70 protein-coding genes and 4 tRNA genes (1 of these 74 only partly in view) are annotated in these 96,317 nt (G+C 34.3%); 33 read left to right on the forward strand and 41 right to left on the reverse strand.

The window, feature by feature from the left end:
* The 6 genes from FGM02_RS11135 to FGM02_RS11160 form a co-directional block, all read left to right on the forward strand.
* On the forward strand, window positions 1-447 hold the end of the coding sequence (locus FGM02_RS11135) for a DNA-directed RNA polymerase subunit alpha (protein WP_139958457.1). It extends 546 nt beyond the left edge of the window; only the last 447 of its 993 coding nucleotides appear in the window; the start codon falls outside the window, past its left edge; its stop codon occupies window positions 445-447.
* Window positions 448-505: 58 nt separating this feature from the next.
* On the forward strand, window positions 506-994 hold the full coding sequence (rplQ, locus tag FGM02_RS11140; protein ID WP_139958458.1) for a 50S ribosomal protein L17: 489 nt from the start codon (window positions 506-508) through the stop codon (window positions 992-994).
* Window positions 995-1,166: 172 nt separating this feature from the next.
* Complete coding sequence (gene carA, locus FGM02_RS11145; RefSeq protein ID WP_139958459.1) at window positions 1,167-2,267, forward strand: glutamine-hydrolyzing carbamoyl-phosphate synthase small subunit; 1,101 nt, start codon at window positions 1,167-1,169, stop codon at window positions 2,265-2,267.
* A 171-nt stretch (window positions 2,268-2,438) separates the two neighbouring features.
* Window positions 2,439-3,731 (forward strand): phosphopyruvate hydratase, encoded by a 1,293-nt coding sequence (gene eno / locus FGM02_RS11150; protein WP_139958460.1) that lies wholly within the window; start codon window positions 2,439-2,441, stop codon window positions 3,729-3,731.
* Between the two features lie 298 nt (window positions 3,732-4,029).
* Window positions 4,030-5,316 (forward strand): citrate synthase, encoded by a 1,287-nt coding sequence (locus FGM02_RS11155; protein WP_139958461.1) that lies wholly within the window; start codon window positions 4,030-4,032, stop codon window positions 5,314-5,316.
* 78 nt (window positions 5,317-5,394) lie between these two features.
* Window positions 5,395-6,225, forward strand: coding sequence for an arginine deiminase-related protein (locus FGM02_RS11160; protein ID WP_139958462.1), 831 nt, complete (start codon window positions 5,395-5,397; stop codon window positions 6,223-6,225).
* A 57-nt stretch (window positions 6,226-6,282) separates the two neighbouring features.
* Here FGM02_RS11160 and FGM02_RS11165 read toward each other — a convergent pair whose 3' ends face one another.
* Complete coding sequence (locus tag FGM02_RS11165; RefSeq protein WP_139958463.1) at window positions 6,283-8,826, reverse strand: ATP-dependent Clp protease ATP-binding subunit; 2,544 nt, start codon at window positions 8,824-8,826, stop codon at window positions 6,283-6,285.
* 264 nt (window positions 8,827-9,090) lie between these two features.
* Here FGM02_RS11165 and gyrA point away from each other — a divergent pair, with 264 nt between their 5' ends.
* Entirely contained in the window at window positions 9,091-11,637 is a 2,547-nt protein-coding gene (gene gyrA, locus FGM02_RS11170) for a DNA gyrase subunit A (protein WP_139958464.1), read from the forward strand.
* 23 nt (window positions 11,638-11,660) lie between these two features.
* The gene (locus FGM02_RS11175) at window positions 11,661-12,914 is read left to right on the forward strand and encodes a tetratricopeptide repeat protein (protein ID WP_139958465.1); all 1,254 of its coding nucleotides are present in this window, start codon (window positions 11,661-11,663) and stop codon (window positions 12,912-12,914) included.
* 70 nt (window positions 12,915-12,984) lie between these two features.
* Here FGM02_RS11175 and FGM02_RS11180 read toward each other — a convergent pair whose 3' ends face one another.
* Both FGM02_RS11180 and FGM02_RS11185 read right to left on the reverse strand, forming a co-directional pair.
* Entirely contained in the window at window positions 12,985-13,755 is a 771-nt protein-coding gene (locus FGM02_RS11180) for a C40 family peptidase (RefSeq protein ID WP_139958466.1), read from the reverse strand.
* Window positions 13,755-14,942, reverse strand: a complete 1,188-nt coding sequence (locus tag FGM02_RS11185; protein WP_139958467.1) for an acetyl-CoA C-acyltransferase — start codon at window positions 14,940-14,942, stop codon at window positions 13,755-13,757. Before FGM02_RS11185 ends, FGM02_RS11180 begins: the two co-directional genes overlap by 1 nt.
* Before the next feature lie 152 nt (window positions 14,943-15,094).
* Between FGM02_RS11185 and FGM02_RS11190 the strand changes: the two genes are divergently transcribed.
* The 5 genes from FGM02_RS11190 (at window position 15,095) to FGM02_RS11210 (ending at window position 18,662) form a co-directional block, all read left to right on the forward strand.
* Window positions 15,095-17,143 (forward strand): HD family phosphohydrolase, encoded by a 2,049-nt coding sequence (locus FGM02_RS11190; protein WP_139958468.1) that lies wholly within the window; start codon window positions 15,095-15,097, stop codon window positions 17,141-17,143.
* Between the two features lie 208 nt (window positions 17,144-17,351).
* Window positions 17,352-17,438: transfer RNA gene (locus tag FGM02_RS11195), tRNA-Ser, on the forward strand.
* Window positions 17,439-17,463: 25 nt separating this feature from the next.
* Window positions 17,464-17,538: transfer RNA gene (locus FGM02_RS11200), tRNA-Pro, on the forward strand.
* Between the two features lie 53 nt (window positions 17,539-17,591).
* Window positions 17,592-17,665: transfer RNA gene (locus tag FGM02_RS11205), tRNA-Arg, on the forward strand.
* A 361-nt stretch (window positions 17,666-18,026) separates the two neighbouring features.
* Window positions 18,027-18,662 (forward strand): sugar-binding protein, encoded by a 636-nt coding sequence (locus FGM02_RS11210; RefSeq protein WP_139958469.1) that lies wholly within the window; start codon window positions 18,027-18,029, stop codon window positions 18,660-18,662.
* Window positions 18,663-18,664: 2 nt separating this feature from the next.
* Here the strand turns inward: FGM02_RS11210 and FGM02_RS11215 are convergent, their stop codons facing one another.
* Window positions 18,665-19,711 carry a substrate-binding domain-containing protein gene (locus FGM02_RS11215; RefSeq protein ID WP_139958470.1) on the reverse strand — a complete coding sequence of 349 codons (1,047 nt, stop codon included), beginning with the start codon at window positions 19,709-19,711 and terminating at the stop codon, window positions 18,665-18,667.
* Between the two features lie 219 nt (window positions 19,712-19,930).
* Between FGM02_RS11215 and FGM02_RS11220 the strand changes: the two genes are divergently transcribed.
* The 6 genes from FGM02_RS11220 to glmM all read left to right on the forward strand — a co-directional run bounded on the left by FGM02_RS11220 (window position 19,931) and on the right by glmM (window position 27,695).
* Window positions 19,931-20,842, forward strand: coding sequence for a nucleotidyltransferase family protein (locus tag FGM02_RS11220; protein WP_139958471.1), 912 nt, complete (start codon window positions 19,931-19,933; stop codon window positions 20,840-20,842).
* A gap of 1 nt (window position 20,843) precedes the next feature.
* On the forward strand, window positions 20,844-21,926 hold the full coding sequence (locus FGM02_RS11225; protein ID WP_139958472.1) for a phosphotransferase enzyme family protein: 1,083 nt from the start codon (window positions 20,844-20,846) through the stop codon (window positions 21,924-21,926).
* Window positions 21,919-22,845: an SDR family NAD(P)-dependent oxidoreductase gene (locus FGM02_RS11230; protein WP_139958473.1), complete on the forward strand. Its 927-nt coding sequence runs from the start codon at window positions 21,919-21,921 to the stop codon at window positions 22,843-22,845. The genes FGM02_RS11225 and FGM02_RS11230 overlap by 8 nt, the downstream gene beginning before the upstream one ends.
* A 10-nt stretch (window positions 22,846-22,855) precedes the next feature.
* Window positions 22,856-24,184 carry a sugar MFS transporter gene (locus tag FGM02_RS11235; protein ID WP_139958474.1) on the forward strand — a complete coding sequence of 443 codons (1,329 nt, stop codon included), beginning with the start codon at window positions 22,856-22,858 and terminating at the stop codon, window positions 24,182-24,184.
* A gap of 41 nt (window positions 24,185-24,225) precedes the next feature.
* Window positions 24,226-26,196 carry a glucosamine-6-phosphate deaminase gene (nagB, locus tag FGM02_RS11240; RefSeq protein WP_262711114.1) on the forward strand — a complete coding sequence of 657 codons (1,971 nt, stop codon included), beginning with the start codon at window positions 24,226-24,228 and terminating at the stop codon, window positions 26,194-26,196.
* Between the two features lie 95 nt (window positions 26,197-26,291).
* Entirely contained in the window at window positions 26,292-27,695 is a 1,404-nt protein-coding gene (glmM, locus tag FGM02_RS11245; RefSeq protein ID WP_139958476.1) for a phosphoglucosamine mutase, read from the forward strand.
* Between the two features lie 62 nt (window positions 27,696-27,757).
* On the opposite strand, the gene FGM02_RS11250 is transcribed toward glmM, so the two are convergent.
* The 20 genes from FGM02_RS11250 to FGM02_RS11345 form a co-directional block, all read right to left on the reverse strand.
* Window positions 27,758-29,053 (reverse strand): TRAP transporter large permease, encoded by a 1,296-nt coding sequence (locus FGM02_RS11250; protein WP_139958477.1) that lies wholly within the window; start codon window positions 29,051-29,053, stop codon window positions 27,758-27,760.
* Window positions 29,053-29,520 (reverse strand): TRAP transporter small permease, encoded by a 468-nt coding sequence (locus FGM02_RS11255; RefSeq protein ID WP_139958478.1) that lies wholly within the window; start codon window positions 29,518-29,520, stop codon window positions 29,053-29,055. The genes FGM02_RS11250 and FGM02_RS11255 overlap by 1 nt, the downstream gene beginning before the upstream one ends.
* A 10-nt stretch (window positions 29,521-29,530) precedes the next feature.
* Window positions 29,531-30,511 carry a TRAP transporter substrate-binding protein gene (locus FGM02_RS11260; RefSeq protein ID WP_139958479.1) on the reverse strand — a complete coding sequence of 327 codons (981 nt, stop codon included), beginning with the start codon at window positions 30,509-30,511 and terminating at the stop codon, window positions 29,531-29,533.
* A 119-nt stretch (window positions 30,512-30,630) separates the two neighbouring features.
* A complete protein-coding gene (locus tag FGM02_RS11265; RefSeq protein WP_139958480.1) occupies window positions 30,631-33,669 on the reverse strand; it encodes a chondroitinase family polysaccharide lyase in 3,039 nt (1,012 codons plus the stop codon).
* Window positions 33,670-33,838: 169 nt separating this feature from the next.
* A complete protein-coding gene (locus FGM02_RS11270; protein ID WP_139958481.1) occupies window positions 33,839-35,245 on the reverse strand; it encodes a T9SS type A sorting domain-containing protein in 1,407 nt (468 codons plus the stop codon).
* A gap of 170 nt (window positions 35,246-35,415) precedes the next feature.
* On the reverse strand, window positions 35,416-36,915 hold the full coding sequence (locus tag FGM02_RS11275) for a T9SS type A sorting domain-containing protein (RefSeq protein ID WP_139958482.1): 1,500 nt from the start codon (window positions 36,913-36,915) through the stop codon (window positions 35,416-35,418).
* A 135-nt stretch (window positions 36,916-37,050) separates the two neighbouring features.
* Window positions 37,051-40,878: a chondroitinase family polysaccharide lyase gene (locus FGM02_RS11280; RefSeq protein ID WP_139958483.1), complete on the reverse strand. Its 3,828-nt coding sequence runs from the start codon at window positions 40,876-40,878 to the stop codon at window positions 37,051-37,053.
* 183 nt (window positions 40,879-41,061) lie between these two features.
* Entirely contained in the window at window positions 41,062-42,741 is a 1,680-nt protein-coding gene (locus FGM02_RS11285) for a glycosyl hydrolase family 28-related protein (RefSeq protein WP_139958484.1), read from the reverse strand.
* Between the two features lie 95 nt (window positions 42,742-42,836).
* Window positions 42,837-44,408, reverse strand: a complete 1,572-nt coding sequence (locus FGM02_RS11290; RefSeq protein ID WP_139958485.1) for a sulfatase family protein — start codon at window positions 44,406-44,408, stop codon at window positions 42,837-42,839.
* A gap of 45 nt (window positions 44,409-44,453) precedes the next feature.
* On the reverse strand, window positions 44,454-45,056 hold the full coding sequence (locus FGM02_RS11295) for a CBM96 family carbohydrate-binding protein (protein ID WP_139958486.1): 603 nt from the start codon (window positions 45,054-45,056) through the stop codon (window positions 44,454-44,456).
* A gap of 22 nt (window positions 45,057-45,078) precedes the next feature.
* Window positions 45,079-46,626, reverse strand: coding sequence for a DUF4955 domain-containing protein (locus FGM02_RS11300; RefSeq protein ID WP_139958487.1), 1,548 nt, complete (start codon window positions 46,624-46,626; stop codon window positions 45,079-45,081).
* Between the two features lie 10 nt (window positions 46,627-46,636).
* Window positions 46,637-47,845: a glycoside hydrolase family 88 protein gene (locus FGM02_RS11305; protein WP_139958488.1), complete on the reverse strand. Its 1,209-nt coding sequence runs from the start codon at window positions 47,843-47,845 to the stop codon at window positions 46,637-46,639.
* 259 nt (window positions 47,846-48,104) lie between these two features.
* Window positions 48,105-48,776 (reverse strand): DUF6250 domain-containing protein, encoded by a 672-nt coding sequence (locus FGM02_RS11310; protein ID WP_139958489.1) that lies wholly within the window; start codon window positions 48,774-48,776, stop codon window positions 48,105-48,107.
* 21 nt (window positions 48,777-48,797) lie between these two features.
* Window positions 48,798-50,243, reverse strand: coding sequence for a sulfatase family protein (locus FGM02_RS11315; RefSeq protein ID WP_139958490.1), 1,446 nt, complete (start codon window positions 50,241-50,243; stop codon window positions 48,798-48,800).
* A 138-nt stretch (window positions 50,244-50,381) separates the two neighbouring features.
* Window positions 50,382-52,115 (reverse strand): RagB/SusD family nutrient uptake outer membrane protein, encoded by a 1,734-nt coding sequence (locus tag FGM02_RS11320; protein WP_166461168.1) that lies wholly within the window; start codon window positions 52,113-52,115, stop codon window positions 50,382-50,384.
* A 33-nt stretch (window positions 52,116-52,148) separates the two neighbouring features.
* Window positions 52,149-55,283: a SusC/RagA family TonB-linked outer membrane protein gene (locus FGM02_RS11325; protein WP_243739391.1), complete on the reverse strand. Its 3,135-nt coding sequence runs from the start codon at window positions 55,281-55,283 to the stop codon at window positions 52,149-52,151.
* A gap of 31 nt (window positions 55,284-55,314) precedes the next feature.
* A complete protein-coding gene (locus FGM02_RS11330; RefSeq protein WP_139958493.1) occupies window positions 55,315-56,862 on the reverse strand; it encodes a hypothetical protein in 1,548 nt (515 codons plus the stop codon).
* A 220-nt stretch (window positions 56,863-57,082) separates the two neighbouring features.
* Window positions 57,083-58,600, reverse strand: a complete 1,518-nt coding sequence (locus FGM02_RS11335; RefSeq protein WP_139958494.1) for a sulfatase family protein — start codon at window positions 58,598-58,600, stop codon at window positions 57,083-57,085.
* A gap of 112 nt (window positions 58,601-58,712) precedes the next feature.
* Complete coding sequence (locus FGM02_RS11340; protein ID WP_166461169.1) at window positions 58,713-62,759, reverse strand: hybrid sensor histidine kinase/response regulator; 4,047 nt, start codon at window positions 62,757-62,759, stop codon at window positions 58,713-58,715.
* Window positions 62,760-62,813: 54 nt separating this feature from the next.
* Window positions 62,814-63,830: a LacI family DNA-binding transcriptional regulator gene (locus FGM02_RS11345; RefSeq protein WP_139958496.1), complete on the reverse strand. Its 1,017-nt coding sequence runs from the start codon at window positions 63,828-63,830 to the stop codon at window positions 62,814-62,816.
* Between the two features lie 170 nt (window positions 63,831-64,000).
* Between FGM02_RS11345 and kduI the strand changes: the two genes are divergently transcribed.
* Genes kduI through FGM02_RS11360 form a run of 3 tightly spaced genes read left to right on the forward strand, consistent with a single transcriptional unit; the run spans window position 64,001 to window position 66,836 of the window.
* Complete coding sequence (kduI, locus tag FGM02_RS11350) at window positions 64,001-64,843, forward strand: 5-dehydro-4-deoxy-D-glucuronate isomerase (RefSeq protein ID WP_139958497.1); 843 nt, start codon at window positions 64,001-64,003, stop codon at window positions 64,841-64,843.
* 6 nt (window positions 64,844-64,849) lie between these two features.
* Window positions 64,850-65,644 (forward strand): gluconate 5-dehydrogenase, encoded by a 795-nt coding sequence (locus FGM02_RS11355; RefSeq protein ID WP_139958498.1) that lies wholly within the window; start codon window positions 64,850-64,852, stop codon window positions 65,642-65,644.
* Window positions 65,645-65,657: 13 nt separating this feature from the next.
* Window positions 65,658-66,836, forward strand: coding sequence for a DUF4861 family protein (locus tag FGM02_RS11360; protein WP_139958499.1), 1,179 nt, complete (start codon window positions 65,658-65,660; stop codon window positions 66,834-66,836).
* A 74-nt stretch (window positions 66,837-66,910) separates the two neighbouring features.
* On the opposite strand, the gene FGM02_RS11365 is transcribed toward FGM02_RS11360, so the two are convergent.
* The 7 genes from FGM02_RS11365 to FGM02_RS11395 form a co-directional block, all read right to left on the reverse strand.
* A complete protein-coding gene (locus FGM02_RS11365) occupies window positions 66,911-67,288 on the reverse strand; it encodes a glyoxalase (protein ID WP_139958500.1) in 378 nt (125 codons plus the stop codon).
* 11 nt (window positions 67,289-67,299) lie between these two features.
* A complete protein-coding gene (locus tag FGM02_RS11370; protein WP_139958501.1) occupies window positions 67,300-69,594 on the reverse strand; it encodes an FdhF/YdeP family oxidoreductase in 2,295 nt (764 codons plus the stop codon).
* A 4-nt stretch (window positions 69,595-69,598) separates the two neighbouring features.
* Window positions 69,599-70,390, reverse strand: a complete 792-nt coding sequence (gene fdhD, locus FGM02_RS11375; RefSeq protein ID WP_139958502.1) for a formate dehydrogenase accessory sulfurtransferase FdhD — start codon at window positions 70,388-70,390, stop codon at window positions 69,599-69,601.
* Window positions 70,391-70,550: 160 nt separating this feature from the next.
* The gene (locus tag FGM02_RS11380; protein ID WP_139958503.1) at window positions 70,551-71,105 is read right to left on the reverse strand and encodes an acyl-CoA thioesterase; all 555 of its coding nucleotides are present in this window, start codon (window positions 71,103-71,105) and stop codon (window positions 70,551-70,553) included.
* Window positions 71,106-71,270: 165 nt separating this feature from the next.
* Window positions 71,271-72,449, reverse strand: coding sequence for a THUMP-like domain-containing protein (locus tag FGM02_RS11385; protein WP_139958504.1), 1,179 nt, complete (start codon window positions 72,447-72,449; stop codon window positions 71,271-71,273).
* 4 nt (window positions 72,450-72,453) lie between these two features.
* Complete coding sequence (locus FGM02_RS11390) at window positions 72,454-73,536, reverse strand: AI-2E family transporter (protein WP_139958505.1); 1,083 nt, start codon at window positions 73,534-73,536, stop codon at window positions 72,454-72,456.
* A 7-nt stretch (window positions 73,537-73,543) separates the two neighbouring features.
* Window positions 73,544-74,770: a purple acid phosphatase family protein gene (locus FGM02_RS11395; protein WP_139958506.1), complete on the reverse strand. Its 1,227-nt coding sequence runs from the start codon at window positions 74,768-74,770 to the stop codon at window positions 73,544-73,546.
* A gap of 180 nt (window positions 74,771-74,950) precedes the next feature.
* Here FGM02_RS11395 and FGM02_RS11400 point away from each other — a divergent pair, with 180 nt between their 5' ends.
* Window positions 74,951-75,805: a hypothetical protein gene (locus FGM02_RS11400; protein ID WP_139958507.1), complete on the forward strand. Its 855-nt coding sequence runs from the start codon at window positions 74,951-74,953 to the stop codon at window positions 75,803-75,805.
* On the opposite strand, the gene FGM02_RS11405 is transcribed toward FGM02_RS11400, so the two are convergent.
* From FGM02_RS11405 to FGM02_RS11420, 4 genes are all read right to left on the reverse strand, one after another.
* Window positions 75,795-76,370: an acyl carrier protein phosphodiesterase gene (locus FGM02_RS11405; RefSeq protein ID WP_139958508.1), complete on the reverse strand. Its 576-nt coding sequence runs from the start codon at window positions 76,368-76,370 to the stop codon at window positions 75,795-75,797. The two genes, FGM02_RS11400 and FGM02_RS11405, sit on opposite strands and share 11 nt — an antisense overlap.
* A 137-nt stretch (window positions 76,371-76,507) precedes the next feature.
* Complete coding sequence (locus FGM02_RS11410) at window positions 76,508-76,912, reverse strand: NTF2 fold immunity protein (RefSeq protein WP_166461170.1); 405 nt, start codon at window positions 76,910-76,912, stop codon at window positions 76,508-76,510.
* 112 nt (window positions 76,913-77,024) lie between these two features.
* Window positions 77,025-78,143 (reverse strand): DNA polymerase III subunit beta, encoded by a 1,119-nt coding sequence (dnaN, locus tag FGM02_RS11415; protein ID WP_139958510.1) that lies wholly within the window; start codon window positions 78,141-78,143, stop codon window positions 77,025-77,027.
* A 211-nt stretch (window positions 78,144-78,354) separates the two neighbouring features.
* The gene (locus FGM02_RS11420) at window positions 78,355-79,683 is read right to left on the reverse strand and encodes a PhoH family protein (RefSeq protein ID WP_139958511.1); all 1,329 of its coding nucleotides are present in this window, start codon (window positions 79,681-79,683) and stop codon (window positions 78,355-78,357) included.
* A gap of 340 nt (window positions 79,684-80,023) precedes the next feature.
* Between FGM02_RS11420 and FGM02_RS18435 the strand changes: the two genes are divergently transcribed.
* Together FGM02_RS18435 and FGM02_RS11425 are read left to right on the forward strand one after the other, a co-directional pair.
* Entirely contained in the window at window positions 80,024-80,176 is a 153-nt protein-coding gene (locus tag FGM02_RS18435) for an ISAon1 family transposase N-terminal region protein (protein ID WP_449401686.1), read from the forward strand.
* Between the two features lie 96 nt (window positions 80,177-80,272).
* Window positions 80,273-80,491 carry a transposase gene (locus FGM02_RS11425; RefSeq protein WP_449401687.1) on the forward strand — a complete coding sequence of 73 codons (219 nt, stop codon included), beginning with the start codon at window positions 80,273-80,275 and terminating at the stop codon, window positions 80,489-80,491.
* Window positions 80,492-80,702: 211 nt separating this feature from the next.
* Here FGM02_RS11425 and FGM02_RS11430 read toward each other — a convergent pair.
* The 3 genes from FGM02_RS11430 to FGM02_RS11440 all read right to left on the reverse strand — a co-directional run bounded on the left by FGM02_RS11430 (window position 80,703) and on the right by FGM02_RS11440 (window position 84,002).
* Window positions 80,703-80,776: transfer RNA gene (locus FGM02_RS11430), tRNA-Thr, on the reverse strand.
* Between the two features lie 220 nt (window positions 80,777-80,996).
* Complete coding sequence (locus tag FGM02_RS11435; RefSeq protein WP_139958512.1) at window positions 80,997-82,307, reverse strand: DUF5723 family protein; 1,311 nt, start codon at window positions 82,305-82,307, stop codon at window positions 80,997-80,999.
* A 12-nt stretch (window positions 82,308-82,319) separates the two neighbouring features.
* Window positions 82,320-84,002 carry a hypothetical protein gene (locus FGM02_RS11440; protein WP_139958513.1) on the reverse strand — a complete coding sequence of 561 codons (1,683 nt, stop codon included), beginning with the start codon at window positions 84,000-84,002 and terminating at the stop codon, window positions 82,320-82,322.
* 148 nt (window positions 84,003-84,150) lie between these two features.
* Between FGM02_RS11440 and FGM02_RS11445 the strand changes: the two genes are divergently transcribed.
* Genes FGM02_RS11445 through FGM02_RS11455 form a run of 3 tightly spaced genes read left to right on the forward strand, consistent with a single transcriptional unit; the run spans window position 84,151 to window position 87,574 of the window.
* Window positions 84,151-85,437, forward strand: a complete 1,287-nt coding sequence (locus FGM02_RS11445; RefSeq protein WP_139958514.1) for a hydroxymethylglutaryl-CoA reductase, degradative — start codon at window positions 84,151-84,153, stop codon at window positions 85,435-85,437.
* Window positions 85,437-86,336, forward strand: a complete 900-nt coding sequence (locus tag FGM02_RS11450; protein WP_139958515.1) for a GYDIA family GHMP kinase — start codon at window positions 85,437-85,439, stop codon at window positions 86,334-86,336. Before FGM02_RS11445 ends, FGM02_RS11450 begins: the two co-directional genes overlap by 1 nt.
* A 20-nt stretch (window positions 86,337-86,356) precedes the next feature.
* Window positions 86,357-87,574 (forward strand): BaiN/RdsA family NAD(P)/FAD-dependent oxidoreductase, encoded by a 1,218-nt coding sequence (locus tag FGM02_RS11455; protein WP_139958516.1) that lies wholly within the window; start codon window positions 86,357-86,359, stop codon window positions 87,572-87,574.
* 70 nt (window positions 87,575-87,644) lie between these two features.
* On the opposite strand, the gene FGM02_RS11460 is transcribed toward FGM02_RS11455, so the two are convergent.
* From FGM02_RS11460 to FGM02_RS11470, 3 genes are read right to left on the reverse strand one after another with little or no spacing between them, the layout of a single operon-like run.
* On the reverse strand, window positions 87,645-90,482 hold the full coding sequence (locus FGM02_RS11460) for a TolB family protein (protein ID WP_139958517.1): 2,838 nt from the start codon (window positions 90,480-90,482) through the stop codon (window positions 87,645-87,647).
* Between the two features lie 29 nt (window positions 90,483-90,511).
* Window positions 90,512-90,748, reverse strand: a complete 237-nt coding sequence (locus FGM02_RS11465) for a hypothetical protein (protein ID WP_139958518.1) — start codon at window positions 90,746-90,748, stop codon at window positions 90,512-90,514.
* Between the two features lie 7 nt (window positions 90,749-90,755).
* The gene (locus FGM02_RS11470) at window positions 90,756-91,364 is read right to left on the reverse strand and encodes a thiamine diphosphokinase (protein WP_139958519.1); all 609 of its coding nucleotides are present in this window, start codon (window positions 91,362-91,364) and stop codon (window positions 90,756-90,758) included.
* 190 nt (window positions 91,365-91,554) lie between these two features.
* Between FGM02_RS11470 and FGM02_RS11475 the strand changes: the two genes are divergently transcribed.
* The 5 genes from FGM02_RS11475 (at window position 91,555) to FGM02_RS11495 (ending at window position 96,194) form a co-directional block, all read left to right on the forward strand.
* Window positions 91,555-92,637 (forward strand): diphosphomevalonate/mevalonate 3,5-bisphosphate decarboxylase family protein, encoded by a 1,083-nt coding sequence (locus tag FGM02_RS11475; RefSeq protein WP_139958567.1) that lies wholly within the window; start codon window positions 91,555-91,557, stop codon window positions 92,635-92,637.
* A 4-nt stretch (window positions 92,638-92,641) separates the two neighbouring features.
* Window positions 92,642-93,217, forward strand: coding sequence for a toxin-antitoxin system YwqK family antitoxin (locus FGM02_RS11480; RefSeq protein WP_139958520.1), 576 nt, complete (start codon window positions 92,642-92,644; stop codon window positions 93,215-93,217).
* Window positions 93,218-93,321: 104 nt separating this feature from the next.
* Window positions 93,322-94,248, forward strand: coding sequence for a mevalonate kinase family protein (locus tag FGM02_RS11485; protein ID WP_139958521.1), 927 nt, complete (start codon window positions 93,322-93,324; stop codon window positions 94,246-94,248).
* Between the two features lie 5 nt (window positions 94,249-94,253).
* Window positions 94,254-95,192: a geranylgeranylglycerol-phosphate geranylgeranyltransferase gene (locus tag FGM02_RS11490; protein WP_139958522.1), complete on the forward strand. Its 939-nt coding sequence runs from the start codon at window positions 94,254-94,256 to the stop codon at window positions 95,190-95,192.
* Between the two features lie 102 nt (window positions 95,193-95,294).
* Window positions 95,295-96,194 carry a pseudouridine synthase gene (locus FGM02_RS11495; RefSeq protein WP_139958523.1) on the forward strand — a complete coding sequence of 300 codons (900 nt, stop codon included), beginning with the start codon at window positions 95,295-95,297 and terminating at the stop codon, window positions 96,192-96,194.
* Window positions 96,195-96,317 lie beyond the last annotated feature (123 nt).

Consider the following 96,317-nt stretch of genomic DNA (forward strand, 5'->3'; position numbering starts at 1 on the left):
GCTGTTGAAAATTACCGTGTAGAGCAAAAAACTGATTATGAAAAATTAGTTTTTGACATCGTTACTGATGGTTCTATCAACCCAAAAGATGCATTGACTGAAGCTGCTAAGATTTTGATCCACCACTTTATGTTATTCTCTGATGAGCGTATTACTTTAGAGGCTGATGAAATTGCTCAAACTGAAACTTACGATGAGGAATCATTGCATATGCGTCAACTTTTAAAGACGAAATTAATTGATATGGATTTATCAGTTCGTGCTTTAAACTGTTTGAAAGCTGCAGAGGTAGAAACATTGGGAGATTTAGTATCATTCAATAAAAATGACTTAATGAAGTTCCGTAACTTCGGTAAAAAATCATTAACAGAATTGGACGAGTTAGTTCATGTTAAAGGTTTGCAATTCGGAATGGACTTGAGTAAATACAAATTAGATAAAGATTAATTTTTCATAATTTGCTCCCTAGAAGGGTTGAGCAAGATGAAATAATAAAACAAAGGTCATGAGACACGGAAAAAAATTCAACCATTTAGGAAGAAAAACGGCGCATAGAAAAGCGATGTTGGCAAATATGGCATGTTCATTAATTGAGCACAAGCGTATCAATACTACTGAAGCAAAAGCGAAAGCTTTACGTCAGTACGTTGAGCCAATTATCACAAAATCTAAAAACGATACGACACATAATCGTAGAAATGTTTTTGCTGTTTTGAAAAACAAGTACGCGGTTACTGAATTGTTTAAAGAAATTTCAGTAAAGGTTGCTGATCGTCCAGGAGGATATGTTCGTATCATCAAATTAGGAAACCGTCAAGGAGATAATGCTCCTATGGCAATGGTTGAATTAGTTGATTACAACGAAGTATACAACCCGAACGGTGCTAAAAAGAAGAAAACTACTCGTAGAGGTAGAAAAAAGGCAGATGATGCTGCTGTTGTTGAGACAGTAGAAGCTCCTGCTGCTGAGGAATCTAAAAGTTCAGAAGAATAACATGATTCAACAGTATTAATTTTTTAAAAAAGGATAAGCTATTTAGTTAGTTTATCCTTTTTTTTAGATAGTTATAAAATAAGTTAGGTGCATTCAGTATATTTGCACTGCAAAAAATATACTATTAATTTTGAATTGAAACGTTAGTAGAACGGACGTATATCTGATAAATATGAAATATAAAGAATTAAAAAAGGCTATTTTACTTTTAGCTGACGGAACAGTTTTTGAAGGAAAGTCAATAGGTATCGAAGGAACTTCTTTTGGTGAAGTTTGTTACAATACTGGAATGACAGGTTATCAAGAAATCTTTACAGATCCTTCTTATTTTGGACAGCTAATGGTAACCACTAATGCACATATTGGTAATTATGGTGTAAATGACGATGAAGTAGAATCTGATGGAATTAAAATAGCAGGACTTATATGTCGTAATTTTAGTTTTACGCATTCGCGTGAACGTTCTTCTGGCTCTTTAGAAGAATATTTTGAAAAGAATCAATTATTGGCAATTACAGACGTTGATACAAGAGCGGTTGTAAGTTATATTCGTGAAAATGGGGCTATGAATGCTGTTATTTCTACGGATATTAACAATATTGAGGAATTAAAGGCAAAGTTGGCTGAATTCCCTAGTATGGTTGGTCTAGATTTGGCTTCAACGGTTTCTACAAAAGAACCATATTTTTATGGAGATGAAAATGCTACCTATAAAATATCAGCTTTAGATTTAGGTATCAAAACCAATATCCTTAGAAATTTAGCAAAAAGAGATTGTTATATTCAAGTTTTTCCAAATACAGCTAGTTTTAAAGATTTAGAAGCTTTTCAACCTGATGGTTATTTCTTGTCTAATGGTCCTGGTGATCCAGAGCCACTAAAAAATGCGCAAGCAGTTGCTTCAGAAATTATTGAAAAAGATTTACCATTATTTGGTATTTGTTTAGGACATCAAACGATTGCTTTGTCGCAAGGTGTTTCTACAAAAAAAATGCATAATGGTCATAGAGGAATCAATCACCCTGTAAAGAATTTAATTACTGGTAAAGGTGAAATTACTTCTCAAAATCATGGTTTTGTTGTTGATAAAGAATCTTTAGCCAAAAATGAAAACGTTGAAATTACACATATTCATTTGAATGATGATACTGTAGCTGGAATTCGAATTAAAGATAAAAACTGTTTTTCTGTACAATACCATCCAGAAGCAAATCCTGGGCCTCATGATTCTTCTTATTTGTTTGATCAATTTATTGGGAATTTAAAGAAATAATTGGAACTATGATTTCAAGTATTGATTTCTTGAAATTCAGAAAAACCTTAAATAATTAGAGGTTGTATTTTACGAATACGTTGTAGGTAATTATCTTAATAAATGATATTTATATTGCCTTGCTTTTGTAACTTGCAATCAGGAAAAAATAAACAATTAAAATATAAAAAAATGAGCGTAATTATTAGCATTCATGCACGTCAAATTTTTGACTCAAGAGGAAACCCAACTGTAGAAGTTGATGTTATTACTGAAAGTGGAGTATTAGGAAGAGCTGCGGTTCCTTCTGGAGCTTCTACTGGAGAACACGAAGCTGTTGAGTTAAGAGACGGTGGTAGTGATTTTATGGGGAAAGGTGTTTTAACTGCTGTTAACAACGTAAATACAACAATTGCTGAAGAGTTGTTAGGGTTTTCTGTTTTCGAACAAAACGCTATTGACCAAGCAATGATTGATTTGGATGGTACGCCTAACAAATCTAAATTAGGAGCGAATGCAATTTTAGGAGTTTCTTTGGCGGTTGCTAAAGCTGCTGCAAATGAATTGAATCAACCTTTATACCGTTATATCGGTGGGGTAAGTGCTAATACACTTCCTGTACCAATGATGAACATTGTAAATGGTGGTTCTCACTCTGATGCACCTATCGCATTTCAAGAATTTATGATCATGCCAGTTATGGCTAAATCTTTTTCTCATGCTTTACAAATGGGATCTGAAATTTTCCACAATTTAGCGAAGATTTTACACGATAGAGGTTTAAGTACTGCAGTTGGTGATGAAGGTGGATTTGCTCCAACTTTTGACGGAACTGAAGATGCAATTGAGACTGTATTGTCTGCAATTGAAAAAGCTGGGTACAAGCCAGGAGAAGAAGTTATGTTGGCATTAGATTGTGCAGCTGCTGAATTCTTTGAAGATGGAAAATACAACTACGCTAAATTTGAAGGTGAAAATGGTGCCGTAAGAACATCAGAAGAGCAAGCTGACTATTTAGCTGAATTATCAGTGAAATATCCAATTATCTCTATTGAAGATGGGATGGATGAAAATGACTGGGCAGGTTGGAAATATTTAACTGAGAAAATCGGTGATAAAGTACAATTAGTTGGTGATGATTTATTTGTAACCAATGTTGAGCGTTTGGCAAAAGGTGTTGAAGAAGGAATTGCAAACTCTATCTTAATTAAAGTAAACCAAATTGGAACTTTAACAGAAACGATTGCTGCTGTAAACATGGCTAAGAATGCTGGATTTACTTCTGTAATGTCTCATAGATCTGGAGAAACTGAGGACAATACAATTGCTGATTTAGCTGTTGCATTGAATACAGGACAAATTAAAACAGGTTCTGCTTCAAGATCTGATCGTATGGCTAAATACAATCAATTATTGAGAATTGAAGAAGAATTAGAAGAGAATGCTTACTATCCTCAGGACAAAGCATTTAAAATAAAAAAATAAGTTGTAATTACTTGTTTAAAAAGCCGAAACGTATGTTTCGGCTTTTTTTATGCGCTTATACAGGTTTTAAGGTAAATAATAAAGAATTTGCGATTATGGTTTTCATGACACTTATCATGATTTACCATATATATTCTAAGCAATCACTTTTAAGTGCTGTTTTTTTTTAGTTATTCGTAAAATAACAGCTGTTTTATTCCGATTTTTTTTATGTAAAATCACCGAAAAAAGCCTTGTTTTTATGTAAATTTGTTTCACTTTTAGTCAATACCAAAAGCAACAATAAAAACAGAAGAATATGTCACAAATAGCAACTTTAGAAGTAAACGGTAAAAAATATGAGTTTCCAATCCTTGAAGGTACGGAAAACGAATTGGCAATCGATATTAAGACACTGAGAGGTGTTACTGAAGGTGTGACAACAATTGATGCTGGTTTTAAAAACACAGGTTCTTGTAAAAGTGCCATTACTTTTTTAGATGGTGAAAAAGGTATTTTGCGTTATAGAGGTTATGCTATTGAAGAGTTGGCTGACAAGGCTGACTTTTTAGAAACTTCTTACCTATTGATTTTTGGAGAACTTCCAACAGAAGCGGAATTGCAAAAATTTCATGATGATATTTTGGAAGAATCTTTGGTAGATGAAGAAATGAAAAAGATTTTGGATGGATTTCCTAAATCTGCGCACCCAATGGGTGTTCTTTCTGCTTTAACAAGTGCATTGATTGCTTTCAACCCTGAATCTGTAAATGCAGACTCTAAGGAGGAAATGTATAGTGCAATTGTGAAAATTATGGCTAAGTTTCCTGTTTTAGCTGCATGGACTTTAAGAAAGAAAACAGGATTGCCTTTGGATTATGGTGATAAACATTTAGGTTATGTTCAAAACCTATATAAAATGATGTTTAACAAGCCAAATGATGAATTTAAAATCAATCCTATTGTATTAAATGCATTGGATAAATTATTGATTTTACATGCGGATCATGAGCAAAACTGTTCTACTTCTACAGTAAGAATTGTTGGGTCTTCTCATGCTGGTTTGTTTGCTTCAATTTCTGCAGGTATTTCTGCATTGTGGGGACCTTTGCATGGTGGAGCTAACCAAGCGGTAATTGAAATGTTGGAAGATATTAAAAACGACGGTGGAGATTATCATAAATATTTAGCAAAAGCGAAAGACAAATCTGATCCTTTCCGTTTGATGGGATTTGGTCATAGAGTTTATAAAAACTTTGACCCTAGAGCAAAAATTATTCAAGTTGCAGCTGAAGAAGTATTAGCTGATTTGGGAATTGTAGATCCTGTTTTAGATATTGCTAGAGGTTTATCTGAAGAAGCATTGAAAGATGAGTATTTTAAATCACGTAATTTGTATCCGAATGTAGATTTCTATTCTGGAATTATTTATAGAGCTTTAGGAATTCCTGTTGAAATGTTTACAGTTATGTTTGCAATTGGTCGTTTACCAGGATGGATTGCTCAATGGAAGGAAATGAGAGAAAATCATGAGCCTATTGGACGTCCACGTCAATTATATGTAGGAAAAACACTAAGAGGTTTTGTTCCTATTGAAAAAAGATAAGTTATAATAATTTATAGTAAAAACCTCATAGCTATTGGCTATGAGGTTTTTGTTTTCTATACCTATACCTAAGAAGTTATGAATACGATATTGTTGAGCGTTCCAAAATCGGGGATAGTCACTACGGCGATTTTAGAATCTTTAGATTCTTTGCAAGCTCAGTTGGAGTCTTTTGGTTTTTCTGTAATAAAAGTAGTTTCAAAAGGAAATCGATTTGAAACGGTAGGAGTGAATAATTGGATAAGTTTTCACAAGTATGGTGCAGTTGCTGTGTATCCTTTGACTACGAAAGAAGCTCAAAATGATCGTAATGATTTGTTGTTTTCTGAATTGGAGTCAAATGGGGTGTCATTAGAGGATATTGTGGATTATACAGAGGCCGAAACGGAAGGTTATTTTTTAGAGGGTAAAAAAAGTTTTGTTACAGATCCTGTAAATCAAGTTGCATTTGCTTCTATTTCTAAATGTACGGATGAAGATTTGTTTATTGAGTTTTGTGAAGATTTTGAATACACACCAATCGTATTTTCTTCTATGGATGCTAAAGGGTGTACTATTTCTTATACAAGTGATGTGTTGATGATTGGTGAAAATTTTGCGTTACTAGTTTCTTCTTTCATAAAAGATAAAAAAGAACGTAAATTACTGTTAAGCCAATTAAAAAAAGAAGGGAAAGAAATTATCTTCCTAACCGAGCAACAGTATGACGAGGCTATTTGTTCGGTTGTGGAGTTGCGAAGAAGCAATGCTAAGAATGTTTTATTAGTTCCTGAAAAATCTCAATCTGGTTTTACAAAACAGCAACTAGCCGTTTTGAAAAAATACAACGAATTGTTGTTTGTTGATGGAAAGAGCAAGGATATTGAAAATCATTTACTCACAAGTTGGGTTACTCAAATTGAATCATAAAAAAATCCCTGTTAACAAAAAGTGTTGACAGGGATTTTTAATTTATTTTATAAAAAACTATTCGATGGTTGTTTTGTTTTTATCAATTTTAACCGTTAGTTCTTTTTTGTCTTCGTCTAAATCCATAGTAATTACATCACCTTCTGTTAGTTTTGAATTTACTATTTCTTCTGCCAAAGCATCTTCAATGTATTTTTGAATGGCTCGTTTAAGCGGTCTCGCTCCATAACTTTTATCAAAGCCTTTGTCAGCAATATAATCTTTAGCCTTGTCGCTTAATACCAAAGTGTAACCAAGATCCGAAATACGGCTAAGTAATTTTTGTAGTTCAATATTGATGATGGCATGAATATCTGCTCTTTCCAACGCGTTGAAAATTATTACATCGTCAATTCTGTTGATGAACTCAGGTGCAAAAGATTTTTTCAATGCATTTTCAATAATTCCTTTGGCATGGCTATCCGCTTGGGCTGCTTTAGAAGAGGTTCCGAAACCTACACCACCACCAAAATCTTTTAATTGTCTAGCCCCAATGTTAGAAGTCATGATAATTACCGTGTTTCTAAAATCAATTTTTCTACCTAAACTATCGGTAATAAAACCTTCGTCTAAAATTTGTAGCAACATATTGAATACTTCAGGATGTGCTTTTTCTATTTCATCCAAAAGAACGACAGCATACGGTTTTCTTCTTACTTTTTCAGTAAGTTGTCCACCTTCTTCATAGCCAACATATCCTGGAGGCGCGCCGATCAATCTTGAGATGGAGAATTTTTCCATATACTCACTCATGTCAATTCTAATTAAAGAATCTGTAGAGTCAAATAATTCACTTGCTAAGATTTTGGCAAGCTGTGTTTTTCCAACTCCGGTCTGACCTAAGAAAATAAATGATCCAATAGGTTTGTTAGGGTCTTTTAAACCGATTCTATTTCGTTGAATTGCTTTTACAACTTTGGCAACAGCATCATCTTGACCAATGACTTTACCTTTTATTTTTGCAGGCAATTCACTCAACCTATTGCTTTCTGCCTCAGCAACTCTGTTAACAGGAATTCCCGTCATCATAGAAACTACTTCAGCAACATTGTCTTCAGTTACCGTTTCTTTGTTTTCTTTAGAAGCCTCTTCCCATTGGTTTTGAGCCGATTTTAATGCCGATTCTATGTTTTTTTCATCATCACGAAGCTTTGCTGCTTCTTCGTATTTTTGACGGTTTACAGCGTTGGTTTTGCTTTCTTTTATTTTTTCTAGTCTTTGTTCTAATTCAATAATTTGTTTAGGAACAACTATATTGGTAATGTGAATTCTAGACCCAGCTTCGTCCAAGGCATCAATAGCTTTGTCTGGTAAAAAGCGGTCTGTCATGTATCTATTGGTTAACTTTACACAGGCTTCAATAGCTTGGTCAGTATATTGAACATTGTGATGTTCTTCGTACTTCCCTTTGATATTGTGTAAAATCTGAACCGTTTCTTCAATAGAAGTAGGTTCCACAATAATTTTTTGAAAACGTCTTTCTAAGGCACCGTCCTTTTCAATGTTTTGTCGATATTCGTTCAAGGTAGTTGCGCCAATACATTGAATTTCTCCACGAGCAAGCGCTGGTTTTAACATGTTAGAGGCATCTAAAGAACCGGTTGCTCCACCAGCACCAACAATGGTATGAATTTCATCAATAAATAAAATGATGTCGTCATTTTTTTCTAGTTCATTCATCAAAGCTTTCATGCGCTCTTCAAACTGACCTCTGTATTTAGTTCCTGCAACCAAACTAGCTAAATCCAAAGAAATGATTCTTTTGTTGAATAAAATTCTAGAAACTTTTCGTTGAATAATTCTAAGTGCTAAACCTTCAGCTATGGCAGATTTACCAACTCCAGGTTCACCAATTAACATTGGGTTGTTCTTTTTTCTTCTACTTAAAATTTGAGAAACGCGCTCAATTTCTGCCTTTCTTCCAACAACAGGGTCTAATTTGTCGTTTTCGGCAAGCAAGGTTAAGTCGCGACCAAAATTATCTAAAACAGGAGTTTTGGATTTTTGAACCGTTTTTCCCTTTCCAGGTTGAGATTCAAACGGATTAGACTTTTCAGGGCTGTCAAAATTGTCATCCTGATTACTTTCTGATGTTGGGAAATTGCTGTTTTCCTCTGGTATTTCGTTTAGTTGTTTGAAAATAGATTTCACGTCCTCATAAGTTATTTCAAAGTTGTTCAATAGTTTTGTCGTAGGGTCGTTTTCGTTGCGTAAAATACAGAGTAATAAATGTGCCGTATTTACCGAACTGTCCTGGTATAATTTGGCTTCTAAAAAAGTAGTTTTAAGTGCTTTTTCTGCCTGTCTTGTAAGATGTAATTTCTTCTTTTCAATATCTTGATTGAAAGAAGGCTCAGAAGGAGTTAGGCTTTCTATTTTTTTCTTTAGATAATCTAAATTAGTATCTAAGGAAGTTAAAATATCTATTGCTTTTCCTTCCGCGTTTCTTAGTACGCCTAAGATTAAGTGTTCGGTTCCAATAAAATCGTGACCAAGCCTTAAAGCCTCTTCTTTACTATAGCCTATCACGTCTTTTACCTTTTGTGAAAAATTGTCGTCCATAGTTGTTTGTTTTGATTTAGGTAAATTTAGTAGAATTTTTTATGAAAAATTACAAAAGAGACCTGATTGTTATTAAAAACATTAAACTAGCCTTTTTTTTGATGAAAACAAAGCTGATTTTCAATAGAATATAAACTGTTAAAAAAGTATGAAAAATGTTAATAACTATACAGAAATCTAAAGGGCTATTTTATGGCTAAAAAAGTGAAAAGACGTATCTTGCTCTTTAGATAAAAAAACAATAAAAATAAAAGATATTATTATATGGCAGACGGAGAAAAGTTGATACCTATTAATATTGAGGAACAAATGAAATCAGCTTACATTGATTATTCAATGTCAGTAATTGTTTCAAGGGCATTGCCAGATGTGCGAGATGGTTTAAAACCAGTACATCGCCGCGTTTTATTTGGAATGCATGAGTTAGGTATTAAAGCGACAGGATCGTACAAAAAGTCAGCTAGAATTGTTGGAGAAGTATTAGGAAAGTTTCATCCACATGGAGATACTTCCGTATATGATGCCATGGTTCGTATGGCTCAAGACTGGAGTGTTCGTTATATGATGGTTGATGGACAAGGAAATTTTGGTTCTGTAGATGGTGATAGCCCAGCAGCAATGCGTTATACAGAGGTTAGAATGAAGAAGATATCTGAAGATATGTTAGCAGATATTGAAAAAGATACCGTTGATCATAAATTGAATTTTGACGATACCTTAAAAGAACCAACTGTATTACCAACACGTATTCCTACCTTATTGGTAAATGGTGCTTCTGGTATTGCTGTGGGGATGGCAACAAACATGCCACCACACAATTTAACAGAGGTGGTTAATGGTACCATCGCATATATTGATAATAGAGATATAGAAATTGATGAGTTGATGCAACACATCAAAGCGCCAGATTTCCCAACAGGAGGTATTTTATACGGTACCGAAGGTATTCGAGATGCCTTTCATACGGGAAGAGGTAGAATCATTATGCGTGCCAAGGCTGTTTTTGAAGAAGTAAAAGGTCGTGAATGCATTATTGTTACTGAAATTCCTTATCAGATTAACAAAGCAGAAATGATTAAGAAAACTGCGGAATTGGTCAATGATAAAAAATTAGAAGGAATAGCAAATATTCGTGATGAATCGGATAGAAATGGTATGCGTATCGTTTATGTTTTAAAGCGTGACGCTATTCCTAACATCGTACTGAATAAATTATTCAAATACACCTCTCTTCAAACGTCGTTTAGTGTAAATAATATTGCATTGGTAAACGGACGTCCAGAAATGTTGAATCTAAAACAAATGATTCATTATTTTGTAGAGCACAGACATGAAGTAATTGTTAGAAGAACTGAATTTGAATTAAGAAAAGCTGAAGCAAGAGCACATATTTTAGAAGGATTAATTATTGCAAGTGACAATATTGATGAAGTTATTGCAATTATCAAAGCTTCTGGAAATGCTGATGAAGCTAGAGCTAGCTTGATTGATCGTTTTAGTTTGACTGAGATTCAAGCCAAGGCAATTGTTGAAATGCGTTTGCGTCAGTTAACGGGTCTGGAACAAGATAAGTTAAGAAGTGAGTACGAAGAAATTATGTTGTTAATTACTGATTTGAAAGATATTTTGGCAAATGAGCCAAGACGTATGAATATCATCAAAGAAGAATTGACAGATGTAAGAAACAAATACGGTGACGAACGTAGATCTCAAATTGAGTTTGGTGGAGCAGACATGAGAATTGAGGATATGATTCCTGATTCAAAAGTTGTGGTAACTATTTCTCATGCAGGCTATGTTAAGCGCACACCACTTTCAGAATATAAAACACAGCATAGAGGAGGTAGAGGACAAAAAGGTGTGGCTACAAGAAATGAAGATTTCTTAGAGCACTTGTTTGTAGGAACCAATCACCAATACATGATGTTCTTTACGCAAAAAGGAAAAGTATTCTGGATGCGTGTTTATGAAATTCCTGAAGGAACAAAAGTTTCTAAAGGTAGAGCTTTGCAGAATTTGATCAATATTGAAAATGATGACAAAGTAAAAGCTTTCTTGGTAACTCAAGATTTAAAAGATCAAGAGTACATCAATAGTCATTATATTATTATGGCTACCAAAAAAGGGCAGGTAAAGAAAACTTTGTTAGAACAATATTCTAGACCAAGAACAAATGGTATTGCCGCCATTACAATCCGTGAAGATGACGAATTGTTAGAAGCTAAATTAACCACTGGTGATAGTCAAGTTATGTTGGCCTTAAAGTCTGGTAAATCTATTCGTTTTGAAGAAGAGAAAACAAGACCAATGGGTAGAAATGCATCGGGAGTTAGAGGTATTACTTTAGGGCACGACAATGATGAAGTTGTTGGAATGGTTGCCGTAGATGATATGGAAAGTAATATTTTGGTTGTTTCTGAAAAAGGATATGGAAAACGTTCTAAATTAGAAGATTATAGAGTTACTAATCGTGGAGGTAAAGGAGTGAAAACCTTGAATGTTTCTGAAAAAACAGGAGATGTTGTTGCCATTAAAAACGTAACAGATGAAGATGATTTGATGATTATTAACAAATCAGGTCTTACCATTCGTTTGGCTGTTGCAGATTTACGTGTTATGGGTAGAGCAACTCAAGGTGTTAAATTAATCAATATCAAAGATTCAGATTCTATTGCGGCTGTTGCTAAAGTAATGCGTGAAGATGATGAGGATGAGGTAGAAGTAGATGAAAATGGAAACCCAATTGAGGGAGCTGCTGAAATTACCGAAGAGGCTGAAGACACAGATTCTGAAAATACGACTGTAGAATAAGTAAAATAATAAAATTAGAATAAATGAAAAATCAATTGTTATTGCTGATGGCACTTGCGATAAGTGTATCTGTAACGGGGCAAAAGAAAGAATTAAAAGCAGCAGCTAAGGCCTTGAAAAAAGGTAAGTATTCTGAAATGTGGACTCCTTTAAACGCTGTCGGTCCAATGTTTAAAGACATGGATGATAAGTATAAAGGTGAGTTTTTATACTTAAAAGCGAAGGCTATTTACGGGAAAGGAATGGACCCTAAAAAAGACGTAAAGGTTGCCAAAGCATTTACGGAATTGGTAGATTTTGAGAAAACTCAAAAATCAAAAAAATACTCAAAAGAAGCGGCAGTGGTTATTAGTAGGATTGTAAAGAAAACGGCTGAAGATGGAAGTAGCGCTTATAAAGATGCGAAGTACAATCTTGCCGCTGAAAAATTTGAATTGGTTTACGAGTTAAGTCCTTTGGATACTTTGTACAAGTTAAATGCGGCACTTTCTTATTATAACAACAAGGATTATGACAAGGCAATACATTTGTATCAAGATCTTTTAGAATTAGGTTTTACAGGAATCTACAAAGAATTTAAAGCGAAGAGTGTTGTCAATGATGAAGTGTTGTACTACAATTCAGAAAAAGACATGAATAGCCAAGTAGCAATGAAAATTGCGAAAGATCCTGAAGTTAAATTGTCAAAATCTAAAACAGGAGATATGGTTAGAAATATCGCTTTGAGCTATATTGCAAAAGGCGATAACGAAAAGGCATTGGAAGCTATTTCTAAAGCAAAAGTCTTGTTTCCAAAGGATGCTTATTTAGTTATTCAAGAAGCGAATATTAATTTAGGATTAGGAAATAACGAGAAGTTTTTACAAGGAATGAAAGATGCCATTGCCTTAAATCCTAATCAGCCTGAATTGTATTTTAACGTAGGAGTTATTACTATGCAAAAAGGATACGACGAAGAAGCTATGGGGTATTTTCAAAAAAGTGTAGAGCTTAAAGAAGACCATGCTGAATCTTATATGAATATGGGTAGTATTATTTTAGGAGAAGCTTCTAAGATGCAAGAGGAATTAAATAACAGTTTTCAAGACTTTAAGAAGTATGACAAACTTTTGATCAAAAGAAATAAGATCTATAAAAGAGCTTTGCCTCATTTTGAAAAAGCATTTAAATACAGACAAAAAGATGAAGATTTGATGAAAACTTTGATCAGTTTGTACCAACGTTTAGAAATGTATGATAAAGAAAAAGAAGTGAAAGCATTAAAAGATGCACTATAATTGAAACTTCATAACAACAAAAAGGCCATCTGAAAAGATGGCCTTTTTTGTTATAAGAAATTTAATCAAATTAAATAATCTTTTTAATGACTCTTAATTTATGTGTATGTCTTCTGGTGTCTACATTGTAAATTCCAGAATGATCTAAACGGTCAATCCGAACTTTTCCATGTGCATGAATGATATAATTGTCTTTCATGATAATTCCAACATGGGTAATATGGCCTTCGTTATTGTCGAAAAAAGCCAAATCACCAGGCTCACTTTCTTCAATAAAACTTAACACTTCACCTTGCGTAGCTTGTTGAGAAGCATCTCTTAAAAGTTTGTAACCATTCAATTTATAAACCATTTGAGAAAAACCCGAGCAGTCAATTCCGAAAGGTGTCTTTCCACCCCATAAATAAGGAGTGTTTAAAAATAAGAATGCGGTTTCAATCAGTTTGTGTTTCTCTTTCTTTCCCGTGATGATAGCACCGTCGTATTGGAACGTATGCTCTCCAATACTAAAATTGGCATTTGAAAAATTCGGCAAATTAGCACCTAAGGATATTGTCGAAAGTTCTTGATTTTGATCTGCTATAAAATCGACTAAATTACCAACAAGTGTTGGTTCAGATTTTTGTAAAGCGTCGTATTTTTCTTTCGAGATAAAAATAAATTGCTTGTTGTCAATCCAACCTTCGTATTTGTCAAAGGCCAAGCGAATTTTACTCCATTCTTTTCTAATTTCAAGAACTTTTAAATGTTCGCCAAATAGAACCTGAGAAACTAGTTCAGCTTGATTAGAAGGTTCGTTTCTAAGAGGAACGACACTTAAATTACAAATTCCGTAATCCATTAACCGATGATATTTTTTTCTATAATAATAGCGCTGGCTCCGCCACCTCCGTTACAGATTCCAGCCGCTCCAATAGTTGCGTTTTGTTGATGTAATATATGTAGCAAAGAAACAACAATTCTTGCTCCCGAACAACCTAAAGGATGTCCTAGAGATACTGCTCCTCCATTTATATTTGTTTTTTCTGTGGCAATATGTAGCAGTTTGCAATTGGCAATTCCTACAACAGAAAAAGCTTCATTAAGTTCAAAGTAGTCTACTTTTTCTATAGGTATATTGGCCTTTTGTAGCGCTTTCGGAATTGCTTGTGCTGGGGCTGTTGTGAATTTTTCAGGAGCATCAGATGCATCTGCATAGCCTCGTATAAAAGCAAGTGGCGTTAAATTGAGCTCTTTTGCTTTTTTTTCAGACATGATTACTAAGGCAGCGGCACCATCATTTAATGTAGAGGCATTGGCAGCAGTTACTGTGCCGTTAGGAGAAAAAGCGGGTCTTAGTTGGCTTACCTTTTCGAAATTTATTTTTTTATATTCTTCGTCTTCAGTAATTAGTATTGGCGCACCTTTTCTTTGAGGGACTTCCACCGGAATTATTTCTTCCTCGAATTTTCCTTCTTCCCATGCTTTTGCAGAACGTAAATAAGATTCTTTGGCAAAGGCATCTTGTTCTACTCTTGAAATATGGTGATCTGTGGCACAAAGATCTGCACAAACGCCCATATGTTGTTGATCGTACACATTGGTTAGCCCATCTTTTAAAAGTCCGTCAACGGCGGTTAAATTTCCAAATTTTGTAGAGCTACGTCCGTTTAAGTAATGAGGCACTTGAGACATATTTTCCATTCCTCCAGCAATCACAATTTGGGCATCTCCACATTGTATGGCTTGTGCTGCTTGCATAATTGCTTTCATGCCTGAAGCACAGACCTTATTAATAGTTGTGCATGGAACTGTGTTTGGAATACCTGCTAGTAATGCAGCTTGTTTTGCAGGTGCTTGACCTAAATTAGCCTGAAGCACATTGCCCATTAAAACCTCGTCTACGAAAGTAGGGGTCAAATCAATTTTTTTTAAGGCTCCTTTTATGGCAATAGCACCAAGTTTTGTAGCGCTAACAGAAGACAATCCTCCAAGAAAACTTCCTATGGGTGTTCTTACTGCTGAAACGATGACAACTCGGTTTTTCATAATAAAAAGATTGGGTGCTATGCGAAAATACTCAATTATATTGAGAAATGTTTTAGACAATTACGCTTAATTACTTTCAATTGAGCATTCTCTTTTAAGGATCGAGAGTTATCACTGTTAAATTGTTTATTTTTGATTACAATTATTTTTTAATGAAGGACATCTTAAATAAAATCTATCAGAACAATTCTATTATCTATAAAATTTTTCTGTTTGTAGTTACTACTTTTTTAATCGTGTACTTGTTTCCTAAAGGAGGGAAGTTTAAGTATGAATTTCAAAAAGGAAAACCCTGGCAATATGAATCGCTTTATTCTCCTTTTGATTTTGCCATTCAAAAAAGTGCTGAATTGATAGCTTCCGAAAAGGAAGAAATTTTAAAAAGATCAAAACTTTATTTTGCAACGAATCTTACGGTTAAAAGTGAAGTAGCAAAGTCGATGGAAAATCGTTTTCAGCAATTAGCTTCAGATTCTTTGTATTATCATGTGCTTGTTTCAGAAGGAAATAAAATTTTAAATACCATTTATAAAAATGGCTTTTTAGATCCCGATAGCGAATCTAGGGTTAGCAATAGGAATACGAAGGTTGTGCTACGTAGAGGCAATGAAATCAATGAGGTGTTTTTTAAAGATTTGGTTTTAACAAAAGATTTATTAGGACTGCTACAACAAGAAATTAGTGCAGGTAGCAGTGTTGTTTATAAAGATATGTTAATTAATGTTTTAACTGATGTAGTTAGGCCAAATGTTACTTTTGATACTGAGTTGACAGAAAAAGCATTGCGTGATGAATTGAATGCAATTTCTTATACAACGGGAAGAATTGCAGCACAGCAAATTATTATTTCAAGAGGGGATATTGTGGAAGGTAAAAAATTGGCCATTTTACATTCGTTAAAGCAAGAGTACAAATCGCAAATTTGGAGTAAAAGCAATTATAGTTGGATTGTTTTTGGCTATACCATACTCGTTGCCTTGGCATTACTAATGTTGCTATTGTTTTTAAGAAAAGATAGAATTGAGATTTTTGATGATAATACCAAAGTGACCTTTATCTTTTTTAATATTATTTTGATGATTTTATTGGTCACCTTTACTATAAAATATAGGGTTGATTATTTGTATGTTGTACCGCTGAGTTTATTGCCAATTATATTGAAAGCGTTTTTTGACGCCAGATTGGGTTTGTTTACGCATGTGTTGACCGTTTTACTTTTAGGTTTTGTTGTACCAAATAGTTTTGAATTTATTTATCTTCAAATAATAGCCGGTATTGTAACCATTTTAACTGTCTCGGAATTGTACAAACGAGCTAATTTGTTTATTTCTGTTGGGCAAATTACCTTGATTTATATGTTGACGTATTTTGCTTTTTCTATTATACACGAAGGAAACATTGGCCAAATTAATTGGAATTATTTCGTGCTTTTTGCTTTGAACGGAGTGCTTTCGTTTTTATCACTTTTTCTTATTTGGTTGTATGAAAAATTATTTGGTTTGGTGTCAGATGTTACTTTGTTGGAACTGTCCAACACAAATTCCAAATTGTTACGAGAGTTGAATGAAAGAGCTCCTGGAACTTTTCAGCATTCTATGCAAGTGGCAAATTTAGCAGAAGCAGCAGCCAATGAAATTGGAGCAAATTCTATGTTGGTAAGAACAGGTGCATTGTACCACGATATTGGAAAAATTGTGAATCCTATGTATTTTACCGAAAATCAATCAACCTCGGTCAATCCACATGATGAATTGCCACCGAAAGACAGTGCAGGGATTATCATAGATCATGTGATTAATGGAATAGAATTGGCAAAGAAAAATGGTTTGCCAGATCGGATTATAGATTTTATAAGAACGCATCACGGAACAAGTACGGTTTACTTTTTTTATAAGAAGGCTGAGCAAGGAAATCTAGAAGGGGTAGATCAATCCGATTATCAATATCCAGGACCAATACCCTTTTCAAAAGAAACAGCTATTTTAATGATGAGTGATGCAGCCGAAGCTGCTTCAAAAAGTTTGAAAAACCCAACAGCTCAATCTATAGATACCTTAATAGATAAAATTACCTCCAAACAAATGGAAGAAGGGCAGTTTAGAAATGCGGCAATTACCTTTAGAGAAATTGAAACAATTAAAAAAGTATTGAAAAAGAAATTAAAAAATATTTATCATTTACGAATTGAATATCCTGAATGAGAAGAGTAAAAATCTTGTTTTCAGATAGTTGATTGTTGTAGGGGTTGTTTTTTTATTTTAAGCAGATTTATAAAATTATTTTTTTTAGAAAATAATGAAAAAAAATGATGAAAAAGGTTGCGAAATACATTGAGTTGCCTTAGATTTGCACTCGCAAAATTAAGTTCTTTTACAGATTAAATAAGATAATATTAAGATGATAAATCTTGGAGAGGTGCCGGAGTGGTCGATCGGGGCTCCCTGCTAAGGAGTTGTACCTTTACGGGTACCGGGGGTTCGAATCCCTTCCTCTCCGCATTTATTTTCTTAAGCTATACTTTCGGGGTGTAGCGTAGCCCGGTCATCGCGCCTCGTTTGGGACGAGGAGGTCGCAGGTTCGAATCCTGCCACCCCGACAAATTAATCTGAAGACATAATAAAGCATTTGTAAACACTTGTGTTTATAAATGGGCGCATAGCTCAGCTGGATAGAGCACCTCCCTTCTAAGGAGGCGGTCGAAGGTTCGAATCCTTCTGCGCTCACAGATAAATAAGCCTGATAAATTTTAATTTATCAGGCTTTTCTGTTTTTAAAAAGTTTCAAGCTCGCTTGTATACTTTTTAAAAATAGAAAAGCCAAGCAGTTGTAAAACTGCCCCAGGCTCATTCTCAAAATGGAGCGCGCTAAGGATCTGTAATCCTTGCGTATGTGTAAGTTGTATGTTTTTTTTGAGAGCAGAAAGCCAAGCAGTTGTAAAACTGTGCAAGGTGTGTTTTTATGACAGAGTGCATTAGGTTCTACAATCCTTGTAGCTATCCTAATTATGTTGGTATTTTTTTAAGAAAGGGGATTCATTTTAATTTTATTTCTATCTTGCCAATCCTAATTACTTAACCTGATTGCATGCAAACCTATTTTGTTCGAAAAATTGAGAATACAGATTTAGCTATAAATGAAGATTTAAATTCGCCTAGTTGGGAGAAAGCAGATGTGTTAACCGATTTTAAATCTCCTTGGGATGGTGAAGAAATTTGTAAAATTGAATTTTGTGCCCTACGTAATTCGGATACCTTTTATTTTCGTTTCAAGGTACACGATTCAAAAGTCCATACAATAAAGACAGACAATTCGAATGCTAGTATTAACGACTCGGATCGGGTCGAATTGTTTTTTAGGTCAGATTGTAAAATGTCTCCTTATTATTGCCTAGAAATAGATCCCACTCCACGAATCATGGATTTTAAGGCATTGCCTGGTAAGCAATTCGATTTTGATTGGAAATGGCCGGTTGGCGCCTTAAGTGTGACTTCCGAAATTTCGAAAGATTATTTTATTGTAGGCGGGGCAATTAGTTTGGCTTCACTAACAGAACTTGGACTTTTGACTAACAATAGAATTGAAACTGGAATTTTCAGAGCAAAATACAAAGCGGATAGAAATGGGGAATTTGAGCCGACATGGATTACATGGGTAAATCCTAAGACAGAAAGTCCAAATTTTCATACAGCTACTTCTTTTGGTCTTTTAGAGCTAGAATAAAGCTATTCTAAATATTCTTTATAGTTTTCAGAATTGATGATGTCAATTGGAAGTAACATAGCTTTTGGAATTTCTTTTCCAAAAAGTAAATGTTCTGCCAAGTTACTTAATCCTTGAAAGGCTTGCTTTTTTGGATTCTGATTGATTAAAAAATCAATACTTCCTTGTTGTAGATAATCTATGTTTTTTTCAACTAAATCGTAGCCCACTATTTTGAGTTTTTTGTAGTTTTCTTTGTTAAATTTAGCCACAATATAAGTTTTAGAGGTGGTTACAAAAACTCCGTTAATATCGCTATTGCTATTGAAGTATTGCTGTAAGTGTGCTGCGTAGTTCGTGGCTTGTTCCTTGTTTATACTAATGGTTGATACTTTGTAATGAGACTCTTTTTTTTCTTCAAAATACTTTTTAAACCCTTTTTCTTTTTCTTGCATATGGGTGGCGTTTTGTACCTGCTCGTCAATATGTACAATTAGCATATGTCCACTATTGGTTAGTGAATCCAATAATTTTGCTGCAATTCGTCCACTTTGAAATAAATCTTGACCAATGTAATTTGAAAGGCTATTCTTATCAATCATATTATTGAAAGTAGAGATGATAATTTCCTTTTCTAAGCAGTTCTTTTTTACTTCTTGTGCTTCCTTATAAAATAAAGGAGCCATTAACAATGCGTTCGGCTTAGTGCTAATGATTGAGTTTGCTTGATCTAAAAAAGAGCTTGGAGAGTTTGAATCGTATCTATGTTGTTCAATAGCAATACCAAAAGCTTGGTAGTTGTTTTCTATTTCTTCAACAGCCGAAATACAGGGAGTCCAAAAAGAATCTTGAGTAGATTGCGGAAATAAAATACAGACTTTATAAACCTTATTGTTTTTTAAGCTTTTAGCTATTGGGTTGGGTTTGTATTCTATTTCTTCAAGTACCTTATTTACTTTTTTAAGTGCACTGTCAGATACTTTACCTCTTTTATGTAAAACTCTGTCAACGGTTCCTTTAGAGACACCTGCCAACTCTGCAATATCCTTAATAGTGTATTTTTTCATCATGAAGCAAAGATAAGTAAATAGTTTGGAAAAAATAATTATGTTCTCGAGCACACTGTTTTAGTGTGCTCGAGAACATTTATAAGTGTGTTCGAGCACATTTTTATCTGTTTTGCTTTTTTTATCAAAATATTTCTTCTAGTTTTGTGAAGTGTAAAGCAAGAATATGAATGTTAAATACTTGTTTTATAGCAACTAAAGTTAATTTTTAAAATTTTTAAAATGATTGAAAAGAACAAACCAGCCTTAGTTATTTTGGCTGCCGGAATGGGAAGTAGGTATGGAGGGTTAAAACAGATGGATAGTTTTACGCCAGAAGGAGATACAATAATTGATTTTTCAATTTATGATGCTTTACAGGCTGGTTTTGGAAAATTCGTTTTTATTATTAGAAAGAGTTTTGAAAAAGAATTTAAAGAAATTTTCAATAAAAAACTGGAAGGAAAAGCTGAAGTAGCCTATGTATACCAAGAACTAGAAAATGTTCCTAAAGCCTATGTCAATCCTGACAGAAAAAAACCTTGGGGTACAGGACATGCATTGTTGATGGCAAAAGATGCTATTTCTGAAAACTTCGCCATTATTAATGCAGATGATTTTTATGGAAGAGAAGCTTTTGAAGTAATGGCAGCTTCACTTGCTAAAAAAGAGCAAACCTCATATGATTTTAATATGATGGCTTATTTATTGAAAAACACGGTTTCGGATCATGGATTTGTTTCTAGAGGTGAATGTCAGGTGGATAAGAATGGTTATTTAACTGACGTTACCGAACGCACGCATATAGAAAAAATCAATGGCGAACTAAAACGAAAAGATGGTAAAGGAAATTTTGTAGCTATTGATGAAGATACGATTGTATCGATGAATTTTTGGGGCTTTACTCCAAAATGTTTCGAGTTTGGAACTGAATTATTTATGCAGTTTTTGGAAGAAGAAAAATCGAATTTAAAATCAGAATTTTTTATTCCTTCCGTAGTCAATGAAATTTTAAAATCAGGAAAAGCAACCGTTGAAGTTTTAAAATCGAACGCAAAATGGTTTGGGGTAACCTACCAAGAAGACAAGCCGATTGTAAAGTCAGCTTTAAGTCAATTGAAAGAAGAAGCAGTGTACCCTAAAAATCTTTGGTAATATGGAAACAGCACAATTAATTTCAGTTTTTTCGAAATTTGATGAGGCTTCAAATTTTAAGTCTTTCCAAGAGTTGGCTTCAGGCCACATCAACGATACTTATTTGATAGAAACCGTACAGCAGCCCAAATTTGTTTTGCAAAGAATCAATCATGGCGTTTTCAAAGATGTGCCTGGTTTAATTGAAAATAAAGTGAGCGTAAGTATACATATACAAGAAAAATTCAAAGCATTAGGTAAAGCTGGCGAAAAAAAAGAGGTGCTTCGATTTGTGAGAACTAAAGAGGGAAAATCGTATTACCAATCTGAAAATGGAGACTACTGGAACTTGATGCTTTTTATTGAAGATAGCGTCACTTTTGAAACAGTTCATGATCCAGAAATAGCCTATGAGGGGGGAAAACTTTTCGGAGAGTTTTTGAATTTAACGGATGACTTTGATGCTTCAAAATTAACAGAAGTAATACCGAAATTTCACGATATGTCTTTTCGTTTTCAACAGTTTGATGCTGCGCTACTAAACGCTTCTTCGGATAGAGTAAAACAAGCCGAAACATTAATTTCAAAAGTAAAAGCCTTCAAAGAAGAAATGCACATTCTTCAGAATTTGAAAGACAATGGCGCTATAAAAATTAGGGTGACGCACAATGATACAAAAATTTCAAATGCTTTGTTTACTAAAGAGAATAAAGGCTTGTGTGTGATAGATACCGATACGATTATGCCAGGTATTGTACATTATGATTTTGGTGATGCTATTAGAACTATTTGCAATTCAGCTGCTGAGGATGAGCAAAATTTAGAATTGGTAACTTTTAACGTAGCGTATTATAAGGCATATTTAAAAGGTTTTTTAGAAAAAACAGGAAGCGCTTTGTCTGCAATAGAATTAAGATACCTACCCCTTGGAGCAAAATCTATGATTTTTATTATGGCCATTCGTTTCCTTACCGATTTTTTAAACAACGATGTGTATTATAAAACCAAGTATGAAAATCACAATTTAGTCCGAGCTAAAAATCAATTTAAATTGATTGCAAGTATGGAAGAACAAATGAATCAAATACAAGAAAAACATGAGTAAATATATTATAACAGGTGGTGCAGGGTTTATAGGAAGTCATATTGCAGAACAACTGGTGAAATTAGGAAACGAAGTAGTTGTTTTGGATAGCTTAAGAACCGGGTTTCAAAAGAATTTAGCAGGACTAGATGTTTCTTTTGTAGAAGGAGATATTAGAGATGAAAATTTGGTAAAAGAAGTAATCCACAAAGCAGATGCTGTATTTCATTTAGCGGCATTGGTAAGTGTACCCGAATCTCTATTAAAAATGAAAGAATGTATTGATATCAATACCTTAGGAACATTAAATGTGTTAGAAGCAGCAAGAGCAAATACTGCTTGTAAAGTGGTGTTGTCTACATCTGCAGCAAATTATGGCGACAATCCTATTTTGCCAAAAGTGGAAAACATGTTTCCTGAGCCTATGACTCCTTATGCAATTACTAAATTGGATGGCGAGTATTATTTAAGAATGTATCTGGATCAGTACAATTTACAAACCGCATCTTTACGATATTTTAATGTATTCGGTCCTCGTCAAGATCCGAAGTCGGCCTATGCTGCGGCGGTTCCAATTTTCATTAATAAAGCCTTGCAAAATGAACCCATTACCATTTATGGAGATGGCTCGCAAACTCGAGATTTTATTTATGTAAAGGATGTAGTTCGCGCAAATATATTGGCTTCTCAAATAGGAAATGAAACCTACAATGTGGCTTTAGGACATAGCACATCGATATTGGAGTTGGCTGAAAAAATTAAAGAACTGACAAACTCTAAATCGGAGATTTTATTTTTGGATGAGAGACCCGGTGATATCAAGCATTCCAAAGCAAATACAACAAAATTTAATAAGCTTGGTTTTGAACCAATTTATTCCATTGATGAGGCTCTAGAAGAGACCATTGCATTTTACCATAACGAACTAATTATTAATTAAAAGTATTTTTATGAGCACAACAGAAACTACGATTGCATCGAAAAGTAATTTGGTACCCATTGCAATTATTGCAGGTGTATTTTTTATTTTCGGATTTGTTACTTGGATCAATGGAGCTTTAATTCCTTTCATGAAAACAATAAATGAACTGACTGAAGCTCAATCTTATTTAGTTGCGTCAGCTTCTTATATATCTTTTGTATTGATGGCCTTGCCAGCGTCCTCTATCTTGTCTAAAATTGGGTATAAAAAAGGCATGTCTTTAGGGTTACTTATTATGGCTATTGGTGCTTTGGTTTTTATTCCTGCGGCGGAAGCTAGGACTTATTGGGTGTTTTTAACAGGGATATTTATTCAAGGAATTGGAATGACGCTTTTGCAAACAGCTGCCAATCCATACATTACCATTTTAGGGCCTATTGAAAGTGGTGCTAAAAGAATTGCCATTATGGGAATTGCAAATAAAACAGCTGGAGCTTTGGGTTCTTTAATATTTGGAGCTTTGTTGTTGTCGGGAATTGATGATGTAAAAGAAAAATTAACAAGGGTTTCTGTGGAAGAAAAAAAGGTGTTGTTAGACCAAATGGCAGATAGTGTATTTGTTCCCTATTTGGTGATGGCAGTTGTACTTGTTATTTTAGGTATATTGATTCGAAAGGCTCCTCTTCCTGAAGTGGAAGCAGTCGCTGAAGAAAAGACACCTGAAGGTGAAACAGCGAAAACGAGTATTTTTCAATTCCCACATTTGTGGTTAGGAGTACTTACATTATTTGTTTACGTGGGCGCTGAGGTTATTGCAGGAGATACCATTATTGCTTATGGAATTTCACTCGGTTTTGATGCTGAAGATGCAAAATTTTTCACCACATTAACGCTATTAGCCATGGTGGTTACTTACGCTATTGGCGTGGTGCTCATTCCTAAATATTTAAAACAAGGAACGGCATTGGTGTACAGTGCTTTGCTAGGTTTGGTTTTTAGTGTTTGTATTTTAATGACCACAGGATTTACTTCTGTTTGTTTTGTGGCCGCTTTAGGAATTTCAAACGCCTTAGTGTGGCCGGCTGTTTGGCCACTTACCTTAGCAGGTTTGGGCAGGTTTACCAAGACGGGCTCCGCTTTACTAATTATGGCTATTTCTGGAGGGGCGATCATCCCACCATTATACGGACGTTTAGTCGATGGCGAAAAAGGAGAGTTAATTGCTAAGGGTGTTGAAGAAACATTGGCAATCGCAAATGCTGCAACAAGTAGTTATTGGGTTTTGATACCCTGCTATGCCATTATTTTATTTTTCGCCTTAAAAGGACATAAATTGAAAAGTTGGAGTAAAAAATAAGAATAGATAATAATGCTGTTAGCTGGTTGTGTTTAGCTTATTTGAACGAAACACCAAAAGCAAATAGCCAAAAACTAAAAAAAATGACACAAAGTAACATAGATAAAGCCACAGGCTTTGAAAAACGATTTGAAAATATAGGAACACTTATTTTTGAAGATTCAAATTCAGCTTCTAAAGCAGTCGCAAAAGAAATAGCAGACTTAATTAGTGTAAAACAAGCGTTGCATGAACCCTGTGTATTAGGTTTAGCAACGGGTTCTTCTCCTAAAGGAGTATATGCGGAATTGGTCCGTTTGCACAAAGAAGAAAATTTAAGTTTCCATAATGTGGTGAGTTTTAATTTGGATGAATATTATCCAATGGAACCAGATTCAATCAATAGTTATGTTCGTTATATGAAAGAACTATTGTTTGATCATGTAGACATCAAACCTGAAAACTGTCATATTCCAGATGGAACCTTGGCTAAGGTGGATATATCAAGTTATTGTGCTGCATACGAAGAAAAAATTGAAGCCTTGGGTGGTATCGATTTGCAAGTTTTAGGCATCGGTGGAAATGGACATATTGGGTTTAACGAATCAGGATCCTTGCAAAATTCCAAAACAAGATTGGTTGCTTTAGATCATATGACAAGAGTAGCGGCAAGTAGTGACTTTTCCGGAATTAGCAATACGCCAAGAACAGCGATTACGCTTGGTGTAAAAAAAATAATGGAAGCTAAAAAAGTAATTTTATTGGCATGGGGAGAAAGAAAATCTCAAGTTGTAAAAGCTTCTGTAGAAGGTGAGATTACGAGTAAGATTCCCGCTAGTTTTTTACAAGAACACAACAATGTAACTTTTGTGCTAGACAAAGAAGCAAGTTCTAAGCTAACAAGAATTCAAAGTCCGTGGTTGGTTGAAAAAGTGGAATGGTCAGATAAAATGATTCGTAAAGCTGTATTAGGCTTGGCATTGAAATTACAAAAACCAATTTTAATGTTGACTGATGATGATTACATTGAAAATGGAATGAGCGAATTGTTGGCCGAAGAAGGTCCTTCTTATGAAATAAACATAAAAATATTTAACAAACTTCAAAATACCATTACAGGTTGGCCAGGAGGAAAGCCAAATGCGGAGGATGCGAATCGTCCTGAAAGAGCTTTGCCTGCTAAAAAACGGGTATTGATTTTTAGTCCGCATCCTGATGATGACATTATCAGTATGGGTGGAACTTTTAAACGATTGGTGGAACAAGGACATGAAGTTCATGTGGCATACCAAACTTCAGGTAACATTGCTGTTGCCGATGATGAAGCGCATCGTTTTGCCAGTTTTGTTTGTGATTATAACCAACATTTTAATATTGAAAGTCCGCAGGCAATTAATATTTTTCAACAAGCCAATGATTTTTTGAAAAATAAAAAAGCAAGTGAAATTGATACGTCTGAAGTAAGGCATATTAAGGGATTAATAAGAAAAGGCGAAGCAAGAGCCACCAGTTATTTTGTTGGTTTGTCAGATGAACAAATTCACTTTATGAACCTTCCTTTTTATGAAACAGGAACTATAGAGAAAAAACCTGTTGGAGAGGATGATATTCAGTTAACCATGGATTTAATTGAAAAAATTCAGCCACATCAAATTTATGCTGCAGGAGATTTAGCCGATCCACACGGAACACATAAAGTATGTTTAGATGCTATTTTTAAAGCCGTAAAACGCCTAAAACCAAAACCGTTTATGAACGATTGTTGGCTGTGGTTGTATAGAGGAGCTTGGCAAGAATGGGGAGTTGATGAAATTGAAATGGCAGTTCCTATGGGACCAGATCAGGTTTTGGAAAAACGCTACGGTATTTTTAAACATCAATCTCAAAAAGATGGAGTTGTTTTTCAAGGAGCCGACAGTAGAGAATTTTGGCAACGTGCCGAAGATAGAAATAGAGAAACTGCAGATTTATATGATTTGTTAGGTTTGGCTCGTTATGCCGCTATGGAAGCTTTTGTAAGATGGCATTACTAAAATGTAGTATCTAAATAAATAATTCTAAACCTAGTAAGGCCTTCGCTTTACTGGGTTTTATTTTGAAAAAAACAACAATAAAAAACAGAATACATATGTCATTAATAAAATCAATTTCAGGAATTAGAGGAACCATTGGAGGAGGAATCGGCGAGAATTTAACCCCTTTAGATGCTGTAAAATTTGCCAGTGCTTATGGTACTTGGTTGTTGAATAGAAATACAGGGTCAGCTGCAGGAAAACTAAAAGTTGTTATTGGTAGAGATGCTCGTATTTCTGGAAAAATGATTAGCAGTTTGGTCAGCAATACTTTGGTTGGATTAGGAATTGATGTGATTGACTTAGGCTTGTCTACCACGCCAACGGTTGAGGTTGTTGTTCCTTTAGAAAAGGCAAATGGTGGAATTATTATCACCGCTTCTCACAATCCAAAACAATGGAATGCATTGAAATTGTTAAATGAAGAAGGAGAGTTTTTAAATGGAGAAGAAGGCGAGAAAATTTTAGTTTTGGCTGAAAATGATGGCTATTCTTATGCAGAAGTAGATGATTTGGGAGCCTATACAAAAGACAGAACCTATGTTAAAAAACATGTTGATGCTGTTTTAGCTTTGGAATTGGTAGATGTAGAAGCGATTAAAAAAGCAAAATTCAAAGTGGTTTTAGATGCTGTAAATTCTACAGGAGGAATTTTTATTCCTGCTTTGTTAGAGGAATTAGGTGTTGAATGTGTCAAATTATACTGTGAACCAAACGGACAATTTCCACACAATCCAGAACCCTTAAAAGAACATTTAGGGGATATTTCAGCTTTGGTTGTTAAAGAAAAAGCAGACTTAGGAATAGTTGTCGATCCCGATGTCGATCGGTTGGCTTTGGTAAACGAAGACGGTTCTATGTTTGGTGAAGAATATACCCTGGTAGCTTGTGCTGATTATGTTTTAGGAGAATTAATCGGAGGAAATACCGTTTCTAACTTGTCTTCTTCTAGGGCTTTAAGAGATGTAACTGAAAAGCATGGCGGAACGTATACAGCAAGTGCTGTTGGTGAAGTAAATGTAGTGATTGCTATGAAAGCAACAAATACGGTTATTGGAGGTGAAGGAAATGGAGGAATTATTTATCCAGAATTACATTATGGTCGTGACTCATTGGTTGGAACAGCATTATTTTTATCACATTTGGCAAAATGTGGTCTGTCTTGTAAAGAATTAAGAGCTTCTTACCCAAGTTATTTTATGAGTAAGAACAAAATTCAGTTGACACCAAGTTTAGATGTAGATGAAATTTTGGAAGAAATGGCCAAAAAACACGCTGCTGAGGATGTGAATACGATTGATGGTGTAAAAATTGATTTTCCAACAGAATGGGCACATTTGCGTAAATCAAATACAGAACCTATTATTCGAATTTATACCGAGAGTACTTCACAAGAAAATGCAGATGCTTTGGCAAGCAAAATTATCGACGAAATAAAAGTAATTGCTGGATTGTCTTAAAATTTAGTTTGAGCAAAAAAAAGCCAGCAAATTTGCTGGCTTTTTTATGAATAAAAGTTTTTTTATAAATCAAATAAACTTGGTAACCATAAACTTAAACTTGGGAAATACGTCACCAAAAATAAAGATACGATCATGGCTAAAAATAGCGGTAATAAAGGTTTTACAACCTTTTCTATGGTCGTGTTTGCAATTCCTACTCCCACAAATAAAACGGAGCCTACGGGAGGTGTACATAAACCAACACATAAATTTAATACCATTACAATTCCGAATTGTACAGGGTCCATTCCTAATTTTTCAATAATAGGTAAAAAAATTGGTGTAAAAATTAAAACGGCAGGCGTCATGTCCATAAACACTCCTACAAAAAGCAATAAGAAATTGATAATAAGTAGAATGATAATTTTGTTGTCGCTAATTCCTAATAACACCTCAGATATGTTTTGAGGAATGTTTTCATAAGACATTACCCACGACATACTCATGGAAGCACCAATAAGCAACATTACGATAGCTGTTGTACCGCAAGATTCTAGCAATACATCTGGCAAATCTTTGATTTTAATTTCTTTATAGTAAAATCCTAAAATTAAAGTATACAATACAGCTATGGCCGAAGCTTCGGTAGCCGTAAAAACCCCCATTACAATTCCTCCAATAACTACAACTAGTAACATTAAACTAGGAAAGGCAGCGGTAAAAGATTTAACTACAGCTTTAAAAGTACTTTTTTCTCCTAATTTATAGCCTTTTTTCTTTGCCCAAAATGAAGCTACCAACATTAAAAGTAGACCCGTTAAGATTCCAGGAATATAACCTGCTAAAAATAAAGCGGCAATAGAAACACCACCACTGGCCAAAGAATAGACAATAAGTACATTACTAGGAGGAATAACCAAACCAATAGTTGATGAGGTAATATTTACAGCGGCACCAAATTCCTTTGAATAGCCTTCTTTTTCCATTTCAGGACCTAATATACTTCCCATGGCAGATGCCGATGCCATTGCAGAACCTGCAATAGAACCCATTAACATGGCTGCAATTACATTAATTAGTGCAAGTCCACCAGGAAGTGCTCCTACTAAAGTTTTTGCAAAAGCAATTAATCGATGGGCAATTCCTCCTTTGTTCATTAACTGTCCGGATAATACGAAAAAGGGAATGGCGAGTAAGGCAAAACTATCGAGTCCGGTTCCTATTCTTTGTGAAACCGTTGTTAAGGCAGGAATTACAGGTATGCTTGCCATCATCGTTAATAAAGAAGATATGGCAATACTCCAAGCTACAGGAACTCCAATTAATAATAAGGTAAGAAAGCTTAGAACTAGTATAAGTATAGGTAAATATTCCATTATAAAACTTGTTTGTTAAAGATGTCAGAAATTTTGTAAAATATAATAAGGACTCCGCTAATTGGAATAACCAAATAAACCAAAGCCAAAGGAATTTGCAAAGCTGCAGAATATTGTTCTAAGGTATACGTAATATACACCAAACGAATACCGCCAACAATAAGTGCTCCGAAGCAAAATAAAATAATCAAAATATTTACAAATACTTTTAATTTGGCTTGCCCTTCTTTATTCAATTTGGCAGGGAATAAATCAATTGCCACGTGCATTTTTCTTCCAGAAATGTATGCTGCACCAAGTACACCCACCCAAATCATTAGGTATCGTGCTAGTTCATCTGTAAAAGAACTCGGTGTTCCTACTACAAATCTTGTAAATACTTGCCACAATACATTTACAACCATAATGGCCATGATAAATGCAAGGGTATTCCCTAATATTTTATCTATTTTTTGTCTAATCTCCATGTCTTTTTATTTAGTTGCTTTTCTGAATTCTGTGGATCAAGCTGTACACTTCGTTTTCATCTTTATAATCTTCATACATTGATGATACTTTGCTTTGGAATGCACTTTTGTCCGGTCTAATAACTGTAACTCCCGCTTTTTGAACTTCTCTAAGCGCATCTTCTTCGGCGGTAGCCCAAAGTTTTCTTTGGTAGGTAACGGAAGCGTTTGCAGAAGCTTGCAACCATTTTTGCTCTTCTTCGGTTAAGGTATCCCAAAGGTGTGTTCCAATAATTAAAACATCAGGAACGGTTGTATGCTCATCTAAAGAATAGAATTTACAAACTTCATAATGACGAGAAAGGTGAAAACTTGGAGGATTATTTTCTGCACCATCAACGACACCTTGTTGCAAGGAAGTATACAATTCTCCCCAAGAAATTGGAGTAGGAGAACCTCCTAAACTTTTTACCATATTCATGGCAGTCACACTTTCCATGACACGTATTTTTAATCCTTTTAAATCTTCTGGAGTTTCAACAGGTTTTTCTTTGGTGTAAAAACTACGACTTCCAGAATCGTAATAACCTAAACCTTTTAACCAATATTTTTGTCCACCATCTAATAATTCTTTTCCAATAGGACCATCTAGTACGCTAAAAGCATGTGCTCTATCTCTAAATAGAAAAGGCAATCCGAACACTTTCATATTAGGAGAGAAATTTTCCATAACCGCCGCTGAAACTTTGGTCATGCCTAAACTACCAATTTGTAATAATTCTACACATTGGCGCTCATTACCTAATTGTTGGTTTGGGTAAATTTCGATTTTCATTTTACCACCAGAACGCTTTTCTAAGTCGGAAGCCATAAAAGCCATGGCTTTGTGTACTGGGTGACTCATGTCTAAACCATGCGCCAGTTTAATGGTTTTTTGTTTTGATATTGTTGTACAAGAGCTTATGCTCAGCACACAAATAAGTAATAGAATTGAGTATGTTTTCAATTTCATGTGAACGGTTTTATCGTATAGTTTTTTTCGGTTCGTAAATATATAAAAAAAACACATTAAAATACAATCGATTGTATTTTAATGTGTTTTGTGTTTCGCCTAGGATGTAGGCGTGAATGTTATTTGATTAATTCTAAGCTATTTGTAGCTCCGTCTATACAAGTGATGTCAATCAGTGTTTTATCATTTTTGTGTTGTAGCTTCCTGTTTTTATTCTCTTTCTTGATGTTCCAAATGCCCTGAATACATATTTTTAAATTCACTGGGTTACTGTAATTTAGAAATTTGTTTGTTTTGTATTCTTTAAAATTTAAGTTAGGTTCCGTTATGTGCAAGAGGATCGTGTTTTTCTTTTTTTTAGAAAATAAAATCAAACATGGAGCTGAAACTTCTTTGACCCATTCATTATTTAATTCTTTTGTTGCTTCAAAAATAACGAGTCCTGTAGAATTGGTTTTTAGGTCTTTTACGATGTGAGCAATGCTGTCTGCTCTCTGTATTTTAAAAGATGTATCCTTTTTTACTAGTTTTCCAAATTTCTTTATTTCTTCATTTTTTAAGAAGGGGTAAATAACATATTGATAGGAAGCGTTTTTTGGTGCGATACCATGATCAATCCAAGCACTGGCAAAATTTCCTTCTGTCTCTTTAGCTCCTTTTCCCTTAGGATTCATGGCACCAGTTTTTATGGAGTACTTGTTGTGGTAGGATTTTTGCTTTTTTCGTGAATAATTGGTTTTTGCTTTTGAAAGTATATGATACCCGTTTTTGTAAGCGTCAATAAGCCATTTTTTAGAAGATCCTGTTTTGGATAATCCGGTGATCATTCCTTTTTTAGAAGTATAAATAGGTGTATTTGAACTTCTTAATGCATTTTGAAATAGACTTGTTTGCGTTGGGTTAATATTATCTATACTAGAAATGTTTGTTCCAATACAAATGAGTTTATCACCAAAAGAGAAAACCGACTTTTTAGCCTTTAGTTTTCCCGGAAATCCAATTTTGGCTTCTTCTCCGTCAGCGTTGGAACCCTTGCTCTCATTTAAAATCATTCCAAAAACCCCGTTATCGTTTAAAGCAACAGCACCCGCAAAAGTTTCACTAGATCGGTACATTAAAAGAGGGGTGTTAGGTTCAAGTTCTTCAAAAGGCAGATAGATGACAGTTGCCCCTGGATAACGATTCCAATCCCACCCATTTTGTTTAAAACCACTTGCGGCTTCTCCTTTTTCGTTTAACAATTGAATTGTTCCGTTGGCAGGGTAGCGACCATATCTATTGGAGGCCACATAAATTTCAGATGACCAAACATATTTACTGTATCCTTTTATAATTGCCGCCCAATTATTTCTTCTATGAACCGCAGTTGCAGCATATGGAAAGCTGGAATAAACACTTAGCTTTTCTTCTTGAATTCCATGTGTTTCTGTAAATAGTTTTCTGTTTTTTGAATCACTTTTTCCCCATAAGCGTAAATAGGCCGCCGCGACTTCTTTGTCAATTTTTTGTGAACCATCAGGAGAACCTGAGTTGGCCATTTGTAGGTATTGTTTTTTTAAAGAACCAATGCTGTTGTCTTCTAAGGGGTGTCTTCCAGCATTTCCAAAGCCATAATCTAATTTTTGACTATACAAACGGGTGGCTAAAAATGCATTTTTAAAATTTTCATGTCCCGCTTTTTCTATTCTAAATTTAGTTCCAGATAGGGTATGAATTATTTTGGGTACATTTCTAAAGGCTCCCATCCCATAAGCCGGGTAATGTCCGTTATGATGCCAAGCTGTGCCGTCTACTTTGAATCCCCATTCTTGTTTTTGTTGCGCCAAAGTAATACTGATATAGTTTTTATAGGCTCTTAAAATAGCGGCTTGTTTTGCGGGTTCTTCCACTAAAAATAGTAGTGTAAGGTGGTAATAAGCTTGTGTGTTTAAATAATCAATATTTACATGAAATTTACTTTCATCTCCTAAAACCATTCCTAAATTAAATAACCAATGCAGACTCTCACCTACCTGATTTAATAATTTTTCTTCTTTCAGTAAATCTCTTAGTATAAAAAAAGCTTCGGCCAATTCTCTTACATTATAGCCAATATGGTGTCTTGTTCCTCCAGATGAGCCCGCCTGCCAACCTTGGTCTAAAAAATATTCTGTTCCTAAAACAGCCATGCGTTTTAGTGTTTCTTTATTTACTTTATTTGCATTTGGATAGTTTAGGGCAATTTGTTTTAAGACACTACCGAGTTGTTCAATTTCATTATGATTATCAACTCCCTGCTGTTTTTTATTGAAATAAATTTGAGAACTTTTAAAATCCATAGGAGGGCCTAAAACCACCTTATTTTTTCTTTTAATTTTTAATTGCTCAAAATTGTGAACAATGCCTTCAATATTTTCTTTCGGCTTTTTAGAGATTGCCGTAGCGGCATCAAGACGTTTTTCGATTTTTGCTAGGTCCTTTTTTTCTTCAGGCGAAATAGGAAATATACGAATATTGGTTAGGTATTTTAGATTTTGCATCAGCGGCATCCAATGATCAGCACCAGGGGTAAGATCTTTTTTAATAAAAGGAACCAATGTGTCTGGATAAGAATGTCGGTCATCTTGGTATTGTGAAAAAACAATATCATCAAAAAATAAGTTTCCTGATGCAGATTGTGTACTTATTTCAAAGGATTTAAGTTGAATATCCGCTTGCTTTTTTGGGGCTGCTCCTTGCATTTCATAATAGGGAATCCATAAGGTTCTCCAGCCAGTAAATGCCAAGTCAATTTCAAACCACACTTCTTTGTCATTGACTGTTGTGGCAGAGATTTTTATTTTTTCATTTTGTGATTTTTCATTGTAAATAGCAAAAGATAGGGTAGGACTCGCAGGAAAATGGTCACCATATTTTAAAGGGCTTTCTTTTAAACTTAGCTGTCTGAAGTTACTTGTACTAAAAGAAGCTGCATTTTTCCATGTCCATTGCAGGGCATGACTTCCATATTTATAATGTGTAGAGCTAATTGCTAGTTCACTATGACCTGAGGTTTTGTAGCTAGTTAATACTTCTTGTTCTTCAAAAGATTCAACTGCTGGTTTTGTTTTTTCTTGACTATAAACTGAAAAAGAAAGTGCAAAACATAAAAGGAATAGTTTCTTATAAGGATTCGCCATAGAGATTGGTTTTTTAGATTGAAATTCAATTTTGAACTTGTTGTAAAATTACTACGAAATAGCTAATTAATAGCGGGGGCAATTGTTCGAACAGGAGGATGAATTAAACCAAAAATCTCCAATAACAAGGTTTATTGCCATTGGAGATTTTAAAAATAGTGAAGTGAAATTAATTTACAATAACTTTTGAATTGTAAATACCTCCCGCTTCTGATTGAATAGAAACTATATAAATGCCTTTGGCATAAGATTGTACATCTATTGGATTTGTTGTGTTGCTATTGTAAATAATTTTTCCAGCAAGGTCTAAAAGTCGAACAGTTGCTATTTGCAAATCTTCATAGTTTGCAATATGAATATAATTGTTAGTTGGATTAGGGTAGATATTGATACTTTCGTTTAAAAGATCATTTTCAACAGATGCTACAGCACTATAAGCAGTCCAACTTAGGTTGTCAAATGCTACAGAACCAGTAGAGGTATCGGCATTTCTTAATCCTATTGTAATAGCTCCAGCAATATCAATATTATCTACTTTAAAAGTGTAAGCTTCAGCACCAGAATGTGAAAGTGTTCCAGCAACTTCTCCATTAATTAATAACTCTAAATCTCTTTGCGTGGTGTTGAATAAATCAATACAAGAAACCGCAAAGGAAGCTATTCCTCCAGGGATTGTTCCAGACAATAAACCTGTTTTATCAGCGACCATATAAATTTCTTTAGAAGAGCCCATTCTTGTAGAAGTGGTTTTTCCTTCAATTGTCCATGAAAAACCATGATCACCTGTATAAGTTTCTGTTGACCAAACATTGTTTTCATCGGTATAATTTTCTAAGGTTTCGGTATACCCATTCCAAGAATATTTTACATCTGCAATATTCCAGTTACCATTCCTGTTCTCGGTACCGCTAAATGGATTGCCATCATTGTGGTACTCATACTGAAATGCCAAAACAAATTTGTCAGATCCAGTGGTTGCTATATAAGAGGATAAATCTATAGCTGATAAGGCCCAAGCGCCGTCGTTTCCAAAAACACCATTTATAGAAGTTATATTTGCAGTAACATCTGTCCATGTAACCGTTGAAGGATCCGTTCCGTCTGTATAGTTAAAACCAATTAAAACTTTAAAAGATTCATCATCGGCTCCTTCGTGGTACTGACTTTGGGTAGCAAAACTAGCGGTCATGTTTAGGTAGGATGATATGTCTACTGCTTGCGTAACAAGCCAGCTAATGCCTTCATAATTTAAATTGGATTCATGTCCAGAAAGTTTTACGGATTTGGAAACTTTAGCATCTGTAAAATGCCCCTCGTTGTTAGCAGGTCTTGTATAAGTTAAATCACTTGTTCCGGGAGCAGAGGCTTCGTCAGTAGGAATGTTTGAAGTTCTTTTAATTAGAGTAGATTCTGCAATTGATCCGGGGTTATGGGTTACAAATCCGGTGAATCCCGAATTTGTGGCAAACTGAAAGTCGTTGTATTCTATAGTGTTTTCAACCTGAGCAAATAAATTTGCTGTTAGGGAAAAGCAAGTTGAAATAAGAATCGTTTTTAATGTAGTTATTTTTATCATAAGTTAAGGTTTTATAGTGATTGTATATCTGTAAAAGTAGTTTGAAGTCCTAAATTATAAGTGGGAATACGGGGTCGTTTAGAGGGGGTAAATTGCGCTATTGTTATATAAATAAAAAAATCCTTACCTATCAAAAGTGGTAAGGATTTAGAGTAAGATGAATAAAATTTTTAATTCACAACTATTTTTGTTGTAGTGCTTATCCCACTTTCTAAGGTAATATTTACCAAGTAAATTCCTTTGGTATAAGCACTTACGTCTATAGTACTTGTATCTGTTTTATGAGTGATAATTCTACCTGTCAAATCAATGAGGCTAACAGAGACTATTGCATCATTGTTGTTGTTTTGAATATGCAATAAATTGTTTGTAGGGTTCGGATACAGTATAATTGCTGTTTCGGAAGTGTTTTTATTGTTGGATAGTACAGAATCATCTACGGTAAAATCAAGCTCTTGAAGTGCCGTGAAATTTTGACTAGCAGTCCATGCTGAACTTAATACAAAACGATAATATCTATAGGTTTGGGTTGTTGTTAAGGTAGTGGTGCGTTCATCATTAGCATTGCTTGGAACAGTTATTACTGAACTTACATTGTCCCAAGTTGAGGCATCATTACTTGCTTGTACCATCCATTGTGAATCACCTGTAGCACCTTTTGTACTTGTGGCGTTGGCTAATTTATGACGGATTTCTGTTACGAGAATAGGATTGTAAGCTGCAGAAACTTCAAAAAGATAGCCTTCATTTAAAGGAGTCTCGGTTCCATTAACCAATCTAGGAACCGAAGTTGTTGCAGTTAGTACTTCTGCCCAAGCTCCTGTGTTTGAAAAATTGTCATTGCTGATTACAGCACTAGGTGTGTTGAAGATATTTGTTTGCCCCGAAAAACTAGTGTTTAAAGCTGAAAAAGCGCCATTGGCTACATCCACAGGAGTGCTGTAATATCGTACATCGGAAATCCACCAAGCCCCATTTCTTATAGGTTGAATTGGGTCGTTATAATCTCCAGCATCGGTAAAAGTATATTTAAAAGCGACAACAAATTTATCAGACCCTTCATCTGCTATATAGGATGATAAATCAATAGTCGTGTAGGCAAATGAACCATCATTACCAAAAATCTTTCCGTCATTATTGCTATCCACAATTGAAGAAGTAACATCTATCCATGACAGTGAGCCATCATCTGGCGAGGTTCCATCAGTATAGTTTTTCGCAATTAATACTTGAAATGTATTTGTGCCTCCGCCTTCTTTAAAAGCATTTTTTGTAGCAAAAGAAACGGTCATATTATTTTGACCCGATATATCTATAGCATCTGTAACTACCCAAACCGTTCCATTTAGATTGTCGTTTCCATAATTCCCAGACATTTTAACACTAGTGGCTGTTCTTGTGCCTCCATCCGGAATTGTTGTTGCTGGTCTAGTATAGCCCAATGTTGTTTCAGAAGCAATATCTGAGGCTCCCGTTTTTCTAGTTACAAAGGCATTCCCTGAATTAGCGGTTAGGGTTTCCCCGTCGGGGTTGCTAGTGGCAAAGGCTGTGAAACCAGAGTTGGTAAAATATTGAAAATCTTGATAATGAATCACGTTTTGCGCTGAAGTCATAAACGAAGTGATACACAACGTTAGCAACAAAATTGTTTTAAAGGTATTTTTTTTCATAATAAAAAGTTTTAATTTATGTGGTTAATATGAAGTAAAACTAGATAGATATTTTATTGAATATGTGGGGGTAGTTGCTCTAGAGAGATGGGTAAATTGACCGGAATTCCATTTTAAATAAGAAATTTTTGATTTTTATTGAATGCTGATTTTTTTGATTATTGTGGAGTGGGTATTTGTTTCAAGCCTTAAGAAATAGATGCCTTTGGCGAATTCATGAACCGGAAATTCTCGTCCGTTTTTTTGTGTTTTTAAAACGCTTCCATGGAGGTCGACTAGACTAATCTTGTTTATTTTAAAAGCAGGGTTCGAATTTTGAATGTGTAGATTTTTTTTAACTGGATTAGGATAAATAATTACATCGTTTTCTAAAATAAATTCTTGTGAAGAGAGACTTGAATTTGAAGTGAAATAATTGACATCTGAAATGTAAAAAGTTCCATTTCTTGAATTTAAAGAATAGGTCCCATTGGATCCTGTGTATTTAAATGCCAAAGTGAAAGTTGTACTGGAATAGTTTGAAATATCTAAGGTAGATTTTAAATAAGTTAAATTATTGGCATCGTCGTTTTTGGCTATCTGACTGAGTTGATGGGTTACATTAGTCCAAGTGGCTGTACTTACATCCTCTGTATAATCTGTAGAAATTAAAACCTCCAAAGAAGAAGTTCCTCCATTGGCGTATCTAGATTCTGTCCAGAAAGTCACGTATTTATAGGTGTCGTCTTTACTTATATAAGGATTGGTACTCGATAAGTTTATGGTGGTCATAGGAATCCATACCTCCAAGCCATAATTTTGCCCATTCGTGGCGCCTACAATTGAAATGGCTTTTTGCTCTCTAAGGCTGTTGTTAGGAATTCTGTTATTAGGTCTTGTCTCAGTAAATGCTCCGTTAGAATCTGTCGCATCCACGATGTCTGAAATAACTTTGCCAAGATTAGAAATACTTTGTCCATTTGTATTGGAAACAATTTGTACATCATATCCACGTTGGCCGGTGTTGTATCTGAAATCTTCATAATAAAACGAAGGGTAAAAAGGATTGTAAACGCCTGAGAAAAGTTCAACATCTATCGGAAGTCCGTCTTTTACTTCAAGGCTTAAAATTGTTTCGTTGTCTCCTGCGGTTATTTGCACATTTCCTCCTGAACTATTTTGCAAACTCCAATTACCATTTAATACAAGTGTTATTGTTTGGGCTTGACTTACACCAAAATTATCTGCAAAGTTGAGGTCTGGATTAACAACGGAAAGATTTAAATTATTTCCACTTTTTTCTGTCATGACCAAACAAGGTTTGTCATTTGATTTTAGAGGGGACGTGTTTCCGTAATTTCCATTTGAAAATAAAACATAGCCATGCCTGTTGTTGTATTTTACAATATGTGCCGTTTCATTTTGTTGCAGTACTTTATAGAATTCGGTGTTTGAATCTTGCATGGAATTTTGGAAAGTTTCCATTTCAGATTCAGTTGTTTGTGGAAGAATGACAAATTCATAAGTGGCGTCTGTGGGTTGTTTCCCATGACTGATATAGGCTGAAGCAAAATTTCCATTAGTAAATCCACCTTTGCCATTTTCATTTGGTGAAGTTTGATTTTTTCTGTTAATAACCAACTCAGAACCGCTTTTTATAAAATAGCCTGTTTGGTAGGCATCAATTATCCATTGGTCGTTCTCATTGTTTAATGTTGTGTTGTAAGGAAATGTACTAAGATTGGCATTGTTTAACGTAATTGGTGTTGAAGTGCTATTGAGTTTGTTTTGAAATAAATTTGTAGCAGTAGTATTAGAATTATCATTATTATTGATATTTGATCCCAAACAAATTAATTTTCCATCAAAGCAGAAAACAGATTTCTTAAAGGCGAAAGATGTGTTATGGGTAGCAGAAATATTTTTTTGTTGAAAATCCATCCCAAACAAGCCGTAGTTTCCTTCTAATTTTTCATCAACATAATACTTGTTTTTTGATCCAAAACGCAGACTCGCGGCAAAGTTGGCATCTGTTTTCTCATCTTGTCGGCTCGATTTTGCTTCTAAGTCATTCCAATCTAAATGAATACTTGTCGTTCCAGGTGCCTTATTCCAGTCCCAACCATTGATGTTGAATCCTGAATTTGAATGCCCTCCAGGATACATGATTTCTACAGCTCCGTAACTTTGATAACGACCAAAGCGGTTGTCTGAATTGTATATTTCGGTTCCCCAAAAATATTTATTAAATCCTTTTAGGGTAGCCAACCAATTTTCTTGACGATACACACCAAGATTCGAGAAATTCACTTGCCAAAATCCTGTAGGTAAGGTTTCAGCTGCATAGGAATTTGTCTGATTATCTCCGCCGGTTATATAATTATAGGCTCCCAATAATTGTTCGTCAACAGGCCGAATTAACCCCAAATTTTTATAAGCACGGGTAATGGAAATTGCATTTAAAGGAGATCTACCTGATAACGAATTAGCAAAATTGTCGTCCGACATTAATACTCTAGCAATAGAAAGGATTTTTTTGAAAATTGTTCTTTTTTCACTAGAAATACCATACGTATCACTGGCAATATAATTGACTGCTTGCGACAAGCTTTTGTAAGAACCGAAAGCATATTGCGGGTAATACACATTGTGATGAAAACCTGTATAATCTATTTTGATTCCGTTACTTTCTTTTGCATAGGGGGTAAGCCAAGTTTCAGCATAATTTCTAAAACCTTTTAAATATCTTACCTTTTCGATGTCTGTTGTTTGATACAAACAGGCTCCTAAAATAGGTAAGGATCTAGTTAAGGCATCATCCATATTGCTTTTATGGGCCGTAGGGTGCCAAATAACATCGACTGCTGCATACCATTCTACCATTTTCTGAGCTTCATTCCAAAGACCAGCAGTTTCCAATTCAGTTTTCATTAGGTGAACAGCTTTGGCAACATTTCTAAATCGATACCCTATGTGATGAATGGTTTCTACCAAACTTCCTTCAGCATAACCTTGATCTAATAAATAGCGAACAGTATTTAAAAAGTAGGTCAAGCTGCTTGCTGTGTTTTTATGTTTGTAGTCTCTGGCTAATACATGAATAAAATCATCTACAACTGCAATTGAGTTGGCATCCGAGTAATCTGTTCCGTATAAGGGTTTTCCGCTTGAAATTCCATTTTCAAATTTTATTTTCTGGGTGTTATATGCCGCTATCGCATTGGTCAATGCTGAATTTCCAGGGGCATTACTTCGTATATAAGCATCGTATAAATCTTTTATCTCCGACAAGTCATTTAACTCTTTATTTGTTGGAGTAGAAGCAGTAACTGTTTTAGGTAAAGATTGAAAATAAACGATATCTCCCCAGTGCTCTTCGTTGTTTGCATTGATAAAAGTCAATTGATAATCAGGAGAGCGAGACGTATTTCTGTCCATCGTATAATCTATATAATCAAAATAGAAGGTCCCACTTCCAGTAGCAGGTGCCTTGATTTTTAGCGTTGTAATATTGTCAGATTTTTTATTTCCAGACATTTCGCTTTTGTAACTAGCCGAAGCAGCTCGCCAACCTGTAAAATTAAGGTGTACATTGTAGTGAAATTGTTTAACATTGGTGTTGTCGTAGAACTCTATTTCTAAATCTTGGTTAGTTAATGCTGAAGTATTATAGACCCACATTCTAAACATATTATGGTAGTAACCCACAACTTCTTCTTTGACCAGTCCATGATTTTGTAGATCATTTACGGTTAAAACATCTCCAGCATTCCATTCCCATTTCAGTGATTTTTCGCCTAATTTGTAATGCAAGTTAGAAGTACTTAAACTTCCTAAAGTAGTATTCCAGTTGTTTGGAACGCTTGCGCTTTCAAAGGATTGATCTTGGGCATAACTACTAAAAGTAGCTGTTAGAATATTTAGTAGAAATAAAAATAGAAATCTTGAAGGATATTTTTGTATCGTTTTCTGTTGTTGTAACATTTTATTAGTTTTAAGTCAATAATGGTTTAGGTAAAACTAATTTTTTATAGAGGAGAATAGAGGGGGGATGTCGTTCTGAAAGGAGGGTTAAATTCGTCTGTTTCTTTAGTGTAGCTACTGTAATAAAAAGACCTTGGGGGATTTTTTTACTTTTCAAGGTCTTTTTTTAGGAAGACAAGAGTATTAATTATTGTTTAAGCGAAGCTGGAGTTGTGACTCGTAAAGTGGAACTATTTTTTTCGTGCTATTTAAGCCTTCTACATAAATCCATGCATCAGATCTGTCTTTAAAAGAATGCTCAATGCTTAATTTTTCATCTGTTCTTTTAGTAAAAACACCTATCACATTACTGCGTAAATATTGTTTGTGGCAGTCAATATGCATGTCGTTTTTAAACTGTTTTGGGTTTCTCCAAATCCAAGAATAAAAAAGTTCGTGATAACTGCCGTCTTTCCTTCCCGTCATTTCTACATTCCAAAAAGTATTGTATTCTCCTGCATGCGGAATATTTTGAGGAGCAGCTCCTCCTGCAATACTTTCAATACCTGTTATGTTTTCGTATAAATTGTACATAGGTGGGCAAAATCCTTTGTCTGCCATTCCATGAAAATCAATTGGTGTTGGGTTCGAAAAATGAATATTTCGATACACATTTCCGAAGGAGCATCCTTCTAAACTGGGACCATGTGTTACCGTAGAAGTTACCTTAATATTTTGCATTAAATTATCAGACGAGTGATAGGTCTTTGGAGAATAATGTCCTGCTTTTCCAGTTATTTTAATATTTTCAATGGTGACGTTTCTTGAATTGACTAGATGTGTGGTTTGTGTATAATTATCAATATGTATGTTTCGTATCCATCCGTGAGAAACTCTGTGTAAATTAATGGCTCCCCAGCCGTAATCCATTTCTCTGTTGCCGTGATGTTTGTAATTTCTATCCCAAGCCGATTCAAATTTAAAATGCTCAATGCCTATGTTTTTTAACATGGGCATGATGGAAATAGTTGGATTGAAATTTAAAGAAATAGCTCTACGAAGTGGTTGCTTTAAGCGTATTTGATGTGCGTCAATAACTTCTGCAATTTCCATTGGGTATTGAAATGATTTAGCTCTTTGAATTCCAGCTTCTGTATAATTTTTTTGAAATGCTTCAAATGGCAAAGGCTGCATTAAATCATATATTAAATTTCCATCATCTGTGGTGTTTTGCAAAGCGATGAGTACAATCATTCCTTTTGCTAAATTCTTGGTAGATTCTAAAGAAAGCATAGAGGATCCTGCTTTGTGGTTGTTAGTTATTTTAGAATGTACAACCAGTTCGTCTACTCCGAAAAAACGATCTGTACCAAATAAATTAAGTCCGCTATGAAAGACAAAAGGAGAAAGCCATGGACTGTTGTTTTCAGCTTGATTTGTAGCTGTTCCGCTATAAATTATAGTTCCGTTTTTTTCAGACCCAGAACCTCTTAAAATAATATTGCTATAATTTATACGAACAATAGCTGTTTTTGTCGTATCCATATTTACCAAGAATTTTCCTTTTGGAAAAAAAACAATTCCTCCACCATTTTTCCCGGCCTCTTCAATGGTTTTGTTAATTGCAGCGGTATCGTCAATTTCATCGTTGGCAATTGCTCCATAATTTGAAATATTATAGATTTTTCCTTTAGAATTAGGGATTGCTTTTTCGCCATATGCATAGCCTGCATAAGAATAATCTGGTAAATTGGAGGCTATCCCTTTTTGTTTGAATTGTTTTAAAATCTCAGGCTCCCAAGTGGTATTTATTTCTTTTTTACAAGCTAGAAGAAATAGGAAAGAAAAACTAATGAGGATACTAATTTTGAGTGTTGTTTTCATAGCGCTTACATATGTTTTATTTGAAATACAGAAGACCTGACCATATGTTAAGTATGTGTCAGGTCAATTGAAAAAGATTAAAAATAGTAGTAATTCTAATTATTGGGGTAGATAATTAAATCACTATATCTTCTTTCTTGAAACCATGGGTCATTTGTTTTTTTTAATAAATAACCTAAAGTGGTTACTAATTTTTTAGAAATTTCTGGAGCATCTTTTGCTTGTATTTTATTTAGTTGATAGGGATCTTTTAAGTTGTCATAGAAAAAAACTGATTTTACATTGCTACCCTTTTTAGTATCCCATTGCTTTTTGTTTTCTTCTACACAAAAAGTATAGCGTTCTGTTTGAACACCTCTAGAATTTCCAAGCATAATAAGCGCAGCTTCTGGTTTTTTTATAGTGGCATTTTTTTCGTCTTGAATTAAAGTCGCATAATTGGCTCCTTCAATGTCCTTAGGAATTTCATTTGCTATACCGGCTAATCCCATTAGTGTTGGTAGTACATCTGGAACGCTCATAATTATATCTGAAATTCCGGTTTTCAATCCTTTTGGCCAATGGATGATAAAGGGAATAGCCAAAGATTCTAATTCGACCGTATTTTTTCCTGTAGCTCCATGACTCCCTAACATTTCTCCATGATCTGAACTAAATAAAACGATCGTATTGTCTAATTGTCCTGATTTTTCAAGTTCATCTAGTACTCTTCCAATATGTTTGTCGGCACTGGTTACGTTGGCGTAATAATGCCTTGCATAGTTGGCGACTTCTAAATCGGCATTTTTACGAACCACTAATTTCTCATCGATATTTGGGAATTTATCTTTGTCATAATGTTCATGCAAAGATTCCATATCTGTGTTTTTGTCGTCCCAAGGATTGTGAGGAGGATTCATTGACCAAATCATGCAAAATGGCTTTGAGTCATCTCTGTATTTTTTATTGTTTAAATAAGAAATAATTTTATTGGCTTCATTTTTAGCAGAAAATATTTTCGGCATATGCAATTCACCATCTTTTTTTCCTTCGATAGCGTCTGGATCGTTAGAGTAAATTCTTGGATTAAAATGTTCGTCTTTCAAGGCTTGGTAAAAATACTCAATACCATGTCTTTTGTCGGCAGGAACATAAGTGTCATACGCATTTACATGATGTCCACCTGGGGCTTCAGTTGTACCTACATAGTTTCCGTTTTTATCAAACAAAGGTTCGTTTTTCAACCAATGGCATTTTCCAAAATAAGAAGTATTGTAACCCGCTTTTAGAAACAAATCAGGAATGGTACTGATGTCGTCTTTTAAACTATGGTCTCTACCTTTTTTACAGTTGTTCCAAATTCCATTTTGTTCAGGATATCTTCCAGACATCAGCATTCCTCTATAAGGACTACACAATGGATAGTTGCTAATGGCATTGGTAAATACCACACCGTTTGTGGCCAACCTATCAAAATTTGGCGTAATAACTGGATCCGATTTTCCTTTAACGAAATCTTTGTAAGGCGCTTTTGACCAAAAACCTGCACTGTATCTTCTCAATTGGTCAGGAAAGATGATGAGAACATTTGGTTTTTTGAATGTTGCTTCTTTTTTTGTTTCCTTTTGCGATTGACAATTGATGCTCAATACAGCTAAAATAAGGAGTATAAAGTTGTTTTTTTTCATTTTTTATAGAAAGAATAATTGGCGTAAATGTTCGATATTAGTTTGTTACTCAATTTCTAAATAAGCGGCAGCTTTAGAAGATTGCTCTTTAGAAGGAGCCATAGCGCTAATTTTATTGAAATTCGAATTGACGAGTGCTAAAGTTATTTTTCTGTCTTTTTTACCGTTGAATAATTTACTCAATTTTTCGGCATCTAATGGAATGCTTAATTTTTGATTTCTACCATCTAACGACTGTCCTACTTCTACAGAAGCAAGTAATTCTCCTAATTCAAGAGCGTCATTCCAGGTAATGGACAATTCTCTCCATCGATCATTTTCAACGGCAAAAATTTCAAGATTGAAGGTCGTGTCTGTTGGTAGTTTTTCATTTTTATAAACTTTTAAAGGGAAATGTAGCGTAGCTTTTTTTACGGATTTCAACTTTTTAGGCATGTTGAATTTTAAATAAGCAATTCGTGCGTATTTAGAATTGGCATTGGAATTAAAAATACGTAAGTGTTTAGCAGCAGTTTCACCCAATGGTTTGTCGGCAGTGTCTCCTCCTTGTATAAAAGCATCTTCAGAAACGGTAATTTTTTTCTTTTGTGCATTTGTATTCCCTACAAATAATACAGTAAGTAAAATTATTTTTATAAAATTTTTCATTAGGTAGATTGTTTAGAATTAATTATTTTTTTATCCATTCAGGTAGTTTTCCTAAACGTAATTTTAGTTGTTCTTCAAATAATGATTTTGGTGTAACCGGGGTTCCTAGGCTTTCTAGAACTTGTACTTCGTCTTTTTTGAAAGTAGTTTCGGATCCATGAAATCCAACAATAATAGGTGGTACAATTCTCCAGTACCAAGAGTCTGTGGCAACAAATCGAAAGTCTTTTTCAGCGACATCCGTTTCTTTATAGTTCCATAAAACCAAATAGCGTCCATGATTTGGTAAGTTTTTTCTAGCTCCACCAGCTCGTCCTGCAAAAAAACCGCCTTCAACATTGTCAAATAAAGTACAACGCGGTTGCGAAGCATGCGATTCAAACGAAGTGTGTGCTGGGTAAGTAGCTTTGTAAATAACCGTGGCACAGGTACTTCCTCCACCAACCCCAGCTGCGTGATGCATTCCTGCTTTGTCAATAATATTGGCTAATAAAATTCCTGTAGAACCTCCTCCTGCATGAACAGAACTATGACCGATATTTCCTTCAATTTGAATGTTTAGGGCAGTACTGTAGGCCGACTGAGAAAAGCCTAAAGCATTGGAGACGTTTTTAAATGTACAATCCTTAACCCAAGAATTGACAGCTCTTGAAACTTTTAGAATACTCCAGCCTCCATCATCTTGTGCCGATCTGTGGTGTTTGAATTTTTTCATCCAGTTTCCTTCAAATCTGATATTTTCAAAACCTAAACCTTCGGAATGAGCAAAGCTATAAATTTTCCATTGGTGTCTTTTTTGAATATCAAAGCGGATCGGCTCTTTAAAGGTAATTGTATTTCCTTTTACATGTGCCACTTGATGTCTTTCATTTACTTGTACTCCTTTGTTTCGTATGGTTTCCCATTCTTTTTCAACAGTAAGAGGTTGGGTGTCGTAGCGAATTAAATCTTTGCTATTGTTCACTACTTTTAAAATAACCCAATCGCCTTTTTTTATTTTTGAAGCATCCTTTACACTAATTTTAAAGGTTTCTCTTTTAGCATTGGCAGTTACTTCTGTCAATAAATTGTCCGATCCACCAGCACTTGTTTGAATAGCACTAGGGCAGCTATATAATTTTTTAGGATCGGTAGGAGGTAAGTCCTTTTCAAAAAACAAAACGGATCCATTTTCTCCTGCTCCTTCACCCCGAAACACTATATGAGATGCTTTTATCAGGATGGGTTTTATGTCATCTTTGGAGGTGTTGATATAATATTTTCCTTTTGGAAAAAATACAATTCCTTCCTTGTTTTTAATCGCGGCTGCAATCGCTTTTCGTATGGCTTCTTTGTCAGACTTTGTGTCATTTGGTTTTGCTCCAAATTTAGTGACATCAAAAATTTTATAGTTTACAGAAGGTATTTCTACTTCGCTATATTTATAGCCAGCAAAAGAAAAATCGGGTAAAACAGCTTCTGTGCCGTTTTTTTTTGCGTCTACAAATTCATTCCAAAGTGCGCTTTTTTGTGCATTAACAGAAATGTTTAGGAAGCTGATTAAGGAGAATGTTATGAGTTTGATATTCATTTTTTAAGTTTTAATTTTTAGGAGAATAGCTGTCTTCGTATTTTAACAAAGCTTCTAAATAGTAATAATCTGCATAGTTTAAAGGTACATCAATCTCATTATTATGAGGAATGCTTCCTACAGAATGTTTTAACAAAAAGTTTTTGTTTTTTCCTAGTTTGGCTGTGTATTCTTCAGTAGCCAAAGAACGCAAGATTTTGTCAATTTCAGGTAAATAAGAAGTTTCGGTATAACCATCTAATTCAATAAGGGCAGCTACGGTAACTGTTGCTGCAGAAACATCTCTTGGTTCATTAGGAATATTAGCAGCATTGTAGTCCCAATAAGGAATACCATCAGTAGGCATACCTTTGTAGTTAAGTATATAGTCTGCAATTTTTACTGCTTGGTTTAAATACTTAACATTTTTTGTGTATCGGTAACAAACGGTATAGCCATATATTCCCCAAGCCTGACCCCGTGCCCAAGAACTTTCATGGGCAAAACCTTGTGCGGTATGTTTGTTACGAACGGCTCCTGTTTCAGCATCATAATCTATCACATGGTAGGAACTGTTATCACTTCTAAAATGATTTTTAAGTGTGGTGTCGGCATGCGCTATAGCTACTTCTTGGTATTTCATGTCGCCCGTTAATTTGCTAAGTTCAAATAAAAGTTCTAGGTTCATCATATTGTCTATAATTACAGGGAATTCCCATCCTCTTGTGGCTTGCCAACCATTGTCAACATCCCAAGATTTAATACAACCTACATTCGGGTTAAAACGTGTTAGTAAAGAATTACCAGCCGTAATCATCACTTCTTTAAAAGCTTCGTTTTTTGTTAGTCGATATCCATTTCCATAAGAACAGTTAAAAACAAAACCTAAATCATGATTTGTAGTTCTGTTTTTGTGTTCTTCAAATAAACTTTGAAATTTTTCAGCAGCATTTTTCCATTTCACATCTCCAGTGGCTTCGTATAAATACCAAGAACTTCCGGGGTAAAAGCCTTCGGTCCAATCAAAATTGTTGTGGGTGAAATGCATTTGTCCATGTTCGTCTAAAGTCCGTGGGATTTTGTTCGCTTTTTCTGCATCAACCAAAAGTAGTGATAATTGTTTTTCAGCATAAAGAAGTTGTTTTTCAACTTGACTTATTTTTTCTTTTTTACTTGTGGCCATGCATGAACTTAATAAGATGATGCTTAAAAGAAGTGCCAATGGTTTTAAAATTCTCATAATATATAGATGATTTTGCAATAAGGATTTTTGTCGTTTTTTCTAAGTGCAATTTCTATTAAATTTGGTGTTTTAAAGGGGGGCTACTACGTTTTAGATGGGGGGTAAAACGTGTGTTAAATTTGATTTAGTAGTTGTAATCCTTATGAATACAAGGGTTTAAGATAGTTGATGCTGAAAAGTGTCTAAACTAAAAAAGTCATCTTGTAATTTGTTAAGATGACTTTTTTAGAAGAAATAAAGAACTATGAAAACCGTTTTAGAACTCTTGAATTTTTATGTTTTCAATTTTCATGTGATTTTTTACAGTTCTAATTCCAAAATAACCTGAGTGATACGGAATTGAATCTGTAAGGGTGAAAATAACTTCACCATCTCTTACATAAGTGACTGTATTATTCTTAACTTTTAAGGTAATTCGCATTTTTTTATTAGGAACTAGCATAAATTTTTTGTCGGATAAATCGTGCTCTTTTAAAAGTGGTCTGTTTTCCTGACCATTGTATCTTCTAAATCTAGTTTTGCTATTGTTATGACCTCCATAGCCTACATAATATTGTGTTAGGCTATGGTAGTTTGAAAATTTTCCGGCTCTTTTTTTTGAATGTTTGAAAAAATTGTTAGGACTGCTAGGGTCATTGGCCATCCAAAAACAATTTAGATCAGAAACACGATCAAATGGGCCGCCATTAGAAATTACCGTAGCATCGTATTGAATGCTTACTGGAGCTTTCAATTTGTGTTTTAACCAAACCGTACAACCCTTGGCATCAGTTATTTCTAGTTGGTTCATATGAAAAATAACGGTACCTCCTTCTTGTTGTTCAACAACCCAATTTGAGGCTTTGTATAAAGCGGCTCCTTCAGGAACAGGCGAGTTGTGTTTGCAGCATATACAAAACAATATGAGGAAAATAATTGCATATTTCATAGATTCGTTTTTTAAAGTGATTTAATATGGAGTTAAAAATAATGCGTCACTTGTAAATGTGCTTTTACTGGGCAAAATTATTTTTTTTAAGAATTTGTAATCTTTTGTTTTAGAACACCATTTATGTAAATATTCTCTATAGGTATCTAAAATTTTTAAATGTTTTTTAGAATTTGCCAGGTTATTCATTTCTAAAGGATCATTTTCTAAATCAAAAAGTTGTTCTCTGTGTTTTCCCCAGTTGTATAGTATGTATTTATACCTTTTCGAAACAACGGCTCTACCCATTGTTCCAAGAGCTTGCTTTCCTTCAAATTTTGTTTCAATGACAACAAATTTTCTGTTTAAATTGTTTTCTTTTTCTTCAAATAATTTTTTCAATGATTTTCCATCTCTATTTTCAGGAGGGACTATTTTGGCGTAGTCGCAAATAGTAGGGTATAAATCTAGACCGTTAGAAATTACGGAGTGTGTATTAACTTTTCCAGGTTTTATTTTTCCTTTGAAACTGGCAACAAAAGGAACTCTCACAGCTTCTTCGAATAAAATGGTTTTTTGGTTCCATCCGTGTGCAGCATTTCCATCCCCATGATCACTGGTAAATAAAATTAAGGTATTGTCTTTTAATTTTAATTGGTCTACGGCATTCAGAATTTTTCCAATTTCATGATCTACTTTTTCCACTAATTGATAGTAAGCATACAGGTATTGTCGCCAATCTTCTTTAGAATAATATGCTGTAGGGTAAACCTTTTTATTGGCTTGTTGCTCCCAATTTAATACTTCTGGAAATTTTTTCGATTTTTTAAAGTTTTTAGGAAGCTGAGGTGTAAGGCTTAATTTGGGCTCATTTACGTTGCCATAGGGTAGAGGTTCATTACGTGCCCATTCACAAATATTGTGTGGATTATCGTAAGAAACAACCATAAAAAAAGGTTTTTTTGAATCTTTTTTAGAATTCAAATAGGCGATACTTTTTTCAGCCAAGCCAATATCTCCCATTGGAGCAATAAATTCGAATCCGTTGCCTGCCACCATATTTGCTTCATGGGCATGCCATTTTCCGCCATAAGCACAATCATAACCTGCCTCGGTCAATAGTTTTCCAAGCACGTGTTTTTTTTCTAAAGGATTTATTTTATTGTCTCCTTCTTTGTTTGAATGCACACCAAGGGTATGAGGCATTTTACCAGTAAATATACTTGATCGAGAAGGCGTGCAAAGAGGAAAGGTCACATAGGTTTTTTCAAAACGTATTCCGCTGTTGGCAAGCTTGTCTAAATTTGGAGTATTGACGGCCTTATTTCCTGTTGAGCCCAAAGCTCTGGCGTTGTGTTGATCGGTGATGATTAGAATGATGTTTGGACGCTCCTCTTTTTGGGCATGAAGAAAGTTGGAGGTTACAATGGGTAGTACCACTAGTAAACTTTGAACAATTTTTGAAAGATAAAGTTGGAAATGCTTCATTGTATATTCATTTAGTGAACAATTTCTTCTTCTGTAGAAGAATGAAATCGAATTGTTTTTTTGATTTGTTGTTGTAAATTAAAGCCTCTTACAAATGAGTAAGAGGCTTTCGTTGTGTTTAGAAAAATAAAGAGATGTTTACCATTCTGATTTTTGATCTAAATTGTTGTTTAGCTGAACTTCTTGTAAAGGATATGGTAAAGACATATGTTTTGCAGGGTCAAAAAACTCACCTGATCGTAAAAAAGCATTATGATTTTCATTTGCGCTGCTATAGTCTGCCGACCCTTTAATCGTTTCATTCAATTGATTTAATTTTTCACCTAATAAGTTCCATCTTATCAAATCATGTTTGCGCAAGCCTTCAAAACACAATTCACGTAAACGTTCGTCTACCAACTCATTAAAAAAGTTTGTTTTGTTGGCAGTTGCACCAACTTTTTCGGCTATAGGACTTACGCCGGCTCTTGCTCTTACTTGATCTAATGCATCTATGGCTAAAGCTGTAGGTCCGTTGTTGATTTCGTTTTCAGCTTCGGCAAACATCAATAAAACATCCGCATAACGTAATACGGGGAAATTTACGCCTGTAAAATTTTTGTTTGGAGTTGGGTTGGCTTCTAATAAAGTATAGGCTTCAATAACGCCGTCTTCAGGAGTAAGAAATAAATCATTGTAATCAGAAGGTTCCCAACGTCTAAATTTTCCGGGACAATAATTGGCTGCTAAGGTACTAGTCACCATTCTGGCATCACCATTATTTGTATACTGCATAGCAGGAACATTCCATTGTTTACGGATGCTATCGTTGTTGGCTACATACAAATCGTTTAGTATAGGTGAAGCGTTAAACATGGCATAGGCACCAGGGTAACCATCATCTCCACCTCCATAACCAAAGGCCAAGCCATTAATACCTCCAATACGTCCATGTGTATCAATTCCTAGCTCTCTTAGGTAAGAAAAAGAAATTTCAAAAATAGATTCCTTTACGTCGTATTCATTTTCAATATAGCTTAAGAAATGTTTTCTATAGCCATCAACGGTAACGACTCTTTTTTCTTCTGTTGTTTCTGTTGCTGCGACTAATTCAGTGGTTGATTGATTTAAACCATGCACTTGGTCAGGATCATTTATGATTACTTCGCATTGCTCTTTTGCTAATGGGTATTTTGAAGTGTCATTTAAAGGGTATCCTGCCATTTTTAAATACACTCTTGCCATCAATCCATGTGCGGCCATTTTGTTGGCTCTTCCCACTACATAATTTGGGTCATTTGCTTTTGGTAAGTGTTCAGAAGCAAAGATGAAGTCTGCAATAATTTGTTCGTACAATGTTTCTAAAGAAGCAGGTGCCAAATGATTGGAAGATTGATCCTGAGTGGATTTTAAGGACAGAGGAACTTCTTCAAACCAATCTACTAAAAGAGCGTAAGAAAGGGCTCTTAAAAAACGAGCTTCTGCAATATATTGGTTGTAAAGCGCTAGTTCAAAAGCATCTTTGTTCAATTTTTCAATAAACAAATTACTTAAGTTGATGGAAGAATATAAGCCCGACCATAAATCTTTGATGTCATTGTCTGCTGGTGTATGTCGGTACAAACCAACCGTCCAGTTTTCGTTGTATCTTCTATTGTAGTATCCTTCATCTGTACCAGACTCCATAGATACGGTCATATTTTGCCCGTAGACCTTATCGCTTGCTAATGGAGAATAGATTCCTGCAATGGCAATTTCAGCTTCAATTTCAGAACTGTAAAAATCGTCAACACCTAAGGTAGATTGTGGCTCTTCTGTTAAAAAATCCTCACAACTTGAAAAAAGCAAGGCCATTGTGAGTATGCTAAGAGGTAATTTTAATATGTTTTTCATGGTATGTGTTTTAGTTTTAAAGACGATCATTCATTAGAAAGTAATTTCAACTCCCGTCATTAATGTTGTGCTTTGTGGGTATGCTGAGTAATCTAAGTTTGGGGTTAAGGCTCCAAATTTACCTACAGAAACATCTGGGTCGTATCCAGAATACTTGGTCCAAGTAAATAGATTGTTTCCTGTAAAATGGAACCGTAGCCTTTGGATATTTAGTTTTTCAGAAATATTTGAAGGGACAGTATAACCAACGGTAAATGATTTGAATTTTAGGTAAGAGCCATCTTCAACAGAACGATTGTCAATTTGGTTTCCTTTTGGCGGTGCTCCATAAATAGATAAATAACGTACGGTACTAACATCCGTATCTGTATTTGTTGGTGACCATGCGTTAGCTAAAGAAGCAAACCCGTTAGATCGTTGTGCAGAAGGTACTCCGAAAACGGCATTGTTTGTATTCAAAATATCAAATCCATAGGACCATTGTAATAAAAATTGAAGATCTATATTTCCAATTTGAAAACTATTGTTCAATCCTCCAAAATGTTTTGGGTGTGGATTTCCAATGACAACTCTGTCGTCCGAATTAATCGTTCCATTATTATCTTGGTCAATAAATTTAACACTTCCAGGTCCTACAGGTAAGGTTCCATTATCAGGAATTCCTTCATTTAATTGATAAGCTTGAAGTCCATTATCCCAATAAAAATCATCCCATTGGTAAATGCCATCAAATTGCAAACCGTACATCATTCCAACAGGCTCTCCTACTTTGGTTATGTATTGGTATTCAGGATAGCTTCCGCTCCATTCAGGGTCTGTATAAATAGCATCTTGACCATCGTTTAAAGCAATTGTTGTGTTTTTATTAAATGAAATATTGAAAGCAGTGGTCCATTTAAATCGATCTTTTTGGATGTTTGTGCTGTTGATGGTTAATTCAAAACCTTCATTTTCTACTTTTCCAATGTTTTGTTGTACTTTATCAAAACCGGTATGTAAAGCCATTTCTGCTTTTAATAACAGGTCACTCGTATTCTTTTTGTAATAGTCGGCAGTTACTTCTATTTTTTGGTTGAATAAAGCAAGGTCTAAGCCCACGTTTGTTTGCGCAGTAGTTTCCCATCTTAAATCAGGAACTCCTAAATTACTTTGGTATGCACCAGGAATGTAATTTTGTCCAACTCCCCAAACATATCCGCTAGAAGTACTGGCATTTAGTTGGCTAAAGGCGTCGTAATCTCCAACGCGATTGTTTCCTGTTTTCCCCCAACCAATACGAAGTTTGGCAAAACTTATGGCATCTATATCCATCATAAAATCTTCGTCGCTTATTTTCCATGCTCCAGAGAAAGAAGGGAAATAGCCCCAGCGATTTTCTGGTTTGAATTTTGAAGAACCATCGGCTCTATAAGTAGCCGTTAGTAAATATTTATTTTTAAACGCATAATTAGCTCTTGCAAAGAAAGAAGCCAAAGTATTGCCCGAAATTAACGTTTCAGGAATAGAAGGTGAGGTACCAAAACCAAGCTTCGCAATTCCAAAAATGTCTGTAGGGATTTCAGAGTTTTTCATACGGGCATATTCATAGTCTCTTTTTTGAGCTTCAAATCCCCCTAAAAAGGTTAGGTTGTTTTTTCCGAATTTCTTTTTATAGGTTAAGGTGTTTGAGGTAGACAATGTTTGGTAACGTCTCATGGTTAAGGTTCCGTTTATATGATCGGTTCCTCGGGTTCCCTGCTGTGTTTCTTGTCCGTAAAAAACAGATTCTTTTCTCGTGTCTACTTGGTAAGTACCAGAGGTTTTAAAGTACAAATTAGGTTTGAATTTATGCGTCATCGAAACACTACCACGGATCACATCTGAGATACTTTGTCTGTCTGTATTTTCTAAACTTTTTACAGGATTGAATAAATAACGTTGATTGATTTCATCAGGATCGTATCCTCCAGGTTCTAAGCCATCGTCAATAATTGGTTCAACAGGTCTAAATTGTAAGGCATCTCTAATAATACTGGTGTATTTATTTCCTGAAATATTTATTCCAGATTTTTTAAGGTGAGAATATTGCATGTATCCATTGAAGTTAGTTTTAGAGCTCAATCGATGAGAGAATTTAAGGTTGTTCAATACTTTTTTAAATCCTGTGTTTAACAGCGTACCCTCTTGGTCTAAATATTCCGTAGAAAAATATAAGGTACTTGTTTTGTTACCACCACTTAAACTAGCGGTATGTCTTGTGGTTGAAGCCAATCTAAAAATAGCATCTTGCCAGCTCGTTCCTTCTGAATTTTTGTATAGTTCAGCATCTACCCATTGTTTCTTGAAAAATCGGGTATAGTCACCTGGAGTATAATTGTCTAAAGCCGTGGCAATATTTTGTTGGTACTTTACATATTCATACGGACTTAAAACTTCCAGTCTGTTAGGAATCCACTGCATGCTGTAAGCAGAGCTCACTTTTACATCCGTTTTACCATCGCTTCTACCTTGTTTGGTGGTAATTATAATAACTCCATTGGCAGCCCTAGATCCATAAATAGCGGTAGCCGAGGCATCCTTTAAAATATCAAAGCTTTCAATATCACTAGTACTAATGCTGGCGGGGTCAAAATCTTCCAAAGGAATTCCGTCTACCACATACAAAGGAGAGTTGTCACCTGTAATAGAGTTACCACCACGAATTACAATTTTCAAACTTTCTCCAGGAGTACCATCTACAGAAGAAACTTGTACGCCTGTAACACGTCCTGCAATGGCTTGGTCAAAGTTTGTGGTGGCTGTTTTGGCTAAGTCATCAGCATTAATAGTTGCTACAGATCCGGTTAAGTCTTTTTTCTTTACCGTTCCATAACCTACAACAACAACTTCTTCTAAGCCAACGCTAGACTGGCTCATAACAAGATCAATGTTGGTTTTTCCTTCTACATAGACTTCTTGTGTTTCGTATCCTAAATAGCTAAAAATTAAAACAGCATTGTTTTTTATTTTTGGAAAGGAATACAAGCCATCAAAATCTGAAGTTGTTCCTTTAGCCAGTCCTTTTATTAAAATGGTGACCCCAGGTAGTGGTTCTCCGCTACTATCGGTTACTTTTCCGTTGACACTAATTTGTGAAAATCCAGAAAAAGAGCAGCTTATGAGTATGATAAGTAAAATTATTTTTTTCATTTGTTTGTGTGTTTTTGTAAATGACATGGATTTATTCTTCAGAAGCTTTGAAATGTACATCTGAGATATAGTATCTTCCTAATCGGCTTCCACCTACACCTTTTACGCCAGTTGGGTATTCAGCCTTAGTAAAATTACAAGCGATTTTAAACTTTAAGGCAAAGCTTTTTACGTCTTTGTATTCATTTAAGTTCATTTCGCAACGTACCCATTTTGCATCTGCATTTTTTGAAGTGTCTTGCCCAAAATTGGCCATTCCTGCTTTTAATTTTTGATCACCCGGATAAGGAGTTCCAATAATAGTGGGAGCATCTAAGCTATTAATTTGACAACTTAGTTGGTCGTTTACTTTGGTCCACGTAGAGCTAGCATCATCACCTGTATAGTCTGTAGAAATATAAATTTCTAATTCTGTTGGTGCAATTCCAGAAGGCATGTATTCAACATATTGATTTTTAATGTAAAAGACCGTTGCTAAATTATAACCCAATCTATAACGCGTTAAATCTTGAGGGTTGATGGTTACATAGGATTCATGAAGTTCTTGTGTTCCGGCTGTTGGATTTGTGAAGATAGATTTGATACCTGTAACATCTGAAGGTCGCTCTGCAGCCGCAATATTTGCTGGGCCAGATTGGATCCAAACTTTGTCTGCGGTGATACTTCCTAGATCTATAATTTCTTTAGTGTAACCGTACAGTTTATTTTCTGCCTGAAAAGTAGGATAGAAAAAGTAATTGGTTTTTTTAGGCAAAACTACTGGAGTGTTGGAAGCAACTAACATTAAAAATCCTTCTCCATTAAATTCTGTAGTTTCTCCACTAATGGTACTAGTGATTTGTACATTTGGGTAAATGGTGTCGTTTTCAGTTGTCGTGTATCCATCCTTAAGACTGATGACTCCTGTTTCTGAGTTGATACCTAGTTTGTCAGTATCGCTTGTCAATGCAAAAGTAACGGCAGGATTGCCTGTAATTAAATAAGGTTTGGATGTTTTAGCTCCTGTATTTGCAACCAGGTTTTGTGCTAAAGGCGAATACAATAAAGTACTGACTAATTGTGGTCCAACCCCTAGGTGAAATACATCCTCAAAAACAGTACTATGACTTATTTCGTTGATAGTGGTAGTTACTTTTACGGTAAAGTAGTAGTTTCCGATTCCGAATTTGTTTTCGTCGGCAATTTGGATGATACCACTGTTTTTAGTTTCCCAACCTTCTGTTTGTGTGATGAGCTCTCCATTTAGTTCATATTGGTCTTCAATAGCCAAATCCTTTGTTATTAACACAGGATTGCTGATGCTAACGGCATCCATATAAGAGGCATCTAGTATAGTTCCATCTTCTGATCTTCCTGAGATAATTTCGAAGTTAGGAATAAGTCCGTCAGTATCTAAAACTGGTGTTCCTGTTTTTACAGCTGCATATTCCCGAACATTTGTTACTTCTGCATAAAGAAGACTATTTGGAGCTTTGTAGTCAGCGGAGCTTGTGTTGGAAATAAACGTTTCTTTGTCGCAACTTGCAAAAATGAGCAAGAAGCCAAAAACGAATTTCCATAAATAGATAGTTTTTTTCATAATTAGTAAAAGTTGTTTATAATGGTTTTTTAACAGGATAAATGTCTAAAATAACTTTGGTTGTAGGGCGGTGTATATTGCTCTATACAGCGGGGGAAATTGTTCTGATTCTATTTGGCTAGCCCCATGTTTTAAGGGGGAGAAGGGAAATTAAAAATCCCCCTCTCTAATTCTGAATAGGAAAAGTGGCAGCATATAGAGCATCTAGTTTTGTGTGAGATTATTTTATTGCTTTTTTATATTCTTGAATTAGCTCCTTTAGTTTATCTGGATATACGCTTGCTAAATTAGTTTTTTGGCCAATATCATTGCTAATATCATAAAGTTGGTATTTGGTTGAATTTCCCAATTCTATTTTCACCATTTTGTTTACAGCTTCTCCGTCATTTGGTGGAATCATAATCCAGTTGTTTTTTCTAAAGGCGGTATATTGCATGGCTTCAATGACAAGATGCTCTCTTCCTATTGCGGATTTTCCGAGGAAGGTGTTCAGCAATTCTTTACTATCAGAAACGTTAGTATTGCTGCCAACAAGTTTGGCCAATGAAGATAATAAATCAATTTGACAAACCAATGCATCTGAAACGGCTGGTTTTATAGTTCCCTTCCAATAAGTGAAAAATGGAACATGTGTACCTGCGTCAAACAAACTATATTTTCCACCTCTAAATTGAGCAAACGGATTGTGACTGCCTAGTTTTTCTTCGGCATCATCATAATAGCCATCATTTAAAACAGGGCCATTATCGCTAGAAAAAACAATCAATGTATTTTCTAATAAGTTTTCATTTTCTAATGTTTTTATAAATTCTCCAATACACCAATCCGCTTCTAAAATGACATCACCTCTTGATCCTAAACCCGATTTTCCAACAAATCGTGGATGAGGCGTTCTGGGTACATGCGGTTGTTGCATCGCATAGTATAAAAAGAAAGGTTTGTCTTTGTTTTTTTTTACATAGTCTTGGGCTTTTTGTAAAAAATGATCCGCCATATCTTCATCAATCCATTTGGCTTTTTCTCCGCCATTCATAAACCCTATTCGAGGAATTCCGTTAACAATACTATTGTAATGCCCGTCATACCATTTCATTTTTAACAATTCAGGGTTGTCGAGTCCAGTTGGTTGACCAGGAAAGTTGTTTTGATAATCTATTTCAATAGGATCATTGGGATCTATGTTTACTACATGCCCGTTTTTTATGTATACGGTGGGTACTCTGTCTTGAGTTGCCGCCATGATATAAGATTCATCAAAACCAACCTGATTGGGGCCGGGAGTAATTTCTTCATTCCAATTTACATTTCCTGCTCCCAAACCTAGGTGCCATTTGCCAACAATTCCAGTATGGTATCCTTTTTCTTTTAACATTTTAGGAATGGTTGCTTGATTTGTACCAATTATTAAGGGCGCAGTTCCTGGTAATATTTTAGCTTCTTTTTCTCTCCAAGGATATCTACCCGTTAGTAAGGCATACCGGCTAGGCGTGCATGTAGAAGAGCTTGCGTAACCATTTGTAAAGCGCAAACCGTTGTTGGCTAATTTGTTTAAGTTGGGAGTTTTAATTTGACTTGGGCCGTTAAACCCGACATCACCGTAGCCTAGATCGTCGGTATAGATGAAAACGATATTTGGTAGTTTTTTCTTTATCGCAGTTGGTGATTCTTTTTTATTCTCTGTACACTGTATTAAAACAGTACAAGAAAAAAACGCAATTAATAGTATTTTTAATTTCATGATAAAGTAACGTATTGGTTATTAGGTAAAATTATACCATACGCATTCATGACAAAGGGGACACAACGTTCCTTTTCATGGGGTATATCGTGTTTAGGAAGATTTAGCTTACTTATTCTTTTTCAGAATCATCTTTAGTTTGGCTGTTCTGAATTCTATAATCAGAAGGAAGTACCTTAAATAAGGTTTTAAAGCACTTTCTAAAATATTTTAAATCGTTGAAGCCAACTTCATAGGCAATTTCAGAAATATTCATTTGCGTTTGAGCAATTAATTGTCCCGCTTTTTTGAGTTTAATGGTTCTGATAAATTCGGTAATGGATTGATCTGTTATCGCTTTTAATTTTCGATACAAAACAGAGCGACTCATGTTCATTTTATTGGTGAAATAATTGACGTTAAATTCAGGGTCAGAAATGTTTTCTTCAATAATTTTGATGGCTTGTTCTAAAAATTGCTCATCGGCAGAAGTGAAAGTTAATTCTTTGGGCTCAAGAATAATGTCTTTTTTAAATTTAGAGATTAGGCTTTTGCGAGTTTTTAACAAATTGTCGACTCTGATTTCTAAAATGGCATCGTCAAAAGGTTTGGTAATATAGGCATCTGCACCAATTGTATATCCTGTTTTTTGATGGGCTTCAGCTGTTTTTGCGGTTAATAATATAACAGGGATATGGCTTGTAGTAATATTTGTTTTGATATGTTCACACAGTTCGAAGCCATTCATTTCAGGCATCATTACATCGCTAATAATAAGGTCTACTTGTTTTTTGTGAGCAATGTCCACGGCTATTTTTCCATTTTCAGCTTCTAAAACCAGATATTTTTTCGTGAAAATTCCTTTTATAAAATTTCGAACATCCTCATTGTCTTCTACAATTAGAAGAGTAGGTGTATGGTTTTCTTTTTCTTGAAGTTCTGTTTCTTTTGTGTCAGCAATACTGATGTCTTTTTCTAAATAAAAAGGTTGTGTACTGTCAATTTCTTCTTTGAATTCTTGGTTCTCTGTAATTTTTTGATCTTCATCTAAATGTTCGTCGCCCAAAGGAATACTGACTTTAAAGCAGGTTCCTTTTTCAATTGAACTTGTAACCGAAATTTCTCCTTTGTGCAGTTCTACCAAACTTTTGGTTAAGGCTAAGCCAATTCCTGTACCTGCCTGTATGCCTTCTTGATCAAATCTATAAAATCGATCAAAGACATAATTTAAAGTTTCTTTAGGAATGACTTCGCCAAAATTGACGACTTCAATTGTTACAAAAGATGCTTTTGAATTAGTTATTTTAAGACTAATTTTACTATTGTCTTGATTGTATTTGAAGGCGTTTGATAAGAGATTGAAAATAATTTTTTTCATTTTAATTTTATCAAACCAAACGTCGAGCGATTCAAAATTAGATTCAAAAATATATTCAACGTTTTTATGGTTGGCTAAATCGTTGAATGCAGTTTTTACAGATTTTATAAATGAGATCAGATCGCTTTTGGAAGCGTATAGAACTAATTTTCCGGATTCACTTTTTCTGAAATCTAGTATTTGATTGATAAGATCGAGCAGCATGTTTGCATTTCGATTCATAATTTGATGCTGACTTTGAATAAAAGAGTTTCCTTTTTTCTCTTTCATCATTCTTTGTAAAGGCCCTATAATTAAGGTTAGGGGAGTTCTAAAGTCGTGTGAAATATTGGTAAATAATTTTAATTTCATTTGGTTGACTTCCTCCAATTTTTCTTTGTCTAATTTTTCCTGTTTTAGTTCGTTTTTTTCTTTAATACGTGTCAAAGCGAAAGATCGAATGAAATAGCTAATAAGTAAACAAACGAAGATATAAATGCTATAAGCCCACCAAGTTTTCCAAGGGGCAGGTAAAATAATGATGCTTATGCTTTTTCCTTTTTCGTTCCAAAGTCCGTCGCTATTGGATGCTTTTACTTTAAATAAATATGTACCTTCATCTAAATTGGTGTAGTTGGCTTCTTTTTTGTTTTCAACATAATTCCAATTTTTATCAAAACCCACCAGTTGATAAGCGTATTGATTTTTATTGGCTTGAGAATAGCTTAAAGCGGTAAAATTGATGCTAAAATCGTTTTGATCGTGTTTCAGTTTTATTTCTTGAATATTGTCAATTGAATTTAAATAAGGCTTATTGTTGACTTTTATAGCGCTGATGTTGACTTTTGGAACAAACGTATTTTCAATAATACTCCTCGGATTGAAATAATTAAGACCGTTGGTTCCTCCAAACATTAAAATACCATTGTCGTTTTTATGCGCTGCGCCATAATTAAATTCATTTCCTTGCAATCCATCAGATTCATCGAAGTTTTTAATTTTTTTTGTCAACAAGTTTAATCGACTAATTCCATTATTTGTACTCACCCAAATATTATTATCATCATCGGGAAGTATGGCGTAAATGACTTCGTTGAGTAGGCCTTCTGCAATACCATACTTTTTGCTTTCTTTGGTTTTAGGGTTGAATTCGAAAAGTCCTTGGCCTTCAGTTCCTGTCCAAATGGTGTTATCGTTTTCCTCAAAAACACAATTTATTCTGGGTTTGTAGCCTTTTGACTTGATGATATGAAGGTCTTCTGTTTTTTTTGTACGAATATTAACTTTTGACAATCCGCCTGAGCCACCCGTAAAAATAATTTCAGGATTGTTAGCTTGTTGAAGACAATTATGAAATTTTATCTCGCTTTCTAATCGCGTAAATTCTTTAGTGCTTGTATTGTAAGTAATAGCCCCATTGTTTTCGGTCCCTATCCAAATATTATGGTCAATATCTTCCAACAAAGAAATGATTCGATAGTTTTTTAACTCAATTCCATTGGCTTGTTTTTTATTGAGTTTTTCAAAAACATAAGGTTTTTTCTTTGTGTTTAAAAAATTCAAACCCCCATCGTGAGTTCCAATCCATAAATTTTCATTTTGATCAAGAACCATGGATTTGATGTTGTTTGAACTGATAGATTTAGCATCCTTTGGATCGTGGGTATAGTAGGTAAATTGTTCTGTTTTTTTATTGAAATAATTAAGTCCCCCACCTTCAGTTCCAATCCAAAAATTGTTTTCTTTTGTTTCTAAGATAGAACTTACTACTTTATAGTTTAGCATGTTTGGTGATGCACCAGAGGAAATTTGTTTGAAGTTATCGTAGCTATGATCAAAATAGTTGATACCGCCAGCCCAAGTTCCAATCCACATATCGCCTTTTGAATCTTTGATGATTTTATAGATGGAGTTTTGGCTTAAACTTTTAGGATTGTTTTCGTTGTGGGTAAATTTTTTAAAAATTTGATGCTTGGTGTTTAAAATTTGCAAGCCTGAATACGTTCCGATCCATAAATTATGGTTTGAATCTTCGGCAATAGATCGAACCCCCGTTTTTATTTTTTTTTCATTTTTGAATAAAAAGTCTTCAAATTGAGTTGTATGCGCAGGTAAAAAAGCAATACCATTTTCGTAGCCTAACCAAATGGTCCCCCTGCTATCTTGAAATAAAACAGGTGTATTGCTTATATGTGCAGCCTTGTTTGTGTTTTTAGGGTATTCATAATGCTCCCAAGTGTTGGTTGCTAAATGAACACGGTCAATTTTTTCAATTGTACAGATCCACAAATAACCGTCATTGGTGTTTAGAAAACAGCGTGTATTATTGTGACTTGGTGAGTTGAGGTTGGTAGAATCGTTCTTTATATACGTTGAAATATTTTTCTTGTAATTGATATCTGTAATTCCTTTTTTAGAGCTTACATAAATACGATTCTTGTTTGTTTGTGTAATATCCCAAATTTGGTTGTCACTAACACTAATTCCATTGCTATTTGTTTTTATTTGCAGGAAATTATTTTGTTCGGGCTTAAATAAGTTCAAGCCATTTTTTGTTCCTATCCAAATATTTTTATCATTGTCTTCAAAAATACAGGTAACCCAGCTGTGACTTATGCTTGTACTGTCTTCGGAATTGTGTCTGTAATTGATAAATCGAGTACCGTCAAATTTATTCAAGCCATCTCTGGTACCAAACCATAAATAACCTTTAGAATCTTGTGTAATGGAAACAATAGAACTTTGAGTTAGGCCGTCTTTTGTGGTGAAATTTTTAAAACTTAAATTACTAGGAGCGATATAGTTTTTTTGAGCGATTGCCATAAAAACGGAACTAAAAAAAAGTAGAACGAGGGCTATATGTTTCCTATTCATAAATTAGTTGATTGAAGAGTTTCTAATAATTAATTCGGAATTTAAGACAATTGATTGATCTTTGGTATCTGCTTTTTTGTTTTTTATTTGCCCTAATAATATAGTAGCTGCAATTTTACCCATTTTAAAATCAGGTTGGTTTACAGTTGTTAAAGAAGGTTCAATAACTTCTGAAATTGGATCATTGTTAAAACCAACAACAGCAATGTCTTCAGGAATGCGAATGCCTTGGGTTTTTAAATATTTCATGGCGCCAATTGCTGCGGTGTCATTGGCGGAAAAGATAGCGTCGATATTTTTTAAATTCATGATCTTTTTGGCAGCCTTTATCCCTTCTTTTTCAGACAAACCCGATTCGTGACAATAGTCTTCGTTTACCTCAATATTGTGTTTTTTCAAAGCATCTTTATAACCGCGTTTTCTGTTTTGATACAATTCAATTTCTTGTGGTCCTGAGAAATGAAATATATTTTTCCGACCACTTTGAATGAGATGTTCTGTAGCGTCAAAACTTGCTTTGTAATCGTCAATACTTACCGCTGTACAATTGTGAAAATGACAAGGTCGGTCGTAAAATACAATTGGTGATCCATGGTCGTAATACGATTGTAAATGCTCATAGGATGTTGTTTCCATAGAGATCGAAATTAAAATTCCATCCACTCGATTGGCAAGCAAAGTTTCTATCAATTTCTTTTCTCGATCGATACTTTCTAAAGATTGGCAAATGACCACATTGAAGCCTGCTTCATAAGCGGTTTCTTCAATTCCGGCAATTACCGTAGAGAAGAAGTTTCTCGAAATTCTTGGTACAATAACGCCAATGGTATTGGTTCTGTTTGTTCTAAGATTGGAAGCCAAACTATTTCTTTGATAGCCTAATTCTGCTGCTTTTTTAGCAATTTTTTCCTTGGTTTTTTTAGAGACTCTTGGGCTGTCATTTAAAGCTCTAGATACGGTAGAACTGTCAATGTTTAAAGCGCTAGAGATGTCATGAATGGTGATTTTATTGGATTTCATTGCTACAGTTAATTAGGTTTGGTTGGAACCCTTTGGAGTTAATATATTAAAATTAATTGGAATTATTTCACAAACATAGGAAAATAAAAACAAAAATACAATCGATTGTATTTTCAGAAATATTTACTACTTTTACAAAAATTTAAAATTAATATCACAGAAATAATATCATGGAAGAAAAATTTGAAGTAAGGTATGCAGCTTCTCCAAGAGAAGTAAAAACAATGGATACTACAGAATTAAGAGATGAGTTTTTAGTACAAGACTTATTAGTAGCTGATAAAGTTAAATTAGTATACTCGCACTACGATAGATATATAGTAGGAGGTGCAGTTCCGGTTGCAGGTCCTTTAGATTTAGAGACAATTGATCCTTTAAAATCGTCATACTTTTTAGAAAGAAGAGAATTAGGAGCTATCAACGTTGGAGGAAAAGGTTCTGTATCTGTTGATGGAGAAGTTTTTGATGTAGACTTTAAAGAAGCTTTGTATATTGGTAAAGGTGCTAAATCTGTAGTTTTTTCAAGTGCAGATGCTTCAAATCCAGCGAAGTTTTACTTAAACTCAACACCAGCTCATAAAGCTTTTCCAAATAAAAAAGTAGGAAGAGACGAAGCTGAAATTGTTGAATTGGGAGCTCCTGAAACAGTAAATGCAAGAACGCTTAGAAAACTAATTGTAAATAGTATTGTTGATACTTGTCAATTGCAAATGGGAATGACGGAAATCAAATCAGGTTCAGCATGGAATACAATGCCTGCACATGTTCATGATAGAAGAATGGAAGTGTATTTCTATTTTGAAATTCCTGAAGAGCAAGCTGTTTGTCACTTTATGGGTGAAACTTCAGAAACAAGACATATTTGGATGGCAAACAATGAGGCAGTGATTTCACCACCTTGGTCAATTCATTCAGGTGCTGGTACAAGTAATTATACGTTTATTTGGGGTATGGCTGGTGAAAACTTAGACTATGGAGATATGGATGTTTGTAAAATCACGGATTTAAAATAATAGAATATGTCGATAAATTTATTTGATTTAACAGGAAAAGTAGCCTTGGTTACTGGAAGTACGCACGGTCTAGGTATGGCAATGGCTACTGGATTAGGAAATGCAGGTGCAACTATTATTGTGAATGGGAATTCTTCTCAAACAAAATTAGATGCTGCAGTGGCTGCCTATAAAGAATTAGGCATCAATGCGCATGGTTATTTATTTAATGTAACTGATGAAAAAGCAGTGCAAGAAAATATCCAAAAAATTGAAGCTGAAGTTGGAGTGATTGATATTTTGGTGAACAATGCCGGAATTATTAAAAGAACGCCTTTAGTAGAAATGGAAGTTGCCGATTTTGAAGAGGTAATTAAGGTAGATTTAGTTTCTCCTTTTATTGTTTCTAAACATGTTGTAAAAGGTATGATTGCTCGTAAACAAGGAAAGATTATCAATATCTGTTCTATGATGAGTGAGTTGGGAAGAAATTCTGTTGGGGCTTATGCGGCTGCAAAAGGAGGTTTAAAAATGTTGACGCAAAACATGGCTACAGAATGGGCTAAGTTTAATATTCAAACAAATGGAATTGGTCCTGGATATTTTGCAACAAGTCAAACGGAACCTATCCGTGTAGATGGACATCCTTTCAACGATTTTATCGTAAACAGAACGCCAGCAGGTGTTTGGGGAGATCCAAATGATTTACAAGGAGCGGCTATATTTTTGAGTTCGAATGCAAGTAATTTTGTAAACGGACAAGTTGTTTATGTTGATGGAGGAATTTTAGCGACAATTGGAAAACCTTCTAATGAAGATTAATAAAAATTATACAATGAGAAATACATATACCTTGGTTTGCTTACTAAGTATAGTTTTGACCACTGCTTGTTCTTCGAGCAAGCAGTCCAAAACGTTCTTAGTAAAAAATTCGTTGTCAATAGAGCGTTCTAATGAAACTATTGAACTTTCAAAAGAAAAATTAGGAGTTACTGATTTGTCGACTGTTGGTTTAAAAGATCTTGCTACAGGAAATTTACAAATTACCCAATTGGTTGATAATGATGGCGATGGGGTAATGGATGTTTTGTTGTTTCAACCTAAAGTTAAGGCAACTTCGGAAGCTAAATTTGAAGTCGTTACTATTACAGAAGCTGAACAGCCTAAAGCAGAGTTGGTGTGTTATTCTCGTTTTGTACCTGAAAGAACGGATGATTATACTTGGGAAAACGACAAAGTTGCTTTTCGTGTATATGGTCCAGTTGCGCAGCAACTTAAAGAATCTGGTAAGCCTGGTGGAACACTTTCTAGTGGAGTAGATGCTTGGTTGAAAAAAGTGGAATATCCTATTATCAATAAGTGGTATCATGAAGAATTGGTTTCAAAAACGAGTTCGTATCATGAAGATACAGGTGAAGGTTGTGATAATTTTCATGTAGGTGTAAGTAGAGGTGTTGGTGGAATTGCTGTAAAAAATGCAGGTGAATTTTACTACTCTAAAAATTATACAAAATGGAGAACGATCACTACAGGACCTATTCGTACAAGTTTTTATTTAGAATATGAATCTTGGGATGCTGGAGGAAACTTGATCAAAGAAAGTAAAATTGTTTCTTTAGATAAAGGAAATAATTTCTCTAAATTTGAGACATCTATAGAAGGAACTGAAACTATTTCGGCAGGTTTAACTTTGCACGAGAAAGATGGAGAAGTTACCGGAAATATTTCAAACGGTTGGGTTAGCTACTGGCAACCACATTTAGGTTCAGAAATAGGTACGGCTATTATTGCCGACAAAGCGACGTTTAAAGATTTTGAAAAATACGATGTAGAAGCTGCAGATTTAAGTAATGCTTATGCACACTTAAACGTAACTAATGGAAAAGTGGTGTATTATTCAGGTTTTGCTTGGAAAGAAAGCAAACAATATCCTACAAATGCTAGTTGGGTGTCTTATTTGAATTTATTTTCTAGTCAAATAAACAATCCTTTAGAGCTTGTGTTTATTCCTTAATTCATAGGTTTAAAAATAAAAAGAAACCCCTTTACAGCAATGTAAAGGGGTTTTTGTTTGATTAAAATAATTCCTTAAAGATTCGAAAGTATTCGTTCTTTGCAAATTTGTAACATCCGTTTGTTACACTCCTTTTCTATAGTGCGGTAGGTTTGTAATTCTTCAAGTGTAAAGAATGCTATGATAACACCGATTAATTGGTTTCTCAGATTTTTGTCTTTTGTAAAGATACTGTCAAGAAAACCTGTTAATTTTTCTTTTGAAAGCTCCTTATAAGCTGCATTCGTTTTAGAAATAGAGGCAAATACCATTTCTGTGATAAGCTCATGTTGTAGTTTTATAACAGGTCGTAAAACAGTATTTTGTACATACTCTTCTGTACTTGTCTGCTCAGAAGTGCTTGCCTTTTTTATTTCGGGTCGTAGTTTTTTTATAATTTCTGAACGGATCATTTTTTAAGTTTTTATTCCTTATGAATACTAATTACCACTGCTTTAGAGGCTGGTGTGTTGCTAATTCTTGCTTTGCTATTGATAGGCACTAAAACGTTGGTCTCAGGAAAATAAGTTGCCGTACATTTTCTTGGAATGTCGTAAGAAATCACTAAGAATTTATGGGCATGTCTTTTTTCTCCTTTAAAATGACTGGTTAACGTAACCAAATCTTTTTCTTGAAGTTGAAATTCTTTCATGTCCTCAGGATTCATAAGTACAACTCTTCTTTCATTTAAAATTCCTCTATAACGATCATCTAATCCATAAATAGTGGTATTGTATTGATCGTGCGTTCGTATGGTCATCATTAAAAACTGATCCTTTTCTAAAAGAAGATCAGAAGTCTGGTTGATTGAAAAATTGGCTTTACCGGTATGTGTCACACTGAAATTATTTTCGCGTGCATTGTTTGGTAAATAAAATCCGCCAGGTTTTCTTACTCGGACATTGTAATTGTCAAAACCAGGAATTGTTTTTTCTATAGCATTTCTGATCAAGTCGTAATTGGAAGCGAGTTGCAACCAATTTGTAGAACAATTTTTTAAGGTTGCCGTAGCTATGCCAGCTACAATTGCCGTTTCACTTTTTAAGTATTCAGACAAAGGAGAAAGGTGTCCTTTCGATTTAGAAACAACGCCCATCGAATTTTCAACCGTCACAAATTGTTCGCCACTTTCTTGAAAATCTTGTTCCGATCGTCCCAAACAGGGCAAAATCAAAGCTTGTTTTCCGTGTATCAAATGGCTCCTATTTATTTTTGTTGAAATATGAACGGTCAAGTCGCAGTTGCGTAAAGCCTCTGCCGTAAATTCTGTATCTGGTGTTGCCGAAATAAAATTTCCTCCCATCCCTAAGAAAAATTTTGCTTTCTTATCGTGCATGGCTTGTATGGCTTCTACCACATCATAACCATGGTGTTTTGGTGCGTTAAAATGAAATTCTTGTTCTAGTTTGTCTAAAAAGGCAGCTTGCGGTTTTTCCCAAATTCCCATAGTTCGGTCTCCTTGTACATTGGAATGTCCACGAACCGGACAAGTTCCTGCTCCTTGTTTACCAATACTTCCTTTTAATAAAAGTAAATTGACAACCTCACGAATATTGTCTACACCATTTTTGTGTTGTGTAAGTCCCATTGCCCAACAAATAATGATTTTTTTATTTTGTGCAATCATTTCTGCGGCTGCTTCAATTTGAGTTTTTGATACTCCCGTTTGAGCAATTAATTCGTCTAAATTATAATTGTCTATATCATCTATAAAAGCATCAAATCCTTGTGTTTTTTCTTTGATAAAATGATGATCGAAAACCGTACCTGGATTTTTGTTTTCTTTTTGTTTTAGTAAAATTAGGATAGCTTTTAGCAAAGCAACATCTCCATTAATTTTAACTTGTAAAAATAAATCGGTTAAATTAATACCAGACCCCAACCATGTAAACGGATTTTGCGGATCTTTAAAATTAACCAATCCAACTTCCTTAAGCGGATTGATACTTATTATTTTTCCACCATTCTTTTTTGTTCCTTCCAAAGCAGAAAGCATACGTGGATGATTGGTACCTGGATTTTGTCCCATCACTATAACCAAATCTGCATGGTTAAAATCATCTAGCGTTACAGAGCCTTTTCCAATTCCTAAGGTTTCAGAAAGTGCAGCACCACTAGATTCATGGCACATATTAGAACAATCGGGTAAGTTGTTGGTTCCGTATTGTCTTACAAATAATTGGTATAAATAAGCGGCTTCGTTACTTGTTCTTCCTGAAGTATAAAAAATAGCTTCATTTGGCGAGGCAAGTTTGTTTAAAGAGGTTGCAATAAGTTCAAATGCTTGTTCCCATTTTATTTCTTCGTAATGCGTAGCGCCTTCTTTTAAAAACATTGGGTGAGTAACTCTTCCTTTTTTTCCTAATTCATAATCCGACAAAGCGCCTAATTCTTGTATAGAATGTGTTGCGAAAAAAATTGGAGAAACACGTTGCTTTGTAGCTTCTTCTGCAATGGCTTTGGCACCATTTTCACAGTATTCTGCTAAAAAAGCTCTTTTTTCATCCGGATCTGGCCAAGCACAACCCGGACAATCAAAACCATCTTTTTGATTTATTTTAGAAAGCAAGCCAATACCCTTAATTAAGCCAACTTCGTTTTTTATATGGGTTAAAGCCGATTTTATAGCGGTGGGACCTACAGATGTTTTTGGAACTTCCGTCAGTTTAATTCCGGTTAGTTTTTCTGGAGGTTGTGCAATGGTATTTTTATTTTTCATAAAATTAAATGACATTTTCTGGGTGAGCGTAAATGGTTGCTTTTCCATTTCTAGAAAAACCGATTAGACAAATTCCAAATTCTTTAGCATAATCTACCGCTAGAGATGAACAGGCAGATACCGCTACAATGGTGCTTATTTTGGCAAAGAAAGCTTTGGTAATTATTTCATAAGAAACACGTCCGCTGACCAACATAAATTTAGCACTTTTTAAATTATTTGTAGCCAATAAATTGCCAATACATTTGTCTACTGCATTGTGTCGACCAATGTCTTCTTTGAGTGTTAAAAAATTGTAGTTTTTATCAAAAAGAACTGCGGCGTGAGAACCACCGGTTAAGTCGAAAGTACGTTGTTTTGACCGCATTATTTCAAACAAAAAAGGAAGTTGTTTTATGTCCAACTTGTTTTTGTTTTTTAAGGACGGTTTGGCTGTGTTAAAATCTTCAAGTTCTTGTTTTCCGCAAATTCCACATGAAGAAACAGAGAGTAAGGATCGTTTGTTTAAATAGCCTTTCCCAAGTTTTTTTTCTGAAATTGTAGCGTTTATTTTAGAAAAACCGTTGTCCTTGTTTTCTATTAGGTTCAGTTGTATTTCTGAAGGATCTTTGTAAATATCTTCTGCAAATAACAAACCACGAACCAAATCCTCGTCATTGCCAGGCGTTCGCATAACAACTGTAAATGGCTTGTTGTTAATTTGTATTTCCAAAGGCGCTTCAACAACTAGAAAATCATCGGTAACAGTCGATTTTTGTTCTTGTTTTTTTAGACCTTTATAAAGTGACGTTTGCATCAGTAGGGTTTAGTATACAAACATAAAGAATAAAAAGCAGAGTGTATGAACGTTATTTTGAGCGATTGTTTATCTATTTTGACTTTTGATTGGCTGCTTTTTTAAGATAAAAAAAGCCTTAAAATTAATTTTTAAGGCTTTTGTATAATTACGTTTTGGTTTAATCATCTGTTAGGTCGATAACCACATTGTGTTTTTTGACTTCTTCTTTGTAGTTTTCATAAGAGAATTCATCTTTGTGAAAACTTAATTTTCTTTTTTTCTTCATTTCCAAACGGTCTAAAGAACGAATAAAACGACGAACCCCTTCTTTACTTGTTAGTTTAAGTTTTGGAACGGGCGCATTGGTTCCATCATCATTTTTAGCAACCATTAAAAAGTACGAGGAGTTACAATGTTTGATTTCTCCTGTTTTAATGTTTTCTGAAGTCACTCTAATTCCAACGGTCATAGAGGTTCTTCCTACATAATTGACACGTGCTTTTAAGGTTAGTAATTCTCCTACTTCTACAGGGTTCAAAAAATCTACAGTATTAATAGAAGCTGTTACGCAGTATTTTCCTGAGTATTTGGAACTACAAGCAAATGCTATCTGGTCCATTAAATTTAAGATGTACCCTCCGTGAATTTTTCCACTAAAATTAGAGTTAGCTGGAAGCATCAATTCTGTAATAGAAACAGAAGATTCTTTTGATGTTTTAATAAGTTGTGACATGATGTAGTTCAATTGTGTACGGCAAATTTACTACTTTTTTCAAAAGAAATACTTTTATAATTTCAATGTCAAGTTACTTCTGTGAGTTTGAGAAATATCGTCTACTTAATTTGTTTGAATCCTATTTAGAGTACTGTGATTTTGAGAATTTGAACAATTTGCACTTTATGCTTTTTCGCAAAACAATACTATTTTCTGATTCTCTAGGTTGGTTGTGAAAAATAAGTACAGATTTCCACCGTCTTTAATTTTGGTTTTTTTTCTGATTTGAGCAACCGTTTCTGGAAAATTACGCGTAGTGATATTTGCTTTTTTATCAGGTATTAATTTGGCTAGTTTCTTTTTGTCAAAAGGTACTACTTGATTGATTTTAAAAGTCCTTCCTGGAAAGTTTTTTACGATCTCACTAGAGGTGTATAGATGCGAGTGCTGCTGTAGTTTGTCCAGTTGTAGCTGCGCACTAATTTCTTGAAAAGCGCCTGCCTTCATGATGGCCGCATTGGGTTCGTATACATATTTTTTTGGAAGTGCGTAGCTAGCAACTTCTTCATTTTTATACTGGGTAGAAAAATATTGATTTTCAGTTTTTTGGAGGTTGACTGTTTTGATATGAATTTCACCCGCGTATTCTTTTTCTAATAAGAAGAGTAATTCCTTTACTTCATTTTGGACTGCGATGACATGAATTTCTTTGACATATGTCAATTCATTAATGGTACTTGTAATATCTAAAATAGGCGAATTTTTAATCAATAACTGGTCGCTATGCGCGAAAAGGAAATCGATGTTATCTGGAACATTCGGAAGGCAATCTTCTAACAAAAAAACTTTTCCCTTAGTGTCATTTCTACGGGAAGGATCGATATAAATCCAATCAAACTTTTGTTGAAGCTTTTTTATATAGTCAAGACTATCACCTACATGATTTTTTATATTTTCAATTCCAAATTGCTGTTGATTGTGAACCACCAATTCTGATAATTCCTCGTTGAGCTCGCAGTGGGTGACTTCTTTTATTTTTTTTGAAAAGTAAAAACTGTCAATACCAAAACCACCTGTAGCGTCTAATAAGCTGTTTCCACATACTAAAGCTGCTTTGTAGTTGGCTGTTAATTCTGATGAGGTTTGTTCTAAATTTAATTTTGGAGGATATACAATATTTTGCGTGCCAAACCAAAGTGGTAATTTTTTAGCACACTTGTTTTTGCCTTCAATTTGTTGTGCCAATTCTTGTGTAGAAACCGTTTCAAAAGGACTTCCTTTTAAAATTAGTTTGGTAAGGTTCTCGTTCAAATTTTGCTCAATAAAATCTTGAACCTCTTGATTTAGAATATTTTTATTCACCTGGCTATAAATCTTTAGTCAATGATTTAACTACTTTGTTATCCGATAAAAATTCTTTTAAAATAACTTTTATGGCAGTGTAGGTAGGAACTGCCACAACCATACCCATAACGCCAAAAAGAATTCCGCCAATAATAATGACCAAGAAAATTTCTAAGGGATGAGATTTTACGCTTTTGGAAAATATAATGGGCTGACTTAAAAAATTATCAATCAACTGTGCAATAATATACCCGGTCATAACATATAATGTAGTAGGGACTATTTCTGTTTGAAAGTTGAGTCCAATATTTTCTGTCATGGTTAACACCAGCATTAAGAAACCACCAATTAATGGGCCTATATAAGGAATCAAATTTAAGATGGCACATAAAAATGCAATGACCAAAGCATTTTCAATTCCGAAGATGAGTAAAACGGTGGTGTAAATAACAAACAAAATAGTGATTTGAAAAACCAATCCAATAAAATATCTCGACAATAATTCTTTGATAGTTTCAAAAGATTTTTCCATTCTTTTTGCTTTGGAATCTGGAATTAGTGTAAACATTCCGTTGTGCATTAATTGCGTGTCTTTCATAAAGAAAAAGGTAATAAATAGCACAGAAAATAAGCCCATACTTAAAGAACCAATTCCGCCTAAAATAGTATTGAATAAATTGGGAATATTTTTAAAATTTCCCATCAAGTCTAAATTTTTAAACTGATCAAACAAGTCAATACCCTTGTCTAAAAAATAAAGATTTACTTGTTGAAATAATACCTCAATATCGTGTTTGAATTCAGCGGTATTTAGTAGCGATAAATTTTCTCCTTGCTTTAATATAAGCGGTACAAACATACTTGTTAGCCCAACCAATGACAATATAAATAACGACATGGTGAAAATGACGGCAATGGTATTTGGCAGTTTTAGTTTTCTTTTTAAAAACCGTATGATCGGTCGTGCTATTAAGGCAAAAACAGCAGCAATGGCCACATATATTAACACCGATTTGATAAGAAATAGAAAATAGAGAGCAGCCAAACTACCGGTTATGATAAGAAGGGCTCTAATAATTCCGTTGGCAAGAGTTTTTGAATTCATAGCTTATTTATTTTTTTATAACCACAACGGCACCGTTTGAAGGTGTCCAAATTTTTAAGTCTTTAGGAATGCTGAAAGTCTTTTTATTCGAATTTTCTTTTAAGTCCATCGCATTGTCAACCAACAAGGTTCGGCATTCAATTTTTTTAGGGCTTACAAAAATCCATTTTATTTGGTTGAATTTACCTGAATCTCGTGTCCAAGGTTTGTTGTCGTCGTTTTCTCTAATAGGAGCCCCCCAGCAACCTTCACCTACATAAGTAGTTCCGTTTTTGTCTTTAATAAAACCTTCTGAACTTCCTTTTTGTGTGCTAGGTTTTATAGGCCACGTCGTTTTTACCGTGTGTGCATCACATTCAACTACCAGCTTTACTTCATGGTCGTAAAATAATTGTGCCCAATTGCTGTATTGTTTGTTTCCTTCTTTTTTTCTAGAAACATGAGGGCGCATTGGTTTGTGGTATTGAGCCGTTTTCCAAATAACACTTTCATGTTTTGCTAAATCTTTTTTAAGCCATTCGGTTTGGTTTCCTTCAATGGCAATTTCACTATTTAAGGTATAGGTTCTTACTAAATTATTCCCAAAAGTTAGGGCGTAGTAAATATCTTTATGAGGAGTGTCAAACAAATTATAAATGGACGTATTTGCTTTTTCATGGTTTCCTCTAGTGGCAACAATCGGATACATTCTTCCATCTTTTGAAGTTGTTAATTGCCAGTCGTCAAACCATAAATTCCATTGTGGCGCATTGTCGGCAGCGGTCATATCACCACCAAATAATACCGCATGTGGTTTTAATTTAGCCACCAAGGTATTGGCTTGTTGTCTTGGTAGTCTATTGTTTCTAGAGTCGCCACCGGCTAAAAAAGACAGTTTTGTGTTTTTGTTTGGTGCCGTTTTAAACCAAAAACGTTTGCTCGTTCCTTCGCTGTCATTAATAACAAAAAAATAAGCGGTATCTGGCTTTAAATTTTCCAAACGTACAAAATGATTGTTCATTTCTTTAAAGGCAATAATTCTATCTGGTTTTTGTTGGTTTTGGTATTTTTTATAATCGTTGCCATGGTCTTTCTCTCCAAAATAAACTTCAGGATTTGTTCCTGAAATTTGATTCCAACCAATAACGATAGAAGTGGCAGGATTGCTTCGTAGACTTAATCTGTATTTATCAGTTTTTGCCCAAGTAATATTTGTAATCAATAGTATTATTGCGGAAAATAAGAAGTTTTTCATTTGTGAAAGCAGCTATAATTATAAGTTACAATATTAAGCAATTTCTATAGAATTAATTGGAGTGCTGTTATGAATACGAATTGTTGGTTAAGGCTTGTTTGGCTTGTGTTTGTTTTGGTTAGGATAATTCTAGTAGTGTCAGTCTTTTTTAGTAAACTTGTAGCTTTAAAAACCGTGTACATGCAGCTAACTGATTCTAAAAAGACAAGCTATATTTTAACTTTTTCTGTTTGTAGTATTTTTATTGGACGTGCTTGGCAATTTATTTTTTGGGATGCACCTTATCGCAGTTTTTTTTGGGATGAAGAATTGTTAAAACCGCTCATAGAAAGTTTTTGTTCTATATCGTGGTATGCTTATGTTACGAGTTCCAGCACAGATATGTTTATTGATGAGTTGGTTTTTTATACGGGTTTATTGTATGCATTCGCTGCTGTTTCTTGTCTGTTGCTATTAAAACACAACAAGAAAATATTAAAAGGAATTGTGCTTTTAGGTGGAATTAATTTGGTGCTGCTTTCTTTTTTATTGATGAAAGATAAGTTTTATGAATGGGCTATGTTTTTTGAACACAGTATTCAGTTTGGCTTGCCCTTTGTTTTTTTATACGCTTTAAAAAGCCAGCCTAAGAATTTACTTACAATAGCTAAGTTATTGATAGCGGTAGTTTTTGTTTCGCATGGATTGTATGCAGTTGGTTATTATCCAGTGCCTGGGAAGTTTGTAGACATGGTGATTCATGTTTTTTCTTTTTCAGAAGAGAAGGCTAAACTTTTTTTGTTGGTTGCAGGGGGGCTAGATTTTATATTGGCAATTTTTATTTTTGTACCAAAAGTGGCAAAATATGCTTTGAGCTATGCTGTGTTTTGGGGCTTGTTAACTGCCTTTGCAAGAATAGTAACAGGTTTTCAAACAGATTTTATGTGGCAATCCATACATCAAGAATTGCACGGAACACTATTTCGTTTGTCGCATGGATTGTTGCCTTTGTTGGCCTTGCTGCTAGAAAATAAAAAAGAAAATACTAGCTCTTAAATTCTTTAGAAAAAACGATCAATTCTTTGAAAAACAATTCAAAGTCTTTTTCAAAATCTTCGTAATGTTCTACAAGATCAATTTTGGCTAAATCCATTTGAGAAATTCCTTTTGTTCTTTTGTTCATACCCCATAATATTTGAGAAATTCCTTCAATACTTCTATAGTTATAGAGCCAGTTCTGTTCTTTCATAAAAGGCAAAAGATACTGTGTTCTTTCGGGAAGTATTTCGTAATGGTCCTCTAAAAGTTGGTAAGTGTCTTGGGTAAAATTATGTAGCGGAGTAGCGCTGTACTGTTGCCAGTTTTTGGCTAGAAAATGATCGTAAATTATGTCAATAATTACTGCTTTAAAATGGCGGTATTTTGGGTCTAAGCGTCTTTTACTTTGTTTTACAATAGCATGACTGTCAGTAAAAGTGTCAATAGCCCTATGGTGAATAATTCCTTTTTGTACGCCTAAAGGCAGGTGTTCATATTTTCGTCCTTTAATGGCATCCGCAATAAAATTTCCGATTTTACCTTCTACGTTTTTTGCTAAATACAAATGGGCTAAAAAATTCATTGAGGGAAATTAGGTAAAATATATAGGAGGAACATTATATAAAGATTACTTTTTCGTTTATTTTCTAAAGGACGAATATTGAGAGTTGTTTTTGTAGAAAACGCATGGTTTTGTGTTTGAGAGGGGGCTTAGTTTGTTTATTTACCGTGTGTAATTCTTATAATTTGATAGTTTCTAGCATCAATAATCATGGTGAATAAGCCTGTTAATTCAAACATAGTTTGTCCATTTTCTTTCCAGGGCTTTCTATGGGAGCCTTGAATAAACCAATAATTATTGATCATAAAAACAGCATAAGGCTTTTGTTTTTCGATTGATTTTTGTCCGTAAATGTCAAATAAAACAGCTTCTGAAAAGTCTATAACTTTTTTTCGATCCGTCAATATTGGTTTACTGCCTATGATATTATGGACTTCTTTTTTTGTTAAGGATTCGTTGAGTATTTCTTTGGCTTCTGAAAGTGTAATTCTATGATGTGCAAATTTTGTTTGTCCGTAACTACTTACTGCCATAAAGAAGATACATAGAAGTATGTGTTTCATAGGGATTTTTTTGTTGAAAATTGAAGTTAAGGAATTTGCAGATGTTTCGCAATAGGACATAAAAAAACACCCATAAAATTATGGGTGTTTTAAATATAAGTTGAAAATTATTTTAGCTGTTTAGCATCACTGGCATTACCAACATGGTAATTTGCTCACCTTCTTCGCTTCCGTCAACAGGAGTTAAAATTCCGGCACGGTTAGGTAAAGACATTTCGATCAATACTTCATCAGAAGTTAGATTGCTCAACATTTCTGTTAAAAACCTAGAGTTGAAACCAATTTGCATGTCATCACCTTGGTAATCACAATTCAAACGTTCGTCTGCTTTGTTTGCATAGTCAATATCTTCTGCAGAAATATTCAATTCTGTACCCGCCATTTTTAAGCGAATTTGATGTGTTGTTTTGCTAGAGAAAATAGAAACACGTTTGGTTGAATTCAAGAAAGAAGCTCTTTCTACAGTTAATTTGTTCGGATTTTCTTTAGGGATTACCGCATCGTAATTTGGGTATTTTCCGTCAATTAAACGACAAATAAGCACCACGTTGTCAAATACAAATTTTGCATTTGTGTTGTTGTATTCAATCGTAACATCGGTGTTGTTTGCTCCTAAAATTCCTTTTAATAAGTTCAAAGGTTTTTTAGGCATAATGAACTCAGCCGATTCGTTTGCCGTAATATCTGTTCTTGTATATTTTACCAATTTGTGTGCATCCGTAGCTACAAATGTCAGACTGTCTGTGCTAAATTGAAAAAACACACCACTCATTACAGGTCTTAAGTCGTCATTTCCAGTAGCAAAAATTGTTTTTGAAATAGCAGCGCCTAAAATAGCAGCAGGAATAATTGTAGAACTAGGACTGTCTAATGAAATTGTTTTAGGAAATTCATTTCCGTCAAAATAAGCCATGTCGTATTTTCCTTGATCAGAACTTATTTCAATAGTCGAACTGTCTTCTGTTTTAAAAGTTAAAGGTTGGTTCGGGAAAGTTTTTAAAGTATCTAATAAAAGTCTTGCAGAAATAGCTGCATTACCACTAGAATCGCTTTCAACTTCAATGGTACTTGTAATTGTTGTTTCTAGGTCAGAAGCTGAAATTTTAAGTTCGTTTTTGTCTAATTCAAACAAAAAGTTATCTAAAATTGGCAATGTATTGTTGTTGTTGATAACTCCACCTAAAATTTGAAGTTGTCTTAATAATTGCGAGCTTGATACAATAAATTTCATTATATATGTTTATTTTGTGCTAGTTGGTATAGTTTTTAGAGCGTTTTTCTACAGTATTAGTACTTACTGACTTCCTGTCACTCAACAAACAAATATAGAGCAAATCGCTTGTCTAACAAAGAAATGTTTTCAACAAAATTAGTAGGATTGTTCAAAACATTTCTTAGTTTTTGACCTTGTTTTCGTGTGACTTAAGCAGTGTACCTTTTTGCTAAAGAAGTTCGTTGGCTAAGTTGGCTAGGGCAGATCGTTCTCCTTTTTCTAGTTTGATATGTGCAAATAAATTTTGCCCTTGTAATTTGTCTATCAAATAAGACAGTCCGTTACTTTGTTCGTCCATATAAGGGGTGTCTATTTGATGAATGTCTCCTGTAAAAATAATTTTTGTGCCCTCTCCAGCTCTGGTAATAATAGTTTTAATTTCATGCGGTGTTAAGTTTTGAGCCTCATCTATAATAAAAATAACGTTGCTTAAACTTCTTCCCCTAATAAAAGCCAATGCAGTTAACGATAAAAAACCACTAGCTTCCATATCGTCCAAAGCTTTTCTTTTGCGTTCGTTTTCGCGGTACTGACTTTTGATAAATTTTAAATTATCCCAAAGCGGTTGCATATAGGGCGAAATTTTTTCATCGGCACCGCCAGGTAAAAATCCAATATCCCGATTGCTTAAAGGAATGATAGGTCTGGAAAGAATAATTTGTTCAAAATTGTTTTTTTGTTCTAGTGCAGCTGCTAAAGCCAATAAGGTTTTTCCTGTTCCTGCCACACCTTGTAAAGCAATTAATTTAATATCTGGGTCTAGCAAAGCATTTAAGGCAAATGTTTGTTCTGCATTTTTTGGTTTGATACCATAGGCATAGCTTTTTTCTACTCGTTCAAGTTGATTGGTAAAACCATTGTACCTGGCTAAAACAGAATCGGAACTTTTGTTTAGTACATAATACCCGTTATTTACTTTGGCTTCCTTTAAAATACCGTCCTCATCAATTTTATTCTGATTGTACAGATTTTTGATATAGGTTGGGTCAATGTCATCTAAGTTAACAACTCCTTCCGAAATATTTTTAATATTTGTAACTTTTCCTGTTAGGTAGTCTTCAGCAAGCAAACCAATAGCCTTTGCCTTGATTCTTAGATTGATATCTTTGGTAACTAGTGTTGTGGTGGCAGTTGGGTGTTCCTCTTGCATGCCTAAAGCCACGTTGATTATTTTATGATCATTTTTATTTTTCCCATAAATTGTTTCTGCATCAATTTTTAAAGCCTTTGTTAGCATCACAATTTTCATTTGTCCTCTATTTTTACCTAGAGGTATCCAATTGTTTAGCCCACCTTGGTCAGACATTTTATCTAGAAAACGAATGACAGATCTTGCTTCGAAATTTTTCGTTTCATTTCCTATTTTAAAATTATCTAGTTCTTCTAATACGGTAATAGGAATAACGATGTCATTGTCTTCAAAACAATTGATAGCATTGTGGTCAAACAAAAGAACGGAAGTGTCTAAAACAAATATTTTTTTTGTGGTTTTGCTCATTATAGAAATCAATTTTAAGGTGTTATGTATTCCTAAATATAGGAATGTTTAGCTAATGAAATACAGTGAGGTTGGGCGCTTCACGTGAAAAGTTGTTAACAACTGTGAAGAGTTTTTGTAACTGTTTGATTTGTTGAAGTGTATGTTTTTTTTGATCAAGATTAAAAGTTGTGTAGGGATTCAAATAGAATTTTGATTTGATAAAAGATAATAAAGAATTAGAGGTGTTACATTTGTATTTTGAAGATTGCAATAGCATTTTTAAAGAAGAGAAGAGAAGAGTCGAGTCGTATTTTAATAGCTCACCGTTTTCATAAAGAATTGCCTTCAAGATTTTCCTTTGCATGGAAACATCGTTTATCTTCATATAAAATGTCGTAGATGGTTAGAAAGAACCTCTAAAGAAATAGTACAAAGTGATTGGAGTTTAGTAGCAAAGAGATTTCGAATAAGCACTGAATTTGCTGCTTTTTTAAAAGAACTTAATCGATAGCAATGCAATAAGTGTAAGAAGCTTAGAAGTCTTTTTTGGAATCAACGGAAAGAATTTTCAGAGACAGTATAAAGAACGACTGAGTGATTTTAAGGATTGGAAACAAAAATACATGCAACAGACTGCCTTAACTATCCTTTAAATATTGGACCTAATCAGATGCATTATGACTCAATTGCAAACTTCTTCAATAACAGAAGTACAAATGCTGCTGCAGAATCCTTCAATGCCAAAATTAAAGACTTTAGAAGGAGTTTTAGAGGTGTAACTGACATCAAATTCTTCTTATTTAGACTTGCCAATATTTATGCGTAATTATCAAAATCCCACAACTTTTACGACTGACCCGAAATAAGGGAGTTGTCCATTTGCAATAGTTGAATGAAAATAATCATACAAATTAACAATATTCTAAATTAAGACCCAACTTTTGCACCTGATCCCTTATCCCTGATCCATCCTTTGTTTACAAGGCTTGAGTTTTAAGCAAAAAAAAACATCCTAAAAAGGATGTTCTTTTTTTTTGAGCCGATGGAGGGACTCGAACCCACGACCTGCTGATTACAAATCAGCTGCTCTAGCCAGCTGAGCTACATCGGCTTGTTTTAAAGATATGTGTTTCTCTAAAGCGGTGCAAATATATGTCTGTTTAATGTACTACGCAAGAAAAAAATGAATAAAAAACAAACTTTTTTTTAAGCGATTGATTTTCAGTATTATTTTTTTTATTGGCATAAAAAAAGCTACTCGAATGAGTAGCTTTTTTATCGTGTTCAAAAGATAATTATTGCTTTTTATCAGTTAAGATATTAGTCAATATTTATTTTTTTATCCATTTATTGTAGCCAAAAACAAAGTTAAGTCCAACTCGAACGGTTCCTCCATTTGTATCTTCAATTTTTCCTGCCAAGTTAGCAATATTATCAGTTGCTGCATATAATTGTAAGAAACCTAATCTTAAAACAACATTGGCTCCAAATCTCATATCACTATTAGGTCCACCTGCACTTGCAACAACCCCATAAGTAGTTTTGTTTAAAGTTCTGTTGAATCCTAAAGCATAACTTGCTTTCACATCAATAAGTGTATTGCTTTTCTTAAAGAAAGCTGCAGTTAAAGCATTTTTTTCAGTCAATTGATATTTTGCAGAGATGTATGTTTTAGTAGATAATTTTGTTTTAAAACTTTCTGTCGTTTCTGAAGTTCCAATTACGTCTTCTAAGGCACTTGTTAGTTCGTCTTCAATACTTCCTTCAGTATTTAAATCTCCTCCTTGAAAAACGGCACCATCCGTATCTGCAATGTTGTAATTTTTAACATTTTCACTCCAGTCAATCGATCCGATGTCATTTACAGCTAATTCTACTGTTAATTTAGGAGTAATTGCATAGGTTGCACCAATATCAAAACCAAAACCTTTGTTTCCTGTAAAGAAAGATCTATCTCCGTTTTCATCCTCTTCTAAGCCAGAAGTGTTAACCGTTGCGTTAGACGCCATTACGGTCCAGTAAGAAGTTGTTTGGTCTATGTCTACAGATAGAGAAGAGTTTTCAGCAGTCTCTGAGTGGGTAATACCGTTTAAAGACTTTAAACGAAGTCCAACAGCTAACCTGTCTTTTAAGAACTTTCTAGTATATCCAATTCCTATCTCGCTATAAGAAGACGATCTCATTTTGTCATCTGATAATGCAAAACTTGCTCCAAAACCGTTTGCAGCAACATTAGTAAAGTCGTCGCTGTATTGCCAGTTAAGTGTTGATCTAAGATTTGCAAAAACAGTTAAAGATCCTTTTTTAGTTTTAAAAGCTAACATAAAAATGTTTGCTGTTACATCCGAATTGATTTTGTTTATTTCTTCTGAACTTTCATTCAAGCCATCAAAATCTATTTTTAATCCTCCTGAACCATTGTCAACAAGAATGTTAGATAGAGTTAAGTTCGACTTTAAGTTCATTCCAACATTTAAAGGCGTTCCAAAAGTGAAAGAATTTTTAGGAAGATAAACCGGAGAAACATTTTGTGTTTGCGCTACATAATCTCCTAAATTGTAAAAAGAAAAGTAGTCTTGTGCATTTACACTACCAATAGTAGTAAAAAGCAAGATGATGTATGTATATATGTGTTTTTTCATTGCTTTTATGTTTTAGTTATCGTCAGATGTGATTTCGGCATCTACTACAGCACCGATAAATAATTTCAATTCGTCAGAGCCATGTAACGTTACAGAATCCTCACCGCTAGGTAAGTCAAGTGTCAACCTTACTTCAATAGTTTCTGAATCCTTAATAGCGTCTATTTCGCTTGAAGATAATTCAATGTCAAAATTAGAAACAACAGCAACTCCGTCCGAAGAACCCGTTTGGTTTACATTTGCGGCATTAAAGGCAGTAATTGATTCTGTATGAGTAATTTGATTACTACTGTTTTTAAAGTCTAAAACAATGCTTCCTTTAAGTGGGATTTTATTTTCTACACCAATACTTAATTTGATGTCGGTAAAATCATCAAGATCATCACCATTATCAAAATCAATATCTTTATTGAAAGTAACATCGTCAAAGCTAATAGTTAAATTAACGTTGATGTCTTTGTCTGTTGCTACCGTGCTTTTTGCGTAAAAATTTGTGTTTGGACTTCCATTTATTGGATTAGCAATACCGCTAATGTTTAAAGCTATCTCTGTTGGTTTCGCTTCTAGTAAATCACGAATATTTGAATTTGTTGTATTCAAAGTTCTGTTCGTTACTTTATCGGCATCTCCAAAATTTGCTACCTCGTCAATAATCAACATATTCGCAATTCCTGAATCTCCGTCATATTCTAGGTTGGTTGTGTTTCCATTTCCTGTAGCCACAATTTCAGATAAATCAATTCCAAGTGGGAATCCGTATTTACTTGTAGCTGTCAATTTCATTTTTGGACTTGTAAAACTTACATCTCCTTCTCCGAAATTGTCAAAAAAGCTCAAGCTAATTGATTGGCTAGATAATGAAAATTCTTCTTGTTTAAAATCTCCATAAATAACTTCTGTTCCTATATCTGCTAAAACAGCTTCATAAGAAATTTTATCAGCTTCATTTAAAGTATTACCCGCTGAGAATTCAAATTCAGCATCCAAATTCATCACAACTTTGTTCACGATACCTTCTTCGAAATCAGTTCCGTTATGTGTAAAGTTGGCGTTGTATTCATTTAAAGTAATGACAACAGTTTCTGTTCCTGCTCCGCTAAAAACAACAGTTTTAGAATAAATAGCATCATCCGATTTTTTTGTAAAAGAAGGAATTTCAATGGTTAAAGTAACTTCAGCATCAAAAGTAGATTCGAAATCAATACTCATCGTTCCTCCATCAAAAGAAGCACCAGTAATATCTTGATCAAGTGCTAAATCGTAAACCACTTGGTCAGAATCTGATTGCGTACCAATCAATGGATTGTCCATTGGTCCACCTGGAGTTGCAATTTGTTCTGTAATGGTGTAAGGAAAAGTTTCTCCAATAGAAGCTAAATCAGCCGCAGTTACAGGTGTGCTTACAGATGAAGAAATAGTTTTAGAAGGTACATCAAAAGTAGTGTTGCTTCCAGTTGCATTAGAAAATGACTCCGTATAACTGAATGATAATTCTTCGGTAGATGCAGAGTCGAATTCATCAGAACCTAGTTCTTGAAATAATTCAGAAACGGTATAAGTCAGTGTTCCCGCAGGTATACGGACACTTCCGTCCCAAGTAATGTCATCAATATCCTTGTCTAAATAAGAGACATCACAGGATGTTGCAAAAAGGGTTAAACATGCCAAAGCATGATATAAAATGTTTTTTTTCATACAAATAGTTTAGTGTTAATAGCTTATTATTTTTTTATACATTCAGATGCGAATATAGTTAATATATGTTAACACAATTTAACAAAAAATTATTTAATGGTTAATTAGTAGGAAAAAGTACCTTTGCAACTATTAAATGACATGTTTTATGGTTAGAAGGATTACGGGTTTCTCTAAATTTTCGAAAGAAGAAAAAATAGATTGGTTGATGAAAGCTTTTTTTGAAGAAAAATCAATTAGCAAAGAAACTTTGAAAAAATATTGGAATTCAGACGTCAAACTGCAAGAGTTACACGACGACTTTATCGAAAATACCATCTCCAATTTTTACCTCCCATTTGGGGTAGCGCCCAATTTTTTAATTAATGATGAAGAATATACCATTCCTATGGTTATTGAAGAAAGTTCTGTAGTAGCAGCGGCTTCTTTGGTAGGGAAGTTTTGGAGCACACGTGGTGGTTTTAAGGCAACGGTATTAGGAACAACCAAAGTAGGTCAGGTGCATTTTATGACTAAAATGACTTCTAAAGCGGTTGAAGACTATTTTGAGGAGAAAAAAGAAGACTTATTGAAAGCTACAAAAGCAATTACTAAAAACATGCGTAAGCGTGGTGGGGGTATCTTGGCTATTGAGTTAAGAGATAAAACTTCAGATTTAGAAAATTACTACCAACTCCATGTGACTTTTGAAACCAAAGATTCCATGGGGGCCAATTTTATCAATTCCTGTTTGGAAGCCATTGCAGATGAATTTGAAAAAGAAGGCATTCAAATTGTCATGAGTATCCTGTCCAATTATGTGCCCGAATGTGTGGTGCGGGCGGAAGTAAGTTGTAAGGTGGAAGACTTATTGCCTGGATCTTCAACAATTGACCCAACGGAATATGCAGAAAAATTTAAAAATGCTGTGGCCATTGCCAATGTTGAACCGCATAGAGCGGTAACACATAACAAAGGAATTATGAACGGAATTGATGCGGTTGTTTTGGCAACAGGAAACGATTTCAGAGCTATAGAATCTTGTGCGCATGCCTATGCTGCAAGAAGTGGGCGTTATAAAAGTTTGACCAATTGCGAAGTAAAAGACGGAATATTTCGATTTTGGATTGAAATTCCTTTGGCAATTGGAACTGTTGGTGGTTTAACCGCTTTGCATCCTATGGCAAAATTTTCATTGGAATTATTGCAAAATCCTACTGCAGAAGAGTTGATGAAAATAATTGCTGTTGCTGGGTTGGCACAAAATTTTGCTGCTCTGCGTGCCTTAACAACTACAGGAATTCAAAAAGGGCATATGAAAATGCATTTAATGAATATCCTAAATCAGTTAGGGGCTAGTTTGGAGGAAAAAGAAAAATTAGTAAAATATTTTGAACATATTCCTGTTACCCATTCGGGTGTTCAAGAAGCATATCAAAAATTAAAAACTGTTTAATGGAAAAGTTTTACAGCAACGGAAAATTGTTGATTTCAGGAGAGTATTGCGTTTTAGACGGTGCTTTGTCTTTTGCATTGCCTACTAAATTCGGACAGTCATTAGAGGTTAGTTCTTTGGATGTTCCGGTTATTATTTGGGAAAGCTTTTCTGTATTGAAAGAATTGTGGTTTCAAACAGAATTTAAATTGAGCGATTTGGAAGTTGAAAGCAACAATCCGATGTTGGCGACTTTAAAAAAAATATTGCATAGCGCTCAAAAGTTGAATCCAGAATTTTTAAACGATGGAAATGGCGCTTTTGTACAAACCTTTTTAAGTTTTCCAAACAATTGGGGACTAGGAACTTCTTCTACCTTAATAAATAATATTGCCAACTGGGCAAAAGTAGATGCCTTTATGTTGTTGCAAAATTCTTTCGGGGGAAGTGGTTATGATATTGCTTGTGCTCAAAATAATACACCTATATATTATACCAGGAAAGAAGGCGTTGCAAAAGTGGAAACAGTTTCTTTCGAAAAAGACTTTTTAGAGAAGCTCTTCTTTGTTTATTTGAATGAAAAACAAGATAGTAAAGAAGGAATAAAAGCCTACAAATCCTTGTCGGCAAATAAAGAGGAATGCATTCAACAAATATCTGAACTTTCTGAAAAAATTGTAGCAAGCAATTCTTTAAAAGAATTTGAAGGTCTGCTCAATCAACATGAAGAACTTATTGGAAATTTATTGCAGGTAACTCCTGTAAAGCAACGTTTGTTTTCTGATTATTTTGGCTCTGTAAAAAGTTTAGGGGCTTGGGGTGGCGATTTTGTTTTGGTAACCGGTGATGAAACAACGCCAGAATATTTTTTTAAAAAAGGATTTGAAACCGTCATTCCTTATGAGGAAATGATTTTATAATATAAAAAGAGAATAAAACTATGCACAAAAATGTGTTGATTATAGGAGGAGGAGCTGCAGGTTTTTTTACGGCAATTACTGCCAAAGAAAAGAATGCCAATTTAAGTATTGCAATTCTTGAAAAAGGAAAGGAAGTGCTTCAAAAAGTGAAAATTTCTGGAGGAGGACGTTGCAATGTTACACATGCTTGTTTTGTACCTAAAGATTTGTGTGAGTTTTACCCAAGAGGGAAAAAAGAATTATTAGGACCTTTTCATCAATTTATGACAGGAGATACTATGGAATGGTTTGAAACCAGAGGTGTTCCTTTAAAAATAGAAAAGGACAATCGCGTTTTTCCACAGTCTAATTCTTCTCAAAGTATTATTGATTGTTTTCAAAATTCTGTAGACACCTTAGGAATTGAGGTGTTGAAGAATCATGGCGTAAATGCGGTGTCTAAAAATGCTGATGTATGGGAAGTCGTTACGACAAAAGGAAATTTGACTTGCGATCAATTGGTGATTTGTGCGGGTAGTAGCAAGCGAGTTTGGGAATTGGTAAAATCATTAGACCATACGGTTGTAGAGCCTGTTCCTTCTTTGTTTACCTTTAATATAAAAGATTCTAGATTGACAGATTTGTTAGGTGTTTCTGTGCCTAAAGCCACAGTGAAAATTGTTGGCACTAAATTAGAAAGCAGTGGGCCGTTATTAATTACACACTGGGGTTTAAGTGGGCCAGCCATACTAAAATTATCGGCTTTTGGTGCACGTATTTTAGCTGAAAAAAATTACGAGTATCAGGTGGAAGTAAATTGGTTGTCAAAACCTTTGGGGCAAGCGGTTCAGGAATTGCATAAAATTAAAAAAGCGAATACCAAAAAACAAATCGCTTTGCGTTCTCCCTTTGAAGCCATGTCGAAACGTTTGTGGGAACGCTTGGTAACTACTTGCGAAGTGGAGCCAACCAGTAAATGGGCCGATTTATCAAATAAAAAACTAGAAGAAATTGCTGCTCAATTGACAAAAGGTGTTTTTAAAGCGAGCGGTAAAAGTACTTTTAAAGAGGAGTTTGTTACCGCAGGCGGAATCAAATTAAAGGAAATAAATTTTAAAAGATTTGAAAGTAAAATTCATGAAAATTTATTTTTTGCAGGAGAAGTTTTAAATATTGATGCCGTTACCGGTGGTTTTAATTTTCAAAACGCATGGACAGGTGGTTTTGTTATCGGAAATGCTTTAGCAGAAAATGAATAATAGCATCAAGCCTAGCAGGTTTTAGAAAGCTGTTAGGTTTGATTTTAACTTCATCTTCTCGTGTTTTTATTTAAAAATTCAACTGAAGAAATAAAGCTGAATTTGATTTTTCAGTTGAGTAGATATCTTGATTTAATAAAATGCTTTGTCGCAGTCCAATAGAAACAGGCAATACATTTAGAAAAATATTGTCGAAAATTAATTCTGCTCCATAGGAATTTCTATTTACAGAGGTGGGAAGTATGGCTGAGTCACTTTTTCTTTCATAGCTGAACTTCCTGTCTAATTTACTGAAATCGAAAAATAAATTTCCTCGTATTCTTTTAAAATAAGTAAGTCCCCAAAAACCCCAATCCGGGTAAAATATCGGGAATTCATAGTTGGCCGATAATTTCAAAGCTTCATCATTAAACAAGGATTCATAACCTCTTGAAAAAGCAAAGGTGTTTGGGTATTTGTAGGTGTTGGTCAAATTTTCTTTTTGCCAAGTAGCCACTAATTTTGTGCTGTGATTTTTAGAGAACCCAGGAAAAAATAAAATACTTTGAATTGCGGTTTGCTGAACAGCTTCTGATGTGAGTCCTTTTTTGAATGAAATACTAAAATATTGCCCGAATCTAGGTCCAAGGTTTTGTAAGGCCGTTTGGCGTAAATTATAAAAAGTAACACTAGATTCTATGGCGCCAAAATTAAAGCTGCTAATTGAAGCGTTTGTATAATTGTTGGTAAGGTGCTGTGCATAATTGCTTTCAAGTTGAAAAGATTGCGAATAATTCCCTTTTACCTTTGAGAGTGGTATCGAAATTCCACCACTTATGGTGTTTTCTGAAAAGGCAATGGAACTGAGTCTTTCTGAGGTTTCAAAAAGTGTAGTTCGATCTTCTTTTGTGGCTTTTGCAGTTAGTTCTATAAAATATTTGCTATAGGTCGCCTCGGCTATATAACCTGTGGTCTTTTCATTTTCGTTAAATAATACAGAAACATTGGCAGAAAAATCGGTCAGTGTGTTTTTAAATTGCAATCCCAAGGCAGTTGCGTTTGATAGGTAATTATTCTGTGTAAAGCCCCAACTATGCAATTGCAAGCCTTTAAAAAATCCTTTAAAAGAATTAATTTTATAGGCGTTTTTAGGAATGCTGTCTAAAACAGGTCTTTCTATTTTTGTTGTTTTAATAGCATATCTTTTTTGATCTTTTGGAGCGATGATGGATATGTTTTTTGGCGAGATATCACGCAAGTCCAATTCGCTAATTTGATGTCCGTTTTCAGTAAAATCACTATAAATTATTTTTCCTTCTGGAGAAATATTGGGCGTATAAGCACCGACTTTTACAGAAGAAATTTGTTTTATTATTTGATCTTTTAAAACATAAATATTATCAATACCACTAAAGGAAGCGGTAAAATAAATATGGTTATTTGAAACCGTAAAATTTTCTATGGTATGTGCTGTCCATGCGGATAATTGCTCTGTTTTTTTAGTGGCTATCGTATATTTAAAAAAGGCGATTTTAGACTTTCTTCTAACAAGGTAAATGATTTCAGCATCTTTGGCCGTCCATTTTGGATAGCTGTAAAAATCGTTTTTAGGATTTTGGATTGTTGCTTCTACCTGACCTGTTTCAGCATTAAGAATTGTTAAATGTGTTTTTAAATTTGAATCTGCTTTTACGGCAACAATTTTTGAAAGATCGTCTGAAAGATTTGGAGAAAAATAATGCCCATTTTTAGTAATGGTTTTTTTTGAATTTCTGTTTAGGTCGTAAATGGTAATATTGCTGTAATTTGTGTTTCCCCTTCTGTAATCCTTTTGAAAAGTTGTCCAAATAAGTTTATTTTTTTTGGAAGAAAGAAAACGGTCAGGAGTAATACCTGTAGTTGTTAGTTCTTTTTCCTTTTTGTCTGTTATTTGAATAATTTTAGGAATGTCGTTGTAACTGGTTTTGAGACAAACAATGGTTCCGTCTTCTAAATACTGCGGAAAAAGATAATGGCTTGGGACTTTGTTTTTTTTGCTGACAACAGTAAAAGGTGTATAGTCTAATTGCGTTGCTTCTGTTTTAAATTTTTCTTGAAGAGATGTATAGGCTTTTTTGTACATTTTGGTGGTCGTTAGCCCTGTATGTCTTTTCATAGCACCAGAAAAAGGATATAAAATTGTTGTTGCTGCGGCCGCATCGTACAATATTTTTTTTCCAGTTTCAATGCCGTAGTTGTTTCTTAAATAGTTTGTCATAACAAACCCTAAAGGATAGGCATTCGGAACAATATTTTTGTATGAACCGTTTCTTGCTTTTGCGTAGGAGTAAAAATGGTCATTTAACAACAAGGCTCTTTGTTCTTTAAAAAAAGAAGGATTTCTACCACGTCCATTTTCAGAGACCAAAGTTTCTGATAAAACAGCATCTCCTTCTAAGTACCAATCTGGAATTAATAAATTGATGGAAGCAGACCAACCAATTTGGCCAGAAATAAAATAGAAACCTTTTGTAAAACCTACATTTGAATTTGCATATTGCAATACATGTCGGTATTCATGTACCGTTAACAAATCAAGCCAGTCTGTAGAACCTAACGAAGAAAAATTTTGCGGAGCCGTTCCAAAAAGTTCACTTCTAAAAGGAGCTAGGGTTACAAAACCATTAGAAATAACTTGTTGTGTTTGCAAAATTACATCTATTTTTTTCGACTCGTTTCCTACTGAAATTCCGGTGTTTTTATTCAGGTAGTCAATAACATCCGCAATTCGTTTGGCTTGCTCACTGGTGTTTTTTGGAAAAATGACACGAACATTTTTATTTTCTATGGATTTCCATTCAATTTTAGAACTGTGATTTCCTAAGGTTTGAGCCACTAGCCCAGTTGTATACAAAATGAAGGCAAAAAAAAATAAATACGACTTTTTCATGTGTTTTTCCTTTTTATGAAGCATATAGGTTATTCGGCAAGCTGACCTCTGTGTGGTTTTAAAGCATCTCTGTAGGTTTTCATATCTACTTCATCCACAATTATAAAAGCGGTTGCATGCATTTCTGAAATTTCTAGGTGGTCAATTTCGTAAAAGTGTAGTTTTTCTATTTGGGCAAATTCTTTTAAATGTATGCAATGGTGTTTTGCAGTTCCTAGTCCTGATGGGCCTTTAAAATCCCAAATTAATTTTAATTTTCTGTTCAAAATATGTTTATTTATGGCTGATGTAAATTAATAAACTCCCTTCTTTGAAATTTATTTTAATGGTATCGTCTTTTGCTTTGTTTCTAGTGCCTATTCTTTCTCCAAAAACCAATTTTTCTTTGTTTAATGGGTACAGCAAACCTGTTGTTTCTATTTCAGTAGCAAAAGGAAAGGGAATCAAAGAAACCGTACTATTTTTAATGTTATTTATTTCGAAGTTGTTTTCTATAAAATAATAGCGACCGTAATCGTCGAAAAAAGTAATATTTAGTTTTTGTTTCCATTGCAATGCCGTGCTAATATTTCCTAAAAAATGATCGTGTTCTTTTCCACTGCCACCATATACATGTACTTCTGTTATGTTTTTGTGTTGAAGGATTTGCAATGCTTTTTCAAAATCCGTAAAATTTTGATCAGGAGTATGAATCACCTCAATATGCTCAGGTTTGTCTATAATTGAATCAAAGTCGCCTGTAACCAAATGAGGTTCAATGCCCATTTTACGTAAGTGATTGTAACCACCGTCAATAGCACAGACAAGAGAGTATTCTTTTAAGTTTGGTAAATGCTTAGGAGCAGCTCCGTTAAGTAGTAAAAAGGCAGTTGTAGGTTTCATTGCCACAAATGTAGCCAAAAAGTATGGTTTTCAAGTTTTCGTTTTCAATGGATTTTTTCCTTTTTATTGAAGGAAAGACGGAAGATGAGCAGTTGGTTTTTTAAGTCAAAATTGGCCTAACTAAATAAATTAAGGAAGGTTTATGAAATTGATTAGAAACAAATATCTTTGCGTAAAATATATTGATTTGATGACTGAAGATTTTAAAGAACCTATACCTAGTTTACAAGTAGCACAAGGATCCGTGGCTTGGCAAACGCCTAGTAATATTGCCTTGGTTAAATATTGGGGAAAAAGAGATCCGCAATTGCCAGAAAATCCTTCGATTAGTTTTACCTTAAAAAACTGTCATACAAATACAAAAGTAGATTTTGTCAAAAGAACGATTACAGATGGTGAGTTTAGTTTCGATATTATTTTTGAAGGAGAAAAGAAAGAAGCTTTCAAACCAAAAATTCAAAAGTTTTTTGAGCGAATTCAAGAATATGTTCCTTTTGTTTCGGAATATCATTTTACCATTACCTCCGATAATTCATTTCCGCATAGTAGTGGAATAGCCTCTTCGGCAAGTGGAATGAGTGCTTTGTCCATGTGTTTGATGAGTATTGAAAAACAATTAAATCCAGAAATTTCTGAAACTTATTTTTATAGAAAAGCCTCTTTTTTGGCAAGGTTAGGATCGGGTAGTGCTTGTAGAAGTGTGAAAGGAAATTTGGTTGTTTGGGGAGCGCATCCTGAAATTGCTGAAAGTTCTGATTTGTATGGAGTACCTTTTTCAGAAGAAATTGCGCCAATATTTGAGAACTATCAAGATACTATTTTGTTGGTAGATAAAGGAGAAAAACAAGTAAGTAGTACGGTAGGGCACCAGTTAATGCATGGGCATCCGTATGCGGCCAGTCGATTTTCACAAGCAGTTGAAAATATTTCAAAAATTAAAACGTTTCTAAAGTCGGGAGCTATAAAAGAATTTATTGCTTTGGTTGAAAGTGAAGCTTTGACATTGCATGCTATGATGATGACGAGCCAACCTTATTTTATTTTGATGAAGCCAAATACGTTGGAAATTATAAATAAAATTTGGGCATACAGAGCAGAAAACGATTCGAATATCTGTTTTACATTGGACGCTGGAGCAAATGTTCATTTATTGTATCCTGAAAACGAAAAAGAAAAAGTTCACAGTTTTATTGAAACTGAATTGTCAATACATTGTCAAAACAACCACTTTATCCATGATGAACTTGGGTATGGTGCAAAAGAAATGAAATAGAGGTATGAAAAATATTGGGCTAATTATTTTAGTTACGTTTTCAGTATTCAAAGGGCATTCGCAAACCGACACTATTTGGTTTGATAAAGAATGGAAAGTTCAAGCAGAAGAGGCGGCTACCTATTTTAGAGTAGCTACTTTAAAAGAAGAACGCTTTAAAGAATTTTTTCCTTTTAAGGATTATAATTTGCAAGGAGAAAAACTAAAGGAAGGCGTGACGCTAGAAAAAGTAAAGGATGCTTTTGTAGGGGAAGTCGTTTATTTTAATGCGGATGGTTCGGTTGCTGAACGAATGGTTTATAAAAATGGATTTAAGTACGGCGATCATAAAGTGTACTACAAATCAGGGAAATTGAAAATTTCGGAATCGTATTTGTTTGGAGTGTTAAAAGGGCCTAGTAAAAGCTACAATGAAGATGGAACTTTGTTAGAATCGGGTGTTTATATAGATGATAAAAGAGAAGGCGTTTGGAAGGTGTATTATAAAAATGGAAAGCTAAAAGAACAAGGTTTGTATAAAAAAGGATTGCGAGTTGGGATTTGGAAAACCTATTATTACAACGGGACTCCGCAAGAGTAAGTAGCATTTGTATACCTTTTGTTTAGAGAACTATACCTATTGTTAAAATGCTCATATACACTCGTTAAAAAAACGTATCTTTGTTGCCATAAAATAGCCAAAAAATGAAAGGACCTTTATTTTATGCCAAAATATTATTATTTGGTGAGTATGGAATTATAAAAGATTCCAAAGGCTTAGCAATTCCTTACAATAACTTTCAAGGAGCTTTGAAAATTTCTGAAAAAGCAACAGCAGCTACAGAAAGTTCCAACAAAAATTTACGAAAATTGTATGTATACCTTTCGCAATTAAATAGCGATTTGGTTTCTTTTAATTTAAAAGTATTGAAAGAAGATATAGACAAGGGGATGTATTTTGACTCAAGTATACCGCAAGGTTACGGTGTGGGAAGTTCAGGTGCTTTGGTGGCTTCAATTTATGACAAATACGCAGATGATAAAATAACAGTTTTAGAAAATTTAACGAAAGAAAAATTACTAAAACTAAAGCAGATTTTTTCTTTGATGGAATCTTTCTTTCACGGAAAAAGCTCAGGATTAGATCCTTTAAATAGTTATTTAAGTTTGCCTATTTTAATCAACTCTTCAACAAATGTAGAACCAACCGGAATTCCTTATCAAAAAGAAGGGAAAGCTGCAGTATTTCTATTAGATTCAAAAATTATTGGAGAAACAGAGCCGATGGTGAGCATCTTTATGAACAAGATGAAAAACGAAGGCTTTAGAAAAATGTTTAGTGAAGAATTTGCAAAACATACAGATTCTTGCATTGAAGATTTCTTAGTTGGAGATGTGAAATCGCTGTTTTCTAATATGAAAAGTTTATCCAAAGTTGTTTTAGAAAATTTCAAACCAATGATTCCTTCTGCCTTTCATAAATTATGGAAGCAAGGAATTGACAGCAATGATTATTACTTGAAACTTTGTGGTTCTGGTGGTGGTGGTTATATTTTAGGTTTTGCTAAGGATTACGAAAAAGTAAAAAAACAATTGAAAGGTTATAACTTAGAACTGGTTTATCGATTCTAAAAAAAATGGATTTATTGAATATATCCGAGAATAACCGAAAGGCTCAGCAACCCCTATATTATACTTTTATTGGTATGTTGTCCGTAATGCGTGGTTACAATATTCTAATTGTAGTCATTGCCCAGTATTTGGCTTCTATATTTATCTTCAAACCGAATGAGTCGTTAAAAAGTATTTTGTTAGATGGTCATTTATTTATCACCGTTTTAGCAACTAGTTTGGTTATTGCTGCGGGGTATATCATTAATAATTTTTACGATGCAGAAGTTGATAGAATCAACAAACCTTTAAAAACATCGATAGATAATTTTGTCAGTCAAAAATCAAAATTGCGAATTTATTTCTTGTTAAATTTTCTTGGTTTTTTCTTGGGCTTTGTTGTCTCATGGAAGGCGGCCTTATTTTTTGCTATTTATATTTTTTTAATCTGGTTCTATTCACATAAATTAAAAAAGAAACCTTTTTTAGGTTTGTTAGGTGCAACTTCTTTAGCCATGTTACCTTTCTTTGTGATTTTTGTATACCATAAAAATATCTCAGAAATTATTTTCACGCATGCAGCTTTTTTGTTTTGTATGATTCTAATTCGAGAATTGGTGAAAGATTTAGAGAATGTAAAAGGGGCTTTTATTTATGAATACCAAACCATTCCCGTAAAATACGGTCCGGAATTTTCTAAGGTAATCATTGCCTTGTTTGTGTTTTTGGCGATGAATCCCATCTATTTTTTATGGAAATATCCTGAAATTGGAATGATGCGTTATTATTTCTATTTTGTTTTTGTTTCGCTTTTGGTATTTCTAGTCCTGTTATGGAAGGCTAAATCCCAAGCAAATTATAATGTATTGCACAATATTTTAAAAATACTCATTGTTATAGGTGTTTTTAGCCTGTCTTTAATAGATACCTCTGTAATTATCTCCAGAATTCTAGAACGCTTATAATCTGTTTGTTATGGTTTTATTTCTTTTTAAGGAATGCCTTCAACTAATTGCGGATAACTCAAATCAAAAGTGTATTTTTGCAAAAAATAAATTTTATTTAAAATGACTACAGGAAAAAACTCGTCGAGAGGACGACAAGGAGACAGAAAAACATTTAGTAAACCTACTAATAAACGTTCTACTTTCTCAAAAGAGGAGAGACCAAGTACTGGTGCTCCTAAAGGACCGAAAAAGCGTCCAAGTAAATTTGAAAAAAAAGCACCCGCTAAACAAGTTGTTAGATCAGAAGCAGACGGAATCCGTTTGAACAAGTATATTTCTAATTCAGGAATTTGTTCTCGTAGAGAGGCAGATGTTTTGATTGGAGCAGGGTCGGCAATGGTAAACGGTAAAGTAATTACTGAAATGGGACACCGTGTAAAATTAACCGATGAGGTTCGTTTTGATGGAACATTGATCAATCCAGAAACAAAACGTTATGTTTTGTTGAACAAGCCTAAAAACTATATCACTACTATGGACGACGAAAGAGGTCGTAAAACGGTAATGGAATTGGTGCATATGGCAGCTAAAGAACGTATTTACCCAGTAGGGCGTTTGGATAGAAATACGACAGGTTTGTTGTTGTTTACCAACGATGGTGATTTGGCTAAGAAATTAACGCATCCAAAGCACAATGTTAGAAAATTATACCATGCTTCTTTAGATAGAAAATTATCGATAAGCGATTTACAGAAATTATCGAGTGGTGATTTTCAGGTAGAAGGGAAAAAAGTATTTATTGATGATGTGGCTTATGTAGAAGGAGAGTCTAAAACAGAAATAGGTATTGAAATTCATTCAGGAAGAAACAGAATTGTAAGAAAGATTTTCGAATCTTTAGGATACAAAGTGGTAAAACTTGACCGTGTAATTTTTGCGGGTATGACGAAGAAAAATATTCAAAGAGGTCATTGGAGACATTTGACAGAATTGGAAATAAATACACTTAAAATGATTTAAGATTTTTTTTAAAGAAAAGACAAAAAAAATTCTCTGAAAAAATATTTTTCAGAGAGTTTTTTTTTGAATAAATTTTGTTCGTTTATACCAAATAATTTATTTTCCAATAGCCAATAGCCAATA

The organism is Flavicella sediminum, from assembly GCF_006381105.1.
Taxonomy (GTDB): Bacteria; Bacteroidota; Bacteroidia; order Flavobacteriales; family Flavobacteriaceae; genus Flavicella; species Flavicella sediminum.

Bases quoted from the DNA above. Each gene is read 5' to 3' on its own strand.
- rplQ (WP_139958458.1), top strand. From the start codon at position 506: ATGAGACACGGAAAAAAATTCAACCATTTAGGAAGAAAAACGGCGCAT.
- carA (WP_139958459.1), top strand. From the start codon at position 1,167: ATGAAATATAAAGAATTAAAAAAGGCTATTTTACTTTTAGCTGACGGA.
- eno (WP_139958460.1), top strand. From the start codon at position 2,439: ATGAGCGTAATTATTAGCATTCATGCACGTCAAATTTTTGACTCAAGA.
- FGM02_RS11155 (WP_139958461.1), top strand. From the start codon at position 4,030: ATGTCACAAATAGCAACTTTAGAAGTAAACGGTAAAAAATATGAGTTT.
- FGM02_RS11160 (WP_139958462.1), top strand. From the start codon at position 5,395: ATGAATACGATATTGTTGAGCGTTCCAAAATCGGGGATAGTCACTACG.
- FGM02_RS11165 (WP_139958463.1), bottom strand. From the start codon at position 8,826: ATGGACGACAATTTTTCACAAAAGGTAAAAGACGTGATAGGCTATAGT.
- gyrA (WP_139958464.1), top strand. From the start codon at position 9,091: ATGGCAGACGGAGAAAAGTTGATACCTATTAATATTGAGGAACAAATG.
- FGM02_RS11175 (WP_139958465.1), top strand. From the start codon at position 11,661: ATGAAAAATCAATTGTTATTGCTGATGGCACTTGCGATAAGTGTATCT.
- FGM02_RS11180 (WP_139958466.1), bottom strand. From the start codon at position 13,755: ATGGATTACGGAATTTGTAATTTAAGTGTCGTTCCTCTTAGAAACGAA.
- FGM02_RS11185 (WP_139958467.1), bottom strand. From the start codon at position 14,942: ATGAAAAACCGAGTTGTCATCGTTTCAGCAGTAAGAACACCCATAGGA.
- FGM02_RS11190 (WP_139958468.1), top strand. From the start codon at position 15,095: ATGAAGGACATCTTAAATAAAATCTATCAGAACAATTCTATTATCTAT.
- FGM02_RS11210 (WP_139958469.1), top strand. From the start codon at position 18,027: ATGCAAACCTATTTTGTTCGAAAAATTGAGAATACAGATTTAGCTATA.
- FGM02_RS11215 (WP_139958470.1), bottom strand. From the start codon at position 19,711: ATGATGAAAAAATACACTATTAAGGATATTGCAGAGTTGGCAGGTGTC.
- FGM02_RS11220 (WP_139958471.1), top strand. From the start codon at position 19,931: ATGATTGAAAAGAACAAACCAGCCTTAGTTATTTTGGCTGCCGGAATG.
- FGM02_RS11225 (WP_139958472.1), top strand. From the start codon at position 20,844: ATGGAAACAGCACAATTAATTTCAGTTTTTTCGAAATTTGATGAGGCT.
- FGM02_RS11230 (WP_139958473.1), top strand. From the start codon at position 21,919: ATGAGTAAATATATTATAACAGGTGGTGCAGGGTTTATAGGAAGTCAT.
- FGM02_RS11235 (WP_139958474.1), top strand. From the start codon at position 22,856: ATGAGCACAACAGAAACTACGATTGCATCGAAAAGTAATTTGGTACCC.
- glmM (WP_139958476.1), top strand. From the start codon at position 26,292: ATGTCATTAATAAAATCAATTTCAGGAATTAGAGGAACCATTGGAGGA.
- FGM02_RS11250 (WP_139958477.1), bottom strand. From the start codon at position 29,053: ATGGAATATTTACCTATACTTATACTAGTTCTAAGCTTTCTTACCTTA.
- FGM02_RS11255 (WP_139958478.1), bottom strand. From the start codon at position 29,520: ATGGAGATTAGACAAAAAATAGATAAAATATTAGGGAATACCCTTGCA.
- FGM02_RS11260 (WP_139958479.1), bottom strand. From the start codon at position 30,511: ATGAAATTGAAAACATACTCAATTCTATTACTTATTTGTGTGCTGAGC.
- FGM02_RS11265 (WP_139958480.1), bottom strand. From the start codon at position 33,669: ATGGCGAATCCTTATAAGAAACTATTCCTTTTATGTTTTGCACTTTCT.
- FGM02_RS11270 (WP_139958481.1), bottom strand. From the start codon at position 35,245: ATGATAAAAATAACTACATTAAAAACGATTCTTATTTCAACTTGCTTT.
- FGM02_RS11275 (WP_139958482.1), bottom strand. From the start codon at position 36,915: ATGAAAAAAAATACCTTTAAAACAATTTTGTTGCTAACGTTGTGTATC.
- FGM02_RS11280 (WP_139958483.1), bottom strand. From the start codon at position 40,878: ATGTTACAACAACAGAAAACGATACAAAAATATCCTTCAAGATTTCTA.
- FGM02_RS11285 (WP_139958484.1), bottom strand. From the start codon at position 42,741: ATGAAAACAACACTCAAAATTAGTATCCTCATTAGTTTTTCTTTCCTA.
- FGM02_RS11290 (WP_139958485.1), bottom strand. From the start codon at position 44,408: ATGAAAAAAAACAACTTTATACTCCTTATTTTAGCTGTATTGAGCATC.
- FGM02_RS11295 (WP_139958486.1), bottom strand. From the start codon at position 45,056: ATGAAAAATTTTATAAAAATAATTTTACTTACTGTATTATTTGTAGGG.
- FGM02_RS11300 (WP_139958487.1), bottom strand. From the start codon at position 46,626: ATGAATATCAAACTCATAACATTCTCCTTAATCAGCTTCCTAAACATT.
- FGM02_RS11305 (WP_139958488.1), bottom strand. From the start codon at position 47,845: ATGAGAATTTTAAAACCATTGGCACTTCTTTTAAGCATCATCTTATTA.
- FGM02_RS11310 (WP_139958489.1), bottom strand. From the start codon at position 48,776: ATGAAATATGCAATTATTTTCCTCATATTGTTTTGTATATGCTGCAAA.
- FGM02_RS11315 (WP_139958490.1), bottom strand. From the start codon at position 50,243: ATGAAGCATTTCCAACTTTATCTTTCAAAAATTGTTCAAAGTTTACTA.
- FGM02_RS11320 (WP_166461168.1), bottom strand. From the start codon at position 52,115: ATGAAAAACATATTAAAATTACCTCTTAGCATACTCACAATGGCCTTG.
- FGM02_RS11325 (WP_243739391.1), bottom strand. From the start codon at position 55,283: ATGAAAAAAATAATTTTACTTATCATACTCATAAGCTGCTCTTTTTCT.
- FGM02_RS11330 (WP_139958493.1), bottom strand. From the start codon at position 56,862: ATGAAAAAAACTATCTATTTATGGAAATTCGTTTTTGGCTTCTTGCTC.
- FGM02_RS11335 (WP_139958494.1), bottom strand. From the start codon at position 58,600: ATGAAATTAAAAATACTATTAATTGCGTTTTTTTCTTGTACTGTTTTA.
- FGM02_RS11340 (WP_166461169.1), bottom strand. From the start codon at position 62,759: ATGGCAATCGCTCAAAAAAACTATATCGCTCCTAGTAATTTAAGTTTT.
- FGM02_RS11345 (WP_139958496.1), bottom strand. From the start codon at position 63,830: ATGAAATCCAATAAAATCACCATTCATGACATCTCTAGCGCTTTAAAC.
- kduI (WP_139958497.1), top strand. From the start codon at position 64,001: ATGGAAGAAAAATTTGAAGTAAGGTATGCAGCTTCTCCAAGAGAAGTA.
- FGM02_RS11355 (WP_139958498.1), top strand. From the start codon at position 64,850: ATGTCGATAAATTTATTTGATTTAACAGGAAAAGTAGCCTTGGTTACT.
- FGM02_RS11360 (WP_139958499.1), top strand. From the start codon at position 65,658: ATGAGAAATACATATACCTTGGTTTGCTTACTAAGTATAGTTTTGACC.
- FGM02_RS11365 (WP_139958500.1), bottom strand. From the start codon at position 67,288: ATGATCCGTTCAGAAATTATAAAAAAACTACGACCCGAAATAAAAAAG.
- FGM02_RS11370 (WP_139958501.1), bottom strand. From the start codon at position 69,594: ATGAAAAATAAAAATACCATTGCACAACCTCCAGAAAAACTAACCGGA.
- fdhD (WP_139958502.1), bottom strand. From the start codon at position 70,390: ATGCAAACGTCACTTTATAAAGGTCTAAAAAAACAAGAACAAAAATCG.
- FGM02_RS11380 (WP_139958503.1), bottom strand. From the start codon at position 71,105: ATGTCACAACTTATTAAAACATCAAAAGAATCTTCTGTTTCTATTACA.
- FGM02_RS11390 (WP_139958505.1), bottom strand. From the start codon at position 73,536: ATGAATTCAAAAACTCTTGCCAACGGAATTATTAGAGCCCTTCTTATC.
- FGM02_RS11395 (WP_139958506.1), bottom strand. From the start codon at position 74,770: ATGAAAAACTTCTTATTTTCCGCAATAATACTATTGATTACAAATATT.
- FGM02_RS11400 (WP_139958507.1), top strand. From the start codon at position 74,951: ATGCAGCTAACTGATTCTAAAAAGACAAGCTATATTTTAACTTTTTCT.
- FGM02_RS11405 (WP_139958508.1), bottom strand. From the start codon at position 76,370: ATGAATTTTTTAGCCCATTTGTATTTAGCAAAAAACGTAGAAGGTAAA.
- FGM02_RS11410 (WP_166461170.1), bottom strand. From the start codon at position 76,912: ATGAAACACATACTTCTATGTATCTTCTTTATGGCAGTAAGTAGTTAC.
- dnaN (WP_139958510.1), bottom strand. From the start codon at position 78,143: ATGAAATTTATTGTATCAAGCTCGCAATTATTAAGACAACTTCAAATT.
- FGM02_RS11420 (WP_139958511.1), bottom strand. From the start codon at position 79,683: ATGAGCAAAACCACAAAAAAAATATTTGTTTTAGACACTTCCGTTCTT.
- FGM02_RS11435 (WP_139958512.1), bottom strand. From the start codon at position 82,307: ATGAAAAAACACATATATACATACATCATCTTGCTTTTTACTACTATT.
- FGM02_RS11440 (WP_139958513.1), bottom strand. From the start codon at position 84,002: ATGAAAAAAAACATTTTATATCATGCTTTGGCATGTTTAACCCTTTTT.
- FGM02_RS11445 (WP_139958514.1), top strand. From the start codon at position 84,151: ATGGTTAGAAGGATTACGGGTTTCTCTAAATTTTCGAAAGAAGAAAAA.
- FGM02_RS11450 (WP_139958515.1), top strand. From the start codon at position 85,437: ATGGAAAAGTTTTACAGCAACGGAAAATTGTTGATTTCAGGAGAGTAT.
- FGM02_RS11455 (WP_139958516.1), top strand. From the start codon at position 86,357: ATGCACAAAAATGTGTTGATTATAGGAGGAGGAGCTGCAGGTTTTTTT.
- FGM02_RS11460 (WP_139958517.1), bottom strand. From the start codon at position 90,482: ATGAAAAAGTCGTATTTATTTTTTTTTGCCTTCATTTTGTATACAACT.
- FGM02_RS11470 (WP_139958519.1), bottom strand. From the start codon at position 91,364: ATGAAACCTACAACTGCCTTTTTACTACTTAACGGAGCTGCTCCTAAG.
- FGM02_RS11475 (WP_139958567.1), top strand. From the start codon at position 91,555: ATGACTGAAGATTTTAAAGAACCTATACCTAGTTTACAAGTAGCACAA.
- FGM02_RS11480 (WP_139958520.1), top strand. From the start codon at position 92,642: ATGAAAAATATTGGGCTAATTATTTTAGTTACGTTTTCAGTATTCAAA.
- FGM02_RS11485 (WP_139958521.1), top strand. From the start codon at position 93,322: ATGAAAGGACCTTTATTTTATGCCAAAATATTATTATTTGGTGAGTAT.
- FGM02_RS11490 (WP_139958522.1), top strand. From the start codon at position 94,254: ATGGATTTATTGAATATATCCGAGAATAACCGAAAGGCTCAGCAACCC.
- FGM02_RS11495 (WP_139958523.1), top strand. From the start codon at position 95,295: ATGACTACAGGAAAAAACTCGTCGAGAGGACGACAAGGAGACAGAAAA.